107 protein-coding genes, 9 pseudogenes and 1 riboswitch (1 of these 117 cut by a window edge) are annotated in these 110,543 nt (G+C 65.6%); of the genes and pseudogenes, 50 read left to right on the top strand and 66 right to left on the bottom strand.

Annotated features, from left to right (window positions below; genetic code table 11):
- The 5 genes in view from purU to MBENS4_RS12265 are tightly spaced (at most 22 nt apart) and all read left to right on the top strand, a layout consistent with a single transcriptional unit that may run on beyond the window.
- Positions 1-684, top strand: partial view of a formyltetrahydrofolate deformylase gene (purU, locus tag MBENS4_RS12285; protein ID WP_039391061.1) — the 3' portion only. It extends 174 nt beyond the left edge of the window; the window shows 684 of its 858 coding nt (coding positions 175-858); its start codon lies beyond the left edge, outside the window; the stop codon is at positions 682-684.
- Positions 685-688: 4 nt separating this feature from the next.
- Complete coding sequence (locus tag MBENS4_RS12280; protein WP_039391060.1) at positions 689-1,558, top strand: bifunctional 5,10-methylenetetrahydrofolate dehydrogenase/5,10-methenyltetrahydrofolate cyclohydrolase; 870 nt, start codon at positions 689-691, stop codon at positions 1,556-1,558.
- Complete coding sequence (locus tag MBENS4_RS12275) at positions 1,555-1,980, top strand: dihydroneopterin aldolase (RefSeq protein WP_052322237.1); 426 nt, start codon at positions 1,555-1,557, stop codon at positions 1,978-1,980. The genes MBENS4_RS12280 and MBENS4_RS12275 overlap by 4 nt, the downstream gene beginning before the upstream one ends.
- Positions 1,977-2,387 carry a protocatechuate 4,5-dioxygenase subunit alpha gene (ligA, locus tag MBENS4_RS12270; RefSeq protein WP_039391059.1) on the top strand — a complete coding sequence of 137 codons (411 nt, stop codon included), beginning with the start codon at positions 1,977-1,979 and terminating at the stop codon, positions 2,385-2,387. Before MBENS4_RS12275 ends, ligA begins: the two co-directional genes overlap by 4 nt.
- A 22-nt stretch (positions 2,388-2,409) precedes the next feature.
- Positions 2,410-3,255: a class III extradiol dioxygenase subunit beta gene (locus MBENS4_RS12265; protein WP_039391058.1), complete on the top strand. Its 846-nt coding sequence runs from the start codon at positions 2,410-2,412 to the stop codon at positions 3,253-3,255.
- 111 nt (positions 3,256-3,366) lie between these two features.
- On the opposite strand, the gene MBENS4_RS12260 is transcribed toward MBENS4_RS12265, so the two are convergent.
- A complete protein-coding gene (locus MBENS4_RS12260; RefSeq protein WP_039391057.1) occupies positions 3,367-4,680 on the bottom strand; it encodes an MFS transporter in 1,314 nt (437 codons plus the stop codon).
- A gap of 190 nt (positions 4,681-4,870) precedes the next feature.
- Here MBENS4_RS12260 and cyoA point away from each other — a divergent pair, with 190 nt between their 5' ends.
- The 8 genes from cyoA (at position 4,871) to MBENS4_RS12215 (ending at position 12,676) form a co-directional block, all read left to right on the top strand.
- On the top strand, positions 4,871-6,136 hold the full coding sequence (gene cyoA, locus MBENS4_RS12255; RefSeq protein WP_039391055.1) for a ubiquinol oxidase subunit II: 1,266 nt from the start codon (positions 4,871-4,873) through the stop codon (positions 6,134-6,136).
- Positions 6,137-6,140: 4 nt separating this feature from the next.
- Entirely contained in the window at positions 6,141-8,150 is a 2,010-nt protein-coding gene (gene cyoB / locus MBENS4_RS12250) for a cytochrome o ubiquinol oxidase subunit I (protein ID WP_052322236.1), read from the top strand.
- Between the two features lie 27 nt (positions 8,151-8,177).
- Positions 8,178-8,813: a cytochrome o ubiquinol oxidase subunit III gene (cyoC, locus tag MBENS4_RS12245; RefSeq protein WP_052322373.1), complete on the top strand. Its 636-nt coding sequence runs from the start codon at positions 8,178-8,180 to the stop codon at positions 8,811-8,813.
- Positions 8,813-9,193, top strand: coding sequence for a cytochrome o ubiquinol oxidase subunit IV (cyoD, locus tag MBENS4_RS12240; protein ID WP_039391053.1), 381 nt, complete (start codon positions 8,813-8,815; stop codon positions 9,191-9,193). Before cyoC ends, cyoD begins: the two co-directional genes overlap by 1 nt.
- A 17-nt stretch (positions 9,194-9,210) precedes the next feature.
- The gene (locus tag MBENS4_RS12235) at positions 9,211-9,948 is read left to right on the top strand and encodes an SURF1 family protein (protein ID WP_084592064.1); all 738 of its coding nucleotides are present in this window, start codon (positions 9,211-9,213) and stop codon (positions 9,946-9,948) included.
- Positions 9,918-11,243 carry an ATP-binding protein gene (locus MBENS4_RS12230; RefSeq protein ID WP_422394378.1) on the top strand — a complete coding sequence of 442 codons (1,326 nt, stop codon included), beginning with the start codon at positions 9,918-9,920 and terminating at the stop codon, positions 11,241-11,243. Before MBENS4_RS12235 ends, MBENS4_RS12230 begins: the two co-directional genes overlap by 31 nt.
- Positions 11,240-11,806 (top strand): response regulator transcription factor, encoded by a 567-nt coding sequence (locus MBENS4_RS12225; protein WP_052322235.1) that lies wholly within the window; start codon positions 11,240-11,242, stop codon positions 11,804-11,806. Before MBENS4_RS12230 ends, MBENS4_RS12225 begins: the two co-directional genes overlap by 4 nt.
- A gap of 432 nt (positions 11,807-12,238) precedes the next feature.
- Positions 12,239-12,676, top strand: coding sequence for a PilZ domain-containing protein (locus MBENS4_RS12215; RefSeq protein ID WP_084592063.1), 438 nt, complete (start codon positions 12,239-12,241; stop codon positions 12,674-12,676).
- Positions 12,677-12,843: 167 nt separating this feature from the next.
- Here MBENS4_RS12215 and MBENS4_RS12210 read toward each other — a convergent pair whose 3' ends face one another.
- The 6 genes and pseudogenes from MBENS4_RS12210 to MBENS4_RS12195 form a co-directional block, all read right to left on the bottom strand.
- Positions 12,844-13,818: a hypothetical protein gene (locus MBENS4_RS12210; protein ID WP_039391050.1), complete on the bottom strand. Its 975-nt coding sequence runs from the start codon at positions 13,816-13,818 to the stop codon at positions 12,844-12,846.
- Between the two features lie 83 nt (positions 13,819-13,901).
- Complete coding sequence (gene hemH, locus MBENS4_RS12205) at positions 13,902-14,912, bottom strand: ferrochelatase (protein WP_039391049.1); 1,011 nt, start codon at positions 14,910-14,912, stop codon at positions 13,902-13,904.
- A complete protein-coding gene (locus tag MBENS4_RS27400) occupies positions 14,912-15,763 on the bottom strand; it encodes a molybdopterin cofactor-binding domain-containing protein (RefSeq protein ID WP_340140835.1) in 852 nt (283 codons plus the stop codon). The genes hemH and MBENS4_RS27400 overlap by 1 nt, the downstream gene beginning before the upstream one ends.
- Positions 15,764-15,970, bottom strand: a pseudogene (locus tag MBENS4_RS27395) (hypothetical protein); the annotation flags it as partial.
- 998 nt (positions 15,971-16,968) lie between these two features.
- Positions 16,969-17,181, bottom strand: a pseudogene (locus MBENS4_RS27390) (hypothetical protein); the annotation flags it as partial.
- Positions 17,181-18,197, bottom strand: coding sequence for an Mrp/NBP35 family ATP-binding protein (locus tag MBENS4_RS12195; RefSeq protein WP_039391048.1), 1,017 nt, complete (start codon positions 18,195-18,197; stop codon positions 17,181-17,183). The gene MBENS4_RS12195 and the pseudogene MBENS4_RS27390, both read right to left, overlap by 1 nt.
- Positions 18,198-18,374: 177 nt before the next feature.
- On the opposite strand from MBENS4_RS12195, the gene hflK reads away from it, so the two are divergent.
- The 3 genes from hflK to MBENS4_RS12180 all read left to right on the top strand — a co-directional run bounded on the left by hflK (position 18,375) and on the right by MBENS4_RS12180 (position 22,071).
- Positions 18,375-19,550, top strand: a complete 1,176-nt coding sequence (hflK, locus tag MBENS4_RS12190) for a protease modulator HflK (RefSeq protein ID WP_039392311.1) — start codon at positions 18,375-18,377, stop codon at positions 19,548-19,550.
- The gene (gene hflC, locus MBENS4_RS12185) at positions 19,550-20,395 is read left to right on the top strand and encodes a protease modulator HflC (protein WP_039391047.1); all 846 of its coding nucleotides are present in this window, start codon (positions 19,550-19,552) and stop codon (positions 20,393-20,395) included. The genes hflK and hflC overlap by 1 nt, the downstream gene beginning before the upstream one ends.
- A gap of 146 nt (positions 20,396-20,541) precedes the next feature.
- A complete protein-coding gene (locus MBENS4_RS12180) occupies positions 20,542-22,071 on the top strand; it encodes a Do family serine endopeptidase (protein ID WP_199904374.1) in 1,530 nt (509 codons plus the stop codon).
- Between the two features lie 87 nt (positions 22,072-22,158).
- Here MBENS4_RS12180 and MBENS4_RS25400 read toward each other — a convergent pair whose 3' ends face one another.
- The 4 genes from MBENS4_RS25400 to phhA all read right to left on the bottom strand — a co-directional run bounded on the left by MBENS4_RS25400 (position 22,159) and on the right by phhA (position 25,453).
- Positions 22,159-22,527: a hypothetical protein gene (locus MBENS4_RS25400; protein WP_144400905.1), complete on the bottom strand. Its 369-nt coding sequence runs from the start codon at positions 22,525-22,527 to the stop codon at positions 22,159-22,161.
- 284 nt (positions 22,528-22,811) lie between these two features.
- Positions 22,812-23,366, bottom strand: coding sequence for a VOC family protein (locus MBENS4_RS12175; protein ID WP_039391046.1), 555 nt, complete (start codon positions 23,364-23,366; stop codon positions 22,812-22,814).
- Between the two features lie 117 nt (positions 23,367-23,483).
- Complete coding sequence (gene hppD, locus MBENS4_RS12170; RefSeq protein ID WP_039391044.1) at positions 23,484-24,593, bottom strand: 4-hydroxyphenylpyruvate dioxygenase; 1,110 nt, start codon at positions 24,591-24,593, stop codon at positions 23,484-23,486.
- The gene (gene phhA, locus MBENS4_RS12165) at positions 24,590-25,453 is read right to left on the bottom strand and encodes a phenylalanine 4-monooxygenase (RefSeq protein WP_039391043.1); all 864 of its coding nucleotides are present in this window, start codon (positions 25,451-25,453) and stop codon (positions 24,590-24,592) included. The genes hppD and phhA overlap by 4 nt, the downstream gene beginning before the upstream one ends.
- Before the next feature lie 107 nt (positions 25,454-25,560).
- Between phhA and MBENS4_RS12160 the strand changes: the two genes are divergently transcribed.
- Positions 25,561-26,022, top strand: a complete 462-nt coding sequence (locus MBENS4_RS12160) for an Lrp/AsnC family transcriptional regulator (RefSeq protein WP_039391041.1) — start codon at positions 25,561-25,563, stop codon at positions 26,020-26,022.
- Between the two features lie 221 nt (positions 26,023-26,243).
- Positions 26,244-27,232 (top strand): annotated as a pseudogene (locus MBENS4_RS24135) (AbrB family transcriptional regulator).
- A 21-nt stretch (positions 27,233-27,253) separates the two neighbouring features.
- On the opposite strand, the gene MBENS4_RS12150 reads toward MBENS4_RS24135, so the two are convergent.
- From MBENS4_RS12150 to MBENS4_RS12125, 6 genes are all read right to left on the bottom strand, one after another.
- Positions 27,254-32,014 carry an NAD-glutamate dehydrogenase domain-containing protein gene (locus MBENS4_RS12150; RefSeq protein ID WP_039392307.1) on the bottom strand — a complete coding sequence of 1,587 codons (4,761 nt, stop codon included), beginning with the start codon at positions 32,012-32,014 and terminating at the stop codon, positions 27,254-27,256.
- Between the two features lie 382 nt (positions 32,015-32,396).
- Positions 32,397-33,008 (bottom strand): 3-isopropylmalate dehydratase small subunit, encoded by a 612-nt coding sequence (leuD, locus tag MBENS4_RS12145; RefSeq protein ID WP_039391040.1) that lies wholly within the window; start codon positions 33,006-33,008, stop codon positions 32,397-32,399.
- Positions 33,005-34,456, bottom strand: coding sequence for a 3-isopropylmalate dehydratase large subunit (leuC, locus tag MBENS4_RS12140; protein WP_039391039.1), 1,452 nt, complete (start codon positions 34,454-34,456; stop codon positions 33,005-33,007). The genes leuD and leuC overlap by 4 nt, the downstream gene beginning before the upstream one ends.
- Positions 34,453-35,481: a zinc-dependent alcohol dehydrogenase gene (locus MBENS4_RS12135; protein WP_039391038.1), complete on the bottom strand. Its 1,029-nt coding sequence runs from the start codon at positions 35,479-35,481 to the stop codon at positions 34,453-34,455. Before MBENS4_RS12135 ends, leuC begins: the two co-directional genes overlap by 4 nt.
- Positions 35,478-36,245, bottom strand: coding sequence for a cupin domain-containing protein (locus tag MBENS4_RS12130; RefSeq protein WP_039391037.1), 768 nt, complete (start codon positions 36,243-36,245; stop codon positions 35,478-35,480). Before MBENS4_RS12130 ends, MBENS4_RS12135 begins: the two co-directional genes overlap by 4 nt.
- The gene (locus MBENS4_RS12125) at positions 36,242-37,435 is read right to left on the bottom strand and encodes an FAD-dependent oxidoreductase (protein ID WP_340140818.1); all 1,194 of its coding nucleotides are present in this window, start codon (positions 37,433-37,435) and stop codon (positions 36,242-36,244) included. Before MBENS4_RS12125 ends, MBENS4_RS12130 begins: the two co-directional genes overlap by 4 nt.
- A gap of 264 nt (positions 37,436-37,699) precedes the next feature.
- Here MBENS4_RS12125 and MBENS4_RS12120 point away from each other — a divergent pair, with 264 nt between their 5' ends.
- Positions 37,700-38,569: a helix-turn-helix domain-containing protein gene (locus tag MBENS4_RS12120; RefSeq protein ID WP_159108055.1), complete on the top strand. Its 870-nt coding sequence runs from the start codon at positions 37,700-37,702 to the stop codon at positions 38,567-38,569.
- On the opposite strand, the gene MBENS4_RS12115 is transcribed toward MBENS4_RS12120, so the two are convergent.
- Entirely contained in the window at positions 38,498-39,814 is a 1,317-nt protein-coding gene (locus MBENS4_RS12115) for an MFS transporter (protein WP_159108054.1), read from the bottom strand. The genes MBENS4_RS12120 and MBENS4_RS12115 overlap by 72 nt on opposite strands.
- A 199-nt stretch (positions 39,815-40,013) precedes the next feature.
- Between MBENS4_RS12115 and MBENS4_RS12110 the strand changes: the two genes are divergently transcribed.
- A complete protein-coding gene (locus tag MBENS4_RS12110; protein ID WP_039391032.1) occupies positions 40,014-40,874 on the top strand; it encodes an isocitrate lyase/PEP mutase family protein in 861 nt (286 codons plus the stop codon).
- Between the two features lie 70 nt (positions 40,875-40,944).
- Here MBENS4_RS12110 and MBENS4_RS12105 read toward each other — a convergent pair whose 3' ends face one another.
- Positions 40,945-41,676 (bottom strand): cupin domain-containing protein, encoded by a 732-nt coding sequence (locus MBENS4_RS12105; RefSeq protein ID WP_039391030.1) that lies wholly within the window; start codon positions 41,674-41,676, stop codon positions 40,945-40,947.
- Positions 41,677-41,852: 176 nt separating this feature from the next.
- On the opposite strand from MBENS4_RS12105, the gene MBENS4_RS12100 reads away from it, so the two are divergent.
- A complete protein-coding gene (locus tag MBENS4_RS12100; RefSeq protein WP_144400904.1) occupies positions 41,853-42,596 on the top strand; it encodes a cupin domain-containing protein in 744 nt (247 codons plus the stop codon).
- A complete protein-coding gene (locus MBENS4_RS24130) occupies positions 42,593-43,900 on the top strand; it encodes an SDR family NAD(P)-dependent oxidoreductase (RefSeq protein WP_052322231.1) in 1,308 nt (435 codons plus the stop codon). The genes MBENS4_RS12100 and MBENS4_RS24130 overlap by 4 nt, the downstream gene beginning before the upstream one ends.
- Before the next feature lie 114 nt (positions 43,901-44,014).
- Here MBENS4_RS24130 and MBENS4_RS12090 read toward each other — a convergent pair whose 3' ends face one another.
- The 4 genes from MBENS4_RS12090 to MBENS4_RS12075 form a co-directional block, all read right to left on the bottom strand.
- On the bottom strand, positions 44,015-46,348 hold the full coding sequence (locus tag MBENS4_RS12090) for a TonB-dependent receptor (RefSeq protein ID WP_039391017.1): 2,334 nt from the start codon (positions 46,346-46,348) through the stop codon (positions 44,015-44,017).
- A gap of 270 nt (positions 46,349-46,618) precedes the next feature.
- Positions 46,619-47,185: a cysteine hydrolase family protein gene (locus tag MBENS4_RS12085; protein ID WP_052322230.1), complete on the bottom strand. Its 567-nt coding sequence runs from the start codon at positions 47,183-47,185 to the stop codon at positions 46,619-46,621.
- Between the two features lie 10 nt (positions 47,186-47,195).
- The gene (locus tag MBENS4_RS12080; protein ID WP_039391016.1) at positions 47,196-49,361 is read right to left on the bottom strand and encodes a TonB-dependent receptor; all 2,166 of its coding nucleotides are present in this window, start codon (positions 49,359-49,361) and stop codon (positions 47,196-47,198) included.
- A 68-nt stretch (positions 49,362-49,429) separates the two neighbouring features.
- Positions 49,430-51,142, bottom strand: a complete 1,713-nt coding sequence (locus MBENS4_RS12075) for a thiamine pyrophosphate-binding protein (protein ID WP_039391008.1) — start codon at positions 51,140-51,142, stop codon at positions 49,430-49,432.
- Positions 51,143-51,341: 199 nt separating this feature from the next.
- Here MBENS4_RS12075 and MBENS4_RS12070 point away from each other — a divergent pair, with 199 nt between their 5' ends.
- The 4 genes from MBENS4_RS12070 (at position 51,342) to MBENS4_RS12055 (ending at position 56,610) form a co-directional block, all read left to right on the top strand.
- Entirely contained in the window at positions 51,342-52,652 is a 1,311-nt protein-coding gene (locus MBENS4_RS12070) for an MFS transporter (protein ID WP_039391007.1), read from the top strand.
- A gap of 284 nt (positions 52,653-52,936) precedes the next feature.
- On the top strand, positions 52,937-54,319 hold the full coding sequence (gene fumC, locus MBENS4_RS12065; protein ID WP_039391005.1) for a class II fumarate hydratase: 1,383 nt from the start codon (positions 52,937-52,939) through the stop codon (positions 54,317-54,319).
- 104 nt (positions 54,320-54,423) lie between these two features.
- Entirely contained in the window at positions 54,424-55,836 is a 1,413-nt protein-coding gene (locus MBENS4_RS12060) for an SLC13 family permease (RefSeq protein WP_039391003.1), read from the top strand.
- Positions 55,837-55,905: 69 nt separating this feature from the next.
- Entirely contained in the window at positions 55,906-56,610 is a 705-nt protein-coding gene (locus tag MBENS4_RS12055; protein ID WP_242404883.1) for an HAD family hydrolase, read from the top strand.
- A gap of 36 nt (positions 56,611-56,646) precedes the next feature.
- Here the strand turns inward: MBENS4_RS12055 and MBENS4_RS12050 are convergent, their stop codons facing one another.
- The 15 genes and pseudogenes from MBENS4_RS12050 to hisB form a co-directional block, all read right to left on the bottom strand.
- Positions 56,647-57,126 (bottom strand): hypothetical protein, encoded by a 480-nt coding sequence (locus tag MBENS4_RS12050; protein WP_039391001.1) that lies wholly within the window; start codon positions 57,124-57,126, stop codon positions 56,647-56,649.
- A gap of 120 nt (positions 57,127-57,246) precedes the next feature.
- Positions 57,247-57,780 (bottom strand): J domain-containing protein, encoded by a 534-nt coding sequence (locus tag MBENS4_RS12045; RefSeq protein WP_039391000.1) that lies wholly within the window; start codon positions 57,778-57,780, stop codon positions 57,247-57,249.
- Positions 57,781-57,944: 164 nt separating this feature from the next.
- Positions 57,945-58,486, bottom strand: a pseudogene (gene pal, locus MBENS4_RS12040) (peptidoglycan-associated lipoprotein Pal).
- A 125-nt stretch (positions 58,487-58,611) separates the two neighbouring features.
- On the bottom strand, positions 58,612-60,006 hold the full coding sequence (gene tolB, locus MBENS4_RS12035; RefSeq protein ID WP_039390998.1) for a Tol-Pal system beta propeller repeat protein TolB: 1,395 nt from the start codon (positions 60,004-60,006) through the stop codon (positions 58,612-58,614).
- 2 nt (positions 60,007-60,008) lie between these two features.
- Positions 60,009-60,917, bottom strand: coding sequence for a TonB C-terminal domain-containing protein (locus tag MBENS4_RS12030; protein WP_039390996.1), 909 nt, complete (start codon positions 60,915-60,917; stop codon positions 60,009-60,011).
- A gap of 16 nt (positions 60,918-60,933) precedes the next feature.
- Positions 60,934-61,389, bottom strand: a complete 456-nt coding sequence (locus tag MBENS4_RS12025) for an ExbD/TolR family protein (RefSeq protein WP_039390994.1) — start codon at positions 61,387-61,389, stop codon at positions 60,934-60,936.
- A gap of 1 nt (position 61,390) precedes the next feature.
- Positions 61,391-62,101 carry a protein TolQ gene (tolQ, locus tag MBENS4_RS12020; RefSeq protein ID WP_039390992.1) on the bottom strand — a complete coding sequence of 237 codons (711 nt, stop codon included), beginning with the start codon at positions 62,099-62,101 and terminating at the stop codon, positions 61,391-61,393.
- A complete protein-coding gene (locus MBENS4_RS12015; RefSeq protein WP_340140817.1) occupies positions 62,070-62,642 on the bottom strand; it encodes a YbgC/FadM family acyl-CoA thioesterase in 573 nt (190 codons plus the stop codon). The genes tolQ and MBENS4_RS12015 overlap by 32 nt, the downstream gene beginning before the upstream one ends.
- Before the next feature lie 142 nt (positions 62,643-62,784).
- Positions 62,785-63,162: a histidine triad nucleotide-binding protein gene (locus tag MBENS4_RS12010; protein ID WP_039390991.1), complete on the bottom strand. Its 378-nt coding sequence runs from the start codon at positions 63,160-63,162 to the stop codon at positions 62,785-62,787.
- Positions 63,163-63,196: 34 nt separating this feature from the next.
- Positions 63,197-63,535, bottom strand: coding sequence for a phosphoribosyl-ATP diphosphatase (locus tag MBENS4_RS12005; RefSeq protein ID WP_039390989.1), 339 nt, complete (start codon positions 63,533-63,535; stop codon positions 63,197-63,199).
- 57 nt (positions 63,536-63,592) lie between these two features.
- On the bottom strand, positions 63,593-63,805 hold the full coding sequence (locus MBENS4_RS12000; protein WP_039390987.1) for a PEP-CTERM sorting domain-containing protein: 213 nt from the start codon (positions 63,803-63,805) through the stop codon (positions 63,593-63,595).
- A 95-nt stretch (positions 63,806-63,900) separates the two neighbouring features.
- Positions 63,901-64,691, bottom strand: a pseudogene (gene hisF / locus MBENS4_RS11995) (imidazole glycerol phosphate synthase subunit HisF).
- A gap of 4 nt (positions 64,692-64,695) precedes the next feature.
- The gene (gene hisA / locus MBENS4_RS11990; RefSeq protein WP_039390985.1) at positions 64,696-65,424 is read right to left on the bottom strand and encodes a 1-(5-phosphoribosyl)-5-[(5-phosphoribosylamino)methylideneamino]imidazole-4-carboxamide isomerase; all 729 of its coding nucleotides are present in this window, start codon (positions 65,422-65,424) and stop codon (positions 64,696-64,698) included.
- Between the two features lies 1 nt (position 65,425).
- Positions 65,426-66,055 (bottom strand): imidazole glycerol phosphate synthase subunit HisH, encoded by a 630-nt coding sequence (hisH, locus tag MBENS4_RS11985; protein WP_039390983.1) that lies wholly within the window; start codon positions 66,053-66,055, stop codon positions 65,426-65,428.
- Positions 66,055-66,657 (bottom strand): imidazoleglycerol-phosphate dehydratase HisB, encoded by a 603-nt coding sequence (gene hisB / locus MBENS4_RS11980; protein WP_039390981.1) that lies wholly within the window; start codon positions 66,655-66,657, stop codon positions 66,055-66,057. Before hisB ends, hisH begins: the two co-directional genes overlap by 1 nt.
- A gap of 185 nt (positions 66,658-66,842) precedes the next feature.
- Between hisB and MBENS4_RS11975 the strand changes: the two genes are divergently transcribed.
- From MBENS4_RS11975 to MBENS4_RS24760, 6 genes and pseudogenes are all read left to right on the top strand, one after another.
- Positions 66,843-67,346 carry an SspB family protein gene (locus tag MBENS4_RS11975; protein ID WP_039390978.1) on the top strand — a complete coding sequence of 168 codons (504 nt, stop codon included), beginning with the start codon at positions 66,843-66,845 and terminating at the stop codon, positions 67,344-67,346.
- 69 nt (positions 67,347-67,415) lie between these two features.
- Entirely contained in the window at positions 67,416-67,916 is a 501-nt protein-coding gene (locus tag MBENS4_RS11970; protein WP_242404882.1) for a hypothetical protein, read from the top strand.
- Between the two features lie 100 nt (positions 67,917-68,016).
- The gene (gene gmk, locus MBENS4_RS11965; protein ID WP_039390975.1) at positions 68,017-68,703 is read left to right on the top strand and encodes a guanylate kinase; all 687 of its coding nucleotides are present in this window, start codon (positions 68,017-68,019) and stop codon (positions 68,701-68,703) included.
- Between the two features lie 140 nt (positions 68,704-68,843).
- Entirely contained in the window at positions 68,844-69,680 is an 837-nt protein-coding gene (gene dapD / locus MBENS4_RS11960; RefSeq protein ID WP_039390973.1) for a 2,3,4,5-tetrahydropyridine-2,6-dicarboxylate N-succinyltransferase, read from the top strand.
- A gap of 91 nt (positions 69,681-69,771) precedes the next feature.
- On the top strand, positions 69,772-69,996 hold the full coding sequence (locus MBENS4_RS11955) for a hypothetical protein (protein ID WP_039390971.1): 225 nt from the start codon (positions 69,772-69,774) through the stop codon (positions 69,994-69,996).
- A gap of 56 nt (positions 69,997-70,052) precedes the next feature.
- A pseudogene (locus tag MBENS4_RS24760) lies at positions 70,053-70,220 on the top strand (DUF2945 domain-containing protein); the annotation flags it as partial.
- A gap of 60 nt (positions 70,221-70,280) precedes the next feature.
- Here the strand turns inward: MBENS4_RS24760 and MBENS4_RS11950 are convergent.
- The gene (locus tag MBENS4_RS11950) at positions 70,281-71,549 is read right to left on the bottom strand and encodes a dipeptidase (RefSeq protein ID WP_039390969.1); all 1,269 of its coding nucleotides are present in this window, start codon (positions 71,547-71,549) and stop codon (positions 70,281-70,283) included.
- Positions 71,550-71,736: 187 nt separating this feature from the next.
- Here MBENS4_RS11950 and MBENS4_RS11945 point away from each other — a divergent pair, with 187 nt between their 5' ends.
- From MBENS4_RS11945 to MBENS4_RS25390, 3 genes are all read left to right on the top strand, one after another.
- On the top strand, positions 71,737-72,189 hold the full coding sequence (locus MBENS4_RS11945; protein WP_039390967.1) for a cupin domain-containing protein: 453 nt from the start codon (positions 71,737-71,739) through the stop codon (positions 72,187-72,189).
- Between the two features lie 460 nt (positions 72,190-72,649).
- Positions 72,650-72,901, top strand: coding sequence for a hypothetical protein (locus MBENS4_RS25395; RefSeq protein WP_144400903.1), 252 nt, complete (start codon positions 72,650-72,652; stop codon positions 72,899-72,901).
- A gap of 30 nt (positions 72,902-72,931) precedes the next feature.
- The gene (locus tag MBENS4_RS25390; RefSeq protein ID WP_052322228.1) at positions 72,932-73,219 is read left to right on the top strand and encodes a hypothetical protein; all 288 of its coding nucleotides are present in this window, start codon (positions 72,932-72,934) and stop codon (positions 73,217-73,219) included.
- On the opposite strand, the gene MBENS4_RS24755 is transcribed toward MBENS4_RS25390, so the two are convergent.
- Positions 73,152-73,649 carry a COG3650 family protein gene (locus MBENS4_RS24755; protein ID WP_199904373.1) on the bottom strand — a complete coding sequence of 166 codons (498 nt, stop codon included), beginning with the start codon at positions 73,647-73,649 and terminating at the stop codon, positions 73,152-73,154. The genes MBENS4_RS25390 and MBENS4_RS24755 overlap by 68 nt on opposite strands.
- 310 nt (positions 73,650-73,959) lie before the next feature.
- On the opposite strand from MBENS4_RS24755, the gene MBENS4_RS11930 reads away from it, so the two are divergent.
- A complete protein-coding gene (locus tag MBENS4_RS11930; protein WP_039390963.1) occupies positions 73,960-74,235 on the top strand; it encodes a hypothetical protein in 276 nt (91 codons plus the stop codon).
- Between the two features lie 186 nt (positions 74,236-74,421).
- The gene (locus MBENS4_RS11925; RefSeq protein WP_039390961.1) at positions 74,422-74,871 is read left to right on the top strand and encodes a hypothetical protein; all 450 of its coding nucleotides are present in this window, start codon (positions 74,422-74,424) and stop codon (positions 74,869-74,871) included.
- Positions 74,872-74,902: 31 nt separating this feature from the next.
- On the opposite strand, the gene MBENS4_RS11920 is transcribed toward MBENS4_RS11925, so the two are convergent.
- Together MBENS4_RS11920 and MBENS4_RS11915 are read right to left on the bottom strand one after the other, a co-directional pair.
- Positions 74,903-75,304, bottom strand: a complete 402-nt coding sequence (locus MBENS4_RS11920; protein ID WP_039390960.1) for a hypothetical protein — start codon at positions 75,302-75,304, stop codon at positions 74,903-74,905.
- 145 nt (positions 75,305-75,449) lie between these two features.
- On the bottom strand, positions 75,450-75,842 hold the full coding sequence (locus MBENS4_RS11915) for a YybH family protein (protein WP_039390959.1): 393 nt from the start codon (positions 75,840-75,842) through the stop codon (positions 75,450-75,452).
- A 539-nt stretch (positions 75,843-76,381) separates the two neighbouring features.
- On the opposite strand from MBENS4_RS11915, the gene MBENS4_RS11910 reads away from it, so the two are divergent.
- Positions 76,382-76,690 carry an alkylphosphonate utilization protein gene (locus MBENS4_RS11910; RefSeq protein ID WP_039390957.1) on the top strand — a complete coding sequence of 103 codons (309 nt, stop codon included), beginning with the start codon at positions 76,382-76,384 and terminating at the stop codon, positions 76,688-76,690.
- On the opposite strand, the gene MBENS4_RS11905 is transcribed toward MBENS4_RS11910, so the two are convergent.
- Positions 76,674-77,027 carry a hypothetical protein gene (locus tag MBENS4_RS11905; RefSeq protein ID WP_039390956.1) on the bottom strand — a complete coding sequence of 118 codons (354 nt, stop codon included), beginning with the start codon at positions 77,025-77,027 and terminating at the stop codon, positions 76,674-76,676. The two genes, MBENS4_RS11910 and MBENS4_RS11905, sit on opposite strands and share 17 nt — an antisense overlap.
- A 149-nt stretch (positions 77,028-77,176) precedes the next feature.
- Here MBENS4_RS11905 and MBENS4_RS11900 point away from each other — a divergent pair, with 149 nt between their 5' ends.
- From MBENS4_RS11900 to MBENS4_RS11885, 4 genes are all read left to right on the top strand, one after another.
- Positions 77,177-77,602, top strand: a complete 426-nt coding sequence (locus MBENS4_RS11900) for an OsmC family protein (RefSeq protein WP_039390954.1) — start codon at positions 77,177-77,179, stop codon at positions 77,600-77,602.
- A gap of 729 nt (positions 77,603-78,331) precedes the next feature.
- On the top strand, positions 78,332-78,748 hold the full coding sequence (locus tag MBENS4_RS11895; RefSeq protein WP_039390952.1) for a hypothetical protein: 417 nt from the start codon (positions 78,332-78,334) through the stop codon (positions 78,746-78,748).
- On the top strand, positions 78,745-81,189 hold the full coding sequence (locus MBENS4_RS11890; protein ID WP_039390951.1) for a hypothetical protein: 2,445 nt from the start codon (positions 78,745-78,747) through the stop codon (positions 81,187-81,189). The genes MBENS4_RS11895 and MBENS4_RS11890 overlap by 4 nt, the downstream gene beginning before the upstream one ends.
- A gap of 128 nt (positions 81,190-81,317) precedes the next feature.
- Positions 81,318-82,667 carry an IS1380 family transposase gene (locus MBENS4_RS11885; RefSeq protein WP_445321508.1) on the top strand — a complete coding sequence of 450 codons (1,350 nt, stop codon included), beginning with the start codon at positions 81,318-81,320 and terminating at the stop codon, positions 82,665-82,667.
- A 227-nt stretch (positions 82,668-82,894) separates the two neighbouring features.
- On the opposite strand, the gene thiC is transcribed toward MBENS4_RS11885, so the two are convergent.
- From thiC to MBENS4_RS11870, 3 genes are all read right to left on the bottom strand, one after another.
- Positions 82,895-84,769 carry a phosphomethylpyrimidine synthase ThiC gene (gene thiC / locus MBENS4_RS11880; protein ID WP_039390947.1) on the bottom strand — a complete coding sequence of 625 codons (1,875 nt, stop codon included), beginning with the start codon at positions 84,767-84,769 and terminating at the stop codon, positions 82,895-82,897.
- A 58-nt stretch (positions 84,770-84,827) separates the two neighbouring features.
- Positions 84,828-84,952, bottom strand: a riboswitch (TPP riboswitch).
- Between the two features lie 67 nt (positions 84,953-85,019).
- Positions 85,020-85,220 carry a hypothetical protein gene (locus tag MBENS4_RS11875; protein WP_039390944.1) on the bottom strand — a complete coding sequence of 67 codons (201 nt, stop codon included), beginning with the start codon at positions 85,218-85,220 and terminating at the stop codon, positions 85,020-85,022.
- Positions 85,221-85,305: 85 nt separating this feature from the next.
- Positions 85,306-85,512 carry a cold-shock protein gene (locus MBENS4_RS11870; protein ID WP_039390941.1) on the bottom strand — a complete coding sequence of 69 codons (207 nt, stop codon included), beginning with the start codon at positions 85,510-85,512 and terminating at the stop codon, positions 85,306-85,308.
- Between the two features lie 285 nt (positions 85,513-85,797).
- Here MBENS4_RS11870 and MBENS4_RS11865 point away from each other — a divergent pair, with 285 nt between their 5' ends.
- Positions 85,798-86,454, top strand: coding sequence for an SOS response-associated peptidase family protein (locus MBENS4_RS11865; RefSeq protein WP_052322227.1), 657 nt, complete (start codon positions 85,798-85,800; stop codon positions 86,452-86,454).
- Here the strand turns inward: MBENS4_RS11865 and MBENS4_RS11860 are convergent.
- The 6 genes and pseudogenes from MBENS4_RS11860 to crtY form a co-directional block, all read right to left on the bottom strand.
- A complete protein-coding gene (locus tag MBENS4_RS11860; RefSeq protein ID WP_039390939.1) occupies positions 86,408-86,824 on the bottom strand; it encodes a hypothetical protein in 417 nt (138 codons plus the stop codon). The two genes, MBENS4_RS11865 and MBENS4_RS11860, sit on opposite strands and share 47 nt — an antisense overlap.
- 68 nt (positions 86,825-86,892) lie before the next feature.
- On the bottom strand, positions 86,893-87,903 hold the full coding sequence (locus MBENS4_RS11855) for a phytoene/squalene synthase family protein (RefSeq protein WP_039390937.1): 1,011 nt from the start codon (positions 87,901-87,903) through the stop codon (positions 86,893-86,895).
- A 34-nt stretch (positions 87,904-87,937) separates the two neighbouring features.
- Positions 87,938-88,534, bottom strand: a complete 597-nt coding sequence (locus MBENS4_RS11850; protein WP_039390935.1) for an LOG family protein — start codon at positions 88,532-88,534, stop codon at positions 87,938-87,940.
- Position 88,535: 1 nt separating this feature from the next.
- Positions 88,536-88,976 carry a T6SS immunity protein Tdi1 domain-containing protein gene (locus MBENS4_RS11845; protein WP_052322226.1) on the bottom strand — a complete coding sequence of 147 codons (441 nt, stop codon included), beginning with the start codon at positions 88,974-88,976 and terminating at the stop codon, positions 88,536-88,538.
- Positions 88,973-90,451 carry a phytoene desaturase gene (locus MBENS4_RS11840; protein ID WP_039390934.1) on the bottom strand — a complete coding sequence of 493 codons (1,479 nt, stop codon included), beginning with the start codon at positions 90,449-90,451 and terminating at the stop codon, positions 88,973-88,975. Before MBENS4_RS11840 ends, MBENS4_RS11845 begins: the two co-directional genes overlap by 4 nt.
- A pseudogene (gene crtY, locus MBENS4_RS11835) lies at positions 90,360-91,645 on the bottom strand (lycopene beta-cyclase CrtY). The gene MBENS4_RS11840 and the pseudogene crtY overlap by 92 nt, the downstream one beginning before the upstream one ends.
- Positions 91,646-91,719: 74 nt before the next feature.
- Between crtY and MBENS4_RS11830 the strand changes: the two are divergent.
- Both MBENS4_RS11830 and MBENS4_RS11825 read left to right on the top strand, forming a co-directional pair.
- Positions 91,720-92,271, top strand: a complete 552-nt coding sequence (locus MBENS4_RS11830) for a GNAT family N-acetyltransferase (RefSeq protein ID WP_039390933.1) — start codon at positions 91,720-91,722, stop codon at positions 92,269-92,271.
- 112 nt (positions 92,272-92,383) lie between these two features.
- A complete protein-coding gene (locus MBENS4_RS11825; protein WP_039390932.1) occupies positions 92,384-93,256 on the top strand; it encodes a MipA/OmpV family protein in 873 nt (290 codons plus the stop codon).
- Here the strand turns inward: MBENS4_RS11825 and MBENS4_RS11820 are convergent.
- Positions 93,244-93,864, bottom strand: a complete 621-nt coding sequence (locus MBENS4_RS11820) for a uracil-DNA glycosylase family protein (protein WP_039390931.1) — start codon at positions 93,862-93,864, stop codon at positions 93,244-93,246. The two genes, MBENS4_RS11825 and MBENS4_RS11820, sit on opposite strands and share 13 nt — an antisense overlap.
- A gap of 137 nt (positions 93,865-94,001) precedes the next feature.
- Here MBENS4_RS11820 and MBENS4_RS25385 point away from each other — a divergent pair, with 137 nt between their 5' ends.
- Positions 94,002-94,157 (top strand): lmo0937 family membrane protein, encoded by a 156-nt coding sequence (locus tag MBENS4_RS25385; protein ID WP_144400902.1) that lies wholly within the window; start codon positions 94,002-94,004, stop codon positions 94,155-94,157.
- Between the two features lie 26 nt (positions 94,158-94,183).
- Here MBENS4_RS25385 and MBENS4_RS11815 read toward each other — a convergent pair whose 3' ends face one another.
- On the bottom strand, positions 94,184-95,428 hold the full coding sequence (locus tag MBENS4_RS11815) for a multidrug effflux MFS transporter (RefSeq protein WP_242404881.1): 1,245 nt from the start codon (positions 95,426-95,428) through the stop codon (positions 94,184-94,186).
- A 125-nt stretch (positions 95,429-95,553) separates the two neighbouring features.
- On the opposite strand from MBENS4_RS11815, the gene dinB reads away from it, so the two are divergent.
- The gene (gene dinB / locus MBENS4_RS11810; protein WP_039392292.1) at positions 95,554-96,675 is read left to right on the top strand and encodes a DNA polymerase IV; all 1,122 of its coding nucleotides are present in this window, start codon (positions 95,554-95,556) and stop codon (positions 96,673-96,675) included.
- On the opposite strand, the gene MBENS4_RS11805 is transcribed toward dinB, so the two are convergent.
- The 9 genes from MBENS4_RS11805 to MBENS4_RS11765 form a co-directional block, all read right to left on the bottom strand.
- Positions 96,661-97,728 carry an NAD-dependent epimerase/dehydratase family protein gene (locus tag MBENS4_RS11805; protein ID WP_242404880.1) on the bottom strand — a complete coding sequence of 356 codons (1,068 nt, stop codon included), beginning with the start codon at positions 97,726-97,728 and terminating at the stop codon, positions 96,661-96,663. The genes dinB and MBENS4_RS11805 overlap by 15 nt on opposite strands.
- Before the next feature lie 65 nt (positions 97,729-97,793).
- Positions 97,794-98,288, bottom strand: a complete 495-nt coding sequence (locus tag MBENS4_RS11800; RefSeq protein WP_039390929.1) for an NUDIX domain-containing protein — start codon at positions 98,286-98,288, stop codon at positions 97,794-97,796.
- The gene (locus MBENS4_RS11795) at positions 98,276-98,893 is read right to left on the bottom strand and encodes a 6-phosphogluconolactonase (protein WP_039390927.1); all 618 of its coding nucleotides are present in this window, start codon (positions 98,891-98,893) and stop codon (positions 98,276-98,278) included. Before MBENS4_RS11795 ends, MBENS4_RS11800 begins: the two co-directional genes overlap by 13 nt.
- Positions 98,894-99,046: 153 nt before the next feature.
- Positions 99,047-99,505, bottom strand: coding sequence for a Dps family protein (locus MBENS4_RS11790; protein WP_039390926.1), 459 nt, complete (start codon positions 99,503-99,505; stop codon positions 99,047-99,049).
- Positions 99,506-99,603: 98 nt separating this feature from the next.
- Positions 99,604-100,161, bottom strand: a complete 558-nt coding sequence (locus tag MBENS4_RS11785; protein WP_039390925.1) for a hypothetical protein — start codon at positions 100,159-100,161, stop codon at positions 99,604-99,606.
- Positions 100,162-100,208: 47 nt separating this feature from the next.
- Complete coding sequence (locus tag MBENS4_RS11780; RefSeq protein WP_039390924.1) at positions 100,209-100,961, bottom strand: HAD-IIB family hydrolase; 753 nt, start codon at positions 100,959-100,961, stop codon at positions 100,209-100,211.
- A 74-nt stretch (positions 100,962-101,035) separates the two neighbouring features.
- Positions 101,036-101,845 (bottom strand): class I mannose-6-phosphate isomerase, encoded by an 810-nt coding sequence (locus MBENS4_RS11775; protein ID WP_039390923.1) that lies wholly within the window; start codon positions 101,843-101,845, stop codon positions 101,036-101,038.
- A 9-nt stretch (positions 101,846-101,854) separates the two neighbouring features.
- The gene (locus tag MBENS4_RS11770) at positions 101,855-102,910 is read right to left on the bottom strand and encodes a mannose-1-phosphate guanylyltransferase (protein WP_039390922.1); all 1,056 of its coding nucleotides are present in this window, start codon (positions 102,908-102,910) and stop codon (positions 101,855-101,857) included.
- A 136-nt stretch (positions 102,911-103,046) separates the two neighbouring features.
- The gene (locus MBENS4_RS11765) at positions 103,047-104,357 is read right to left on the bottom strand and encodes a mechanosensitive ion channel family protein (RefSeq protein ID WP_052322225.1); all 1,311 of its coding nucleotides are present in this window, start codon (positions 104,355-104,357) and stop codon (positions 103,047-103,049) included.
- Positions 104,358-104,572: 215 nt separating this feature from the next.
- Between MBENS4_RS11765 and otsB the strand changes: the two genes are divergently transcribed.
- From otsB to otsA, 3 genes are read left to right on the top strand one after another with little or no spacing between them, the layout of a single operon-like run.
- On the top strand, positions 104,573-105,382 hold the full coding sequence (otsB, locus tag MBENS4_RS11760; RefSeq protein WP_052322224.1) for a trehalose-phosphatase: 810 nt from the start codon (positions 104,573-104,575) through the stop codon (positions 105,380-105,382).
- A 7-nt stretch (positions 105,383-105,389) separates the two neighbouring features.
- Positions 105,390-107,306 (top strand): glycoside hydrolase family 15 protein, encoded by a 1,917-nt coding sequence (locus MBENS4_RS11755; RefSeq protein WP_084592058.1) that lies wholly within the window; start codon positions 105,390-105,392, stop codon positions 107,304-107,306.
- 40 nt (positions 107,307-107,346) lie between these two features.
- Positions 107,347-108,780, top strand: a complete 1,434-nt coding sequence (gene otsA / locus MBENS4_RS11750; RefSeq protein ID WP_052322223.1) for an alpha,alpha-trehalose-phosphate synthase (UDP-forming) — start codon at positions 107,347-107,349, stop codon at positions 108,778-108,780.
- Between the two features lie 310 nt (positions 108,781-109,090).
- Here the strand turns inward: otsA and MBENS4_RS27605 are convergent.
- The 3 genes and pseudogenes from MBENS4_RS27605 to MBENS4_RS26665 form a co-directional block, all read right to left on the bottom strand.
- Positions 109,091-109,323, bottom strand: a pseudogene (locus MBENS4_RS27605) (DDE-type integrase/transposase/recombinase); the annotation flags it as partial.
- 441 nt (positions 109,324-109,764) lie between these two features.
- On the bottom strand, positions 109,765-110,100 hold the full coding sequence (locus MBENS4_RS27600) for a hypothetical protein (protein WP_445321507.1): 336 nt from the start codon (positions 110,098-110,100) through the stop codon (positions 109,765-109,767).
- 20 nt (positions 110,101-110,120) lie between these two features.
- Positions 110,121-110,386 (bottom strand): annotated as a pseudogene (locus MBENS4_RS26665) (integrase core domain-containing protein); the annotation flags it as partial.
- Between the last annotated feature and the right edge of the window lie 157 nt (positions 110,387-110,543).

Raw genomic sequence — 110,543 nt, 5'->3', positions numbered from 1 at the left:
ACCGTCGAGGGCCTGACCAAGGGCTTTGCCGAGAAGGTCGCGACCGAGGACATGGAGTGGGGCCTTCGCGACAACGCGGTGCCCAAGAAGGTGCTGCTGATGGTCTCCAAGTGGGACCACTGCCTGGGTGACCTTCTCTACCGCAACCGCATCGGCGAACTGGGCATGGACGTGGTCGGCATTGTCTCCAACCACCCCAAGGAAGTGCTCCACACCTCGCTGATGAACGGCCTGCCCTACCACCACCTGCCGATCACCAAGGACACCAAGCCCCAGCAGGAAGCGCAGATCAAGCAGGTCGTGAACGAGACCGGCGCCGAACTAATCGTGCTCGCGCGCTACATGCAGATCCTCTCGGACGATCTTGCCGCATTCCTTTCGGGCCGCTGCATCAACATCCACCACTCGTTCCTGCCCGGCTTCAAGGGCGCCAAGCCTTACCACCAGGCCTTCGACCGGGGCGTCAAGATGATCGGTGCGACCGCGCACTACGTCACCGCCGACCTCGACGAAGGCCCGATCATCCACCAGGACGTGGAGCGCGTGACCCACGCCGACATGCCCGAGGAACTGGTCCGCAAGGGCCGCGACATCGAGCGCCGCGTGCTGGCTGAAGCCGTGCGCCTGCATCTGGATGACCGCGTCTTCATGAACGGGGCCCGCACCGTCGTCTTCAAGGACTGACGCGATGGCGGAGCGTATCGACGGCAAGGCCATGGCCCGGGCCATGCTCGCCGAGACCAAGGCCGCCGTGGCCGACCTCGAGGCGCGGGGGATCTCCCCCGCCCTCGCCGTCGTCCTCGTCGGCGCGGACCCGGCCAGCGAAGTCTATGTCGGGCGCAAGGTGCGCGAGTGCGAGAAGGCGGGCATCCGCTCGATCGAACACCGCCTTGCCGCCGACACCGACGAGGACGCGCTGATCGCGCTCATCGACGAGATGAACGTGGACGGCGCCATTCACGGCATCCTCATCCAGCTGCCGCTGCCCGCCCACATCAACGCCAGCCGGGTCCTTGACCGGATCACGCCGGGCAAGGACGTCGACGGCTTCCACCCGGTCAATGTCGGGCGCCTCTCGACCGGTACCGGCGGCCTTGTCCCCTGCACGCCGCTGGGCATCATGAAGCTGCTCGACTCGGTGATCGAGGACTACCGCGGCCTCGATGCCGTGGTGATCGGCAAATCGAACATCGTGGGCAAGCCCGTGGCGATGCTCCTTCTTGAGCGCGAGGCGACGGTCACCGTTACCCACATCGAGACCAAGGGCCTGCCCGACATCGCCCGCAAGGCCGACATCATCGTCGCCGCTGCAGGTGCCCCCCACCTCGTTCGCGGTTACTGGGTCAAGGAAGGCGCGGTCGTCATCGATGTTGGCATCACCCGCGTCACCGACCACGATGGCCATACGAAGATCGTGGGCGACTGCGCCACGCACGAGCTGGAGCACGCCCGCGCGGTGACCCCCGTGCCCGGAGGCGTGGGCCCCATGACCATCGCCTGCCTCCTTGCCAACACGGTGAGCGCGGCGCGCGCCACTCTCGAAAGCGAACCGGCATGAACCAGATTGCACCGCAAGGCTTTACCGGCGTCACCACTCATGCGCTCACCACCGTCAGGGTGCGCGACCTGGAGCTTCTGGCCGACATAGGCATCAACCCCGACGAGGTGGGCCGGCGCCAGCCCCTCGTCCTCACCGTCGAGCTGGAGCTGACCGGCACGGGCATCATCGCGATCGACGAGACCGTCGACTACCGCCGCGTGGTGGCCGCCGCCGAAGCGCTCGCGCTCGTCCACATTCCGCTGATCGAGACCTTCGGCCAGCGCCTTGCCGAGGAATGCCTGGGCTGGCCCTGCGTCCAGCAGGCGCGCGTCAGCATCGACAAGCCCTTTGCCCTCACCCGCGGCATGGCGGGCGTCGAGGTCATCATGACAAGACCGGTCCGCTTCCCCGGGCCCAATGGAGAGGAGACCCGCCCATGACCCGCGTCACCGACGTCGCGTCCTACCTGGCCGAATTCGACGACATTCCCGGCACCCGCGTGTTCATCGCGAAGCGCGCGCGCGCCGGATACCACCTCAACCAGTTCGCGATGAGCCTGATGAAGCCGGAGAACCGCGAACGCTTCAAGGCCGACGAGCGTGCCTATCTGGATGAGTGGCCGATGAGCGAGGAGCAGAAGGAAGCCCTGCTCGCGCGCGACTACAACCGCCTGCTCGATCTTGGCGGCAACGTCTACTTTCTCGCCAAGGTCTTCTCGACCGACGGCCTCTCCTTCGTCCAGGCGGTCTCCACCATGACCGGCATGAGCGTCGAGGAGTACCAGGCGATGATGGTGGCGGGCGGCCGCTCGCCCGAAGGCGCGCGCTCGATCAAAGACAAGACCTGAAGTTTCCAAAGGAGAAATCCCGATGGCCCGCATCACCGCCGGAATCGGCTGCAGCCACGTCCCCGTCCTGGGCTTTGCCCATGACCACAAGAAGACCCAGGAACCGATCTTCAAGCCCGCCTTCGACGGGTTCGACTGGACCCGCAAATGGATCAAGGACGAGGCCAAGCCCGACGTCGTGATCCTCGTCTACAACGACCACGCCAGCTTCTTCGACATGAAGATCATCCCGACCTTCGCGATCGGCTGCGGCGAGCGTTTCGGGATCTGCGACGAAGGCTTCGGCCCCCGCCCCGTGCCCGATGTCGAAGGCAGCCCGGACCTAGCCTGGCACATCGCCCAGAGCCTGATCCTCGACGAATTCGACATGACCATCGTCAACGAGATGGACGTCGACCATGGCCTGACCGTTCCGCTCACCATGATGTACGGCGATGTGCCGGAATGGCCGGTCAAGGTGATCCCGCTCGCGGTCAACGTCGTGACCTACCCGCCGCCGTCGGGCAATCGCTGCTGGGCGCTGGGAGAGGCCATCGCGCGCGCCGTCGCCAGCTTCCCCGAAGACCTCAACGTGCAGGTCTGGGGCACGGGCGGCATGAGCCACCAGTTGCAGGGTCCGCGCGCGGGCCTGATCAACGCCGAGTGGGACAACCGTTTCCTCGACAAGCTCACCGGCGACACCGACGAACTGCGCATGATCGAGCACGTCGAGTACCTGCGCGAAACCGGCTCGGAAGGCATCGAGATGGTCATGTGGCTGATCATGCGCGGCGCGCTCGGCAAGGCGACCAAGGCGCTCCACCGCCACTACCACGTACCGGTCTCCAACACCGCGCTGGGGCACATCGTGCTTGAGCCGACCGGCTGACGAAGCCCTCTCCCGACACACGAAAAGGCCCGGTTACGCAGGTAGCGTAACCGGGCCTTTTTCATGCCTGCTCGTAAGGCGCCCTCCCCCGGAAGGGAGGCCAGGACACTCTTAGCGGCGGCTGGCGAGGCTGCGGTTGAACCACAGCGCGAGCAGCGTCGCGACCGCACCCGAGAAGAGGTAGGCGCCCGAAGCCATGAGGCCGAAGTTGGCCGAGAGCAACAGCGCGACGAGCGGCGCGAAACCGGCACCGAAGAGCCAGGCAAGGTCGCTGGTCAGCGCCGAGCCGGTGTAGCGGTACTCGGTCGGGAATTCGGAGGAGACAACGCCCGAGGACTGGCCGAAGGCGAGGCCCAGGATGATGAAGCCGATGACCATGAACAGGATCTCGCCCATGGCGCCGCCATCGAGGAGGAGCGGCGCGAAGCCCGAGAACACGGCAATGGCGACCGCGCACGAGCCGAGCAGCGTGCGGCGGCCGAACTTGTCGGCAAGGTAGCCCGAGGCGAGCACGGCGACGACGCCGAAGGCCGCGGCCATCGCTTCGATCAGGAGGAAGCTGACCGGCGTGTCCGAGGTAAACAGGAACACCCACGAAAGCGGGAAGACGGTGACCATGTGGAACAGCGCGAAGCTGGCGAGCGGGGCGAAAGCACCCAGAACGATGGTCTTGCCGGCCTTGCTCAGGGTCGAGCCGATGCTGGTGGCCTGCAGGTCACGGGTGTCGAACAGGTGCTGGAATTCTTCGGTTACCACGATGCGCAGACGCGCGAAGAGCGCGACGACGTTGATCGCGAAGGCCACAAAGAACGGGAAGCGCCAGCCGAAGGCGAGGAAGTCCTCGGCCGGAAGCGCGGTCACCATGTAGGCGAACAGCAGGCTGGCGACCATCAGGCCGAAGGGCGCGCCAAGCTGCGGGATCATGGCGTACCAGCCACGCTTTTCCTCAGGCGCGTTGAGCGCGAGGAGCGAGGCAAGACCGTCCCAGGTGCCGCCGAGCGCGAAGCCCTGGCCCAGACGCAGCAGCGCCAGCGCCCAGATCGTGCTCGCCCCGACCGTCTCGTAGGCAGGCAGGAACGCGATCGCCGCGGTCGATCCGCCCAAGAGGAACAGCGCGATGGTGAGCTTGGTGCCGCGGCCGTAGGCGCGGTCGATGGCCATGAAGAAGACCGAACCGAAGGGGCGGGCGACGAAGGCCAGCGCGAAGATCGCGAACGAGTAGATCGTGCCCGTCAGCGCATCCACGAAGGGAAAGAACAGCGAAGGGAACACGAGCACCGAGGCGATGCCGTAGACGAAGAAGTCGAAGAACTCCGAGGTACGCCCGATGATCACGCCGATCGCGATCTCGCCGGGCGAGGGTTCGTGGTGCCCCTTCAAGGCTGGGAGCCCCAGGGCTTCGCGGGTCGGACTAAGTGTGCTCATTGCAATACTGCGGCCTTCATCTGTCATGACTGGTTGGGCCCTATCGGACCGGCAGGCACGAATCATTTTTCAGGCGCCACGCGGAGCGCCCGGATCGATACCTGTGGCCCTATCGTCATTGATACGCATCAAGTGGATTGGACAAAATGTCCTATGTTCGCTCTCGCAGCATAGTCCTAGGCGCAGCGCCATGCGCTCTCCAGAGTCCCGAACGATGCCGCGCCGTCCTGTAGCGCCGCCCCGAGCCCCAGTCACCCGCATCGCCGCCGCACTGGCGCTGACGGGTGCCCTTTCCGCCTGCAACACCGTCGTGCTCAAGCCGGCGGGTGACGTTGCGCAGCAGCAGGGGGACCTCGTCGTCATATCGACCCTCCTGATGCTGCTCATCATCGTCCCCGTCATTGGACTGACGCTGTTCTTCGCGTTCAAGTACCGCGCGTCGAACAAGGAGGCGAACTACCAGCCGGACTGGGATCACTCGACCCAGCTCGAACTGGTCATCTGGGCCGCACCGCTGCTCATCATCATCTGCCTGGGCGCCCTGACCTGGGTGAGCACGCACCTTCTCGATCCCTATCGCACCATCGGGCGAATCGATCCCGAAACCCCGATCAGCGCGCAAGCTGAACCGCTCGAGGTCGACGTCGTCGCGCTCGACTGGAAGTGGCTGTTCATCTACCCCGAGCAGGGCGTGGCGACGGTCAACGAACTGGTCGTTCCCACCAACCGCCCGCTGCACTTCCGCATTACCGCGTCGAGCGTGATGAACTCGTTCTACGTGCCCGCGATGGCCGGCCAGATCTATGCCATGCCCGGCATGGAGACCCGCCTCAACGCGGTCATGAACCGTACCGGTGACGATTTCATCGGCTTCTCCGCCAACTACTCGGGCGCAGGCTTCTCGGGGATGCGCTTCCCGGTCCGTTCGGTCGACGATGCCGGCTTCGCCGCATGGGTCGCGGACGTGAAGGACGGCGGCGAGAAGGCGGCCGGCACGCTGGATGCGCCCAAGTACCTCGACCTTGAAAAGCCCAGCGAGAACGTTCCCGCGATGCACTTCGCGAACGTCGACGCCAAGCTCTACGGCCGCATCGTCGACATGTGCGTCGAGCCCGGCAAGATGTGCATGAGCGAGATGATGGCGATCGACGCGCGTGGTGGTCTGGGCAAGGCCGGCATCCACAACGTCGAGATGCTGACCTACGACAAGCACGGCCGCGAGGCCGCCCTCGATGCGACCCGCAACCCCGACGCCGCGCTCACCCGCGAGCTGGCCTGGGTGCGCGCCCTGTGCGAGCAGGAAGCCGGAGCCGTCATCGACAACACCGTTGTGGCGCCCGCGGACAAGAACTCGCTGACCGGGTTCGGCCTCTCGGCCCCGCAGTCGCTCTCGCTGGCTGGCCAGAACGACTCCCAGAGCACGCCGGCTCGCCCCTCCAAGACTTCCCGGAACTAAGACCATGGCAATCGAAGCCGTAGATCATTCGCACTGGAGCCCGCTATTGGGCCGCCTGTGGTGGGACGCGATCCCACCCGACCCGATCGTGTGGGCCACTTTCGCCGGCGTGATGCTGGGCGGTATCGCCCTCGTCGCCGCCCTCACCTACTTCAAGGTCTGGGGCTATCTCTGGAAGGAGTGGTTCACCAGCGTGGACCACAAGAAGATCGGCATCATGTACATGGTGCTGGGCCTTGTCATGTTCATCCGCGGCTTTGCCGACGCGATCATGATGCGCCTCCAGCAGGCGCTCGCCTTCGGGGGCAGCGAGGGCTACCTCAACGCCCACCACTTCGACCAGGTCTTCACCGCCCACGGCGTGATCATGATCTTCTTTGCGGCCATGCCGTTCGTGACCGGTTTCATGAACTACGTGGTTCCGCTCCAGATCGGTGCCCGCGACGTCAGCTTCCCGTTCCTGAACAACTTCAGCTTCTGGATGACGACTTCGGGCGCGGTCCTGATCATGGCCTCGCTGTTCATCGGTGAGTTCGGGCAGACCGGCTGGCTGGCCTATCCCCCGCTTTCGGGCATTGCCTATAGTCCCTACGTGGGTGTCGACTACTGGATCTGGTCGCTCCAGATCGCCGGTGTCGGTACGCTGCTCTCGGGCGTCAACCTGATCTGCACCATCGTCAAGATGCGCGCACCGGGCATGAACATGATGAAGATGCCGATCTTCACCTGGACCGCCCTTTGCACCAACATCCTGATCGTGGCGGCCTTCCCGGTCCTGACCGCGGTGCTGACCATGCTGTCGATGGACCGCTACCTGGGCTTCAACTTCTTCACCAACGACCTTGGCGGCAGCGCCATGATGTACGTGAACCTGATCTGGATCTGGGGTCACCCCGAGGTCTACATCCTGATCCTGCCGATCTTCGGCGTGTTCTCGGAAATCACCGCCACCTTCTGCGGCAAGCGCCTCTTCGGCTACACCTCGATGGTCTACGCCACGATGGTCATCACCATCCTGTCGTACATCGTGTGGCTGCACCACTTCTTCACGATGGGTTCGGGCGCGAGCGTCAACTCGTTCTTCGGCATCACCACCATGGTGATCTCGATCCCGACCGGTGCAAAGCTGTTCAACTGGCTCTTCACCATGTACCGCGGTCGCATCCGCTTCGAACTGCCCATGATGTGGACGGTTGCCTTCATGGTCACCTTCACCATCGGCGGCATGACCGGCGTGCTGCTCGCCGTTCCCCCGGCGGACTTCGTCCTCCACAACTCGCTGTTCCTGATCGCCCACTTCCACAACGTGATCATCGGCGGCGTCGTCTTCGGTGTCTTTGCCGGCATCAACTTCTGGTGGCCCAAGGCCTTCGGCTTCAAGCTCCATGAGGGTCTCGGCAAGATCTCGTTCTGGTGCTGGGTGGTGGGCTTCTACCTTGCCTTCATGCCGCTCTACGTGCTCGGCCTCATGGGCGTTACCCGCCGCATGCGCGTGTTCGACGACCCGAGCCTGCACATCTGGTTCATCGTTGCCGCCGTCGGCGCCGCGGTGATCGCAGCGGGCATCGGCGCCTTCGTCCTCCAGGTCGCCTTCTCGATCTGGAAGCGCAAGGAACTGGCCTGCGACGGCGACCCCTGGGGCGGCCGTACGCTGGAGTGGTCGACCACCTCGCCCCCGCCGCACTACAACTTCGCGTTCACCCCGGTCGTCCACGACATCGACGCCTGGGAAGACATGAAGCGCTGCGACGTGGCCGCGCCCAAGTCGGGCTTCCTGGACATCCACATGCCCAAGAACACCGGCACCGGCATCATCCTGGGCGGGATCGCCACGGTCTTCGGCTTTGCCATGATCTGGCAGATCTGGTGGCTGGCCGCGATCACCTTCGTGGGCATGATCGGCTACTCGATCGCCCATACCTTCAACTACAACCGCGACTATTACATCCCTGCCGATGAAGTCGCGGAAACCGAAGCGGCGGCCCATGGCCAGCCCCTGCCCGCAGGAGCCTGAACCATGACCGCCACGACACGGGACACCATGACCAACTCGACCGCGACCGCGGCAAGCCCCGAAGCGCGCACCGCCGCCTTCTACGAGCTGGAGCCGCACCACCATCCCGAAGGCGCCAGCACCATGCTGGGCTTCTGGATCTACCTGATGAGCGACTGCCTCATCTTCGCGATGCTCTTCGCGGCCTACGGCGTTCTCGGCGGCAACTTTGCCGCCGGGCCCGGCCCCAAGGACCTGTTCGAGCTGCCGCTCATCGCAGTGAATACCGCGATGCTGCTGTTCTCCTCGATCACCTACGGCTTCGCGATGCTGGTGATGGAAAAGGGCAAGGTCCGCGCGACCCAGGGGTGGCTGCTGGTCACCGCCGTCTTCGGCGCGTGCTTCCTCGCCATCGAGCTCTACGAGTTCTCGCACCTGATCCATGAAGGCGCCGGCCCCTGGCGCTCGGGCTTCCTCACCGCGTTCTTCTCGCTGGTGGGCACCCACGGCCTGCACGTCACCTTCGGCCTGATCTGGCTGTTCACGCTCGTCGTGCAGCTTTCGAAGAAGGGCCTGACCCCGGCCAACCAGCGCCGTCTGCAGTGCCTCTCGCTGTTCTGGCACTTCCTCGACGTCATCTGGATCGGCGTCTTCACCTTCGTCTACCTGATGGGAATGCTGTGATGAGCGACCACTCCAACCCCCACGCGGAAGATCACCACGACGACCACGGTGCCGGCCACGGCACCATGCGCGACTACGTGATCGGCTTCCTGCTCTCGGTCATCCTCACCGCCATTCCCTTCTGGCTGGTGATGACCGACGCGATTGCCGACAAGGCGACCACCGCCATCGTCATCATGGCCTTCGCGATCGTGCAGATCGTCGTGCACATGATCTACTTCCTGCACATGAACACCAAGTCCAACAACGGCTGGACGGTCATGGCCCTGATCTTCACGATCATCATCGTGGTCATTGCCCTCTCCGGCTCGCTGTGGGTCATGCATCACCTGAACACCAACATGATGCCGATGCCCCACGACATGGGACAGTTGCCCTGACCCGGCCTGTGGCCGACATGGACACGCAGAAGGAAGCGCGGCGGCCCTGGGGGCTCGCCGCGTTTCTCCTTCTGGCCGCTGTCCTCTTCCTTGCGCTCGGCATCTGGCAGGTCCAGCGCATGCACTGGAAGCACGACCTGATCGCCCGCGTGAACGCACGTGTCACTGCCGCGCCCGTCACGCTCCCCACACCCGATGCGCTCAGCCGAATGCACACGGATTCCTACGAATACCTGCGCGTCGAGATCGCCGGGCAGTACCGTCCCGCCGCCACCGCCCTCGTGCGCGCGGCCACGGCCCTTGGCACCGGTTACTGGACGATGACCCTTCTCGAGACCGGGGAGGGTCGCAAGGTCTGGGTCAACCGGGGCTACCTGCCCTCGGGCACCGACCTTGCCACCGCCCGCGCCAGCGCGCCGGAAGGCCCCGTCCGCGTGATCGGCCTCGTGCGCCTCTCCGAACCCGACGGTAGCCTCCTGCAAGCGAACCGGCCCGCCGACGAGCGTTGGTACTCACGCGACCTGGCTGCGCTCTCGGCAGCCCGCGGGACGGGCCCGAGCGAACCGGTCTTCATCGACGTTCAAGAGGAGAAGGCTGAACGCCCTGCCACGGGCAAGGCGCCTGTTCCCGGCCTCACCGTCATCCAGTTTCCGGACAACCACCTCGGCTACGCGCTGACCTGGTTTGCGCTTTGCGCACTCTCGCTTTTCGGAATTTTCCTTGCATGGAGGCTCACAGGCCGCTCATTGGCCTGATGCACCTCATGGCCCCGCCCCCCGCGACCCGCTCGGAAAGCTGGCGCAACGTCTACCTGCTGATGCAGTTGCGCTGGATCGCGGTGATCGGCCAGCTCGTGACGATCGTGGGGGTGGCCCAGCTTTTCGCGGTGCGCCTGCCGCTCGGCCCGCTCCTGCTGGCGCCGCTGTTCCTGATCGTCCTCAACTTCACGATCGCAGGCGTCCTTGCGCGGCGCACAAGCTTCCCCCAGCCCGAGCTGTTTTCCGCGCTCCTCATCGATGTCGGCGTGCTCACCTGGCAGCTCTACCACTCGGGCGGCGCGACCAACCCCTTCACCTTCCTGTTCCTGCTGCAGATCGTCATCGGCGCGGTGATCCTGGAGAAGCAGTGGAGCTGGGCCATCGCGGCCATTGCCAGCCTCGCCGTCTTTGCCCTGACCTTCGTCTACATCCCACTCGAATTGCCCGCCGAGCATCTCGACAATCCCTTCGGCCTCTACCTCCTGGGCAGCCTGTTCTGCTTCATCCTGACCGCCGTGCTGCTCGTCGTCTTCGTGATCCGGCTCGACCGCAACCGCCGCGACAGCACCAGCGCGCTCGCCGAGCTCCAGCAGCAGGCGGCCGAGGAAGACCACATCATCCGCATGGGCCTGCTCGCCTCGGGCGCGGCACACGAACTGGGCACGCCCCTTTCGCTGCTCTCGGTCGTGCTCGGGGACTGGGCCCGCCTGCCCCGCATCGCCGACGATCCGGAGCTGAGCGAGGACCTCACCGCCATGCGCACCGAGCTCGAGCGCTGCAAGACCATCGTTGGCGGGATCCTCATGTCGGCGGGCGAGATGCGCGGCGTGAACCCGGCCGTCACCACCGTACGGGCCTTCTTCGAGGACCTCCTTGCCGAATGGGATGCCCGCCGCGAGGGCGAACTGCGCTTCCTCGACGAGATCGGCGAGGACATCGTGATCGTCGCCGATCCGGGGCTTCGCCAGGTCATCGGCAATGTCATCGACAACGCACAGGAAGTCTCGCCCGAACTCGTCGTCCTGGCGCTCGAACGTCGCGGCGAGGACATCATCGTCACCGTGACCGACCGGGGCCCCGGCTTCACGCCTGAAATGCTGGCGCGCGTGGGCCAGCCCTATTCCTCGACCAAGGGGCGTCCGGGTGGTGGCCTTGGCCTGTTCCTTGTCGTAAACGTGGTGCGCAAGCTTGGCGGACAGGTTCAGGTCGCGAACCTGGAAGCCGGCGGCGCCCGCGTGCGCCTGACCCTGCCCCTCGCCGCGCTTGCCTACACCAAGGACGACACGCCATGACCACCTTGCCCGAAGACGGGCCAGCCCCCACCGAGCCCCCCGCCCCCAGCCTGCTTATCGTCGAGGACGATCCAGCCTTCTCGCGCACGCTGGCCCGCTCGTTCGAGCGGCGCGGCTACCGCGTGGCCTGCGCGGCCAGCGCGCAGGAAGCCGCCGAGCTCGCCCGCGCGGACCACTTCGCCTACGCGGTCGTGGACCTGAAGCTGGGGACCGATTCCGGCCTCACCGTGGTGCAGGACCTGCACGAGCACGATCCCGACACCCACATCGTCGTCCTCACCGGCTTTGCCAGCATCGCCACCGCCGTCGAGGCGATCAAGCTCGGCGCCTCGCACTACCTCGCCAAGCCCAGCAATTCCGACGACATCGAGGCCGCCTTCGCCAGCAAGCAGGGCGACGCCAGCATCCCGGTCGAGGGACGCAAGACCTCGATCAAGACGCTGGAATGGGAATACATCCACCAGACCTTGGTGGAATGTGACTTCAACATCTCCGAAGCCGCCCGCCGCCTTGGCCTTCATCGCCGCACTCTTGCCCGCAAGCTGGAAAAGCGCCGGCTGTAGCGCAGGCATCGGACAAGCAAGGAAGCTGCCTCCTCCCGCGGCCCGGATTTCCACGCGAGAGAAGATCCCGGCCTGAGGTTCACCTGGCACGCCCCGATTGAAATCCCGGCCAAGACAGGAAAATGCTTCCGAGGGCCATCGCCCTCGGGCTCCCCAAATTGTCCAGCCCCCATTCTACACGCCACCTTGCCCGAGAAGTGTGGGGACGCCCATTCGGGGGCAAGGAGTGATGGCCCCTTGCAAGGTTCACTGCGTTTTCCACTATGTCCGGCGTGTGATCCACCAGCACATATACCGCCATCAGGCGACATGCCGTGGCGCGTCCCGACTGCAGCACCTTCGCATGCCTTTTCTCCGCACAATTGCGGATAGGGCATTTCGCGGGTTCAGCCCTAACGCCGCAGCAGCCCATTTCGTGACAAGACGGTCACCATGCGCGAAACCGATCCCTCCGATTGCCATGTACGCCGCAGGACCATCAGCCGGGCCGCGCTCGAAAACCGTCCCGAGGTGCCCTCCGGACGTCGTAGCCAGAGCCGCCTGCGCGTTCGGCTACCCGCACGGATCGAAACCCTGGCCGAAGACTTCCAGGTCATTCTGGCCGACCTTTCCGGCAACGGCGCCCGCTTCCTGACCGACGCCCGGCTCCCCCCGGGCAGCGAAGTCGTGCTCGCCTGGGGCCGCCACGAAGCCTTTGGCGAGGTCGTCTGGTGCGCCCACAACCAGTGCGGCCTTGCCTTTGTCGAACCGCTCGATCGGCGCGTCCTTCTCGACACCCGCGCCCTCAACGATGCAGCCCAACTGCCCGACGATCGCGCCATGCTCAAGCAGATCGCCTCGCAATGGGTGCGCGGCGTACGGCGTCTCTAGTTCGGCTTGCCAACTCACCGGGCTCCTCCAGCTGGATCCCTCACGTCCCGCCCGCCGCCTGGGCCGAGACAGCCGAGGTTTCCGATTCCGGTGTCAAGGGGCGATGGCCCCTTGGAAAAATTCTCCCTTCTTCATGTTATAGGCCCCTGAGGCCAAACTCCCCACGCTCAAAGCGGCATCGCCCCAGACAGTTCGAGCTGCGCGAAATAGCGTGCCATGGCGTCCTGCGTGGATGGGGACAGCGCGATGAAGGCCCGCCGCCGGTCGCTGTCATCGCACACGCGCACGAACAGCCCGGCTTCTACCATCTGGCCAATCCAGCGCAGCGCCGTCGTCGGGGGTACGCCTGAGGCGATGCACAGCGATGTTACCGAAACACGTTTCCCCTCCCCTTGCGAGGCGGTGAGATCGAGCAGCATGTCCCACGCCGGATCGGCAAAAAGATCGCCTTCGAAGAAGCGCCCGCGCTGCTGGCGCTGGCGCAGGATCCGGCGCACCAGCGCAGCCGGGGGAAGTTCAGGGGGCGTATCGGCCTTGGCGGCCGCTCCTGGCTTCGTCTCGACCCTTTGGCCGAAGTCGAAGACAGGACCATTGCCCACTGCCCCTGCTCCCGATCCGGGTCCCAGCCGCTGGATCTGCCCGGCGATCTGGCCGACCTGTTCGGTCAGCCGCAGCAGCATCAGGCGGTCATCCTCGGACAGCTCGCGCAAACGCGTCTGGCCAAAGCTTGCCATGACCCGGCCAAGCGCGAGCACGCGTTCCGCCCGGTCGGGATCGACCAGCAGGATCGGATCGGACTGGTCCATGCACGAAAAGACGCAGTCGAGCGCCTCCACCGATGTCGATACGATGAGCCGGGTGCCCGAACGCCGGGCCGTCTGATCGAGGCGCGCCAGCATGGCGGTGCCGCGCGCATCCACCTGTGGACAATCGACAAGAACGATGTCACCCAGCGGGCGGACATCCTCGAACGCGAGGTCCTCCAGGCTTCCCGTCGCGGTAACTTCCAGCCCGGCGGCAACCGCGTCTTCGCGAACGCCCGCGCGCAGATTGGGCCTGTCCGCGTAGATCGAGAGCCGGGTGCGTGCCTGTCCGGTCTCCCCATAGGCGAAATCCCCGTGCGAAACGTCCGTCCCTCGCATCTGCCCGACTCCGTAAAATTCCGATGGAACAGGAGTAGAACAAAGAAGAATGGCGTCAATCGCGGGGCCCGGTTAAATTCCTGTCACCATCCACCAAGTTCCTGACGAACAAGAACTTCCAGCATCTCGATGCCGATGGGCTTGGCGTTGAGGCAGGTCAGTGTCGCGAAGTCCTGGCCTCCCGCCTCCTCGAACTGTTCGCGTCCGCGCAGGGCCAGTTCTTCGAGTGTCTCCACGCAATCGGCCGAGAAACCCGGAGCCGCCACCGCGATCCGCTTCGTGCCAGCCGCCGCTTCCTTCGCCAGGACCACGTCGGTCGCCGGCTCCAGCCACTTGGCGCGCCCGAAGCGCGACTGGAAGCTGGTTTCGACCCGCAGATCGGGCAGGCGCCGGGCGAGGCGTTCAGAAAGCAGGCGCGCGGTCTTGCGGCATTGGCAGTGGTAGGGATCGCCCAGGTGCAGTGTGCGTTCGGGCATGCCGTGGAAGGAGAGCAGCAGCACTTCGGGCACGAACGCCAGCGCCTCGATCTGTGCGGCGAGGTCCTCTTCGAGCGCCGCGACGTGGGCGGGATGGTCGTAGTAGGGGGGCAGCGTGCGGATCGCCGGTTGCCAACGCATACCCTTCAGCGCCTCGCCCAGCTTGTCCATGACCGAGGCCGTCGTTGCGCCCGAATACTGCGGGTAGAGCGGCGCGATGAGGATGCGGTCGCACCCCTCGTCCTTCAGGGCCTGGAGCCGGTCGGGGATCGAGGGATTGCCGTAGCGCATGGCCCAGTCGACCCGGACATCCTCGCCCAGGCGTACCTGCAGTGCCTCGGCCTGGTCGCTGGTGATGGCGGCCAAGGGCGAGCCCTTCTCGGTCCAGACCTGGCTATAGGCATGTGCGGACTTGGCCGGGCGCGTGCGCAGGATGATGCCGTGCAGGATCGGCTTCCAGGCGAGCGGCGGGATCTCGATCACGCGCGGGTCGGACAGGAACTCGGCAAGATAGCGGCGCACGGCCGGCGCGGTGGGCGCCTCGGGCGTGCCCAGGTTGACCAGCAGAACACCGATTCGCCCCACAGGGGCCGCCGGATGAGTGTCGGGACGCAGCATCACAGTTCCTCGGAAAAAAGCGGCAAACGCCGGAAACGAAGCCCGGTTGCCGAGAAAAGCGCATTGGCAAGCGCGGGCGCCGCGACAGCAACACCCAGTTCGCCCGGATCGACCGGCTCGACATCGCTGGTGACGAAGGCGACCTCGATCTCGGGCGTGTCGCGCAAGGTCGGCAGACCCAGTTCGCCCAGGGTCTCGAACTGGGGGCGGCCTGTCACGTAGCGGGTGCTGCAGCCCAGGGCGAGGCCGAGCCCGAACAGCAAGCCGCCTTCGATCTGCTGGCGCGCGATGTCGGTGTTCACGATCCGCCCAATGTCGGCCACCGCGCTCAGCCGTTCGACCTTCACCCCGCCTTCTTCGCGCCGGACACTGGCGATGGCCGCAATGTAGCCGCCGCCCAGCGCATGGCAGGCGAGCCCCTGCCCGCTCTGGTCCGCGCCCCCGTCCCACTGCGCCAGGGAGGCGACACGCTGCAGGCATTCGGCGAGGCGCGGCGTCTGGCCGAGCAACGCCATGCGCAGCGCCAGGGGCTCCTTCTGATGGCGGTGGGCCATCTCGTCGAAGAAGCACTCGGTAAAGAAGGCGGTGTAGCCATGCGCGTTGCCGCGAAGGCGCCCGGTAGGCAGCGCAATACGCGCAGGCACATGATCGATCTCGATATGCGGAATGGCGTAGACCGGCACCGCGCCCTCCAGGACCAGCGCATCCTCTTCGCCGTCAACCGCCGCGATGGCCTGTGCCGATGTATCGCCATCGATCAGGCGGCGGCCGAACTCACGCGCGCTGGCCGGCACCGCGATGCGCGCGCGCCAGGCCCCGATGCCGCCATTGGTGTCCGGGCGCCCAGCCATGACCGCGACGGCGGGCGTACGCGGAAAACCGGCGCGATGCTCCTCGGCGCGCGACCAGACGAGCTGGACGGGCCGTCCCGCCTCCCGCGCAAGGCTCGCCACCTGGCCTGCAAGAGCGACTTCGAGCCGCCGGTCGAAACTGCCACCCAGCGCCATCGGGTAGAGGACGACCTGCGAAGGCGAGAGCCCGGCGGCCTCGGCCGCCATGCGCTTTGCAGCCTCGGGCGCTGCGTCCCGATCCACAGTTCGAGGAGGCCGTCTTCAAGCCGCGCGGTGGCCGCCGCCGTCTCGATCCCGGCGTGCAGCGCGGGCGTCACTTCGTAGCGCAGCTGAACCGGCAGTGCGCCGCCGGTAAGATCCATGTCCCCCTGTCCGAAGACACGGCGGGCGTGGCCATCACGAAGGGCCGTGTCGAGCGCGGTCTCGACCTCGGCGCTGTCGACGCCCCCGGCAAAGCGGAACAGCGGCTGCATGCGTTCCAGCGCGGTCTCGGCCGCCCAGCCGTTGCTGGCGAGCGCGGCCACCCAGGCAACGCCCTGCGTTTCGCCTTTCACGATCCGCTCGAAGCCGTGCACCTCCTTGCCGCGGGCCTCGTCGATCGTTTCGAGACGGCTCGACGCTGCGATGGGGCCATGCCGGATCGCGGCGTGGAGCATGCCGGGCAAACGCACATCGCCTGCAAAGGTCCACGAGCCATCGACCTTGGAGGGGAGATCCAAACGCGGGAAGGCAAGCTCGGCGCCGGGCGGGAAGTCGCTCGGGTCCTCAGCCGGCGCCACGGGCTGGAGCGGGGGCACATCGGGCGGGTCCAGACGGCTCGCCGCCTCTGCCAACGCGCCGAAGGGCAAGGTCTGCTCCCCGTGGCGGACGAGACCATCGGCGACGGTGCATTCCTCCCACGCCACGCCCCAACGCTCGGCGGCGGCCTGCATCAAAAGCGCGCGGGTGGATGCCGCCGCGGCGCGCGCGGGCGCTTCGTAGGCGGCGAGCGCGGTGCCGTCGGCAGTGACGTTGAAGCGGTTGTCCTCAGCCCAGCGACGGGTGACGAGGTCCTCGGGCTGCTCGACCAGGCGCGGCGCGGCGGGCAGCCACATCTCGCCCCAGCGGGCAGCCAGGACAGTGTTGGCATAGTGCGCGCTGACCGGCGCGGGCTCGACCGCGACCTGGCGCCAGTCCGCGCCCAGCTCCATCGCGACGATCTGCGGCAGGAGCGTGGTAATCCCCTGCCCCATCTCCACCTGCGGGACGGCGACGGTGACGACGCCCTGGCGCGAGATCTTGATCCAGGCGTCGAAGGCCTGTTCGTCGGGGCCGGGCTGGAGCGGCAGCGGAAAGCTGCGCGGGCGCAGCAGCCAGCCGACGGCAAGTCCGCCGCCGACAAGTCCCCCTATCAGGATGCCCCGACGCGTGACGCGCATCAGTTGCTCTCCGCGCCCGCCGTGCTGTCCAGCCACGCGGCGACCTGCTGGCCCAGCGCGGCAAATGCCTCGGCCTGCCTGCCCTCACCGGCCGCAGGCGGCGTTCCGGCATCACTCTGCGTGCGGATGGCGATGTCGAGCGGGATGCGCCCCAAGAAGGGGACGCCCAGCTCCTGCGCCGAGGCCTGCGCCCCGCCGCACCCGAAGGGATCGCTTTCCTCGCCGCAATGAGGACAGATGTAGCCCGCCATGTTCTCGACCAGGCCCACGATCGGTACGCCGCCCTTGGTGAAGAGCTCGATCGCGCGGGTCGCGTCGATCAGCGCCAGATCCTGCGGGGTCGAGACGATGACCGCCCCTGCCGGCTTGAACTTCTGGAGCATGGTCAGCTGCACGTCGCCCGTACCCGGCGGGAGGTCGACGACGAGCACGTCCGCGTCCTCCCAGTGGGCTTCCAGGAGCTGGGTCAGCGCGCCTGCCGCCATCGGCCCGCGCCAGGCGATGGCCTGCCCGGGTTCGGAGAGGTGCGCCATCGACAGCACCGGCACGCCCCAGGGGCTTGCCACCGGAACCAGCCGCTTGTCGTGGGCGACCGGCTTGATGCCCTCGGTGCCGAGGAGACGCGCCTGCGAGGGGCCGTAGATATCGGCATCGACGAGGCCGACCTTGAGCCCCTGGCGCGCGAGGGCGACAGCCAGGTTGGTCGAAAGCGTCGACTTGCCGACCCCGCCCTTGCCCGAGCCGACCGCGAGAATGCGCGGGGCTGCCTTGACGGCACCGGCGTCCTTGTCGGCCATGAAGGCGATGCGCACTTCGGCGATATCCTCTTCGCGCAGCAGCGCCTTGCGCGCCGCGATCTCGAGCGCGGCGCGATCCCTTGCGGAAAGCCCGGAGGCCTCCAGGATCAGCGTGACCGTACCTTCGGCGCAGCGCAGCGATTGCAGGCGCTCGCGCGCCTGGGCGGGAAGAAGCGCGCGCAGCGCCTCGGTATCGGGAGTGCTGTCGGGGGTGCTCATGACAGGGGCGTCGCTTTGCGGAATTGTGAGCGGTTCATGGCGCTCAGGTGGCCCAGCGAAGGAAAAAGGGCAAGAGTGGCCCTGTTTTTCGGTGCAAGGGTGTTTTTTGGCACAAGCCTTCCTATAGATAACGCCATGAAAGCGATTGGCGATGCAATTACGCGAGCAGGCCTGAAGATGGCCGGACGCAACAGCCCCTGGGGCTCGGGCGGCGGCTCATCGGGTGAGGATGGCACCGGATCGGGGCAGGACGGCAGCGGCGCGGACGACGCCTCGAGCGGCGGTTCCGACGATGGCGATGGTGACAAGGGTGGCTCGGGCGACAGCGCGGGCCCGCGCAATCCCTGGCTTCCCAGCGGCAATCCCCCGCCGCGCCGTTCGGCCAGCATCGAGGACATCTTCCGCTCGCGCGATCCGCGCAAGGGCGGTGGAGGCGGCGGCCCGCGCGGCCCCGGCGGTGGTTTCCCGCAGATGCCGCGCCGTCCCGACGGCTCCTCCTGGATGCCCTTCCTCATCGGCGGCGTGGTCTTGCTGTTCCTCTTCCTGTCGAGCTTTCACCAGCTCGATCCGGGCGAACAGGGCGTCGTCACCCGCTTCGGGCGCTATTCGCGCGTCATCGATTCGGGCATCACCCTGACCGCCCCCTGGCCTATCGAAAGCGTGAAGGTGGAGGACGTGCGCTCGTTCAACGTCGACACCATCCCGGAAGGCAGCGGCGAGAAGCTGATGCTCACCAGCGACAAGAACCTGGTCGACCTGACCTACCTCGTGCGCTGGAACATCAAGGACCTCAAGAACTACACCTTCCGCCTGGCCGATCCGCAGGAAACCGTGCGCGAGGTCGCCGAGACCGCGATGCGCGCCTCGATTGCGCAGATCTCGCTCAACGATGCCATCTCGGGTGACGGACGTGCCCGCGTCGAGCAGGACGTGCGTGAGCGCATGCAGACGCTGCTCGACTACTACAAGTCGGGCATCGCCATCCAGGGCGTGGAAATCAAGAAGTCAGATCCCCCGTCCAAGACCCGCTCGGCCTTCGAGCAGGTGACGGTGGCCCAGCAGGACGCCGAGCGCGACCGTTCCGAAGCCCGCGCCTGGGCCCAGCAGAAGCTGGCCGAGGCGGAAGGTAACGCCTCACAGTTCGACAAGGTCTACGAGGAATACCGCCAGGCCCCCGAAGTGACCAAGCGGCGCATGTACTACGAGACGATGGAGCGTGTCCTGCGCAACAACGACACGGTCGTGGCCGAGGCCGACGGCGTGACCCCCTACATCCCGCTGCCCGAAGTGACCCGCAGGGCCGCGCCGGCCGCCAGCGCGGACGGGAATGCCAACGCGAAGGGAGGCCAGTGATGAGCGCCTCGATGCAGAAGTACACCGGCCTCCTGGTCGCCGCAGCCATCGTTCTCGTCGGCCTGTGGATGAGCGTGATCATCGTGCCCGAGGACCAGCAGGTGGTGATCGTGCGCGGTGGTAAGCCCAACCGTGTCTACAACGCCTATGTCGCAGGCGCGCCCTATGGTGCGACCGATGCGGGCATCCACTTCCACATTCCCGGCTACGAGCGCGTCCAGCGCATCGACAAGCGCCTTCTCTCCGTCGACATGAGCCAGGAACAGGTGCTCTCGACCGACCAGCAGCGCGTCAATGTCGATGCCTATGCCCGCTACCGCATCACCGATCCGGTCAAGATGATCGAGACCGCGCGCACCAGCGAGAACGTGACGCAGCAGCTGATCCCGATCCTGTCCTCGAACGTGCGCCAGGAACTGGGCAAGCGGACCTTTACCTCGCTACTGACCGCCGAGCGCGGGCAGGCGATGGCCAACATCCGCGACCTGCTCGACAGCGAGGCCCGGCAGTACGGCGCGCGCGTGGTCGACGTGCGCATCAAGCGCGCCGATCTTCCCGACGGTGCCCAGGAAAGTGCCTTCAACCGCATGGTCGCCTCGCGCCAGGAAGAGGCCAAGACGATCACCGCGCGCGGCCAGCGCGATGCCCGCATCATCCGCGCCGAAGCCGAAGCGCAGGCGGCGGGGATCTATGCCGAGAGCTTCGGCAAGGACCCGGCCTTCTACGACTTCTACCGCGCCATGCAGAGCTACGACGTGTCGTTTGCCAAGGATGGCGAATCCGGATCGAAGACCCTGTTGCTTTCGCCGGACAATGCCTACCTCAAGCACTTCCGGCAGCCCTGAACGGCCCGGATTTTTGGACAGATACCAGCCCGAGCCCCGCACCATTCAAACCCGGTTAAGTTGCGCCGCTTCATCCGGGGGGGCGGGGTCGGAACAAACGGTGCCGTGACACCGTTGCAACGGAGGAATCAAAGGACGTGAAGCCCGTGCGATACGCTTATGGATTGACCACCGCCCTCCTTCTGGGAGGCGCCACCCTCTCGCTGGCGACCGGATATCCCGCCGGGGCGCAAGTCGCCCAGAACGAAGCCAGCCAGATGACGCATGTCGTGCCGCGCTCCGGCGCGCCGGCCAGCTTCGCCGATCTCACCGAACAGCTGGCCCCTGCCGTCGTCAACATCTCGACGCGTCAGCGCATCCAGGTCCAGCAGCAGGCCAACCCGTTTGCCGGCACGCCCTTCGAGGGCCTGTTCGGCAACCGCGGCGGCTCGCCCCAGACGCGCGAGGCGCAGTCGCTGGGTTCGGGCTTCGTGATCTCGGCGGACGGCTATGTCGTCACCAACAACCACGTGATCACCGCGGACGGCAAGGGCGAGGTCGAATCGATCACCGTCACCATGCCCGACGGCACCGAGTACCCGGCCAAGCTCGTCGGCAAGGACGCTGCCTCGGACCTGGCCGTGCTCAAGATCGGCCGTGACAAGCCCTTCCCCTTCGTGAAGTTCGGCGACAGCTCGAAGTCGCGCGTGGGCGAATGGATCATCGCCATCGGCAACCCGTTTGGCCTGGGCGGCACCGTCACCTCGGGCATCATCTCGGCGGTCTACCGCAACACCGGCGGCGGCGGCGCTTATGACCGCTACCTGCAGACCGACGCGGCGATCAACCGGGGCAACTCGGGCGGCCCGATGTTCGACATGAACGGCAACGTCATCGGCATCAACAACGCGATCTTCTCGCCGACCGGCGGCAGCGTGGGCATCGGCTTTGCAATCCCGGCCGAGACCGCAGCCCCCATCGTCCAGAAGCTCATCAAGGGCGAGGCAATCGAGCGCGGCTATCTGGGTGTGCGCATCCAGCCGCTCAACGACGATCTCGCCGAAGCGCTGGGCGTGGAAAAGAACAAGGGCGAATTCATCCAGGCGGTCGAGCCGGAAGGCGCGGCAGCCAAGGCCGGGATGAAGGCGGGCGACGTCGTGATCTCGGTCGACGGCAAGGAAGTGAACCGCGAGCAGTCGCTGTCCTTCCTCGTCGCCAACACCGAGCCGGGCAGCCGCATTCCGCTGGTGGTCCTGCGCGATGGCCGCAAGATCACGCTCAACGCCACGGTCGCCAAGCGCCCTGGCGAGGACGAACTGAACCAGGCGTTCAACCCGGACGATGAATCCGACTCCAACCCCTTCGACAACCGCGGCCAGGAAGACACCCAGGGCGTGATCGAGGAGACCCTCGGCGTCTCGGTGATCGACATGAGCCCGCAGATCGCGCGCCAGCTGGGCGTCAGCGATCCGTCCAAGGGCGTGGTCATCGCCGGTGTCGACGCCGCCTCGGACGCGGCCCAGAAGGGCCTTCGCCGCGGCATGATCGTGCTGCTGGCCGACGGCAAGGAAGTGAACTCGAAGGCCGAATTCGCCAAGGCCGTCGAAGCCGCCAAGTCGGAGAAGCGCTCGGCGATGCTGCTGCGCGTCCAGCCGCGCGGCAACCCGCCGATCTTCATCCCGGTGCGCCTGCGCTGAGCGCCTCGCCCCCGATGACACGAAAAGCCCGCCGGTCACCACGGCGGGCTTTTTCGTTGATGACTACATCCTTCACAAACTTGCCTTTTAGGCCGGAACACAGATCATTTTTGGAGGTGTGGTTTCCAGCGTAAATATTGTACCACCATCAGGTAGCACTTCCGGAGGCGGCAATCTCGCATTGTCTTTCGCCACAGCTTGCAGAATTGCGCGCCGAGCGGCTTCGCAGCGCGCGATACTCAGAAAATCTGTAACGGCAACCCCTTGATTGTGAAATAGGATCATTTTCGCCGGGTCAGAGCCTTGAGCCAAAGTAGGGCCGGAACAGGTAAGCGCGACCAGCGCTGAGAGAAAATACTTCACGTTGGCTTCTCCAACTTTCGCGACCCACCAAGGCAGCCGACTACAGAGCACTCCAGCTTCATCGAATTCTAACTCGCGGGTGAGCGCCTTCAACTTGTCAGACTATCTCTTTCCGAACCTTGATGGATTACATTCTCGCTTAGTCCTGAAGTCTTCAAACTTCATCACATGTAAATGTGAAAGCTAATTTCCTCACGAAGAAGTGCGAAGCCCTAAAATTATGAGTGAGATATCACGTTCTGCCGCACGTACCACACGCCGCGCTGGCTAAGAAAGGTGAGGTCGCCCATTCTGGGGTCAAGGGGCGATGGCCCCTTGAAATCGCTTCTTCCTCTTACTTTCCCTGTTCGATGACGGATGGCGTCACCCCAGTCGCCTCAGCCCTGCGCCGCCTCCTCATGCAGCCAGGCCGCATGGCGCGGCGCGCGGCGGGTGCGGCTCCATTCCTCCAGCATATCGTCGGCCACGGCCTTGAGGCGTCCCATCTGATCGGGTGTGCCGAACTGCCAGGCCAGTTCCAGCCGGTGGCCATTGAGGTCGAAGAAGTAGATCGACTTGAACACCCCGTGGTGAACCGGCCCCACCACGTCCAGCCCGCGGGCCTCGAGGCGTGCCTTGGCCGCGAGCAGATCGTCCTCGCTGTCGACCTTGAAGGCGATGTGCTGGACCCATTCGGGCGTCGCGCGGTCGCGATCCATCGCGGGCGAATTGGGCAATTCGAAGAAGGCCAGCACATTGCCGCCCCCGCAATCGAGGAAGACGTGCATGTAGGGATCGGGCGCGCCGGTAGAGGGCACCTTGTCCTCCGCGATGGCGAGCTGGAAATCCATGCCCAGCACGTCCCGGTAGAAGTCCACGGTCTCCTTCGCATCCCGGCAGCGGTACGCAACGTGGTGGATGCCGCCAAGCGACGGTGCAGGAAGTTGGGTCATGGCATTCTCTCCCGGTGTCTCATGTGGGGGCGTGCCGGACCTCGCCCCGGAGGAAGGGAGGTCCGGCACGCGGCGGAGGCGGTGGCTCCCTGAACGGTCCACCTTCCCCCGTCTGTCTCAATCCTTCGAGCCGTTTTCCTCGACGTGGAGGACGCCGCGGCGGACCTGGTCACGCTCCATCGATTCGAACAGCGCCTTGAAGTTGCCTTCGCCAAAACCATCGTCGCCCTGGCGCTCGATGAATTCGAAGAAGACGGGGCCCACCTGCGCCTCGGCGAAAATCTGGAGGAGAAGGCGCGGAGCGCCCCCTTCGGTCGTTCCATCGAGGAGAATGCCGCGCGCCTGCAGTTCGCCCACGTCCTGGCCATGGCCGGGCAGGCGCTCGGCCAGCATCTCGTAGTAGGTTTCAGGCGGCGCGCTCATGAAAGGTACGCCCAGGTCCTTGAGGCGGTCCCACGCGGCGACAAGGTCATCGGTGATGAGGGCAATGTGCTGGATCCCCTCGCCGTTGAAGGCGCGCAGGAATTCCTCGATCTGGCCCTTCCCGCCCTCGCCCTCTTCGTTGAGCGGAATACGGATGCGCCCATCCGGGGCCGTCAGCGCCTTGGAGGTAAGGCCTGTGTACTCGCCCTTGATGTCGAAATAGCGGATCTCACGGAAGTTGAAGAGCTTTTCGTAGTAGTCCGCCCAGTAGGCCATGCGCCCGCCGTAGACGTTGTGGGTGAGGTGATCGATCGTGTTGAAGCCCGCGCCCGCCGGATGGCGCTCGACCCCGGGCAAGTACGCGAAGTCGATGTCGTAGATCGAGAGAGCCGCCGGATCGGACGCGCTTTCGTAGCGGTCGACGAGATAGATGATCGAATTGCCGATCCCGCGGATGCCAGGCAGGCGCAGCTCCATCGGACCAGTCTCGACATGAACCGGCTCGGCCGAGCGGCGCAGCAATTCCTCGTAGGCCGCGCGCGCGTCCTTGACCCGAAACCCCATGCCGCAGGCCGAAGGGCCATGCTCGCGCGCAAAGAACCAGGCCGGGCTGTGGGGTTCATAGTTCGTGATGAAGTTGATCCCTCCCTGGCGCCACAGCTCCACATCCTTGGAGCGGTGGCGCGCCACGCGGGTAAAGCCCATCGCGGTGAACACAGGTTCGAGTAGGCCCTTCTCGGGCGCGGAAAACTCGACGAACTCGAAGCCGTCAAGGCCAATCGGGTTTTCGAAAAGGTCGGTCATGCAGTCTCTCCCAGATTATCAAATGTCGTCTCGCCCGGCAGGCACGCGCCCGGGGCAATCGGCGGCGTGTGGCGCCAGCGCGCATAGAAAGGCGTAAGGTCGAGCGCGACGAGCCGCTCGACGAGTTCAGGCAGGCTATCGAGGACGAAGTACGTCTCCTGGAAGGCGTCGATGCGGTAGCCCGTGCGCATGATCCGCAAGGGATCGAAGGGCAGGCGCAGCACGTCTGGGTCCGTCACCGAGAAGCGCGTCTCGCCTGCCGAAGACAGGATGCCTGCGCCAAACACCTTGAGTTCGCCGTCCTCGCGCACGAGGCCGAACTCGATGGTGTACCAGTAGAGCCGCGCCAGCATGTCGAGCGCGCCCAGTTCCATCGCCCGCGCGCCCGCCGTGCCATAGGCCTGCAGGAAATCGGCGATGGCCGGGTCGAGCAGCATCGGCACGTGGCCGAAGAAGTCGTGGAACACATCGGGCTCCACCAGATAGTCGAGCTCGTGCTCCTCGCGCAGCCAGCGGGTCACCGGGAAACGGCGGTGGGCCAGATGCTCGAAGAAAACCGCGTCGGGGATGAACCCGGGCACGGCGACGAGCCGCCAGCCGGTGGCCGGTTCCAGCACGCGGTTCGCGTCCGAAAAGCGCGGAATAGCCTGCGCGCAATCGAGCCGCGCCAAACCCTCACCAAACGCGCGACACCCGTGCCGGCGCGTCAGTTCGGCCTGCGCCTGGTAAAGGCGGCGCCACCTGTCGTGCATCGCGGGCGTATAGGCATCCCACTCCTGCGCGGCGGTGTAGTCCGCGCCCACCTTGCCATACTCTCCACGAAGACCACTTGCGCTTGTTGTCGTCTGCGGTGTCTTCATGAGGGAGATAGTACCACAGGCCCCGCGCCGGTTTCGTGCGCACTGCGCTCCCCAGAAGGGCCTTCATGGTGTATTCCACCAAGAAACAACCTGGGATTGGATGATTCATGCCGCTGGACGAATTCGACCGGAAGATCCTCGCCGCGCTCCAGGAAGATGCGCGCATGCCCGTGGCGCAAGTGGCCGAACACGCCGCGCTTTCGGCGACGCCGGTCAGCCGCCGTATCCGCAAGCTGGAAGAAGACGGCGTGATCCGGGGCTACCAGCCCGTGCTCGATCCGCGCAAGCTGGGGCTTGAGCTCAACGCCTACGTGCTCATCAACCTCGATGCCCATTCGGACGTCAATATCGAACGCTTCGAAAGCGCGATCCAGGACAACGCCTATGTCATCGCCTGCCATGCGGTGACCGGCGACATGGACTACCTGGTCCATGTCATCGCGCGCGATGTCGAGCATCTCTCGCAGATCACGCTCAAATCCCTGCTGCGCATCCCCGGCGTACGGGACGTGAAATCGATCATCGTGCTCGAGACGATCAAGCCACCGCTCAAGCTTCCGCTGGGCTGAGGCCAAGCCCACTTCATCCGCCAGCCGGATTGCTGCAAGTGCGAAGGATTGCTTTTGACCGCACCTGCGCGCAGAGCGGGGAGATCAGCCCTCTCCCGCACAACAGCGCCGGAACCCGCGTGACCCTTCTTCCTTCGCACCCGCAGCGCTGGCTTGCTCTCATCGCCCTCTCGGTGGTGCTGGGCGCGGGCGGAAACCTCCTTCACATCCCGGCCAGCCTTATGCTCGGCCCCATGTTCGCGGCCATCGCGTTCGCCTTGCGCGACTACGAGATGAAAGCGGACCCGGGCCTTTTCGCAGCCGCGCAGTCCATTGTCGGCTGCCTCATCGCCGCCTCAATGGGCCCCGAAGTCGTCGCGCGCTTTGCCGCCGACTGGCCGATCTTCATCGGCGGCGCGCTCGCCACGCTCTTCGTCGCCTTCGGCACGGGCATTCTTCTGGCGGCCTTTCGCATCCTGCCGGGCGCCGTCGCGATCTGGGGTTCGGCGCCCGGCCTTGCGACCGCATGGTGCTGATGGCGCGCGACAGCGGCGAGGACTTCCGCATGGTCGCCTTCATGACCTACGTCCGCGTGGTCATGGTCACGCTGGGCGCCTCGGCGCTGGCGATGACGCTGGGCGAGGAAAGCTCCGCCCACGCGGTCACCACCGCCTCGCAGCCCTGGTTCTGGCCGGTCGCTCCCATGCCCATGCTGGCGACGCTCGCTACGGCAGCGGCGGGGCTGTTCCTCGGGCGCCTCGTGCGCCTGCCGGCTCCCAATATCCTGGGACCACTGGTCCTGGGCACCATTCTCCATGCGAGCGGCCTCGTCGAGAGCTTCGCGGCCCCGCGCGCGCTCCTCGCCGTCGCCTACATGGTGGTGGGCTGGGGCATCGGCTCGCGTTTCACGATCGAGACGATCCAGCGCGCCCGCACGGTCTTTCCCGCCGTCCTCGTTGCTATTGCCGCGATGATGGGGACCTGCTTCCTGCTGGGCCTGGGCCTCTCGCGCATCGCACACGTCAGCATCGCCACCGCCTACCTTGCGACGAGCCCGGGCGGTATGGACTCGATTGCCATCGTCGCGGCGTCCTCGCCCGTCGACGTGGGCTTCGTGATGACGCTCCAGACCGCACGCATGGCCGCGATCCTGCTGCTCGGTCCCTGGCTGGCCCGCACTATCGCCAAGCGCTTCGTCCACCCGCCCGCAGCGGGCCAGCCCAAGGACTGACCCGCCGCGTACGAGGCACGCTCAGCGCTTGAGCAGGTTGCGCGCCTGCACCGCGATCTGCGCGAGCATCGCGGGCGTATGAGTGCCTGCTTCCTCGGCCCGGCGTACGACCGTACGGAAGGCCGAGATCGCCGCCGCATTCTCGCGCGTCCACTGTGCGGTCGCGCCGTCGAGATCGTCCTTGCCCGCCTTGGTGCGCACGAGCGCCTTCAGGAAATCGAGCCGCATCTGCTGGAAATCGCGGGCAAGTCCCGCCACCAGCAAGCGCTCCCAGGGGTCGGTCGGCGTCATCAGGGCGGCGCTCGCCTGCGCCCAGTCGAGCCCCAGCCCGGCGCCCAGCGAGGTAAAGGCCTCCACCAGTTCGCGCGCCGCGATCTTCGTCTCGGCGGCAAGGTCGGAGATGCCGACCGCGCCATCGAGGTCGAACAGGCGCGTCACTGCGCGGGCCTGCTCCTCGGGTGCGCCAAGCTCGCGTAGGCTCTCGAAGATGCGCTTCGACTGCCCCTGCGCGTGTTCACCCAGGAGATCGTAGACGTCAGCCTTCAGGATCTTCATGCCGCCCTTCAGACGGTCCTTGAGCTCGCCCGGCGCCACGCGTCCTGCCCCGGCCCGCAGGAGGTCCGCCATGTGCGAGCGCATTGCGCCCGCAGCCCGGTCGAACAGCGCAAGACGCGCCTCTTCGGGCATCTCGGCGGTCTCGAGCTGGCTCCACAGGTCGCCCAGATCAAACATGTCCTCGGCCAGCACGAAAGCCGCGGCCATCTGCCCCAGCGTCGCCCCCTCTTCCTCGGCCACCTCGAAGGGATGGACGAGACCCAGGCGGTTGACGATGCGGTTGGCAAGCTTGGTCGCGATGATCTCGCGCGCGAGGCGGTGTTCGCGGATGAAGGTCGTGTACTTGGCCTGCATCGGCTCGGGGAAAGCCCCGACCAGCATCGGCTCCAGAGTCGCGCCATCGGGCAACGAACTGTTCTCGATGGCGGCCTGCAGGACCAGCTTGCTGCTCGAAAGGAGAACGGCGAGCTCAGGGCGGACCAGTCCGCGCCCGTCCTGCCCGCGCCGCACCAGCGTCTCGTTCTCGGCCAGCCCTTCGGTCACGCGGTCGAGGTTGCCACCTTCTTCGAGCATTTCGATGAGGCGGATGTGCGAGTGGACCGTGTCCGCTCCGCCGCGCCCGGCAATCGAAAGGGCAAGCGCCTGGAGGCGGTTGTCCTCGAGTACGATCTCGGCGACCTCGTCGGTCATGTCGCGCAGCAGCGCCACGCGCTTCTTCTCGGTAAGCTTGCCCGCCCGGCGCGCCGCGGCGAGCGCGATCTTGATATTGACCTCGTTGTCCGAGCAGTCGACGCCCGCCGAGTTGTCGATGAAGTCGGTGTTGATGCGCCCACCACGGCCCGCATCGCCCTTGAGCGCAAACTCGATGCGCCCGGCCTGCGTGACGCCCAGGTTCGCGCCCTCGCCAATGACCCGCGCGCCGACTTCGTTGGCGCTGACGCGCAGCGCGTCGTTGGCAGGATCGCCCACGGTCGCGTTGTTCTCGCTCGAGGCTTTCACGTAAGTCCCGATGCCGCCGAACCAGAGGAGGTCGACCTTGGCCCACAGGATCGCCGAAATCAGCGAATCCGGGTCGAGCGCCTCGACTTCGACGCCCAGCGCCTTGCGGATTTCCGGGCTCAGCGGGATCGACTTCATCGAGCGCGGGAAGACCCCGCCGCCCTTGGAGATGAGCGACTTGTCGTAATCATCCCAGCTTGAATGGGTGAGCTCGAACAGGCGCTTGCGCTCGTCCCAGCCGGTCTTCGGGTCGGGATCGGGATCGATGAAGATATGGCGGTGGTCAAAGGCCGCCACCAGCTTGATCGCCTTGGAGAGCAGCATGCCGTTGCCGAACACGTCGCCCGACATGTCCCCGCAGCCCACGACACGGACCGGGTCGCTCTGCACGTCGATCCCCATTTCGAGGAAGTGGCGTTGCACCGAGACCCAGGCGCCGCGCGCGGTAATGCCCATGGCCTTGTGGTCATAGCCGTTCGAGCCACCGCTGGCGAAGGCGTCGTCGAGCCAGAAGTCCTTCGATTCCGCGATACCATTGGCCACATCGGAGAACTTGGCCGTGCCCTTGTCGGCCGCGACCACGAAGTAGGGGTCCTCGCCGTCGCGGATCTCGACGCATTCGGGATGGACGACTTTGCCCTCGACTATGTTGTCGGTGACCGAGAGCAGGGTTGCGATGAAGATCTCGTAGCTCGCCTGCCCCTCGGCCGCCCAGCCTGCGCGGTCGCGCGTGGGATCGGGCAGCTGCTTGGGATAGAAGCCACCCTTCGCACCAGTCGGCACGATCACCGCGTTCTTGACGCGCTGCGCCTTCATCAGGCCCAGGATCTCGGTGCGGAAGTCGTCGCGCCGGTCGGACCAGCGCAGGCCGCCGCGTGCGATCGGCCCGGCCCGCAAGTGGATGCCCTCGACCCGGCGCGAATAGACGAAGATCTCGCGCCAGGGCAGCGGCTTGGGAAGCCCGGGAACGCCTGCGGAATCGAACTTGAAGGCCAGCGCCACCTGTGCGTGCGGGGCAAAGGCATTGGTGCGCAGCATGGCCAGCACGAGGTCGCGGTAGGCGCGCAGCAGACGGTCATCGTTGATGGCGCCAACCCCGGCCAGGCCTTCGCGGATGGCTTCTTCCGCGCTCCCCTGCGCGGCCTTGCGGTCGCCCTTGAAGTCAGGCTGGTGGAGCGCGCGGAACAGGTCGACAATGCCCAGTGTCACCTTGGGTGCGCCGAGCAGCGCCTCGACCACGGTCGCGATGCCAAAGTGCATGCCGCCCTGGCGCAGGTAGCGGTAGAAGGCGCGCAGCCAGTTGGCCTCGCGCTTGGAGAGGCCAAGGCCGGGGACGAGGCGGTTGAAGGCGTCGTTCTCCCCCTCGCCGTTCAGGACCGCGCACAAGGTGTCCTCGATCATGGGCGCGAGACCCAGCACCGCATGGGGCTCGGTGCCTGCGGGAAGTTCCAGCGTGAAGTCGTGGATCGTGCCGATGCGCCCCTGGTCGAGCACGGTCGGCACTTCCGCCAGGACGCGGAAGCCGAAGTTCTCAAGCGCCGGTACCGCATCGGAGAGCGGCAGCTGGCCCGCAGCCTGGTAGATCTTCAGGCGCAGGTTGCCCTCTTCGTCCTGTTCATGGGCGTAGAGGCGCGCGTCGCGCTGGCCCGTGGCGCGTGCGGCCTCGCCCGCCTCGCCGACCACGATCTTGCGCATATGGGCGATGTCGATGGCGGCTTCGGCCGGGCCGTATTCGCTGCGGTAGCCAAGCGGGAAGCCTTCCGCATAGCGGCCCGCGATGGCGTTGGCGCGCGCCGGTTCAAGCTGCTGGGCAAGGACGGCGGCGACCGCCTCGGTCCAGCCGCGCAGCAGCACCTGCAGGCGATGGTCGAGTTGGGCCTCGTCGGGCTCCTGCGCGCCTTCGCGAATGTCGAAGGTGTAGCGCAGCATGGCCAGGCTTCCCGATTCCACCACCAGCGTCCAGTCGAGCGCGGGCGCGTTGGCCGCTTCCTCGACCAGTGCCTGAATGCGGTGGCGCATCTTGGTCGAGACCAGGTCGCGCGGCAGCCAGATGAAGGCGAAGAGGTGACGCATGAGCGGCGCGGTCGCCAGCAGCAGGCGCGGCCGTGGCCGGTCGACGAGGCCGGTCATCGTGCCCGCCAGCCGCTCGACATCGGCATCTTCCAGACCGAGCACCAAGTCGTGCGGCAGGCTGGTCAGCGCATGCGCCAGCGCCTTGCCGGTGTGGCTGCGCGGATCGCAGTTCATGTTCGAGGCAATGCGCGCAAGCACTCCGCGCAGGCGCGGTACGCGGTCGGGCGGCGAGGCCAGCGCCTCGCTGGTCCAGGTGCCGGCATGGACCGAAAGCGCGGTGACCTTGCCCTCTTCCACGAGAGGCACGAGGAACAGGTCGAGCGGGACGCGGCGGTGCACGCTCGACACGCGGTTGGCCTTGATCACCATCGGCGCGGTCAGCTTGCCCTCGGCAAGCTGGGCATCGAACGTGGCGAAGGCGCGTTCGTAGCTGGCATCGGAGAGAAGCGTCTTCACCCCGCGGCGGCAGATGCCCAGGCGCTTCGAATGGCTTTCATCACGCCCGCGGGTGACGTGCCCCAGGATCGTGAGCATGCCTGAGGCGAACCACTCCAGCAGGGCGGCGCCTTCGCGGTCCGCGATGGTGGAGGCGTCCTCGTGGAGCGCATCGACCATGCGCGGCCAGTCCGCGACCGCGCTGCGCACGTCGGCCAGCATCGATTCCAGAGTGCGCTTGAGTTCGCCGCGCTGGCGGGCATCGACGCGCGCCATCTCGATGTAGATCATCGATTCGCGGGTGAAGGCCTCGTCATGGCCATCCGGGCCAAAGCGTGAGAGCGTCCCGTCCGCCTCGCGCGCGACATTGACGATGGGGTGGACCAGCCGGTCGATCACGAGGCCCAGCGCAGCGAGCGCGGCCGCGGTCGAATCGACCAGGAAGGGCATGTCCTCGTTGATGAGCGCCACGCGCAGAACCGGGCGTTCCTCGCCCGCCGAGGCCACTTCGACCACGCTCTCGCCATCCTCGCGCGTTTTCGCCGCATCGAGCAGGAACGCCGCGGCGTCCTCGATCCAGGGCTCGTCCTTCGCGCCGTCACCGGGCAGGAGTCCGGCGCGGATCTGATCGGCCAGAATCTGCGCCAGATCATCGCTTCCGCGCGATGTCTTGGCCGACTTGGTGGCCTTGGCCTTCGAGGTGGTCTTGCCTTCACTCATCATCGTCTCCGCCCAATTGCCGCGTCTTGCTTCGGCCCTTGCCCCTGCCTGGGGAACAAGGCCTGCGCGCGCTTCGGGTTCCCTTCTTGCAAAGGGTTTGTTTCCGTTCGACTTGCGCAGGCCCCGGCACTTGTCCGAGATACCCGGCGCAAAGCCGTCCGATGCCCCGTGGTAACGCCGGTTCGACGCCGAACCAAGAGCTTCACCACGCCCGACTCCGCACGCAAATTAGCGCACGACGCGAAATTTACGTAGACGTTGTTATAATTTTCGTTCGAGCGCGCGCAACGGACTTGAGTTGCATTTTTCGCGCGCAGCAAAAAGGGCGGCGAAACCCCTACTTCGCCGCCCTTCCCGATACTGTGTTCCTGGGTCTTTCGCCTCAGATCGCGAGCGGCTCGTAAAGCCAGGGCTGCGCGGCGCGCTGGCCCTCCTCGAACGTCGAGATCGCGGTGCCCCAGCGACTCTGGATCATGCCGGTTTCGTCCCAGCCCTTGAGCAGGCGTTCGCGCGCATTGTCCGAGATCTCGAAGTCGAGGACCTTCTCGCCCGCCGTGATCGTGCGCGCGACGAGGTCGACGCTCAGTTCGCCCTCCTTGCCGAAAGCGGCAAGTTCCTCGACCGTCGCGGGATCAAGGACGATGGGCAGGACCCCGTTGCGCAGACAGTTGGCCTGGAAGATCTCGCCAAAGCTTTCCGCGATCACGCAGGTGATGCCGAAGTCCTTGATCGTCCAGACCGCCTGTTCGCGGCTCGACCCACAGCCGAATTCGCGGCCCGCGATGAGGATGCCCGCACCGCGTTCCTTGGCCTCGTCGATCGGATTGGCGATCGCGTTGCCTTCGAAATCGACGCGGCGGTCGGCGCAGAAGTGCTGCCCCAGCCCCTCGCGCTGCATGATGAGCAGGAAGCGCGCGGGGTAGATGATGTCGGTGTCGATGCGGTTCTCGCGCAGGAGCAGAACCGGGCTGGTCAGGCTTTCAAAAGGCTTCATGCCACGATCTCCTCGAGCGTGCGGACATCGGCGATATGCCCGGTCACGGCCGCAGCCGCGGCCATCGCGGGGCTCATCAGGTGGGTGCGTCCGCCGCGACCCTGGCGGCCCTCGAAATTGCGGTTGGAGGTCGACGCGCAGCGCTCGCCTTCGGCGAGGCGGTCCTCGTTCATCGCCACGCACATCGAGCAGCCCGCCATGCGCCAGTCGAACCCGGCCTCGGTGAAGATCGTGTCGAGCCCTTCCGCTTCGGCCTGTGCGCGCACGGCCATCGAGCCGGGCACGACAAGCGCGCGCACGCCGTCGGCCACCTTGCGGCCTCGGGCGACCGCGGCAGCGGCGCGAAGGTCCTCGATGCGGCCATTGGTGCAGCTGCCGATGAAGACCACGTCGACCGCGATGTCGGTGACGGGCATGCCCGCTTCGATGCCCATGTAGGCCAGTGCCTTGGCGTGCTGGCGTGCCGCTTCGGCGTCCTCGGGCGCGGCCGGAACCGTGCCATCGACGGGAGCCGCGTCCTGCGGGTTGGTGCCCCAGGTGATCTGCGGGGCGAGCGCGTCAAGATCGAGCGCGACGGTGCGGTCGTATTCCGCCCCCGGGTCGCTGGCGAGCGTGCGCCAGTAGGTCGCGGCCTGCTCGAACATCTCGCCCTGCGGCGCGAGCGGACGGCCGCGCAGGTAGTCGATGGTGGTCTCGTCCGGGGCGACGAGGCCGATGCGGGCGCCCGCCTCGATCGCCATGTTGCACAAGGTCATGCGCGCGGCCATCGACATGGCGCGCACCGCCTCGCCGGTGAACTCGACCGCGCAGCCAGTAGCAAAGCCTGCGCCGTAGCGCCCGATCAGCGCCAGCGCGACGTCCTTGGACGTGACGTGCGCGCCCAGCGTGCCGGAGAGTTCGACCTTCACGGTCTTCGCGCGGCTCTGCACGATGGCGTTGGTGGCGAGCACGGTCTCGCAGTCGCTCGCGCCGATGCCGAAGGCCAGCGCGCCAAAGGCCCCGTGGGTCGAGGTGTGGCTGTCGCCGCAGGCAAGCGTGATGCCGGGCAGCGTAAAGCCCAGCTCCGGGCCCATGACGTGGACGATGCCCTGGCGCGCATCGTCGAGCGGTACGTAGGGAATGTCGAACTCGGCGACGTTGGAGGCAAGACGTGCAACCTGCGCGCCCGCCGCGCCATCATCCTGCGCGATGCTGAGGCGATCGAGCGCGGTCGAAACGGCATGGTCGGGCACGGCCAGGTGGGTTTCCCGGCGGTGGACCGTGCGCCCGTTGCTGCGCAGCGCCTCGAAGGACTGGTGTGTGCTGCATTCGTGCAGCAAGTGGCGGTCGACGTGGATGAGAGCGGCGCGGCTTTCCTCACCCTCTCCTTGCGCTCCGGGCACGACTTCGATGACGTGGCTGTCCCAGAGCTTGCGATACAAGGTGCGCGGGGCACTTGCGGTTGTCACGCGGTCTCTCCGATCTCGATTATGACACGCCCGACATCGCGGGCTTGGGGTCCGGCCAGCAGGGTAAAGGCCTCGGCCACGTCATCCAGCGCGAAGCGCCGAGTGATCGTAGGGCGGAGGGAGAGGTCCCCACGGGCGATGAATTCCAGGACTTCGACCTGTCCCGGCCCTGCCTTCACACCGAGGATCTCCAGCTCGCGCTCGACGATCTGCCAGTTGCTGACGGGAAGGTCGCCGCCGCCGGTCAGCGCGACACGCGCGCCCGGCGCGGCAACGGCGAAAGCCTCGTCCATGCCCCAGGCCGAGGCGGTGGTCTCCATCACCGCGTCCAGCCCTTCCGGGAACGCGCCAAGCACACGCTCAGCGACGCTTTCACCATGGGCGGCAATCGGGAAGAGGTGGGCTGCGCCAAGCTCCCCGGCGAGATCGGAGCGGCGCCCGCTCCCCCCGATGGCGACGACCTCGAGCCCCAGCGCCCGCGCCATGGCGACCGCGCCCAGCCCCATGGCGCCCACGCCCACGATGCCGACGCGCTGCCCCGCCTCCAGCCGCATACGGCGAAAGGCGTTGAGCGCATCGACGGGCCCGGCCAGCATCGCGGCATCTTCAAAGCCGACCGCATCGGGCAGGACCGCGAGCTTGCGCGCCGAAACAAGCGTGTATTCCTCGCAGCAGGTCTGCCGCGCCGGGGTCCGGAACGCCGGATCAAGACACAGGTTGTGGCGGCCCTTCGTGCAGTTGGCGCAGGCCCCGCAGTGGTCGAGCGCGAGCGCGCTGACCCTGTCGCCAGGGGCCAGCCCCTCCACGCCCGCGCCAAGCTGGGCGACGATGCCGGAAAAGTCCGCGCCGATGCCGACCGGATAGCTTTTCACATAGCGCCCACCCCGGTTGAGGTAGGTCCCCACGTCCGTGCCGTAAGGCGCGTAGGCCATGACCTGGACGAGAACCTGTCCGGGGCCCGGCTCCGGCCTGGCGACGTCCTCGACGCGGATGTCACCCGGGGCGTGGAGCCGGGCGGCCTTCACGAAGCGGCTCCGAAGGTCCAGACGAGGATACGCGCGCCCTCGAGACTGGCGGTGGCGCCCAGCAGCGGGGTGTCGGACGCACCAACGGTATAGTCGCCCGCGCTCCAGGTCTCGCCCGCGCCTTCCAGCGCGCCGTCCAGAACGTAGGCTTCCCAGCTCACACCAAGGGCCGCGGCCTCGCCCTGCCAACCGGCCGGAACGAGCGCCTCGAACGTGCGCGCGCCGCTGCGCGGATCGGTGCTGAAGGTCTTGCTCGTCCAGCCTTCGGGCAGCGCGGGATCGGGCCGGGGCGCGACATCGGCGATGGCCAGTTCGAAGACGTGACCTCGCGCATCGTCGGCGGCGGGCAGCGGATACTCGATGGGCTGCTCAGGCTCATGGATCAGCTGAAGTGAGAGCAGCCCGTCGCTGCGCACGAGAGCCAGCGCGCCCTCCTCGGAGCGTTCATCGTGGCCGTGCACGATGTGGCCCGGGCGATAGAAGTAGACGCCCTTGCGAAAGTAGTGGTTGCCATCGAGCGTCACCGAACCCTCGAGCATGTAGACTTCCTCGAAGGCATCGTGGAAGTGCGCAACGCCCCCGCCCCGCCAGCCTTCCGGGATGTAGACGAGGTTGGTGACATGCCCCGTCTCAGGATCCTCGCCCAGCTTGCGCCGCTTGAGGCCGTGGGTGCCCAGCATCTCCCAGTCGAGCGTGTTGCCGCGCACGTGGTCGAGTGGGCCCGCTGCCTTGCGCAGCGCCGGCTCGGTGATCGGTCCTGTCATGCGATTTCCCTTTCCTGTGCAAGGCTGGAGAACATGGCCTGGCGCAGCAGGTAGGCGCGGCGCGCGTCCGGATCGGCCTGGACACGGCGCATCTTCTCGCGCTTGGCGGCGAGCGCGGTCTGGTCGGTCTCGCCCATGTTCTCCATGTTCTCGATGGTCTGGGCCTGGATGAACGAGCGCGTGACAGCCTGGCGCTGGCGTTCGAACTTGGCAAGCGCCTCGAAATCCGCGTCCTTGCGCAGGATCATCCAGAGCTTTTCGGCGAGGTTCCAGCCATCGTGGATGCCGCTGTTCATGCCAAAGCCGCCCAGCGGATTATTGAGATGTGCGGCATCGCCGATGATCGCCATGCGCCCCTCCACGAACTTCTTGGCGACGCGCTGGTGCACGCGATAGATCGTGCGGTGCGTGGTCTCGACATTGCCATGCCCCACGATCCGGTTGAAGATCTGGTCGGCGTTGGCGTCGCTGATGAGGTCCTCGTCGCTGACATCGCCATCGCCGGGCACAAGCACGCGCCAGATGCCCGGGACCTTGAGCAGGACCAGCCATTCGTCAGGATCGCTGATGTAGTTCACGTAGTCGAGGTCGGGGATCGCCTTCTCGATCTCGAGCCGGGTCGACATCGAGACGAACTTCTCCTCGTAGGTGAAACCATCGAATTCGGCCCCGATGACCTTGCGCACGACCGAACGCGAGCCATCCGCGCCGACGAGGAACTTCGCGGCGATTTCGCGCTGGACGCCGTCCTGCTCAACCGTCGCGACGATGCCTTCGCCGTTCTGGCGGGCATCGATGAGGCGGCAGCCGAAATGAACGTCCATGCCGTCGGCTTCCTGCACCTTGGTAGCCAGGTGCTTGGCCAGGTAGTGCTGCTCGCACTGGAGGCGGAAGGGGAAGCGGGTGAGGTCGGACAGTTCGGTCAGGTCGAAGCGCAGGGCCTCGCCGCTGCGGCGGTCGCGCATCTGGTAGATCGGCGCCTTCAGGCCCATGCCGATCAGCGGCTCGGCCGCGTCGATCTCGTCGAGCATTTCAAGCGTCGAGGCGTGGATCGTCGAAGCCCTGAGGTCGTGGGCGCAGTCCGGCTCCTGTTCGATCAGCGTCACCGAGATGCCCATTGCCGCAAGGCGCGCTGCGCAGGTCGCGCCGACAGGGCCCGCGCCCACGACCAGGACTTCGCATCTATTCATGATTGCCACGTACTCCGTTGTGCGTTCTCCCGGCGGCCGCATTGGTGCCGGGAGCCAAGGTCTTGCACCCGGGGCAGACAGGTAAAACGACAGGCCAGCGCACCATCCGTATCGCGGCATGGGCCGAACGGCAGCGCGCCAGCCACGCGCGCCAATGTTCGTGGCATGGAGATTCTCTCTCGCCAGGCGGTGGATCGGCTTGACTCAAAGTCGCTTTCGGCAAACTTTTTTGATCCAGATCAATGCAGCAACCGCGAGATGCCCGTGCCTGAATTCGTCGCTTCGCCCGCCGCGTCCCCCGCCGGAACCGAGCCCTTCCGGGGCAAGGACGTGATCCAGTCGCTCTCGCGCTCGATCAACGTGATCCAGGCCATCAACCGCTACGGATCGCTGGGCCTCACCGAAATCTCGAGCGCGGCGGGTATTCCCTATCCGACCGCCTATCGCATCGTGAACACCTTAATCGAGGAAGGCCTGATCGAGCGCGAACCGACCCGCAAGCGGTACCGCCCGACCGCGCTTATCCAGACGCTCTCGTGCGGTTTCCAGAACCATGATCGCCTGGTGAACGTGGCGCGCCCCTTGATCCAGGGCTTTACGCGCGATCACCACTGGCCGCTCAGCGTCGTGACCCGGGTGGGAAGCAAGATGGTGGTGCGCGATTCGACCAGCACGCAGACCACGCTCACCTTCAACAACTACTACCCCGGCTGGCAGGTGCCTTTGCTGGCGTCGGCCTCGGGGCAGGTCTTCTTCTCGTTCTCGGACGAGGCCGAACAGGCCGAGCTGCTCTCCCAGTCGCAGCGCATCCACGAGCCGCTCGACACCGTGATCCTGCGCGACTTCCAGAGCGGCAAGGCGCAGGTCCGCATCCGCGAATGCGGCTATGCAGCGGTCGCGCGCACGCCCTATTCGGCGACGCCGGGCAAGACCTCCTCGATCGCGGTGCCGATCTTCGATGGGTGCGGCGATCTGCTGGGCGCGCTGGCCTTCGTCTACTTTGCCAATTCGATGCCGCTCAGCCAGGCCATCGAACGCTACCTGGAACCCATGCTCGGGGTCTCAGCCAGGATCGCCGACGGGCTCTTCGCGATGGGCAACGGCATGCCCGCCTTCGACGAGGCGGCGGAATAGGAAGGCTGCCAGCGCTGCGCCGGCAATGAGCGCGGCGCAGATCAGAAAGCCCGGGCGGTAGCTGCCGAACAGGTCGAACAGCCGCCCCGCCACGAACACGCCCGAGCCCGACGCGATCGATTCAAAGACGATGAAGGCGCCCGTCATCTGGCCCAGCCGTGGTCCGGCAAACGAATTGGCGATGACCACCTGGGTCAGGACGTAGCACCCGGCCCACCCTGCGCCGAGCAGCACCAGCCCTACAAACGCGATCATGGGCCCGCCAAGGCTGAGCAGCAGGGCGCCTGCAAGCAGCAGCATCTGCTGCGAATTCCATACCCGGTTGGTCCCCCAGCGCTCCGCCGCCGCGCCCACCAGCACCTTGCCGAACAGGCCAGTCAGGAACACCAGCGTCATGCCGAGCGCCGCCATGCGCGCGCCAAGACCGATATCCTGAAGGTAGAGGAAGAGGTTGAGCAGGAACGCGGTCGAGGCGAAGAACGTCCCGAACGTCGCCACCAACAGCAGCGCCAGCGCCAGGCGATGGCGCGGAACCTGCGCGAACGCGCCGAGCAGCGGTCCCGACCTCGCCGCCGCAACCGGCATCTCCTCATGCCTGTTCGGCCTCGGAGAACGCACCAGCACGGCGGCCACCGGCAACAGCGCGAGCGGGATGATGGCCGCCGCGCGCAGGACACTGCGCCAGTCCGCCTGCTCCAGTGCGAAGACCGCGAGCGAGGGGAAGATCGCCGCGCCGATGCTCGTGCCCGAAAGCGCAATCGAGGTTGCCAGTGTGCGCAGACCCAAAAACCGCGCGCGCACCATCAGCACCACGATCACCACGTGCGAGGAGGCAAAGGACAGCCCCAGCAGCCCATAGAGCGCATAAATCTGCCCGATGCTGCGCGCATGGCCATAGGCGGTGAGCGTAATCGCCAGGAGCACGAGGCCCGCCAGCACGATCCGCGAGGGGCGCACACGCGCGGTCAGAAAACCGATGGCCAGCCCCGACACCCCGGCCGAAAGCAAGAAGATCGTCTCGCGCAGCTTGAGCGCGCCGCGGCTGATGCCAAGGTCCGCCAGAATCGCGCTGTCGAGCGCGGGCAGGTCCGAGGTAATGATGCCATGGCACACGGTCATCACCATGAGCAGCCCGGCAATGAGGGCCCAGGCCCCGGCATCGGGCATGGCGTCAGGCTGCACTTGGGGCGCCTGCGTGCCGTCATTGGGGACAACGCGCGAAACAGGGACGGGCTTCTGGGTCATGTCCGGAGCGTGCCGCGCACGGCCGCCCTTGACCATCGCGCGCGTCCCGTCTCATCCGCAATACGGATAGACTGCCCTATCCCGGTTGTGGCGCATCCTGCGAAACCGCAGCCGAAGTGCAAAGCCACGCCCCTGTTTCCTGCCCTCGCGCCGTGCCCTTGCGTCGTGTCCGGGCAGAGCGAAGATAAAGGAAGACACGATGCAGGACACCCGCCTCTACGACATGGTCAAGTCCGGCCAGTTCGTCACGGCCCCCGGCATTCAGGACATGATCACCGCCGTCATCGCGCGCAAGGTCGGCTTCGATGCCGTCTACGGCAGCGGCTACTGGCTGACCGCCAGCGGCCTGGGCCTGCCCGATGCGGGCATTGCCTCGGTCACGCAGATGGTCGACCGTATGGAAAAGCTGGTCGAGAGCGCCAAGACCCCGGTCATTGCGGACGCCGACACCGGCTTTGGCGGCCTGCTCAACGTGCACCACACCGTCCTTGCCTATGAGAAGGCGGGCGTTGCCGCGATGCAGATCGAGGACCAGGAATTTCCCAAGAAGTGCGGCCACACGCCCTTCAAGCGGGTAATCCCCGTCGAGGACATGGTCGAGAAGATCAAGGTCGCCTGCGACGCGCGCAAGGATGAGAAGTTCCTCATCATCGCGCGCACCGACGTGATGCAGAGCGGCGGCTACAACGCCGTGGAAGACCGCATGGGCGCCTTTGCCGAAGCGGGCGCGGACATCCTCTTCCCCGAGGCGCTGACCAACACCGACGACATGCGCCGCATCTGCCAGACGATCGACACGCCGATGCTTGCCAACATGGCCGATGGTGGCCTCACCCCGATCCGTCCGGTCAGCGAGCTGGAAGAGCTCGGCTTCAAGATGGCGATCTTCCCGGCCATGACTTCGCTGGTCGCCGCGCGCGCGGTCGAGGTTTCGCTGCAGCGCCTCAAGGAAACCGGCACCAGCCTCGAAGGCCCCGAACTCTTCGACTTCAAGGAGTTCTGCGAGCTGATCGGCTTCGACAAGGTCTGGGAATTCGAACGCAAGTGGGCAAAGGACTGAGCCTGACCCCATAGTTGCGGACGAAGTCCGAACACGAAACGCCCCGGCCACCCCGCCGGGGCGTTTTCGTTTAAGCCAGGTGCAGGTCCCAAGGGCCGTCGTGCCATTCCAGGAGCATGCAGCCCCCCTCGGTCCGCTCATTGAAACCGTGGATCGAGCGCGCCGGGTTCCACAGGAACGAGCCCGCCTTCATGGGCCGGGTGTCGTCGGGCTGGATATCGCCCTCGATGCAGAAGATTTCCTCCTCGACCGGGTGCCAGTTGCCCCCGCCCACGCCGCCAAAACGCGGCGGCACCTTCAGGAGGCGCGTATCCGCCCCGCTGCGCGGGTCGAGCCAGAGGACGCGGCGCTCGAAGCCATCGAGCCGGCGCCCCTCGATCACCGGCACGAACGGATCGATCGCGCGGCAATCCGCGTGCAGTACCGGTTCGGGCGAGGTGCCTTCGACGGGCGCATCGACGATGACGATCCACTCGCTGTCGGCCAGCACCTCCACGTCCAGCGGCCGGTCGCCGGGCAGCACCGCGAAGCCGCAAGGCCCGAGCAGGCTCTTGCCAATGCGGACCTGCCCCTCGAGCACGAAGAGCTGGGTCAGGGCCCCATCGGCCCGCGCGCTCGTCGCCTGCCAGCCCTGCGCGGGTGTGGCCAGCGCGCTGCGCAGGCTCCCGTCGGCCAGACGGCGCAGGACCAGGCCCGGCAGCGCGGTCCCATCCCAGAGCGCCAGGGCCTCAGGCACGAGGTCCGCGCGGTGGACGCACTGCGAGATATCGTAGGCGAGTTCGGGGGTGTCTTCAGCGCTCACAGCTCAATCCTTGCACAACCGGATGGGACACGCGAGACTGCCCGCGGCATGGCGCAGGCCCCAACCCCTGCCCCGCGGACATCCGCCATGCGGAGGCTCGCCCGGCCCTTGCTGGAGGGCGCGCCGACGATCTGAAACCCTCCCACTCTGAACACGCTTTTCAAAAAGGGACCGTCATGAGGCCACGCGTAGTCGATCTGAGGGTGGACGAACTCGACTGGGAACCGCTCGGCCCGCCCGGGCTCTATTCCCGCCTGCTCAGCCGCGATCCGGAGACGGGCGCGCGCACCGCGCTCCAGCGCATGGTTCCGGCCGATGGTTACACCGCGCCCGATACCGCCCACTACCACCACACCTACGAGGAGCTGCTGGGCGTCTCGGGGCGCTTCAGCTTCGATGGGCGCAACTGGGTCGAAGCAGGCGCCTACCTGTTCCACCCGCCGCGCACCGTTCACGGCTTTGCCAGCACCGTACCTGAGGAATCGACCTTTCTCTCGCGCGTCGGGCGCCAGCTCGACTTCAACTTCGTGCCCGAGCCTGAGCAGGACGACCTCTACCTTGCCGAAGGTGCCTTGCCCCCACGTGCGCCTGTCGCGCTGGAGAAGGGCGCCGCATTGCAAGGGTTTGCGCCCAGCCGGTTCCTCGGGGCGGACGTGGAGGCTCGCGTCCTCAGCGTCGATCCCGAGACCGGTGAGGGCAGTGCCTTCGTCCGCCTTCCGGCAGGCTGGCAATCGACAACCACGGCCCTTCCCCACTACCTGGAAATCTTCGCGACTTCGGGGGGCATCGGCGTTGACGGCGCAGCGACCGCGCCCGGCCGCACCTATTTCTTCTACCCGGCCGAAGATCGCATCAACACGCTGGAGGCCGCAGAGCCGACGCTGGCCTACGTCAATTTCGGCGGTCCGGTGGGCCTGTGAAGAAGGCCCTCATTCTCAACGCCGCGAGCCCGGAAGGTGCCCACGCGGCAACCGCGCTTGCCGACCATGACCTCACCATCCTCGACACGGGCCTGCCCGACCAGGCGGCCTGGGAGGACTTTGCCGCGAAGGCCGAGGCGCAAGGACTGCGCTTCGACACCATCGTTCATTGCCCGCGCGGCGGTGAAGGCCTGGACGGTGTCGAAAAGGAAATCCTCTCGGCCTGGCTGACCGCGAAGTTTGCCAACCGGATCTGCGCGTCCGGCGAACCAGCGCTCATCTCCCTCCTGCGCCGTGCGGACGGCCCCGCCGCCATCGATACCGATGCCGCCGCGAACGGCATCCGCTACGCCACCTGGTCGGCCATGCTCGATGCCTCCCGGCGCGGTGTCCACCTGCGTTCGAACCGGCTGACCCTTTCGCCGGACACAGCGCCTGCGCAGATCGTCGCTGCGCTGCAGATGCTCACCGATACGCGCGCCAGCTTCGTTGCAGGCGCCGACATCGCGCTGGAACCCGCACCCGATGCGAAGGCCACGACCTCGCTCGCCGGGAAGGCCATTCTCGTCACCGGGGCGACCTCGGGCATCGGGCGCGCCAGCGCCATCGAGATCGGACGCCAAGGCGGTTTCGTCTTCGTGGGCGGGCGCAAGCCCGACCTTGCCGAGGAAACGCTGGCCCTCGTGCGCGAAGCCGGGGGCGACGGGGCCTTCATCCGCCTCGACGTGACCGACGCAAACGCCTGGGAGGCCGCCGCTGCGACCATTCGCGAGACGCAAGGTGCGCTTCACGGCCTCGTCAACAATGCGGGCGAGGCCAAGAACCTGCCCATCGAGGACCTTGACGAGGACGTGCCGCGCTTCCTTGTCCATCTCAACTACGGCGGGTGCCGCAGGGGCATGGACGCCCTGCTCCCACTTCTCGAGGCAGGACATGGTTCGGTCGTCAACGTGGCGAGCGTTGCAGGGATGCGCGCTGGCTTTGGGGGATCGGCCTATGGCGCCTCGAAGGCCGCGATGATCGGCCTTAGCCAAAGCTACGACCAGGCCATTGCAGGCCCCCGCAAGGTGCGCGTCAACGCCATCCAGCCCGGCCTGATCTGGAGCGAGAGCGTCACCGATTCCCTGGGCGAGGACGGCGCGCGCCAGTTCCGCGCGATGATCGAGGGCAAGACGCCGATCGGGCGCGTGGGCACACCCGACGAGGTCGGGCGCTTCGTCGCCTTCCTCGTCTCCGATGCCGCCGCCGGGATCCACGGCCAGGCACTGCCGGTCTCGGGCGGGCTCGAACTCGTCCACCCCTGAGCGGGACACCCTGTCTGCACGAAAAGAGGGGCGCAGAGTCATCAGACGCTGCGCCCCTTCGCACGTCCCGATCCGGCCCGGGGAGGGACATGGTCCCGGGCCGGAAAGAGAAACTCAGAAGTTCTTGATGAAGCGGATGCCCCCGGTGCGGCGCGCGGGTGCGGTGATGTATTCGCCGTTCGAGGTGGAGGGGTTGAACAAGCCCCAGAAGCGGCTGAAGTCGGGCGTCAGATCGTTGAAGATGTTGTTCACGTAGACAAGCGCGGTCCAGCTGCCGCCCTTGAGGCCGATCTGCGCGTCGGCGGTGAACTTCTGGTCCAGCTTCACGCGGTTGTCGAAGCGCGCGAAACGCGAACTGCGGTAGTTGCCCGTGCCCTCGATGAAGCCGTCGAGTTCACCCGTAAGCGGCGCCTCGATGTGGACCATGCCCGTTGCCGAATGGCGCGGCACGAGGGGGACGCGGTTGCCCCCGAACTGGCGATCCACCCCAGCGGGCGAGGGGAATACGTCACGCGCGGCGAAGTCCTTGAACTTGGAATCGGTGTAGGCGTAGCTGCCGCTCAGCGTCAGCCAGTGGAACGGGGTCGCGTTCACGCCCAGTTCGGCGCCCTTCACCTCAGCCTTGTCCGCGTTGATGATGTAGTTGAGCGTCACGGCCGAGGAATTGGGGCATTCCGGCTCGGGCCCCTGCGCGCTGAGCGAGCCATAGCACACGGTCGTCACCTGCAGGTCCGACCAGTCCGAATAGTAGACGTCGGCCTCAAAGTTGAGGTCGCCATTGAGGAGACTACCCTTCACGCCCAGCTCGTACGTCCAGATCGATTCCTGGCCGAATGGGCGCAGATCGTCGCGCACCTGGCCGGTGTTGAAGCCGCCCGGCTTGGAGCCCTTGGCCGCGCTTGCGTAGATGTTGAGGTCGGGCGAGACCTTCCAGGCTGCGCTCACACGCGGAAGCCAGGCATCGAAGCTGGTCTTGCCGCGAAAATCGATCTCGTTCGCGCCGGTCAGGAACAACAGGTTGACCCCGGTCGTCGCGGCGGCCGAGATGACCTCGTGGTTGTAGCGCAGTTCGCCCGTCACCGTCAGCGCGCGGGACAGGTCGAACTCGACCGAGCCGAAACCGGAATAGGTGTTGGTGTTCAGACGGTTGACCCGCCCGGGAATGTCGGCGCGGGTGCTGGTGATGAAGGGACGCGCACCCAGGAAACGCGAATAGTCCACTTCCTCGTAGTTCTCGTCGAAGACATAGCCGCCCACCATCGCGCGGATCGGCCCGCCATCGTAGCTCAGGCGCAGGTCCGAGCTGATCTGCTGCAGGTCATTGTCGAAGTCGAAGATGCCCACGCACACCATCGAGAGGCAATTGACCAGTCCGCCGCCCAGATCGACGCCCTGCGGCTCGTTCTGCGGCTCCTTGTCGAAATCGAACTCCAGCCGTCCCTTGGTGCGGTTGTAGCCCGAGAGCGAGTTGAGCACGAAGCCGTTGCCGAAGTCATACTCCAGGTCGAGCACGCCGCGGTAGGTCTCGGAATTGTTGCCGGCGTAGCGGTGGTCCGAGGACATGTTGACCTCGTCGGGGTCGAAAGTCTCCTCGGTGATCGTGTTGACGCCGTAGAGCGAGGTATCGGGGCGCTGGATTACATACCCTGCGCCCGGTCCGGCGTTGCTGTTGAGATAGCTGCCCCGGATCTTGCCGGTGAAGGCGCCGCTCTCGATCAGCACGGTGCCGCCCACGCCGTAGTTGCGGCTGGCATCAAGCCCCTGCCCGTTGCCCGGATTCTTGTAGAAACCGGAAAAGTTGCTGTAGGTCGCCGAAAGCTTGGCCGCGACAACATCGCCGATGACGGGGCCGGTGACGTGCGCGGTGGCTTCCTGCTGGCCATAGGCGCCCAGGCCGAAGTTGAACGTGCCGCCCGGCGTGAACTCGGGGTCCTTGCTCACGAAGCTGATGGCGCCTGCAAAGGCGCTGCGCCCGAAGTAGACTGTCTGCGGGCCCTTCACCACCTCGATGCGGGCGATATCCATGAGCGCGGTCGCGTTCTGGTTGCCGCCTCCGCCCACGGTCGTGTTGAGCGATACGCCGGTGGTGTCGATGCCATCGACGATCATGGCGACGTTGGAGCGCCCCTCGATCAGGGCAATGCCGCGAAGGCTGGGGCGGATGTCGGCGGGCGAGGCACCGGTGTCGAACTGGAGCCCGGGGGTCATCGCCGCGACGCTGTTCATGTCGCGCACACCCTTGCGCGCGATGGTGTCCTGCGAGACGACGTTGATCGCGACCGGAATGTCCTGGAGCGATTCCTCGCGGCGGCGCGCGGTCACCACGATATCGCCGCCCGCCGAGGCGCCTGCCGGGCGCTCCTGCTCCTGCGCCTGCGCGGAGGGCGCCAACAGTGCGGCCGCGGCCATCGAGCCGAGAGAACATGTCTGGAGAAGCTTGCCGATCATCGTGAGAACCCCCTGGGCAGATTTTTGTGTCGGCCGCGAGGCTAGGTTCCCAATCACCAGTCGGACAATTTCGGCAGGTCAAAGCATCCGCATTGCGGCAAGGCAATTCAGGTCTGGGTCGCAGATTACGAAGGAAAGCGGGGGATGATCTGTCCGCATCGCGGATATCGCGGTCTGCCTGCCCGGTACTCCAGAACCAAAAGAGGGCGCGGCCCCTGTGGAACCACGCCCTCTCCTGGATACCAGACCGGCCCTTGCAGGCCAGCAGCCTCAGTCCGCGAAGCTGACCTTCGCCGCCTCGGTAATTTCGCAAAGACCGCCGAAGGCCTGGAGTTCGGCTTCGTGCGCCTCGAGCGACCCGGCCGAGCAAGCATCCGCGATGACCTTGACCAAAAGGCCGCGATCATGCGCCTCGCGCACGGTCGAGCTGACCGCCAGCGTGGTCGACAGGCCGGTCACGTAAAGCTCGGTCACGCCGTGCTTTTCCAGTTCATCATCGAGGATCGTCTTCCAGAATGGGCTGATCTGGTGCTTGAGGATGATGGCTTCGCCCTCGGCCGGGGTCAGCGCGGACACGAAATCGACACCCGGCGTCCCCAGCTGGAGCGCGCCCGAACCCTTGAAATTGGCGAAGAGCGGCGAACGCTCGGGTGCCTCGGGCAGGTCGGGGGCGCTGAACGCGACCCTGACGTGCCCGACCGCAATACCGGCCTTGCGCGCCTTCTCCAGAACGCTGGCCGCATTGGCCACCACGTTGCGGCGGGCCAGCTCGCCCGCCATCGGGTCATGGCTGGTCAGGTCGTTGATGAAGTCGATCAGAATCAGATATTTGCTCACGTGGACGTCCTTAATAGCTGAACCTCACCGAAACCTTCCAGGTCCGCGGATCGCCGGGGCTGCGGATGCCGTAGGCGCCCAGCACGTTGCCGTAGACGTAGTAGTCTTCCTTGAGGAGGTTGGCGACCGAGAAGCGCAACTCGATATCGCTGTCAACCGGCGGCGCCCAGCCGACATAGGCGTTCACGAGTTCATAGTCGGGCATGTAGGTGATCGGCGCATTGGTGCCGCCAAGGTACTTGCCGCCCATGTAGGAATAGTCGGCGCCAACCAGAAGGTCGCCCAGCTTCTCGTCCGGCACCCGGCCCGAGAAGCCTGCACTGCCCTGCCAGTGCGGCACGTTGGGCAGGCGCGTCGCGCCCGAGGACGCTGCCGAACTCGCCGGATCGATGTCGAGATACTTGTCATCGTTGTAGGAGCCCGAGGCGAACAGGTTCCAACCCGGCAGCGGCGAATAGGAGAACTCACCCTCGATCCCCTGCACCCGCGCCGTGCCTGCGTTCTGCGTCAGCGAGGAGCCCGCCACGATCACGTTGGTCTGGATATCGCTGAAATCGTTGCGGTAAGCGGCGAGGTTGAGGTGTCCGCGCCCGTCCAGGAACGAGGTTTTGAGACCCACTTCATAGGCCCACACGGTCTGCGGGTCGAAGCCGTTCTCGTAGTTGGTCGGATTGGCGAGCGCGAGGTAGTTGAACCCGCCCGCCTGGAAGCCGCGCGAGACGCTGGCATAGGCGAGGATATCCGGGGTCGCCTGCCAGTCGAGGCCGAACTTGGGCGTCCAGGATTTGGCCTTGCGGGTCGCGTCGATGGCGCCGTAGGTCCGGTCCTCGGGCACCGTCGTCAGGTTGTTCTGCTGGTAACCTTCCACCGACTTGGTCTCATGCGTATAGCGCAGGCCCGCCGTTGCCGAGAGCGTGGGTGTCAGGTCGTAGGTCAGCTGGCCATAGGCGGCGTAGCTGGTGGTCTTCATGTCGACCAGCTGGGGCATCAACTGATAGAGGTTCAGGAGATAGTCGCTCCGCCCCTGATGGCCCTTCTCGCGGAAGTAGTAGAGCCCGGCGATGTAGTGCAGCCGGTCCCCGACCGCATCGCCCAGGATCTGCAGTTCCTGCGAGATCTGGGTGCGCCCGGCTTCCGATTCCAGCCGGTCGAAGCCCAGCGCATAAGGACCATCAACGGTGTTGGTCGGCTGCCCGGCGGTGGTGTCGGCCAGGAACTCCTGCTCGTTGCGCACGACGCCGGTGATCGACTTGATCGTCGCCCCGCCCACATCGTAGCTCAGCGTGAGATCGCCGCCATAAGTCTCGACATCGCCGTAGCCATCAATCGGGCCGACATACGTGTAGGGATCGGAGGCTGCGGGCTCGAGCGTCACCGGGTCGGTAGCCAGACCCACCGATCCATCGTTCTTTGCGCGCGAATAGAAAGCCGAGGCGTTGAGCCCGAACGGCCCGCCCCCCGTATAGGCCAGCGCCACGCGCCCGCCGTACTCGGTCGCCTTGCCATAGTCGTCGCGGCCGAGCGCCGGGGCGCTGAAATAGCCATCACGGTCGTAGAAATTGCCGCTGGCAAGCACCGCCCAGTCGTCCGACAGTGCGGTCGAGACCGTGCCCTTGAGCCGCACCATGTCGTAGGCACCCGCCTCGGCCTGCAGCGAGCCGAAGCTGGTGCCGTCCGGCTTCTTGGTCACGTACTTGATCGCGCCCGTCAGCGTGTTGCGGCCATAGAGCGTGCCCTGGGGCCCGCGTAGCACCTCGATGCGTTCAAGGTCCGCCAGGTCCAGGTTCGCGCCCGTCAGGCTCGCGAAGTAGAGATCATCGATATAGAGGCCGACCGCGGATTCGTAGCCCACCCAGGTGCCCGCGTTCTGCCCGGCGCCGCGCATGAAGATGGTGAGCGTGGTGGGATCGACGGTGCCCTGCGTCACGCTGAGGCTGGGCGTCACGCGCTGCAGGTCGGCCGTGCGCTGGATCTGGAGATCCTGCAGCGCCTGTTCGCCAAGCGCCGTCACCGAGATCGGCGTTTCCTGGAGCGAGCTTTCGCGACGCTGGGCCGTGACGACGATGTCATTGCCATACGCGCTGGTTTCAGCGGGCGGTGCCTGTTCCTGTGCCAGCGCGGGCGATGCCGCCAGCATCGCGGTTCCGGCCAGCAGCCATCTGGAAGCCTTGGTCATGTCTTTCTTCCCCGAAGTCATTATCTTGATAGTTTTGCTGAAAGTGGGGCCCTCAGTGCCCCGGCCACTCAATGACCAGGGATGTCCTCGAACAGGACCATCCCCAGCAGCGGCTCGGTCTTGCGGATGCGCCCGCCTTCCGGATCGACGCGCACGTCGATGAGGCTTGGGCCCATGCGCGCCAGCGCCGCGGCGAGCGCGGCATCGAGCTCACCCTTCGTCTCCACGCGTTCCCCATGTCCGCCAAAGGCACGCGCAATCGCGGCATAGTCGGACTGGCCAAGGTCGGTGTTGATCGCGCGCCCATAGGCCAGCGTCTGGCCGTGGTATTCGGTGCCCCACTTGCCGTCGTTCGAGACGAGGACGAGGAGCGGCAGAGCCGAGCGCGCCGCGGTGTCCAATTCGGCCAGGAAGAAGCCCAGCGACCCATCGCCTGTCACCAGCGTGACGGGCACCGGATCGCGCGCCTCGCGCCGCGCGGTTTCGGCCTCGGCCGCGGCCATGCCGATGGCCAGTGGAAAAGCCGCTCCCATCGCGCCGAAAGGCAGCAAATCGGCGTAGGAACGCGGGGTGTGGACCCGCATGCAGGCGTGGGTGAAGTTCATCGAATCCGCGCCATCGCAGACAAGCACCCGCTCGGGCGGCAGGACGCGATCAAGCGCGGCGCCGATGGAGGCAGGATGGAGGTCCTCGCCATAGTCGGCGAGCAGGCCCTCCACGCACGTGGCACGGGGCTCCAAGGCCTGCGCGATCCAGCTCGGATCGCGGCGGAAATCCTGCGCCTGCAAGGTTTCGCCAAGCGCTGTCAGCGTGCGCGCCGGATCGGCCAGCACCGCCAGTTCGACAGGGACATTGCGCCCAATAGCCTCGGCGCTGGTGTCGAGATGGATGAAGCGGGCCTCGGGCGCGAAGCGCGGCGCCAGGCCATAGCCGAACCACATGTTCATCCGCGCGCCGACCACCAGCACCAGGTCCGCCTCGCACGCGGCGCGCTGCGCGTAGGGCCAGGGATATCCGGTGGGGGCGATCTCGGGGACGAGCCCGCGCCCGAGGCCATTGCCCAGAACTGGAACGCCCATGCCTGCCAGCGCCTGCAGCGCCTCCCCGCACGGCGACAGGGCCGCCCGGTTGTCCGTCACGATGATCGGACGGCGCGCCTCGGCCAGCATCTGCGCCATCGCCGTGATCTGCTCGTCCTGCGCGCCGGGCAGCGTGGGCACCGTGACCGGCGCGCGCGGCGCGCTCGTGGTCTCACGGGTCAGGAAATCGAGCGGCAGCACAAGCAGGGCCGGACCGGGCACGCCTTCATTGGCCGCCTTCATCGCCGCGTGGAAATACTCGCCCAGCCGGTCGGGTGAGGGTACCGTGCGGCTGAACTTGAGATAGGGGGCGGTCATCTCGTGACGGTCGACGGCATAAGGCACGGAGGGTTCGACCCAGCTGTCGGGAAAGCGCGTCGCGATCACGACCAGCGGGCTTTCGGCCTGCGCGGCGGTCATCAGCGCGGTCATCGCGTTGGCCAGCCCCTGCTCGGCCACGATCAGCGCAACACCGGTGCGGCCCGAGCGGCGGGCATAGCCATCGGCCCCGCCCACGGTCCCGCTTTCGTGCCGTCCGCCAACGATGGAAACGCCCCGCTCTTCCAGCGCGAACAGAAGCGGAGCGTGAGTCGCCCCGGCGAGGGCAAACACCGTTTCGGTGCCGGATTCGCAAATACCCTGGGCCAGGTATTGGGCGCAGGTCCGGGCCGGTTCGGGCGTGGAGGAGAGGTCCTTGGTCATGCCTCCAAGAGACCGCAATGCCGGGAAATGATCGAACCTCGGACAGACCTTTGTTCGGATCGCGGATGTTTTGCCCGGTCAGGCTCGTCCCACAAGGTAGCTCAGGTAGCCTCCCTGCCTGCCGAACGGTGGCCCCGCCACCTCTGCCCCCCGGGGAGACACCCCGCTCACACACGGCCGACAAGGGTGAAGTTGAACAATGAATAGTGCGGAACACCAAAGCTCCGACGCACAGCCAGGCAGCCTCGCCGAATTCCGCGCAGGGTGGCGGCCTCTGGTCGCCTGCGCCTTTGGCCTGGGCCTGGGCCTCTCCCCCATCGCGCCCTACACCTCGGGCATCATGGCGACCGCGCTCGAAGGTGAATTCGGATGGTCGCGCGCCGATATCCTGGGCACGCTGATGCTCGCGCCCATCGCGCTGGTCTTCCTGGGCGCCTATGTCGGGCGTCTGGTGGACCGGCTGGGGCCGCGCAAGGTCGCGCTTGTCTCGACGGCAGGCCTGGGCCTTGCCCGGCTGCTTATCGCGCTCATCGGCGGCCAGCTCCTGACGTTCTATGCCGCCTGGGCGGTGCTCGCCGTCATTTCGCTGGGCACCCTGCCGATGACCTACGCCAAGGTCATCAACGCCTGGTTCACGCAGTCGCGCGGCCTGGCGCTGGGTCTCGCGCTCGCCTCGACCGGTGCCACCGGCGCGGCGATCCCGTTCCTGCTCAACGCCGCCCTGGAGGCGTTCGGCTGGCGCGGGGGTTACCTGCTCCTCGCTGCCCTGCCGCTGGTGTTCGCGCTGCCAGTCCTCTTTGCCTGGCTGCGCCTGCCCGAAGCGCGGGCCCGCGCTGCCAGCAAGGCCCTTCCCCAGACCGGCATTGCCGTTCGCCAGGCCCTGCGCGGCTATCGCTTCTGGGTTCTGGCTGTCGGCTCGATGGCCCTTGCCTTCGGTGTCAGCGGCCTTCTGCCCAACCTCTTCCCGCTCTTGCTCGACCGCGGCGTGGACAATTCCACCGCCGCCTCCGCGCTCGCCGCACTGGCAATCAGCGTGACGGCGGGCCGTATTCTCTCGGGCTTCCTGCTCGACCGGATCTGGGCGCCGCTGGTCTGCGCCCTGCTCGTCATCCCGGCGACCTTCGCCCTCGTGCTGCTCGCCAATCCGGGGCTCACCGTGCCGGTCATGGTCGCCTCGGTCGTCACGCTGGGCCTGGTGGCCGGTGCCGAGTTCGATCTGGTTGCCTACATGACCGCCCGTTATTTCGGCCAGAAGCACTTCAGCGAGCTCTACGGCATCCAGTACGCCGCCTTCGGGCTTGGCGCGGGCTTCGCGCCAGCCTTCTACGGCGCCATGTACGACCGGTTCGGAAGCTACCAGCCCGAGATCATCCTCTCGATCGCACTGCTCCTGTTCTCGGTCGCGATTACCTTCGCGCTCGGCCGTTACCCGACCTCGTTCACCCCAGCCCCCGAGGCTGCGGAGCCCCGGGCCTCGGCCCACCCGGCAGGGGAACCCCGGACAGCCTGAGCCGCCTCTCCCCGGCTTGGATGCACCCCGAGTGCCTTTCCAATTAGGGGTTAACGCGGATTTTTATTCGCTGTGCGGATTTTTTGGAGCGCTATACTGGTTAGCGATCACACCCGCCGGTAGGCCGTCATCAGTTTCTGAAATTCCCTCAGACTCTGACGACCTTTTCAGCCCCTGCAGCGCCTTTGCGCCGCGGGGGCTTTTTTTGGCCCCCCGTGCAATCGCGCCAGGGCTCCCTACCTTGAGGGGACCCCACCCGCGCCACCACCAAGGAGCCCATCCCCATGAAAACCCGCATGGAAAGCGACAGTCTCGGCGAAATCGCCGTGCCGCAGGACGCCTACTGGGGCGCCCAGACCCAGCGCAGCATCGCCAACTTCCCCTTCGGCGAGACCGAGCGCATGCCCATCGCGATCGTCCACGCCATGGCGCTGGTCAAGCAGGCCGCCGCCCGGGTCAACCGCCGCCATGGCCTCGACGACGCCCTCGCCGAGGCCATCGAACAGGCCGCCACCGAGGTTGTCGCAGGGAAGCTCGACGACCAGTTCCCCCTCGTCATCTGGCAGACCGGCAGTGGCACCCAGACCAACATGAACGTCAACGAGGTGATCGCGGGCCGCGCCAACGAGATCCTGACCGGGACGCGTGGCGGCAAGAGCCCGGTCCACCCCAACGACCACGTCAACAAGGGCCAGTCCTCGAACGACAGCTTCCCCACCGCCATGCATGTCGCCGCCGCGCGTGCGGCCCACGACACGCTGATCCCCGCGCTCGAGACACTGGAGGGCGCACTCCTCGCCAAGGCGGAGCGCTGGTCGGACATCGTCAAGATCGGCCGCACCCACCTCCAGGACGCGACGCCCGTTACGCTGGGGCAGGAATTTTCCGGCTACTACACCCAGCTGCGCCTTGCCCGCACCCGCACCTTGCCGATGATCGAGCACGGACTGTGCCGCCTCGCCATCGGCGGCACGGCGGTTGGCACCGGCCTCAACGCGCCCGAAGGCTTCGGCAAGGACGTCGCGGCCGAACTTGCCGAGCTGACCGGCCTGCCCTTCCACGCCGCGCCCAACCCGTTCGAGGCGCTGGCGAGCCACGACACCCTCGTCGAGTTTTCGGGACGCCTCAACACGCTGGCGGTCGCGCTCACCAAGATCGCAAACGACATCCGCTGGCTGGCTTCGGGCCCGCGTTCGGGGCTGGGCGAGATCGAGCTGCCCGCCAACGAGCCCGGGAGCTCGATCATGCCCGGCAAGGTCAATCCCACCCAGTGCGAGATGCTGACGATGGTCGCCGCGCAGGTCATCGGCAACCACCAGGCGATCACCGTGGGCGGTCTGCAGGGCGCATTCGAGCTCAATGTCTTCAAGCCCATGATCGGGGCGGCGGTGATGCGCTCGCTTCACTTACTGAGCGTGGGCATGAAGAGCTTCACCACCCGCTGCGTGGAGGGGATCGAGCCCAACCGCGCACGCATCGCCGAACTGCTGTCCAACTCGCTTATGCTGGTGACCGCGCTGGCCCCCGAGATCGGCTACGACAAGGCCGCGAAGATCGCCAAGCACGCGCACGAAAAGGGCCTCACCCTGCGCGCCGCCGCGCTCGAACTCGGCCTTGTCGATGCGGAAACCTTCGACCGCGTGGTGCGCCCCGAAACGATGGTCTGATCCGGCCGCATTCCCTCTCGCCTTGCAGCGCCCTTCGGGGCTAGGCTGCGTCCTGTGACAGGCCCACGAAGGGCCGCACGCGGGGTTAGAGGGGAGCGGCAAGGGTGAACAGCCGGACAATCGGACGCATCGCAGGACCGCTTCTGTTTGGCGCGGTCCTCATCGCGCCGCCGCCCGGCGGCATGGCGCAGGCCCCCTGGATCGTGGCCGGACTCGTCGTCTGGATGGCGACCTGGTGGATGACCCAGGCCATTCCCCTCACCGCCACCGCGCTCCTGCCCTTCCTGGTACTGCCCTTTGCCGGGATCATGAGCGCGGGGGAGACAGCCTCGGCCTACTACTCGCCCACGCTGTTCCTGATCCTGGGCGGGGCCTTCCTGGCGCTTGCCATCGAGCGCACCGGACTGCACCGGCGCCTTGCGCTGGCGCTCCTGGATCGGCTCGGCAGTGGGGGCGGGGCGCAGCGCCTGCTGCTGGCCTTCATGATTGCCGCCGCGCTCCTTTCCATGGCGATTTCGAACACCTCGACCACGCTCATCATGATGCCGATGGCCGTGGCCGTACTGGAAGCGGGCGGCATGAAGAGCGAGGACACGCGCGGCCTGTCGGGCGCGCTGCCGATGGGGATTGCCTTTGCCGCGTCCATCGGGGGCCTCGGCACGCTCGTGGGATCGCCCACCAACGCGATTGCCATTGCCCTTCTCGATTCGATGATCGGGGTAAAGATCAGCTTCGCGACCTGGAGCCTCATCGGCGTGCCCGCCGTGGTCCTGGGCATTCCGATGGCCGCCTGGATCATCGCGCGCGTACAGGGTGCCTCCACCGGCACCTTTCGCATCGGCGCGGCGCGGCGTGCGATTGCCGTGGAGCCCCGCTGGTCGAGCGCCGAGCGCCGCCTCCTCCCGCTTGTTGCCCTCGCCTTCACGCTGTGGATGACGAGCCCGCTGCTGCGCCCCTATCTGCCCGCAGGAGCGCTGAGTGATGGCACCATCGCCATCGGCGTCAGCCTGCTTCTCTTCCTCCTGCCCGACGGCGCGGGACGCGCGCTCCTATCCTGGGAAGAAGCCAACCGCGCGCCCTGGGACGTCATCATGATGTTCGGCGGGGGCCTGGCCCTCGCCGCCGGGATGGGCGCCTCCGGGCTCGACGACTGGCTGGGGCGTTCGCTCCTCCCGCTTTCGGCGGTCCCGCTTCCCCTCGTGGCCCTTGCCATCACCGCGATGGTGATCCTCATCACCGAATTTGCCAGCAACGTCGCAACGGCAAGTGGCATCATGCCGGTCGTGGCCAGCCTCACCGTCGCGCTGGGCGCCGATCCTCTGCTGCTGGCAATGCCTGCCGCGCTTGCGGCCAGCTGGGGCTTCATGCTGCCCTCGGGCACGGGGCCCAACGCGATTGCCTGGGCGACGGGACGGATCGCGCTTCCCAGCATGGTGAAGGCCGGCTTCTGGCTCGATCTCGCGGGCGCGCCGATGATCGTGGCCGTGGTCTGGCTGGTCCATGCGCTGCTGCGTTGAAAGGCACAGGTGCAATACCTAAGTCTGCGGCATTCCTCCCCCTTTTCCCGACAGACAGGAACGCCCCTCGTGACATCTACCGCGCCGACCGATGCGCCCTCGCGCCTGCCCGAAGCTCCCTTCCGGCCCGAGGCGATCATCTTCGACATGGATGGCACCCTGCTCGACACCGAGAGCCTCTACCGCCGTTCCCAGCGCGAGGCAGCCCATGCGCTCGGACATGACCTGCCCGAGGACCTCCACCGCCAGTTCGTGGGCGTCCACCGCGAGGTCAACGACCTGCACCTCCAGCGCCTGTGGGGCGAGGACGCTGACGTCGCCGCCTTCAACGCCCACGCCGACAAACTGTTCAATGAGCTGTGGCGCGCCGATCTTCCGCTGCGCCCCGGTGCCCGCGAACTGCTCGAGGCGCTTACCGAGACCGGCCTCCCGCTGGGCCTGTGCACGTCGACGCGCAGTCCGCTCGCGCAGGAGAAGCTGAAGGTCGCAGGATTCCTCGACCTCTTCGCCTCGATCGTCACCCTGAACGATGTCGCGCAGCCCAAGCCCCATGCCGAGCCCTACCTGCTGAGCGCCCGCAATCTGGGTGTCGATCCGCAGCGCTGCGTGGTCGTGGAAGATTCGCCCAACGGCCTTCGCGCAGGCGCAAGCGCGGGCATGACCGTCCTGCTCGTTCCCGATCTCCTCGCGCCCACGCCCGAGACGCGCGCGCTTGCCCACGCTGTGCTGCCCGATCTGCACTCGGTGAAAGAGTGGATAATCGCGGCCCTGTAAACGACAGCCGCGTCCACGCCCCGGCAAAGCCGCAAGTCACTTCCTGTCGGCAGCGTAGGGGGCCAATGTCACCCCATGCCTTTTCAGGAAATCCGTGATCGACTGATCGATCTCTCCGGATTTTTCGATGTACCCATCTGAATCAGGGGCAAAATAGGTCTTTTCATCCGGCCTGACGATCTCGATCCTCGGCTCCGAACCATCGATGGTAACCTGCTCGACCTCGCCGCGCCGCTGTGCCGCGCGTGAAATGGACGCCTGTTCTTCACAGAACAGATCTACCGACGAAGGGCTGATGGCCTTCCTCTGCGAGGAGACGACCTTCTTTGACGATTTTTCGATCTGGATAAGCGCAAGGGAGGCATCCGTGCCATCCGAGTGCACATTCAGCCTGTACGCGTATGAAGAGTGCGCGGGATGGAATTCAGATGTGTATGTACACGAATCCACATCCTGCGCGCAGGCAGGCACCATCAGGAATGATGAAAGCGCCGCCACGACCACGCTCGTCTTCATGTGCCCCTCCCCGCAGACCTTGGCATTGCGCTTCTGGGCAGCACGGCGCCCAACAGTTTGAGCTCGACAGTTTCGGGAGCCCGAGGGCGATGGCCCTCGGAAATCGTCTTCTTTACCTCTTCACCCCTGCCACTCGCGCCGCTCTTCCGCCGCGCGCAGGACCTCGTAGGCGAGCTGGTAGGTCTGGAAGGCCTTGGCCGCTTCCGCATCGCCCGGCTTCACGTCGGGGTGAACTTCCTTGGCCTTGGTGCGCCAGGCCTTGCGCACCTCCTGAAACTCGGCGTCGGGATCGAGGCCGAGGACTTCAAGCGCGCGCAGTTCGTCCCGGCTGCGCGTCCCGTCACCCGAGCCACCCCAGCCGTAATGCGCCGATTCCTTGTAGCCGGCAGTCTCGGTCCATTCCTCGGACTCGCGCTTTTCGGCCTCTTCCTTGTCGAGCCCGGCAAAGTAGTCCCAGCCCGAGTTGTATTCGGCCGCGTGCTTCTGGCAGAAATACCAGCGATCCGGGCTGTTGGGACTCTTGGGCGCGGGGCAATCGCCGCGTTCGGTGCAGCCATGACGGTCGCAGATGCGCACTTGCGTCGCCTCGCGCGAGCTGCCGTAGCCGCCCCAGCGCGGGAAACCCCAGTTGTCGGATCGTTTTGCACGGGCCATTTCCCAGCCGTTACGCCTTCTCGCGGGCGCGATGCAAGTCTCTTGCGGCCGAGCCACCGGGCGGTGGGCACGAAAAAGGCCCGCCCGGCCCCGGCGTGCGCCGAAGGTCGGGCGGGCCTCTTCGCAAGACGCCTTCGCAAAGGCGTGCAGAGAAGCCGGGCCGATCAGTCGATGGTGACGGTCACCGCACGGCGGTTCTGCGCCCAGGCCTGCTCGTTCGAGCCCAGCGCCACCGGGCGCTCCTTGCCGTAGCTGAGCGTGGTGAGGCGGCTCGCCGCAACGCCCAGGCTGATCAGGTAGTTCTTGGCCGAGTTCGCACGGCGCTCACCCAGCGCGAGGTTGTACTCGCGCGTGCCGCGTTCGTCCGCATGGCCTTCGATCGTCGCACGCTTCTCGGGGTAGGTCATCAGCACTGCGCCTGCTTGGCGAGCGCCTGCTGGTCCATCGCGTCGATGTCGTACTTGTCGGTGTCGAAGTAGATCGTGTCATCGCCCATCATCTGCGCGGCGAAATCGGCCTGGCTTCCGGGACGCGGGCCCAGCGCCTCGCCCGAATCGGGCTGCGTGGTGGTGCGGGCCGGGCCGGGTTCGGGCGGCAGTTCCTTGGGCGCCTTCGAAGCGCAGGCGGACAGCGCCAGCGCACCTGCCACGAGAAGCAGGGTCGAACCGCTCTTCAGGTTTCGCGACATCGAGAGGGAAGAAGGCATTAAGGCAGTCTCCTGTGGTGCTCAGCCCATGAGCGGGCGGCGAACGAAGGTGGTGGGATCCTATCCCGGGCGCTGTCAACCGGATTGCGATTGCAAGGAGACAACGCCCTGGGAACAGAAAGGGTTCAGCGGCGGATCGGCCCCCAGGCCGGGTCGGACGCGCCCACCGGGGTGGGCAGCTTGCGTTCGTTGCGGCCGGTAAGATCGACCTGCCAGATGGTCGCCTCGCCCGAACCACGCTGGGTGCGGAAAAACTGGACGATGCGGCCGTTGGGCGACCAGGTCGGAGCCTCGTCCTGCCACGAATCGGTGAGGTAGCGCATGTTGCGGCCCGCAGGGCTCATCACCGCCACGCGCAGGTTGCCTGCAATATGGGTGAACGCGATGAGATCGCCGCGCGGGCTCCACTCGGGCGTCGCCGAGCGGCCGCCGAAGAAGCTGATGCGCTTCTGGTTGGTGCCGTCCGCGTTCATCACGTAGACCTGCTGCGAGCCCGAACGGTCGCTCTCGAAGACGATCTTGCTGCCATCGGGCGAATAGCTGCCGCCGATGTTGATGCCCGGGCCATTGGTCAGGCGCTCGGGCGTACCGCCACCGGCCGAGGTGATGCGGTAGATGTCGGTGCGCCCACCCTGCGACATCGAGAAGAGCACCCACTTGCCGTCGGGCGACCAGCGCGGCGCCATCGTCGGGTTGGTGGTGCGGAAGATCAGCTTCTGCGAATTGGTCGTCAGGTCATAGGCATAGACGCTGGGCTGGCCGTTCAGGTACGAAAGATAGAGGATCTTCGAATAGTCGGGCGAATAGCGCGGGGTCAGCGCCATGGCCTGCCCGCTGGTGAGGTAGCGGTGGTTCGCCCCGTCCGAATCCATGACCGCCAGGCGCTTCATGCGGTGGTCCTTGGAGCCGGTCTCGGCGATGTAGGCGATGCGCGAATCGAAGAACGGGCTCTCGCCCGAGAGGCGCGAATAGACCATGTCCGCGCACTTGTGTCCGGCCCGGCGCCAGTCCGACGGGGCAACCTTCCAGCCGCCCTTCTCCAGCGGCTGACCAAGCGCCACGTCGTAGAGGTAGCACCCCACGGTCAGCGTGCCGTCATTGCCTGCATGGACATAGCCCTGCACCAGCATGTCCGCGCCATTGCCCGACCACAGGCGGTAATTGGGCGCGCTCACCTCGCCGAACGTGGGGCGCGGCAGGCCGTCCGGCCCCGAGGGCTTGAACAGGCCATTGTTCTTGAGGTCGCCCGCCACCACCTGCGCGATTGCGTGGCCCAGTTGCCCGGTCGTACCCGCAGTGGTCTGCGTGGGCACATCGGCATCGGTCGCAAAGGTCGTGATGGCAATACCCAGGTCCTGCCATTCGCTGTCGTCCGAGACCGTCACTTCCAGGCCGTCGCTCTCCTGCGCCTCCTGGGCGGGCGCGGTGATTTCCGGCGTGAACGTCCCCGAGGACTGGGCCAGTGCCGGCCCCGAGGCGCAAAGCAGGAGGCCAAGAGCAAGAGCGGAAAGGGTCTTCATGGCTAGAGCCTTCTGTCAAAATTGGTGGTGACGACCTTCCACCCTTCGTACAGGTCGTCGGGAAGATTGAAAGGCGCGGCCAGCTTGACCGCGCGAATGGCCTGCTCCTGGTGGCGCGAGACCTGCGCCGCATTCGACGCGGTCTTGCCGCTGGTGGAGACAATCTGCGGTTCGCCGTCCAGCGTCCCGTCGGGCTTCAGGCGGAAGCGCACCTTGGTCACGAGCAATTCGGCATCGGCACCTTGCGGAGCCTGCCAGTGGGGCTTGAGCTGACGGCGAATCGCCGCGCCTAGCGCCGAGACCTGCTTGGGACCGATCGCGGCGGCGGGCGCCCCGCTCCCCGATTCCGAGGTACCACCCGAAACCCCGTCGAGGAAATTCGAGCTGACGCGGCTACCCCCCGCCTTCTTGGGTTCCGAAGTGGCCTTGGAACTGGAGGCGGTGGAGGGCTTTGCGCTCGGCTTGGAGACGATGTCGTCGATCGCGCTCGACTTGCGGCTGGGCGCAGCCTTGGGCTTGGGTTCGGCCTTCGCCGGTTCGGGCTTGGGCTTCGCCTTGGGGGCCGGCTTTGGCGCAGGTTTTGGCTTGGGTTCGGGCGCGGGCGGCGTCGGACGCGGCTCTTCGGGTTGCGGGGCGGGAGCCGGCTCGGCCGGTGTCTCGGGCTCAGGCAGCGCTTCGGGTGCGGGTTCGCCGAGCGTGGGCGCCATATCGGGTGCGGCCTGGCTGAAGGGATCGGGCGAAGTCGAGGTCATCCCCACCTCGTCGCTGATCGAGACCTCGATGCGTTCGGGGCGCGGCACGATCTCCTCGGGTGCCGGGCGCAGCAGCAGCACACCCAGAAGCCCCGCGTGGAGGACAACCGCCACGACGAGACCAACGCCTTCATCCTTTCGCAGTGCAAGCGATGCCATGGCCCGTGAACCTACGTCAGCTTCCTGAACCGCCGCTGACGTCGGTCACCAGCGAGATCGAGGTGAAGCCAGCTCGGTTGAGTTCGCCCATGACCCCCATGACGCGCCCGTAGTCGAGCGCCTTGTCGCCGCGCAGCGAAACGAGCGGCATCTTGCCGTCCGCGCCCGGCTGCACCGAAGCCAGGCGCTCGCCCAGTTCGCCCGCAGCCAGTTGCTGATCTTCGTAGAAGATGGCCCCGTCACGACGCAGGGTAATGGTGATCTGCTGGGTTTCCTCGGCCATCGCCTTGGCGCGGCTCTGCGGCAGTTCGATCGGCACGGCGGCCTTCAGAAGCGGGGCGGCCACCATGAAGATGATGAGCAGCACCAGCATGACATCGACCAGCGGGGTCACGTTGATCTCGGCCATGGGGGCGCGGCTGCGCCCACCCCGGCCGCGCCGTCCTCCGCCGCCGTTGAGGCCCATCGCCATCTCAGCGCGACTCCAGCTGGCGGGTCAGCGCGGCGTGGAGCTTGTCGGCAAAGCGCTGGAGGCGCGATTCGACCATGTTCACGCGGTGCGAGAAGCGGTTGTAGGCGATCACGGCAGGAATGGCGGCAAAAAGGCCGATGGCGGTCGCGAAGAGCGCCTCGGAAATGCCGGGAGCCACCACGGCGAGCGAGGAATTCTGCTGCTGACCGATCTGGAAGAAGCTGTTCATGATGCCCCAGACCGTGCCGAACAGGCCCACGAACGGCGCGACCGAGCCGACCGTTGCCAGGAAGTTCAGGCGGTTGGAGAGGTTCTCGGCCTCCTCGCCGACCGACGAGGTCAGCGCGAGCGCGATACGCTGGCGCGCGCCCTCGGCATCGAGCGTGGGAACCTGCGCGTTGCGGCGCCACTCGGCCAAGCCCGAGCCCGCGACCTTGCCCATCGGCACGTCGGCGCGGCGGCGCTCCTTCTGGAACGCCTCGAAGTTCTGGGCCTTCCAGAAGCCGTCCTCATACTCATCGCAGGTGCGGTTCACGCGGCCGATGCGGAAGGTGAAGGTGACAATGATGGTCCAGACCCAGACGCTAGCCAGGATCAGGCCCAGCATGATCGCCTGCACGACGATATCGGCATCGAGAAACAGGGTCACCGGATTGAGCCGGTCGCTGTCACCGGCAAAATCAAGCGTGGGGGCGAGCAGGTCGAGGATCATTCGTGTCCTTCCGGAGCGGATGCGGGCGTAATGGGGTGTACGGGTGAGAAAGTGGCGAAGGCCTGTTGCCAGCCTCGGGTTGACGGCGCGGTCGTCCATCACGGCCGATGAACCCGACCTTTACCACGCCCTCGGCCAGCTTGGTTTCCCCGCGCCAGGCGGTCTGGTGCAGGGTGCAGCGCACCTTGCCGACCTGCTGCGCGGTGGTGACGATGATGACGGTGTCCCCCAGCCGCGCGGGCGCGAGATAGCGGACATGGACTTCGGCCACGGTGTAGAGCCCCGAACCATCTTCCAGCGCGGCGCTCTGGTCGATGCCGAGCACCTCGAGCAGGTCCGAACGCGCGCGCTCGAACCAGGCGACGTAGTTGGCGTGGTAGACCACGCCGCCCGCATCGGTGTCGTCGTAATAGACGCGCAAGGGATAGTGGTGCGAGCCGCTGGCATCCTCGTTGCCGGAAGGAACGATGGTGCCGTTGACGGGCGCAAGCGAAGTCAGGGGAGGAGGGCTGGTCATCGTGCGCGGAGCAATAGCGCTCACATGATGCCCTGCAAAGAGAAGCTGCGTGTCACACGCGGCCTGAAGGGCAGATTGTGGTTGAAAGAGGCCCCGGCGTCCGGCCAGTCGCCCCCTTGCTGCGACGGCGCGTGCCGGGCGGTCCCGGCACGCACCGCAGAACGCGTCAGTCCGCGATCATCTGGAAGAACTGGCGGCCGCCGAAGATGTGGACGTGCAGATGCGGCACTTCCTGGTGCCCGGCCTGCCCCATGTTGACCATGAGGCGGTAGCCCGGCGTGTCGAGCTCCAACTGGCGCGTCACATGGCCGACCGCCCGCATGAAAGCCGCGATCTCGGCGTCGCCCGCCTTTGCGGTGAAATCGTCCCACGAGACATAGGCGCCCTTGGGGATCACCAGCACGTGGACGGGCGCCTGCGGGCGGATGTCGTTGAAAGCGAGCGAAACCTCGTCCTCGTAGACCTTGTCGCAGGGCAATTCGCCGCGCAGGATCTTGGCGAAGATGTTGGCGTCGTCGTAGGGCTGCTTGGGATCGATGGGCATGGACGTCTCCGGCGTGGAACGAACGTGAAAAGTATCAGTCCTGGGCGCGCGCGGCCTTTTCGGCGATCCCCGACACGCCTTCGCGGCGGTCGAGTTCGGCCAGGACATCGGCGAACGGCACGCCCTTGGCGTTGAGCAGGACCATGAGGTGGAAGATCAGGTCCGCCGCCTCGCCCACCAGCGCAGCCTCGTCCTCGGCGAGCGCGGCAATGACCGTCTCGGTGCCCTCTTCGCCGACCTTCTGGGCGATCTTCTTGATGCCCTTGGCGTTTAGCCTGGCGACATAGCTCGACGACGGGTCGGCCTGGCGGCGCTGCGCGATGGTGGCTTCAAGGCGGGCCAGGGTATCGGATGGTGTATCGGGTGCGCTCATGGTGCGCCTGCCATGCGGTGCGCGGCCGCGCCGGTCAAGCCCGCTGTTCGGCGCAGCTCACTCCCCCTTGCGGCCTCGCGAGAAGCGTCGCCCCAGCGCCACCCCGGCAATGCCCAGACCCAGCAGAAGAAGCCCGCTTGGTTCCGGCAGGCTCACGCCGTCCGCCGCATGCGTCGGAAGCGCGCCGAGCAAAGCTCCGCCAAAGGCAACGCACACGACCTGGAACAACATCGCCCTCTCCCCAATGGCGCGGATAGTGACTTTGGCCATTCCCGTAAGCGAGGCCTGTCTCAAGCCCTGAATACGTAATTGTCCTGGAATGAGCCACACCAGTTCAGACCAGCCCGGCGCGGTAGCGCCCCGGCTCAACCGTGGTGGAGCGACTGCCCCCGCGCCGGAAGCCCGGCCGCGCGCAGCGCCGCATGGGCCTCGGCGATCGAATGGGTGCCGAAGTGGAAGATCGAGGCTGCTAGGACCGCGCTCGCATGCCCCTTGGTGACGCCCTCGACGAGATGTTCGAGATTGCCCACGCCCCCGCTTGCGACGACCGGCACGGACACGTTGTCGGCAATCGCGCGGGTCAGGTCGAGGTCATAGCCCTTCTTGGTACCATCGCCGTCCATCGAGGTGACGAGCAGTTCGCCCGCGCCCAGACTTGCCAGCTTCGCGGCGTGCTCCAGCGCGTCGATCCCGGTCGGGCGGCGCCCGCCGTGGGTGAAGATTTCCCAGCGCCTGGGGCCAGTGCCGTCATCGACCCGGCGCGCATCAACCGAGGCGACGATGCACTGCGCGCCAAAGCGCGCGGCGATGTCCGAGACGACTTCGGGCCGGGCGACCGCAGCCGAATTGACCGCCACCTTGTCGGCGCCTGCCAGCAGCAGCGCGCGCGCGTCCTCGGCGGTGCGCACGCCTCCGCCCACGGTCAGCGGCATGAAGCACACCTCGGCGGTACGGCGCACGATGTCGAGCAGCGTGCCCCGGCCCTCGTGGCTGGCCGAAATGTCGAGGAAACACAATTCGTCGGCTCCGGCCGCATCATAGGCGCGCGCCTGCTCGACCGGATCGCCTGCGTCCTTGAGGTCGACGAAGTTGACGCCCTTGACCACGCGCCTTCGGCCACGTCGAGACAGGGAATGACACGGACGCGAACGGTCATGGGCTCAGTCCCTTTCGGCCATCTGGATCGCGGTGGCGAGATCGAGGCGCCCATCGTAAAGCGCGCGGCCGGTGATGACGCCCTCGATGCCGTCCTTCTCATGCAGCTTGAGCATGCGGATGTCGTCGAGCCCCTTCACGCCGCCGCTCGCGATCACCGGCATCTCAGTCTGGCGTGCAAGGTCGACGGTCGCCTGCACGTTGCAGCCCTTGAGCATGCCGTCGCGGCCGATGTCGGTGAAAAGCAGCGAGGCGACGCCCGCATCCTCGAAGCGGCGCGCAAGGTCCACGACCGACACGTCGGAGACATCGGCCCAGCCCTCGGTCGCAACCATGCCATCGCGCGCGTCGACGGCGACAACGATGCCGCCCGGGTATTCGCGCGCCATGTCCTTGACGAACTGCGGGTCCTTGAGCGCGGCGGTGCCCATCACGACGCGGCTGACACCCAGGTTGAACCAACCCGCGACCGCCTCGGGCGTGCGGATGCCGCCGCCCAGCTGCACATGACCCTCGAAAGTCTCGAGAATGGCCTCGACCGCCTCGCGGTTCTCGGCCTTGCCCGCGAACGAGCCGTCGAGATCGACGACGTGCAGGAACTGCGAACCGGCCTCGGCGAAGAGCGCAGCCTGGGCCGCCGGGTTGTCCCCGTAGACGGTGGCGCGCGCCATATCGCCTTCGGCGAGACGCACGACCTGGCCTTGCTTGAGGTCGATGGCGGGAAAAACGATCATGTCAGGGCTTCCAGTCGAGGAATCGGGTCAGGAGGGCAAGGCCATAGGCCTGGCTCTTTTCGGGATGGAACTGCACGCCCACGACGTTGTCCTGCGCGACCGCGGCGACGAGGCCACCGCCATGGTCGGTCATCGCGGCAATCGCGTGGCCCTCGTCGGGCACGAAGTGGTAGGAGTGCAGGAAGTAGGCTTCACCGGCTGCGATGAGCCCCTGCGCGGGATCGTGGCGGCCTACGCCCACATCGTTCCAGCCCATGTGCGGAACCTTGATGGCCGGGTCGTCGCGCTCGATCCGGCGCACCTCGCCCGCGATCCAGTCGAGCCCGGGCGTCGTGCCGAACTCGAGCCCGCGCGAGGCGAGCAGCTGCATGCCCACGCAAATGCCCAGGAACGGCGCGCCGCCGATCTGCACCCGCTCGTGCAGGGCATCGACCATGCCGGGAATCGCCCAGAGCGCATCGGCGCAGGACTTGAACGCGCCCACACCCGGCAGCACGATGCGGTCGGCCGTGCGCACGAACATCGGGTCGGCCGTGATCGTGACCTTCTCGGCGCCTGCGGCTTTCAGCGCATTGGCGACCGATTGCAGGTTGCCCGCGCCGTAATCGATGAGGGCCAGCTTCTCGGCCATCAGAGCGACTTGGCCCCGAGGATACCCTTGGTCGAGGGGACCGCCCCGCCCTTGCGCGGGTCCAGCTCGACCGCCGTGCGCATGGCGCGCGCAAAGCCCTTGAAGATGCCCTCGCAGATGTGGTGGTTGTTGGTACCGTAGAGCAGTTCGATGTGCAGCGTGATGCCGACCGCCTGCGCGATCGAGTGGAACCAGTGCTCGACCATCTCGGTGTCGAACTCGCCCAGCTTGTCCTGCGTGAAGCCCGCCTTCCAGACTAGGTAGGGACGGCCCGAAATATCGAGCGAGACCCGGCTCAGCGCCTCGTCCATCGGCGAATTGACGTCGCCATAGCGCCCGATGCCCGCCTTGTCGCCCAGCGCCTCGGAAATGGCCTGGCCGATGGCGATGGCGCTGTCCTCGGTCGTGTGGTGCTGGTCGACGTGCAGATCGCCCTTGATGCGGCAGGTGATGTCGATCAGCGAATGGCGCGAGAACTGCTCGATCATGTGATCGAGAAAGCCGATGCCGGTCGTGACATCATATTGGCCGGTGCCGTCGAGATTGACCTCCACATGGATGTCGGTCTCGTGAGTCTTGCGGGTGATCGAGGCTGTACGCATGAAATGGGCCTATAAACCTGTGCGAGCGGGAATCAATCGCATGCGTTGTTCGCGCCCACTTTCCGATTGCATCCGTGCGGCCAGCGGCAGCCTGATGTATTTTCGACGCGCGCGCGCACGGAATGGTGCAAAAATGAGTCCATTGTGGCTTGACCCCAAGCCCAACGATGCGCACCTAGAGCGCGATGAACGATACGCCACCCGATAGCCTGATCCCTTACGATGAAATCGTGCAGGAAGCCCTGCGCGCCGTCGTGGGACGCGTGCTGGGCCAGGTCGAAGCCACCAATGGCGTCCTGCCCGGCAATCACCACTTCTACATCACGTTCAAGACGGGCGCTCCGGGAGTTTCCATTCCCCCGGAACTGAAAGCCCGCTTCCCGGACGAGATGACCATCGTTCTGCAGAACAAGTTCTGGGACCTTGCCGTCAGCGACGACAGCTTCACGGTCAGCCTGAGCTTCAACCAGATGCCCTCCAAGCTCGACATTCCTTTCTCGGCGATCACCGCGTTCGTTGATCCGGCGGTCGATTTCGGCCTCCAGTTCCAGGCCATGGAAGGCGACGAGGACTTCGACGACACGCTGCCGGCCGAGAACGATCCGATGGAACGCGACATTGCCTCGCGCGTTACCCCCAGCGAAGACGGCTCCAACGTCGTCTCTGTGGATTTCGGCAAGAAGTCGTAATCGGCCCCACGTGGCCGCCTGCACTTCAAGACGCGGCCCTGGCGCCGCACCAGGATGGAAACGCGCACGATGGCAGGCAGGAAAGAGGCAGAACCGACCGCTCCGCTGACGGTGGACGTGGATCGTCCATCACCTCTGCCCCTCGATGCGCAGCAAGCCCAGGTTACCCCGGGCCTCAGCCCGGGCCTGCGTTACGTCAAGCGCGCGGACTCCAAGCTGCCTGCCGCGCGGGTGCTGGGGCCCAGCCCCAACCCTGCAACCAACCTCGCCATTGCCGACATCGCCCTGCGCGCCACCTCGTTGATCGCGCGCCAGGCGGTGGAGCGCGCGCTGCTCGGCCGCGCCTATGCGCCGCGCAAGGCCCGCCAGATCCTGCGCGGCCGCTCGATGGCGCAGGTCCTCCTGCACCGCTCGATCGCCAAGGTCGCCATGCGCTCGATCCCCGGCGCGCTGGTGGTGGGCGGAAGCCTCATCGCCAAGACCTTGTATGACCGGCATAAAGAGCACAAGGCCGCGGCCTCGGGCGCAAGCAAGCTCGCGGAAATGGCCGAGGACGGCGCCCAAGACTAGGCCCGTCTCAGGCCACCTGCACCTTCCCGAACCGTGGAGGTTTCGCCGTTTGCGGGCCAGTTCCGCTTGATTTGCGCAAGGTCTGCCTGCATCGGGAGGCATGCCCAGCGACACCTCCTCCACACGTTCCGCCCATGACGAAGGCAACGCGCTCGACCGGCGCGGCCTCATGCTGATCCTCTCCTCGCCCTCGGGCGCAGGCAAGACGACGATCTCGCGCATGCTGCTCGAACACGATCCGCACATCCGCAACTCGGTCTCATGCACCACCCGCGCCCCGCGCCCGGGCGAGGTCGATGGCCGCGATTACCACTTCGTCAGCCAGGACCAGTTCGACCGCATGGCCGAGGATGGCGAGTTCCTCGAATGGGCCCACGTCTTCGGCAAGAGCTACGGCACCCCCAAGGCGCAGGTGAAGGCCGGGCTCAAGGCCGGGCAGGACTACATCTTCGACATCGACTGGCAGGGCACCCAGCAGCTTTACCAGAAGCTGGAACGCGACGTCGTGCGCATCTTCCTGCTGCCCCCCAGCATCGAGGAACTGCGCCGCCGCCTGACCGGACGCGGCACCGACAGCGCCGAGATCATCGCCGCGCGCATGGAGCGAGCCCGCTCGGAAATCAGCCACTGGGACGGCTACGATTACGTCGTGGTCAACGATGACATCGAAGCCTGCTTTGCCAAGGTGAAGCAGATCCTGGCTTCCGAACGCCTGCGCCGTGCGCGCCAGACCGGCCTCATCGGCTTCGTGCGCGGCCTCATGGAGCCCGACGACGAACTGGGCTGATCCCCTGGCGCTGGAGGCGGGCGAAATATTCGAACACGCTTAGCCCCACCGCAATCCTTTTTCTTGTTCAACGCGCCCCGCCGCGATAGGCGCAGCGCCGAAACGTACCTGCAACCCCTCTTTTCCCGGAGACACCCCAGATGTCCGATATCGAAACCGCGATCGAAGCCGCCTTCGAAGACCGCGCCAACGTGACCCCTGCCAGCGAGGACGTGCGCAAGATCGTCGACGAGGCGCTCGGCCTGCTCGATTCGGGCAAGGCGCGCGTGGCCGAGCCCGACGGCGAAGGTGGCTGGACGGTCAACCAGTGGCTCAAGAAGGCGGTCCTCCTCTCGTTCCGCCTGAACGACAACGCGCCGATGGAATACGGCTCGGCCGGCGCACCCGCGTTCGACAAGGTGCCGCTCAAGTTCACCGGCTGGACCGAAGCCGACTTCAAGGACGCGGGCATCCGCGTGGTTCCGGGCGCGGTCGTGCGCCGCAGCGCGCACATCGCCAAGGGCGTGGTCCTGATGCCCTCGTTCACGAACCTGGGCGCCTACGTGGGCGAAGGCACGATGGTCGACACCTGGGCCACCGTCGGCTCGTGCGCGCAGATCGGCAAGAACGTCCACATCTCGGGCGGCGTGGGCATCGGCGGCGTGCTCGAACCGCTCCAGGCGGGTCCCGTCATCATCGAGGACAACTGCTTCATCGGCGCGCGTTCGGAAGTGGCCGAAGGCGTGCGCGTGGGTGAAGGCGCGGTCCTCTCGATGGGTGTCTACCTCGGCGCCTCGACCAAGATCGTGAACCGCGCAACCGGCGAAGTCCACGTCGGCTACGTGCCGCCCTACTCGGTCGTCGTGCCCGGCACCCTGCCCGGCAAGCCGCTCCCCGACGGCACCCCCGGCCCCTCGCTCTACTGCGCGGTGATCGTGAAGACCGTCGACGCGCAGACCCGCTCGAAGACCGGCATCAACGACCTCCTGCGCGACTGATCGCGTACGGCCTGCGATCCACGCAGGAACATATCGGCGCCATGTCGCGTTCCTTTTCGGATAAGCACATTATCTGCGGAAAGGATGCGACATGGAACGCCCCCCTACCGAAACGCACATCGACGAGGATGCCGCCCGCGGCGGCGACACGCCCCATATCGTGCGCTACGTCCTTGGTATCAGCCTCGCGCTTGCCATCATCGGCCTCTCGCTCGCCTGGATGACCGGCGCGCTGCTCTCCGGCGAGGAAGCAGAGACTTCGGCCTCTGGCGCAAATGCCGAAAACGTGATGCAGGCCCCGAACGAGGCCGCCTGAAACCGATGGCCACCGACTTTGAAAAGGGCACCTGCGTGCGCTGAAACTGGGGGGATGCCTCGGCCAGCGGCACGGTCACCGAGCGCTTTGAAAGCCGCGTCACCCGCACCATCAAGGGCAGCGAGATCGTCCGCAACGCCAGCGCCGACAACCCCGCCTACCTGATCGAACAGGAGGACGGAGCGCAGGTCCTCAAGAGCGCCTCGGAACTGAAAAGGGCCTAGGACCCTCCCGCCCCCCGTATCCCCGCGGACACGAAGGGGGACAGGACCCGCACCACCCGCTCAGAACGCCGTTGGCGATTCGATGGCGGGATCCTGAGCGTGCGCCTTGGCATAGGCTTCCGCGGCCTTCAGCACGCGCATCATGTTGCGGCTGGAGATCTTCTCCAGGTCGTCCTGCGCGAAACCCCGACGCGCCAGTTCGGTGAAGAGCGCCGGATAGGCCGAGACATCGGGCATCCCCTCGACTCCCACCGATCCCCCATCAAAGTCGCCGCCAAGGCCGATGTAGTCGGTGCCGATGCGCTTGGCGATGTACTCGACGTGATCGGCGATCTGCGCCACGGTCGCGACCGGCTTGGGGTGCGCCGAGATCCAGCTTTCCATGCCCGCTTCAGCCGTCTCGGGCGCGTTGGGATAGAGCGACTTCAGGCGCGCGGCCTCACCCAGCCGGCTCGCCTGCCACTGGCGCAGTTCCTCGCTCACGTAGCTGGGGTAGAAGTTCACCATCACGATCCCGCGATTGGCCTTGATCCGATCGAGGATCGCATCGGGCACATTGCGCGGATGCCCGTCCACGCCTTGCGCGCCCGAGTGGCTGAAGATCACCGGCGCGCGCGCGACGTCGAGCGCATCGGCCATGGTCTTGGGCGAGACATGGCTAAGATCGACCAGCATGCCGATGCGCTGCATCTCACGCACCAGATCCTTGCCGAAGTCGGTCATCCCGTCATGTTCGGGCGCGTCTGTGGCACTGTCGGCCCAGGGGGTGTTCTTGAAGTGGGTCAGCGTGAGATAGCGCGCGCCCAGCTCGTACATCTGGCGCACGACGCCCAGCGACGAGCCGATCGAATGCCCGCCTTCCATGCCGATGAGCGAGGCGATCTTGCCCGCCTTGCGCGCCGCTTCGACCTCGGCCGAACTGGTCGCGTACATCATCTCGTCCGGGTGCGCGGCGATAATCCGCTTCATGACGTCGATCTGCTCCATCGTCGCCTGCACCGCCTGCTGCTCGTTCAGCATGGCCGAGACGTAGACCGACCAGAACTGCGCCCCAACCTTGCCTTCACGAAGACGCGCCAGATCGGTCTGCATCGGTCCCTTGCCGCTCTCCGGATCGGCCGTGTTCATCGTGTCGGCAAAGTCGAAGCCGGCCAGGAGATCCTGGCGCCGCTCGCGCAGCTGCTCGGGCACGTCGTTGTGGCCGTCCCAGACCGGCGCGTTGCGCAGCGCGGCAGCCGCGACATCGGCGGGCGATGACGCCGCGTGCCCGCTCACCGGCCACGTCACGGCGGTGGCAAGAACAAGGGCGAGCAGCGAAGGGCGGGACATAGAGGAACACCTTGTAGGAATGGGGAGAAGGCCAAGGTGGCGCAGCCGCCCTCCCCCACGCAAGAGCCAATTCACCGGAACCCAAGGTATTCACGAGAAAAAACCGCTACCGTACGCACGGTTGCCCTTGGCGCCCACATCGGCGATCCTACCCTGGCTCCCTTGCCAACCACCGGAAGGACACTCCATGCACGCTCCTGCAAGCCCCGCGACGCTCATCGAGCGCCTTGGCCTGATCCCGCATCCTGAGGGTGGCTGGTACAAGGAAACCTGGCGCGCGCCTGCCCCGGACGGGGAGCGCGCGGGCGCGACGGCGATCCATTTCCTGCTCGAAGCGCACCAGCGCTCGCACTGGCACCGGGTGCTCGATGCGGACGAGATCTGGCTGTGGCATGCGGGCAGTCCGCTCGCCCTGGCCCAGTCCGAGACCGACGCCGGGCCGGTTCGTCAGGAGATCCTGGGCGGGGACATCCTCAATGGCGAGGCGCCGCAACTGCGCGTGCCCAAAGGCTACTGGCAGGCAGCCTGGCCGCTCGCGCGCGGCGCGCCAGGCTGGACGCTGGTCAGCTGCATCGTCACCCCCGGCTTCGATTTTTCGGTGTTTGAGCTGGCTGCGCCAGGCTGGGCTCCGGGGGACTGACGGGAAACGGGCAAAAAAATAGCAGGGCACTGCAGGTCTTGAGCCTGCTTGCGCCCTGCACGGTCTCCCCTCCCTCGGTGTCCGTTCGTGTGTTCCTGCGCCGTTCGTCAGTTCAAGGCGAGGTCCATTCGTTCTGGTCGGTCCGACTTCGTGGCCGGACCGTACCGGCCTGCACGACCTTGGGCCGCGCAGCTTCTCCTCAAGCTTCACATCCCCGAGACGATCTGCCTCTTTCTCCCGGATCACCTGCCCCACGCCGCTTCTATTGGCGTGTTTTCAACGTGGGTCAGACGGTCCGCATCGGTGAAAGGGCCAGATCGTCCGCTCGGGGGTCAGGGTGGGCGCACAGGGGGTGAACAGTGCGCCCAAGCTCTACAAATCCAGAAGCGGCTCCGAACGTCCCGTCATCGACAGGGCGTATACGATCAGGCCCGCGTTAAGCATTGCCAGAAATTGCTTCATGACACGCATCCTCTTCCCGAAGACGTCCCGACTTTGCCGCGAGATCATCTTCTTTTCCCGTAGACATCGTCTAGCAGAATCAGCCGTTGAAGAAAAGCAGTTTGCGCAATTTTCGATTAAAAAACAGATATTTTGCAATGCAATAGGATTTCCGAACCGGGAAGTACTGCTATTTCTCCAGCACAAACAAGGCGCATGGCACATCAGGGCGGCGATGCCTGATGGAACCATCTTGCCCCTGCGGCATTGAATTTGCGGAAAGGGGCAAAGGAGAAACTTCGTGCCGTATACCAAGCCACTGGTTCTGGCCGTGTCGGCCTCGTTCCTGCTTGGCGGCCTGACCGGTGCCGTTATGCCCACGCGGATGAAGGCCCCGATCGGCCCCGACTGGCGCGACACCTACAACGCCCCGCTCCAGCTCGACGGCCCCAGCTTCTATGTGGAACCGGGTCCGCAGGACCTCACCCCGGCGCGGGCCGAGGTCGACGAACCCATCGGCATCAGCCCCGCTGTGGCCATGGACACCCCAGCAGCGCCGGTCGAGACAACTCAGCTCGCATCGCGATAGGGTTTTGCCGCACTCCAGGCGCAGCCTGGCGGGTCGCCACGCCGTCCGCCAAGGTTGCCGTGAACGGATAGCTGCGGTCCGACATGCCGTCGCTGCACACCCCTTGCGTGATCGCCAGCGTCCAGACCTTGCCATCCCGTTCGCCACTGAAGGAGAGGCCTCCGCGCCCCGCAAAGCGCGTGACCGCGATCTCCTGTCCTTCCGGCAGATCGGGCGCGGTGTAGATCATCTGTCCACGTTCCACCCGCACACTCCAAAAGGGCTCGGTTCCGCTGGCCTGCACGGTTTCATCCGGCGCGATGGCGCTCCAGGGACGCGAATCATCGACGTCGCCGGGCACCGACTCGGAGTTCGACTGGCATCCTGCAAGAATCAGTGCCGCCAGACAGCTCACAAAGACATGTTCGACATACGCACGACGCATTGGCATTCCAGATGATCCTCCAAACCGGGTTCGCGCGTCTCCCTCTGCCCGTTCCGATCGCGAAGTGCAAAAAGGTTCGAGGGCGACTTTTTATCCGACAGGCGAATATCAATGCGCGATAGCCATCGCACTTATGAAATCTCGAGTGTCGTTTCGCGCTAAATCTCATGGATTTAACCCGACTGTTGCGCTTTGTGCACCATTTGGTTCCGAAATCTGCATTGCGTGCAAGGGCGATTCTGCGGATGCTGCATCGCAACAAAGACAAGAGGTGCCAGGGCAAGTCCTGCAACCCCAACCACATAAGGATTTTGCCATGTTCAAGTCGATTTTCACCGCCGCTGCCGTTGCCGCCGTTGCTCTTCCCGCCGCGGCCCAGGCCAGCGAAGCCCGCAACTTCTCGCACGAGGGTGTCGATTACGCCTACACCTCGCAGCAGAAGGGCAAGATCACGGTCATCGAAGGCAAGGCCGAAGGCCGCGTCCCCTTCCGTCTCTACGTCAAGGGTGACCGCGTGACCGGCATGTACAACAACCGTTACGTCAGCTTCACCAAGGACGAAGTCCTGCACGACAACGTTCTCGCGGACTGATCGCAGGCCGCGCGAACGGGACCTTTCCTCCTCTCTCCCAACCCCGTTCGCTGCAGAGCCAGCGCGTGAAGGGCGCCTTCCCCGTGGAAGGCGCCCTTTGTGCGTCCGCCCTGCTCCGGTTATGACGAAGTGCGAAGGCGCCCTCGGGATGCGGACGCGCCGAACACGACACGAAATGGATGAGCAATGCGCGTACTGACCTGGTTCCTGGCGATTGCCGGCCTCGCCTTTCTTGGCGGAGTGCTGGCCAGCAGCGACCTTGGCCGCTCATTGCAACACTACGGAGCAGGCGAACCGGACACGATTGGCCAGGCCCCCGGGCTCCACGAGCCATTCGCCGATCTGCCTGACGCCGAACCAGCCCCTTATGAAATCTACCAGGCGCCCGAGACCTTGCCTGGCGATGCCCGTGATGACGAGAGGAATGCCGCAGGCGCGCACGCGTTGCCGGACTGGTTGTTCCCCTCGCCCGCGGACGACTCCGCCCCTGCCCCGGCGGCACCCTACGCGCAGGCTCCGCGCTCCGAACGATCGGAGCGCCGCCCGGGGGCGATAAAACCTACGCTCGATGACGCCGCGCGGCGCGCGCAGGAGGCCGCCCAGGCCGTCCGCGATGCCGAGAATGCGCTGAACTGACCCTTACCATCCCGAGCCATGCGATTCGGGCTCAGTGCTTCAGGCGCGACTCGCGGCGTCCCGGCACGATCCGGATCTGGAGTTCGCCCCCGGACGCGGCGACATCGTACTCGGCACTGATCTCCTGCATCTTCGTGCGGATCCACGCCTCGTCGGCATCCATCGCGATGGGATAGCGCGCGATCACCATGCCATCGAGCGTGTCGACCACGCAGAAATGTCCGGTCCGGGACTGCTCCTGCAGGGCATCGAGATCGATACCTTCGGCCAGGTCCCATTGGCCCCGGTCGCGCGAGCGGATGCGGCGACCGCAGTGGCGGCAGGTGCAGGTCACGACCCCGTCGGCATCGCGGCTTCGCGCTCCCGCCGGAACATGGCGCCGGGTGTACCAGCACGGCGCGAGAGTCGGGGATGCCCCACTTCGGCTCAGCATCTCGGCGTCTCCTCCTTGCGTAATTTCCCTCTATGCCAGGATAGGATCGAAACGCCTTCGGGGCGTAAACATCGCACTACGCAATCTCCCGCGAGACAGTGCGCGAATGTGGCAGGACGAGGAGATCGATGGTTACGGCACAGCGTTAAGCAAGGGTAAGAAAGATTTCCGCCTCGATGACCCAGCCGCCGGGCCCCTCGCGCCACTTCGCGACGTAGCTCCCCGAGGCCGCCGGCGCATCGGCGCCAGTTACGGTCCCGTGCCAGGCCCCGTACTCCATCGCGATGGGCGCGACTGCGGACACCTCGATCCGATCGGGAAGGCGCGCGTAGACCATCCGCCCGGGACTCGCGAAGTCGCGCTTCCATACCTTCACCTGCGCCATGCGCCCGGCAATGACAGCGCTGTCGGTGCCCGTGAGCATCACGCAGTCGCGCGCGAGAATCGGACCGATCGCCGTGGCATTGCCTTCGCGAATCGCGGTATTGAAGGCCGCACGGCGTGCACGGATGGCCAGTTCGGTCGATTGGTCGGTCATCGGGGCGGTTTTCTCCTTGCACGGGCCGGGACTGTATGTGTGCGCATCTAGCCCGTTTTCCAGCGGAACCAAACCGACAAGGCGCCCTCCGAACCATGCCACGAAAGCCTGGCTAAACAGCTGCAATCAAATTCTATTTGAGCATGTGAACAATTTGCAACAACGCAGAGCCCTCTTCCCTTGCGGCCCGACGCATGAGTGCTAGAGGGGCGAGGCAGCCAGCGGGATCGCTATCCAGCAGGCGGGCACCGTAAAGGGCGTTTTTTGTCGATGCGACAAGCTCCCTTACGATCTGCCCTACGGCCTTTCCCAAAAGGCCACGAGCTTTCATGCGAGCGCGTCGAACCTTGTCGTTTCCGCCTCGCACGGTCCGGCGTGACCGCTCCTGTTGGCTTTCGGGTCGCAGGAGCGCGGAGCGGGGACAGGAGCGACGTGTCCCTCTCTCCTGTCCCTGCTTCGCAACCTGCGGCCCACGTTTTTACGCTCCCAATTTGCCGTGCACTCTGCCATGGCCCGGGCCTTGCCCGGAAGGATCCCGCATGAGCGACGACGAAGATTACGTGTACGATGAAGAGAGCGGCGAGTGGATGCCCGCCAGCGAACTGGCGGCCAAGCGCGCGGCGCAGGACGCCGTCGAGGTGCGCGACGCGGTAGGAAACCTGCTGGCCGATGGCGATGCCGTCACGCTCGTCAAGGACCTTGACGTGAAGGGCGCGGGCCAGACACTGAAGCGCGGCACGCTGATCCCTTCGATCCGCCTTACCGGTGATGCTCAGGAAATCGACTGCAAGTATCCGGGCATCAAGGGCCTGGTCCTGCGCGCCGAATTCGTCAAGAAGCGGTCCTGACGCGCCCATGCCCCCGCTGCAGGCGCCGCGTCAGGCGCCTGCGGTTGGCCGCCACGCGCGGCGAATAGACCGCCAGCATCGTCTGCATCACCTGTTCCGGCGCCATCGGCCCTGCCCGCGCGAGGCGCTGCGAAAGGCTGAAGGCGGCGGCCAGCTTCTCGATCACCATCCGCTCGGCCTCGCGCCCGTGCCCCGGCCGCTCGAAGGCGATCATGGCGGTACGCATCGCGATCACGCTGGAAGCCTCCGCCCACATCCACCAGGCTTCACTGGCCAGTTGCAGCCAGTGCAGCGCCGCAGTGGGCGGCGCATTCGAAGGGGACGTGGCAGCGGGCATCGGGACGACTCCTTGGTGGGCGAGCGAGTATCCTCTCAAACCATGCTGCAGTGCAACAAGTTCCGCACCCAAATCCGCCATCCGGGGAACTACGCGTAGCCTTCACGCGCTTGGGAGACAACCACCCAGCAAAGGAAGGAATGCCCCAGATGAGCGTCAACATCGCCACCGCCCGCTACGAAGGTCTCGGCAAGGAGGGCAAGGGCCATGTCACCACGAAATCCGGCGCGCTCGACGCGCCCTACGGTTTCCAGACCCGCTTCGAGGATGCCGCCGGCACCAATCCGGAAGAGCAGATTGCCGCAGCCCATGCCTCCTGCTTCACGATGGCCACCAGCTTCGCACTGGCCGGCGAAGGCTATACCGATGGCAGTCTGGAAACGACCTGCAAGGTGACTCTCGAGAAGGATGGCGACGGCTTCAAGGTGTCCAAGAGCGCCCTTTCGCTAAACGCGAAGGTCCCCGGCCTCGACAAGGCGAAGTTCGAGGAGATTGCCGCAGGGGCCAAGGCGAACTGCCCGATTTCAAAGCTCCTCTCCTGCGAGACAACGCTGACGACTGCGCTGTCCTCCTGAGAAACCCCGGCTTCGACGCCCAAGCACACCTTGGTCGCGTCGAAGCCCATCCGGCGGGGGACACCCCCACGAAAAGGGTCTGCAGGGCAGCACACCCGCCCCCCCCCCGGGACGCAGGCTTTGAACTTCGCCGAAGAAGATCGCTTTCTCCATCATTCACCAGACAACTTAGCCTCCAACCAGGTTGACCTGTCGGTTCCACGAATTGGGCTCACTTCTGTCGATCTTGACAAGTCGGAAAAAATATGGAACATAAGGTGAACTATCAGTTCGCCGCGATTGCCTCGATCTGACATTTCCCCGCATACTCCACTTATGCATGGCAACGGCCTAGTCTGCGTCTGCGTGTCTGTTTCGCACACATCAGCATCATTTCCAGTTATCTGACAGTTCGGGGGAAAAACCCGAGGCCGGTAGTGCAATGCCGCGCGCCAGACGGCGCCGGCACCTTTGCCGGTCACGCTGAATGCGGCTCGCGAGACAGTCTTCGTTCCCTCCTCACGGAACGGCAGTAGTCGCCACTGCCAGGCGTCCTGCGAAGCGGTTCCGCCCATCAGAAAAATCGCCGCGTCCTATCCAGACTCGAGACAGTCGCGGCACAGTCATCGCGTGGGACCGGCACTTCCTCCAACAGCGCGGCTGCGCTGCTGCAGCCAACGCAGCTCAGCAACCAGCCCACTCCACGACGACACGTTCCCTCCATTCCCGCTCCCGAGAGGAAATTGAACCATGGCATTTGAGTTAAATCTGACCGCCTTCCGACATGCCTCCTGGGGTGGTTCGAGCGGCCTCGCCGATTTCATCAGACTGCATGACGACTGGTCCGGGGCGTCCTTCACATGGGCCTTCTCGCAAGGCCCGGGAGGCCCAAACGCTATTACCTTGAACAACGCCTCCGAGGGACTCCAGGGCATTTCGGCCTCGTTCGAGCCAGGCTACCTGCATCCTGTGAGCGGTGAAGCGGTCGGCGGAACAATTATCCGTCCCCAGATCGACCAGACCACGCTGGAGAGCGTCAACGTCCTCTCCCCGACCCAGAACGTTATTCCCTTGCATCACACGCTTTACGTCATTCCCGAAAATGAGCCTCGACGCGTGGTGTGTTTCGGAGATTTCACCATCAAGCAGGGAGCACCTAGCGCATGAGCCGCATCATTACCGCCTACGAAGGGCCCCTCGCCATCTCCGAGACTGCCAACGATCAAACCCTGATCTACTCTGGTGAAAATACCTACGAAGCACGTCGCCTCGCGGAACTCTCCAAGACCTGGGCTGAAGGCCTGGCATCGCCGGGCGATCCTGGTACGAGAAGCGCAAAGAGCTGGGCGGGAGCAGCACAGCTATCCGCAGGAACCGCCGAAGCTTTCGTGGGCCCGACCTATGGCAGTACGCAAGATGCGCTAGACCAGACGAACGATGGCGATTTCTTCGCCATCCAGACCGAGGGCCTGGTTTCAATCTATCGCAACGAAGCCAATACCGCCGTACTTCAACGCACGGTAGCGACCAGCGATTTTCTTGGATCTCCGCAAGGGGCAATGGCCGTCACCGTCGCCAACGGTTTTACGGTCCAGCAGAACCTTACCGATCTTCAGGCTGATGACATGCGGCGTATCGACTTGCGAGAGTATCGAGCCGGCGTCGGAATCGGTGATGAAACAGCCGATACCGATGCTCTCAAGGCCGCCTTCGCCGATGCAGCCGCTTTGGTCGGCGGCCAGAATGGCTCAGCAGCTCCGATTTACCGTAACAAGATTTGGCTGCCGAAAGGGAATATCCTGCTTGGCGAAAGCCTCAAGAGTACCGGCAACTTCGCCGTCTTCTTCGAGGGGCAAGGACGCGATGCGACCCGCATCCACATTCCGGACGGCGAGTACCTGCTCGACTCGGACCACCGATCTTTCGGCATCAGTTTCCAGAACCTCCAGACACGCGGCGGCAAAGGTGTATTCCGACGCAGCGGGCTCGCTCCTGCCATCGGTGGCGCTTCAGGGGGAATTGGTCTGCTCGTCGATGGTTGCGCATTCTATGACTACACCGAGTGTGCGCTTGGTTCATCCTCCAATGACGATCCCTTCTGGCGGATCTCTCGCAGCAAGTTTACCGGATCTGTCGGCTCCAAGGCGATTATGCTCCCGACTGGCGGTGGACATGATATACGCAGCAACTGGATAAATCAGTACAAATACGGGATCTGTCTTCGCAACGGTTACGACGTCCTCATCGACGGCAATCGGTTCGGAGGGCTCACGAACGGTCCCGTACGCACCGATATCTGGATCATCCCAACCAGCAACTCCTCGGGCTCGGGACTGAAAATCAGCCGCAACTACCATGGGAACGAAAACGACAGCCCCGAAGACCGTTCCGTCCTGATTGCCGCAGCCGATACGAGCAGCAATGCAGACCATGCGACCAATCCGACATGGGAAGCTTATGAGGAAAGCAACGCGGCCGTAGACAGCTCGTATATCGTCGGGCAGGTCAGTTTTCACGACAACCTGCATGCACTTGACAGTGGCCGCTCCAGGGGTCTCATCTACTCACGTACCACGAACCTGCGAAGCTTCACGTGGCAGGACAAGATCTTCGGCGCCGCCCCCTACATCTTCGAGTTCGACAATGCGCTTTTCACGAGCTTTGACAAGAACAACCGCTGGGCGCAAACGAACACCGTCACGGTAGACTCCGATGTCTTCGCCGGAGCGGCGCCATCGACCGACGCTGTCTGCAACCTCCCAGGCTTCGGGCAAATCGACAGCCCATCCGGGCGAATGTCGGGCCAGGCGGACATTCCACTAGCCGCTGCGCCTTTTGCCGCAGACTGCACCACTCTGTTGGACTCCACGACGTCGATTGCCTCTTTGCTCACGGTTTCGGGGGCAAACATCACTCTGGGTCAATCCGACGCTGTCAACGGCAGGGATGCTGCCGCGGTTAACCTCACCGCGGGAAGCGGAAGCGTTCGACTCCCCCTCGACCTGACGAATGCGCAAGAAGGACGGCTCTGCCATCTCGAGATCGACCTAGCGCAAGCCCTCACCCAGTCGTTGCCGGGGGTCTACATACGCATCGGCGAAGGCGTCAGCAGCTATTTCAAGTCGGTCTATGTTCCTCTCAACCCCACGTGGCGAACCATTCACGTTCCCTTTGTCCTGCCCAATGCGCAAGCATCAACATTTCGCGTGGTAATCTGTGCCCATAGCTCGGACTTCGCGTCCGGCGTATCCGACACCTTTCACGTCGGACGCATTTTCGTCTACCAGGCGCAGCATCGTGTCAGCTCACTGCAAGTGCCCGGATGTTCAACAAACAATGACAGCACCAGCAAGACCCTCCATGTGAGATCCAGCAAGCCCACTCAGGTCTGGGACAGCCCCCTCCTGCAGGATTGCTCGGTATCCTTTTCCACGGCGGCGGCGTATCCGGGGGCACGTTTCCGCATCGTGCGCGGACCGGGAGCCTCAGGAAACCATGCGCTTCTCTTGGGCGATGGTCCATTCAAGACCTTGGACCTTCCTGGCAGCTGGTGCGAAGTCGAGTATGACGGGACATCCTGGCTAAGTGTGGGCGCAGGATTCCTCTAGCCGCTCTTATTCACCGGACATGTTCTGAAGGGTTGGCGGGAGTGGCGTAAGCCTCTGATCTGAATTAGAAACTGGGTGTCTACGCCGGCCCTGTTGCAGGGCAGAAAATGCCACAGGCCACACCCGCCATGAACGACAATATCGCAAGCTCTTTCGGATTCCCAGCTGTCATCGGCAAGAAGGTCACAGCCGCGTTCGACGGTGGCCGGCTGACCTCTGACGGAGGCGTTCTGTTGCTGGCGCAGGCCGAGCGCGCGATGGGGATTTGTCGGCGGCTTGCGGCTTGCATGGCCGATCCGCGCGACCCTGTGCGGGTGACCCATCGCCTTGATGACATTCTGCGGGCCCGCATGTTCGCGATCGCCTGTGGCTACGAGGATGCTGATGATCTCGACGCCCTGCGCGATGACCCTGGGTTCCGCCTGGCGCTGGGCAAGCTGCCGGGATCGGGCGCGGGGCTTGCCAGCCAACCGACGATGAGCCGGTGGGAGAACGCCCCGACCACGCGGGAGTTGGCCAAAATGATGGCCGCGATGATCGGCGTCTACTGCGACAGCTATCCCGCCCCACCGGCGGCGGTGACGCTGGACATCGATGATACCTGCGATGTCGTGCACGGCTATCAACAGCTCTCGTTCTGGAATGCCCACTATGGCGAACGCTGCTTCCTGCCGATCCACGTCTACGACACCGCGACCGGCCGCCCGGTGGCGATGCTGCTGCGCACCGGCAAGACGCCGTCGGGCACCGAAGCGGCCGGCCATATCCGGCGCCTGGTGTGCCATATCCGCCGGTACTGGCCGGATACGCACATCACCATCCGGGGCGACGGACACTATGGCCGTCCCGAGGTCATGGCGTTCTGCGAGACGGCCGGGGTCGACTTCGTGTTCGGCTTGCCGACCAACGCCACGCTGCGCGCCAATCCCGCCATTGTTGCCGCCGCCGATGCCTGCGCGGTCAAACGGGCCGAGCGCCAGGTACCAGTGCTGCGCAGCTATGCCCAGATCCGCTACGGCGCGAAGAGCTGGGGCTGCCAGCGCCGCGTCGTCGCCAGGATCGAGGCCAGCATCCTGGGCATGGACATCCGCTATGTCGTCACCTCGCTGGCCGAAGATTCGGCCGAACACATCTACGACACGCTCTACTGCGCGCGTGGCCAGGCCGAAAACCTGATCAAGCGCCACAAGGCCCAACTTGCCAGCGACCGCACCTCATGCCGCTCGGCCAATGCCAACCAGATGCGGCTGATCCTGCACACCGCCGCCTACTGGCTGCTATGGCGCGTCCAGCAAGCGATCCCCAGAACCACCGCGCTGGCCACGGCTGAGTTCGCGACGCTGCGTCTGCGGCTGCTCAAGGTCGCCGCCCGCGTCATCGAAAGTGCCTCGCGCATCCGTGTCGCGTTCGCGTCAGCCTGCCCCGATGCCGACGTGTTCAGAGCCCTCGCTAACAGCCTCCGGCCAGCACCGACCTAACCAGCGCGGCCGTGCCGCCGAACGCCAACGCCCCGCCCATCAACCTTGAAAAGCCCATCGATCCTGTCGCGGTGAAAAACGCCGCCGGAGGCGCTCGCCCTGATCACCTGGCCTCCGAAAGAGAGAAGTCGGATCAACCGGGAGCAGTCCCGTCATGAATAGAGCGGGCTAGAAGCTTGGGTCCGGTGCCTCTGCATTCGCAGAACCACCGGACCAAGACCTCAGTTTCAATCGTGCTCACGCTCTACGCGCCCTGTGTAGAGCTTCGAGCCGGTCTCCTTGAAGACCTTGCTCATCTCCTTCATTCCCATCTGCGCCTCCTCCGCAGCGAGGAAGCCAGTCGGAGGCTGGTTCTGCTGGAGAGCAAAGTCGCGCACTTCCTGACTGATACGCATCGAACAGAACTTGGGGCCACACATCGAGCAGAAGTGCGCGGTCTTGGCGCCTTCGGCGGGCAGCGTCTGGTCGTGGTAGAGTTCGGCCGTGTCGGGATCGAGTGACAGGTTGAACTGGTCGCGCCAGCGGAACTCGAAACGCGCCTTCGATAGCGCATCGTCGCGCACCTGCGCCGCCGGATGGCCCTTGGCGAGATCGGCGGCGTGGGCGGCCAGCTTGTAGGTGACGACGCCCACCTTGACGTCATCGCGGTCGGGCAGGCCAAGGTGCTCCTTGGGCGTCACGTAGCAGAGCATCGCCGTCCCGTACCAGCCGATCTGCGCCGCGCCGATACCGCTGGTGATGTGATCGTAGCCGGGCGCGATGTCGGTGGTAAGCGGCCCCAGGGTGTAGAACGGGGCCTCGCCGCAGCTCTCCAGCTGCTTTTCCATGTTCTCCTTGATCTTGTGCATCGGGACATGGCCGGGGCCTTCGATCATGACCTGAACGTCCTGGCTCCAGGCCTTCTTCGTCAGTTCGCCCAGCGTGAAAAGCTCGGCGAACTGCGCTTCGTCGTTGGCATCATAGATCGAGCCGGGCCGCAGGCCATCGCCGAGCGAGTAGGCGATGTCGTAGGCCTTCATGATCTCGGTGATCTCGTCGAAGTGCTCGTAGAGGAACGATTCCTTGTGGTGAGCAAGGCACCACTTGGCCATGATCGAACCGCCGCGGCTGACAATGCCGGTCAGCCGCTTGGCGGCAAGCGGCACGTAGGCGAGCCGAACGCCGGCATGGATCGTGAAGTAGTCGACGCCCTGCTCGGCCTGTTCGATCAGCGTATCGCGGAACACCTCCCAGGTCAGATCCTCAGCGACACCGCCGACCTTCTCCAGCGCCTGATAGATCGGAACGGTACCAATCGGCACGGGCGAATTGCGGATGATCCATTCGCGCGTGTCATGGATGTTGCGGCCCGTCGAGAGGTCCATGACGGTGTCCGCGCCCCAGCGGATCGACCAGACCATCTTGTCGACTTCGCTGGCGACGTCCGAGGCGACGGCCGAATTGCCGATATTGGCGTTGACCTTGACCAGGAAGTTGCGCCCGATCGCCATCGGCTCACACTCGGGATGGTTGACGTTGCTGGGGATGATCGCACGGCCCCGGGCCACTTCCTCGCGCACGAATTCGGGCGTCACGTAGTCGGGGATCGAGGCGCCGAAGCTCTCGCCCGAGCGGGTGTACTCGGCCAGCCGCGCGCGGCCCAGGTTCTCGCGCTCGGCGACGTATTCCATCTCGGGGGTTATGATGCCGCGCTTCGCATAGTGCATCTGCGAGATATTGCCCCCCGCCTGTGCCCGCAGCGGCTTTCTCAGCGCGGTCGGAAACGCTGGCACGCCGCCCGAACGATCCGGCCCGGTCATGCCGTTATCCTCGGGCTTCACCTCGCGCGGCGCGTACTCTTCGACGTCTGCGCGGGCGAGTTGCCAGTCGCGGCGCAGCGCGGCCAGCCCTGCCGAAATATCGATGGTGGCGTCAGGGTCGGTATAGGGCCCCGAGGTGTCGTAGACCCGAACCGGCGGCTCTCCGCTGGAGGGTTCGAGGTCGATCTCACGCATCGCGACCCGGATTGCGGAGTTGCACTGCGCGGGAACGTGGATCTTGCGCGAGCCCCGGATGGGCCCGGTGGTCACACCGATTTCCAGTTTGCTGTTGATGTCGGCCATACACGCTTCTCTCTGATCGAGGGCGTGAGAGATGAAGTACGGATTTCCGGCGTAGAGCTCCGGGCACACCGTCCACTCCCTCCGCCCGTATTAACGGGTTCAGGTTCGACGGGTCTTGTGGAGCATACCCACAACTCTCAGCCGGTGGACGCGAACGCCCTGCTGGCTCCCCGGGGATACGTGTGATGGTAGGGACGCTTTGCAGATGCGTCCAGAGGGGCGCGGCGAGATAGCGCCCGTGCGAAAAGGCTCAGGCCTCGTCGCGTGCGCTGGCGGCGGTTTCTTCACGCCGACGGCGGGTTTCTTCGGTCTTGAAGGCCTGCGAGGCCATCGTGCGCCAGGCGGTTTCGGACCGCAGCGCGCGCTCGCGGACATTGGCAAGAACCGCCTCGTCAGCGGCCTTCGCGGCCGCGTCGGCCTGCTCGGTGGCGAACTTGTAGCTTACACTCATGCTCCGGATTTCCTCGGGTTGGAATGGCAGGTCGGAGCGAAAACCGGACCGGCGCGAAGGCCGGTCCGGGTTACGTGCAAGCCGATCAGGCGAGCGCGAGGTTCACCGCGGCCTTCTTGCCGTTGCGGCCGGTCTCGACCTCGTAGGAAACGCGCTGTTCCTGCTCGAGCGAAGCCAGGCCCGAAGCCTGCACCGCGCTGATGTGCACGAAGCTGTCCTCGCCGCCGTTTTCCGGAGCGATGAAGCCGTAACCCTTTTCGGTGTTGAAGAATTTGACAGTGCCGATGGGCATGGTGATGTCCTTAATGCAATAAGTATGGGTTCCCGGCGTGCCACATGCACGCGGGAGGGTGCGTCAGTTCATCATTCGAATGGAAATTCGTCGCCCAAAGTGCGCCATGATCCTGCCCGTGCAGTTCCGCACGGGCCCGGACTCGGGCGCCTATCAACCGGCAAAGTCCGTCACAAAATTCGACGTCGCGCGGATGCTGTACCACACAAGGCCCCATTCACCTAACGCAGCGTTGCACGCCACACCTTGACCCGTGCACATGAAGGGACGATGCGCCCGTAGAACATGACCATGCTCTATCGCCTCGATGCCCCGGCTGCAGCCGTGGGCCGTGCTTTCGGGACCGACACGCGCGAGGACCCTTGGGCGGGCGGCCATGTCGGCCCCGGACAATTCGCGCCCGTCCTTACCGCGGGACGAGAAGCAATCGCGGGCCCCATGCCCCGCACCCGCCAGCCGCGCCGGATGATCCCGCGCCTGTGGGGCGTCATGCCCCCGCAATCGGCCATGGACACCCGCCCGCATGGCATCCTGACCGCGCGCAATCTGGACAGCCCGTTCTGGACAGGGAACCTGCGCAATCCGGAATTTCGCTGTCTGGTGCCCGCGACCGCCTTCATGGAGTGGGGGCGCCCCTCTCCCGTCGACGGCACGCGGCGCCAGCTCTGGCTCACCTGCGCCGACCAGCCAATCTTTGCCTTTGCCGGGGTCTGGAAGGACAGCGAGGTGCCCGCCTTCGCCCTCCTTACCTGCGAAGCCAATGCCGCGCTGCGCACGCAGGGGCGCGAGACGATGCCGGTGATCCTGCCGCCTGATCCGCGCGCCCACGAGACGTGGCTGCGCGCCGGGTGGGACCGCGCCCAGGCGCTGATCCAGCCCTATTCCTCTTCCCTGCTCAGCTGCTCGGAAACACACCGAAGTGGAACAGCCCCGCCGCGATGAGCGCGAGGCCGATGATGATCGAACAGGTGCACCACAGGCGCGAGAGCGGGCCGAAACGGCGCAGCCAAAAAGCCATGTAGACGTCCGAAAAAGCCAACACCATGAGCGCCTCAATGCACATAAGCCCGCCGACCACGCTCATCGTGCTCGACAGCCAATCGGGTGAGGCCCAAGGGTTCGCAAGGTAAATCACCGCGCCCAGGAACAGTTCCAGAAGGCCCGTCACCATCTGCAGCGCGGGCGAGCCGACGATCTCGCCGATCAGCTTGTGCCAGTGGCCGGGCTGGCGCAGCTCACCGATCCCGGCGAAGAGCGCGAAGAGTCCCAGGAAAATCGCCGTCCAGGCCGGCGCGAGTGCAAGATCTGGCATCGTATGCGCATCTCCCCCTTTGTCTTATTGGGGAAGAGACTGAGCCAAGCGCACGCGCCTGTCCAGAGCTAGTCGGCGCGGGCAAGCTCCATCAGGTCGCGCCGGCCAAGTCCGGGACGTTCGAGCACCGGGGCGATGCCGCCGCGCGCCTCGTGCCAGGCCGCGGCAAGATATTCCGCCTTGCGCAGCTTGGATGTGGAGACACGGTGGTCCCAGGCATGCGCGCCCAGCCGCTCCACCTCGCGCCCGATCCCGCCGTAGATGTTCGCGGCGGCGAGGATCGCCCAACGCTGGCGGAAGGGCAGACGCATCGCCCCGGCGCGCGAGGATTCCTCGTATCCCCGCGCCAGCGCGCAGGCGCGCGCAACAATCGTGACCAGCCGTGCGCGGTAGTGCGGCTTGGTGTGCTCGCCGGGAGGGATATCGGCCTCGACCAGCCATTCGACGGGCAGGTAACAGCGCCCATTGGCATCGTCCTCCCAGACATCGCGCACGATGTTGGAGAGCTGGAAGGCCAGGCCCAGATCGCAGGCCCTGTCGAGCGTGTCCGCCGCTTCCGGGTCGCTCTCGTCGCACGACACCCCCATGACCGCCGCCATCAGCACCCCGACCGCACCGGCCACATGGTAGCAATAGCGCAGCATGTCGCTTTCCGAGCGCGGCCGCCACTCGCGCGCGTCGAGTTCGAACCCGGCGATCACGTCCTCGAGCATGACCTGGGGGATCGGCACTTCGTAAAGAAGCTGCCCCAGGGCATCGAAGGCCCGCGATCCGGTCTGTTCGCCCGCAATGGCCAGCTCGGTAAGCGTGCGGATCGTGGCGAGGCGCGATTCGGGATCGAGCCCGGCCTGACCACTGCCCTGCTCCGCGTCCACGCCTCGGCCCCGGCCACGCCCGTGATCCTGGTCATCCGCGATATCGTCGCAGGCGCGGCACCAGGCGTAGAGCAGCCAGACCCTCTCGCGCGTCTCGCGGTCGAACAGGCGGCTGGCGGCGGAAAAGCTCTTCGAGCCCTTGCGGATCGACTGGTGGGCAAAGCGCACCAGCGCCGCGCGGTCGTAAGGCGAAGGGCGGGTCATGCCAGGGTCATGGTCCTGCAACGGATAAGGGGTCTCACAGCGTGCCCGGATCCATCCGCACGATCGGAACGATGGGTTCGTGCGCGCGCATGCGCTCAAGCAACAGGTCGAGCTCGGTCTCGGCCAGGATGATGCCCTGGTGGGCGGGCCGCACGAAGCCGACTTCGGCCATGTGACGGTTGAAGGCGAGCAGACCATCGTAGAAGCCGAAGGCGTTGAGCACGCCGACCGGCTTGTCGTGATAGCCCAGCTGCGACCAGCTGACCGCCTCCCACAGCTCGTCCATGGTGCCGACACCGCCTGGCAGGACGATGAAGCCGTCCGACAGGCGCGTGAAGGCGGCCTTGCGCTCGTGCATGTCCTTGACGATGTGCAATTCGGTGCAGTCGTGGTTGGCAACCTCGCCGCCGCGCCCGTTGGTGGCCGTCAGCGCCTCGGGGATCACGCCGATGACCTCGCCGCCCGCCTCCAGAGCGCCCGCCGCGACCGCGCCCATGAGCCCGAGGCGTCCGCCGCCGTAGACCGTGCCAATACCAAGGCCCGCCAGCGTGCGCCCGACGTCACGGGCCAGTTCCATGTAGCGCGGGTCCTGGGGCGTTGCCGAGCCGCAGTAGACAGCAAGACGTTTCATTTCAGTCGGTCACCTTGATGCGGACATGCGCCCCTTCGGGCAGGTCCTTGATCTGGTCGGCAAGATCGCCGGTCATGCGAATGTAGGCGGCAAGTTCCACGCACACCATGTTTTCCGGCGCGTAGTCCCCGGCAACGAGCGCCTGCGGGGTGAAGCCGTAGACCTCGCCCACGCGCGGAGCGCCCAGGCGCTTGTCAGCGGCTTCGACGTGGGCATCGGCGCGCCAGATCGCCTGCGTCTCGCCCAGCTCCATGTGCATCTTCGCCGCCGCCTCGTCGCCCAGTGTCTGCACGCCCAGGATTTCGGGATCGACATAGTGGAACGTGCCCACCCGATCGGTGACGAGCAGGTGCCCGAAGAGCGAGTTGGCGACGATCTCGGCAAATTCGATCCCGGTCCAGCCCCAGCCCTGGCGAAGAGCGGCCAGTTCGCGCGTCCTCACAGCAGGTTTTCCAGCATCAGCCTGGCCGTCGCCTTGGCGCTGCCGACGACCCCCGGGATGCCCGCACCGGGATGGGTGCCCGCGCCCACAAGATAGAAGTTGCGCAGCGTGTCATCGCGGTTGTGCCCACGGAACCAGGCGCTCTGCGTCAGGATCGGCTCGAGGCTGAAGGCGCTGCCCTTGTGGGCGGCAAGATCCGACTCGAAGTCGGTCGGCGCGTAGTGGAAGCTTGTGATGAGGCGGTCCTCGATGTCGGGCACCAGGCGGCGGCCGACTTCGGCAAGGATACGCTTCTCCAGCACCGGGCCCACCTCGTCCCAGTCGATCGGCAGCTTGCCCATGTGCGCGACGGGAACGAGCGCGTAGAACGTGCTCTTGCCCTCGGGCGCCATCGAGGGATCGGTGACGGTCGGGTGGTGGAGGTAGATCGAGAAGTCGCGCGGCAGGACGCCGTGCTCGTAGATGTCGTCGAGCAGGCCCTTGTAACGCGGCCCGAACAGGATCGTGTGGTGCGGGATGCCCGGCCAGGTGCCCTCCAGCGCGAAATGGACGACAAAGAGGCTGGGCGAGAAGCGCTTGGTCGAAAGCTGCTTCGCCACCTTCTTGCCCCTCGGATTGTCGGAGAGGAGGTCGCGGTAGGTGTGCATGATGTCGCCGTTGCTGGCGACCGCATCGAAGCGTTCACGCCAGCCGCTCGCGCATTCGACTTCGGTGGCCATGTCGCCCACGGTGTGGACCTGCGTCACCTTGTCGCCCAGCCGCACGGTGCCCCCGATGCGTTCGAACAGTGCGACCATCCCCGCAACCAGACGGTTGGTGCCGCCCTTGGCCCACCACACGCCGCCATCCTTCTCCAGCTTGTGGATGAGGGCGTAGATCGCGCTCGTCGTCATCGGGTTGCCGCCCACCAGCAGCGTGTGGAACGAGAGCGCCTGGCGCAGGTGCTCGTCCTTCACGAAGCTGGAGACCATCGAATAGACCGAGCGCCAGGCCTGGTAGCGCGCCAATGCGGGCGCGGCCTTGATCATCTTGGAGAAGTCGAGGAAGGCCTCATGGCCCAGCTTGACGTAGCCCTCCTGCCAGACGCCCGCCGCGTAGCGCTGGAACTCGTCGTAACCGGCCAGGTCCTGCGGCGCGATGCGCGCAATCTCGCGGTGAAGCGCGGGCTCGTCATTCGAATAATCGAAGCTGACGCCGTCGGGCCAGTTGAGCCGGTAGAAGGGCATGACCGGCATCAGCGTGACGTCATCGGCCATGTCCTGTCCCGCGCCGATCCACAGCTCGCGCAGGCAGTCGGGATCGGTGATGACAGTGGGCCCGGCATCGAAGGTGAAGCCCTCCTTCTCCCAGTAATAGGCGCGCCCGCCCGGCTTGTCGCGCGCTTCAACCAGGGTGGTCTGCACACCGGCGGACTGGAGGCGGATGGCAAGGGCGAGGCCGCCAAAGCCCGCTCCGATCACGCAGGCGCGGTTCATGCGCGCTCTCCTGCAGGGCTGAGGTCCGCGAGCGGGCGCCCTGGCCCGCAAGAGCGGCGACGGCCGCGCCGACCGGCACTGGCGGCTTTCCGGCCAGCACCCGCGCCATGTCGGACAGCCGCGACTGCCCGGCGTAGAAACGCTCGATCAGCGGCTCGGGAAGCCGGTAGAAACGGGCGAGCATGCGCCAGCGGTCTTCGGGCGCGCCTGCGCCAAACAGCATCGTCGTCAGCATTCGGTAGAAGCGCCCCTCGCGCCAGTGATGTGCGGCCCAGTCATGACAGATCCTTCCTAGGGCCTCCCCAGCGATGTTGTCGAGGCCGGCGAGATGGACGGCGAATCGTACAGCATCGGGAAGGGAGTACGATGTCAAAGGATGCACGAGCGCGGCCCTTGTTCCCGCGCGGGCAGGAACACTCTCGGGATCGGCGTTCCAGAAGGCCGAAAAATCGCCCCTGGCGATCACGGGAAGCGCGCCTGTTTCCTCGTAGAGGACCTCGCGATGTCCCAGCCCTGCCCGGCGGCATAGCGCGCAATCCGCGCCCGCAGCGCCTCGCGCTCGATTGCCGGGGTGTCGGCATAATAGGTATCCTCGATGAAGAGCTGCGAGGGGCCGAAGGGCAGAACGTAGACGAAGCGATAGCCGTTCACCTGCTCCACGGTCGCATCCATGACGATGGGACGGGTCAGGCCATGGGGCTGCGTGGTCGTGACCATCTGCCCCAGGAACGTCTGCCAGCCGCCCGCCATGTGCTGCAGCCCCCTCGCGCCGCGCGCATCGAGGACCGCGCCTGCCGTGATCGAGGCCCCGTCCTCCAGCTCCACGCGCTGCGCAGTGGCGCGGGCCACACGCGCACCGCACAGCAGCGCCTCTGCAGGCAGGGCTTCGCGCAGACGCGCGTCGAGCCGCTCGCTGGTGATGCTGGCGTAGCGGGTCGAAAGATCGCGGGCATATCCCGGGAAGCGCACCTCGTACCCCTCCCAGCGCGCCGCGATCAGCGGATCGAGGAGTGCACGCGCCGCCGGATCGACGTCGGTATCGAAGAACGACCAGACGTGCTCGCCGCCGAAACGCGCGCCCTGCTCGACAAGGCACAGACGCAGGTCAGGGCGCGCGCGGGCGAAGGCCAGCGCGGTCAGCCCCCCGGCCAGTCCGCCCCCCAGAATTGCCAGATCACACGTGCGGTCAGCCATTTATAAAGCGCCCAGTACTAGGAGACATACAGTACAACTTGGCAAAGTTGCGACCTTGCGGCATTGTAACACCGATGACAAATGACGAACTGACAGTCGAGGAGGCCTCCGCAAAGGATGCCCAATCGATCACCGAGATCTTTTCGCATTACGTGCTGAAAAGCACCGCGACATTCGAAACCGAGCCGCCAGGCTGCGACGCGGTTCGTCAACGCATCGCCGACCTGACCCAGTCCGGTTACCCTTATCTGGTTTCGCGCGACGCGAACGGCAAGGTCCTCGGCTTCGGTTATGCCCAGCGCTATGGCCCCCGCGTGGGCTATCGTTACAGCGTGGAAACAACGGTCTACGTCCGCGCGGACTGTGTCCGGCGCGGCATCGGCTCGGCCCTTATCAAGGCCCTCATCGACGAGTGCGAGGCCCGCGGATTCCGCCAGGCCTTCGCGGTCATCGCCTCTTCCGAACCCGCCTCGGTGATCCTGCACGCGCGCGCAGGGTACCGACCGGTGGGCACGCTCGAGGGGGCGGGCTGGAAGCACGAACAGTGGATCGACGTCTTCCTCATGCAGCGCAAACTGGGTGAAGGAAACGACACGCTGCCCGAGCCCCTCATCCCCCGCAGCTGACAGCAAGGCAGGCCGTTCCGGCACGCAGGCCTTCCCGAACCGGAGCAAACCTTCGGAAACGTTTGGGCTTCTCACACGTTGGGCCCGATACGCATTTCAATCGGGGAGCCCCATGCACAAGACGATACAGGCCGCGTTGCTGGCCGCCAGCGCGCTGGCCGCTGCCACGGCCAGCCCGGCCGCCTTCGCCCAGGATACTTCCACGCAGATGGACGAGCCCGGTCGCAACGTGTTCGAGGGCGATTCCTTCACGATCGGCGCCGGGGTTGTTGCCACGCCGGACTACAGCGGCTCCGATGACTACGTAATTGCCCCCATCCCCGCGATCCGCGGACGGATCGAGGGCGTAACCATCAACACCCGCGCCGGCGGCGCCGCGATCGACTTCATCCCGGACAAACGGGGCGCCAAGATCGACCTTGCGCTCGGCCCCGTCGCCACGGTGTCCTTCAACCGGACCCGCAAGGTGAAGGATCCGGTGGTGGCCGCGGCAGGAAGGCTCAAGATGCCGGTCGAAGTCGGCGTGAGGGCCGGTTTCACGGTCAACCGCGTGCTGCATGACTATGACTGGATGACCTTCAACACCGACGTGAAATGGGACGTTGCCGGCGCCCATGAGGGCATGACCGTGTCGCCCTCTGTCAGCTACAACACCCCGCTCAGCAAGAGCCTGCTGGTCACGGTGCTCGCCTATGCCCGCCATGTGGACGACAATTTCGGCGACTACAACTATTCGGTCTCCCCGGTTCAGAGCGAGGCAAGCGGCCTGCCCCAGTACACCGGCAAGGGCGGCTGGGACCGGGCAGGCGTGGGCACACTTGTCGCCTGGGACCTTTCCGGAGACCTGCGCGACGGCGGCTTCTCGCTCATCGGGGTCGCCACCTATTCGCGCATGCTCGGTGATGGAAAGGACACGCCCTATACCTCGCTGCGCGGCTCGGCCGACCAGTTCATGGGCGGCGTCGGGATCGCCTACACCTTCTGATCCAGCGCGGCCCCCATCCGACCGCGTAGATCGGGCAGGAGCTCGGCCGCGAACCAGGGGTTGCGGCCCATCCATAGGCGACTGCGCCAGGCGGGATGCGGCAAAGGCAGCAATCCTGGCGGAGCCTCGCGCCAGCGCGCGACGGCCTGCGTCATGGTCGGGGCAAAGCCACGGGGAAGATAGCGCTTCTGCGCGTGGAGCCCCACCAGCAAGGTGAGGCGCACCTGCGGCAGCTCGGCCCGCAAGGCGTCATGCCACAAGGGGGCGCACTCAGGCCGGGGCGGAAGGTCACCACCCTCGCCCTTGCCCGGGTAGCAGAAGCCGCTGGGCATGTGCGCAACGCGTTCGGGATCGTAGAAATCCTCGGCGCAAAGCCCGGTCCAGTCGCGCAGACGATCTCCGCTGTCATCATCCCAGGCCCGCCCGCTGGCGTGAACCTTGCTCCCGGGCGCCTGGCCGATGACGAGTATCCGCGCCGAGCGCCCGGCCTGGACAACCGGGCGCGGCTCATGGGGCAGTGCGTCCGCACAGGCCCGGCACGCCGCAATGCGCGCGAGAAGCTCCTCAAGCCCTTCGGACCCGCGGGTTCTATCGTTCGTCGTACTCATGCGGGTCCGAGGTGGCGTCCTTGAACCTGTGGGACAAGAGGCGTCTCAGCAGCCCCTTGCGCTCTTTGCACCACGAAGGGAGCCCGGAGCCGGTTCATGCGTTGGGAAAGCAAAGCCTCTTCAAGGAGTTTTGCCCCGTGCTCAAATACATCATCCTGATCCTGCTCGCGCTCTGGCTGCTGGGCTTCGTCGTCTTCAAGGTCGCTGGCGCGCTGATCCACGTGCTGCTGTTCGTGGCCATCGTGATCGGCCTCTATCAGCTCTTCTTCGCCAAGCGCGGCGGCGGGGTCTAGCCCCGACGCACCAGCCGGACCTTCCCTCAGCCGCCGTGCGGCGGCTGCTTGGGGGGCTGGTTGCGCAGGTAATATTCCGGCGGATTGACGCGGCGGAACAGGCGGCCGCCTTCGGAATAGAGGATCAGCACCAGCGAGATGCTGCCCATGATCGCCATGCCCGCCGTAATCGGCACCGCACTTCCATCAAAGGCCAAACCAATCGCCGCACCGATCACCGAGCCGAGCACCATACGCACGAACGACATGACCGAGGCCGCAGCGCCGGCAATGCGGCCGAAGGGCTGAAGCGAGATCGCCTGGAAGTTCGCCGCGATGAAGCTGAGCATGCACATCGAGACGGTCATCAGCGGCACGAAGGTCCACAGGTCCTCCTCGCCGCGCAATGCGACCAGCATGTGGATCGCGCCGGTCACGATGAAGACGATGAGCGCGGTGTGCGACACCCGGCGCGCGCCGAAGGCGACGACGATGCGCGCGTTGATGAAGTTGGTGCCCGCCATGATCATCGCCATCATGCCGAACAGGATGGGGAACATCTCGCCCGCTCCCAGCGTCTCACCTACCAGCTGCTGCGCGCTGTTGAGATAGCCGAAGAGCCCTGCCTGGACGAGCGCGCCGCCCAGAAAATAGCCGATGGCGGCACGCTCGGTAAGCGCCAGGCGCATGTTGCCCGCGATCACGCGGGGGCGGATTTCCTGGCGGTTTTCCGGCTCCAGCGTCTCGGGCAGGCGCAGGCTTGCCCAGATGAAGACGACCACGCCCATCGCGCAGGTCACGCCGAAGATCCAGCGCCAGCTCGCCACCAGCATGATCGCCTGACCGACCATCGGCGCGATCATCGGCACCACCATGAAGGTCGTCGCGATCAGCGACTGGGTGCGCGCCATGGCATCGCCTTCATACCGGTCGCGCAGGATCGTCATGGGCATGACCATCATCGCCGAGGTCAGGAGCCCTGCGATACCGCGCGCGATCAGCAGCAGCTCAAAACTGCCCGCAACTGCGCACACGAAGGTCATCAGGAAGTTGCCCGCAATTGCGAAAAGGGCAACGCGGCGACGCCCAAAGCGGTCCGCCAAGGCGCCGGGAAACAGCGAACCTACCCCTGCGCAGGTCATGAACACCCCGATGATCAGCTGACGCTGGTTCGGGTCGGGTACGCCCAGATCCTCCGAAATCAGCCCCAGCGCCGGCAACATAATGTCGATCGAGAGCGCCATAAGCGCCTGCATCGAGGCCATCAGGCCGACGAATTCGGCCTGCCCCATGGGGAAGGAATCCTTGGAAGTGTGAGCACCGGTCATGCCGCGCGCATGCCGCAGTTGCGAAATTTAGGCCAGCAGATTCGCATCCGACCCGCTACATTTCACAAGCACATGCCTATATGGGGCGGATGGTTTCGCCAGGCGAGTACGACGAGGACGAGGCCGACGGCCTGCGCAAGATCATCCATGTCGACATGGATGCCTTCTTCGCCAGCGTCGAGCAGCGCGACGATCCCGAGATACGCGGGAAACCGGTGGCCGTGGGTGGTTCGTCGGGACGCGGCGTGGTGGCCGCGGCCAGCTACGAGGCGCGCACCTTCGGGGTGCGCTCGGCGATGCCCTCCTCGCGCGCGCTGCGCCTGTGCCCGGACCTCATCTTCCGCAAGGCCCGCTTCGATGTCTACCGCGCGGTCAGCCAGCAGATCCGCGCGATTTTCCTAGATTACACCCCGCACGTCGAACCCCTCTCGCTCGACGAGGCCTATCTCGACGTCACCGAGGACCGCAAGGGACTGGGCTCGGCCACGCGCATCGCCGAGCAGATCCGCGCCCGGATCAAGGCCGACACCGGGCTCACCGCCAGCGCCGGAGTGTCCTACAACAAGTTTCTCGCCAAGCTCGCCAGCGACCAGAACAAGCCCGATGGCCTGTGCGTGATCCGCCCGGGACAAGGCGCGGCCTTCGTCGCCTCACTGCCGGTTCGCCGCTTCCACGGGGTCGGCCCGCGCGGTGCGGAGAAGATGGCGAGGCTCGGCATCGAGACCGGCGCGGACCTGGCCGCCAAGGACCTCGCCTTCCTGCGCGCGCATTTCGGCAGCTTTGCCGAATACCTCTTCCGGGCCGCGCGCGGCGTGGACCTGCGTCAGGTGCGCGCCGACCGCCCGCGCAAATCGGTAGGAGGGGAGCGCACCTTTGCCGAGAACATCGAGAACGCAGGGGCTCTGCGCGAAACGCTGGACGCCATCATCGAAACCGTGTGGGAACGGATCGAGCGCGCCAATACGCGCGGGCGCACGGTGACATTGAAGCTGCGCTATGCCGATTTCACGACGCTGACCCGCGCCCGTTCGGTCCACCACTGGGTCGCTGACAAGGCCGAATTCGCCGCACTCGGCCATGCACTTCTGGCCGAACTCCTGCCTCTGCCCCAGCCGATCCGGCTGATGGGCCTCACCCTCTCCGCGCTCGAGCAGGATGAGAAGACGGTGAAAGCCAAGGCCGAGAAAGACGGGCAGCTATCCCTTCTGTGACACGCCCTGCGGCGCGTATTCCTCCAGGTACCACTGGGTAAAGGCAGCGACGCCCTTCGCCAGGTCCGTCTGCGGCACGTAGCCCGTCAGCGCGTCCAGCAAGGCGGGATCAGCGTATGTCTGCGGCACGTCTCCGGGCTGCATGTCCATCATGTTGAGCTTCGCCTCGCGCCCCAGACAGCGCTCGATGGTCGAGATGAAATCCATGAGCGCGATCGGCTGGCCACCGCCCACGTTGACCACCCGGTAGGGCCCGATTGGCGAGAGGGTGTCGACGAGCCCTGCCCATTCGACCGGCTCACCCGCCACAGGCGGCACCTCGGAAAGGCGCACGATGCCCTCGACCAGATCGTCGATATAGGTGAAGTCGCGGGCCATCTTGCCCTGACCGTAGACGTCGATGGGGGTATCCTGCAGCATCGCGCGCACGAACTTGAAGAGCGCCATATCCGGGCGTCCCCAAGGTCCGTAGACCGTGAAGAAGCGGAACGCCGTCGTCGGGATGCCGTAAAGGTGGGCATAGCTGTGCGCCATCGCCTCCATGCCCTTCTTGGTCGCCGCATAGAGGCTGACCGGTTCGTCCGCCTTGTCCGCTTCGCGAAAGGGAATTGCCTCGTTGGCCCCATAGACCGACGAGGTCGAGGCCAGCATGAGATGCTGCGGGCGCTGGCGGCGGCACATCTCCAGGATCGACCAGGACCCCTTCAGGTTGCTGTCGATATAGGTTTCGGGCGCCTCGATCGAATAGCGTACGCCCGCCTGTGCGGCGAGGTGGATGACCACATCGGGCGCGGCCTCGGCAAAGGCCGCCTCGACCGCGGCGAAGTCCTCAAGCCGCCCCTTGATGAACCGGAAATTCTCAGCTCGCTCCAGAAGCGCGGTGCGCCGCTCCTTGAGCGTGACGTCGTAGTAGTCGGTCATGGCGTCGAAGCCGGTGACCACGTGCCCCTCGCCCAGCAGGCGCTGCGCCAGATGGTATCCGATGAAACCTGCCGTACCGGTAATCAGGAAACGCATATTCACCCCCAGAGCCACGCGCATGTCGGGTCCCATGCACGAGAGTATCCTTACCCTTCCACATGGGGAGATTTCATCCAGAATACACGCTTACTACTTTTTTACCCGCGCTCATCCTCCTGCGCCCAGGAACGTATCCGCGTGGCCAGGCCCCGGGGCATGGCGTCGGGAAGCTGATCCAGGGCGAAGAAGCGCGTCTCCACGATCTCGCGTTCGTCGGGCACCGGATGATCGCAGGTCGTGCCCAGAACGATGTGAACCCGGTTGGTCGCGCCATGCAGGTTCTCCTGCGTGACAACGTGATGGCGCGCCGACTCCAGGCGGCACGCGGTTTCTTCGCGCAGCTCGCGGCGGGCGGCTTCCAGCACGTCTTCCCCCGGCGTCACGCCCCCGCCCGGCGGCATCCACGCATCCGAGCCATAGCTGTGCCGAACCAGCAGGACCGCACCGGATGGATCGAACACGAGCACCCGTACGCCTTCGACAACCGGGCGTCGCACCTTCCAGATCAGGCGGCGAACCGCATGCGCCCCGCGCAACCCCAACCGGTGGAGCGGGGCGGGCAGCGCCTGCGCCAGCGATGTCAGCAGAAGCATGTCACCCGGCGCGGGAACGCCGAGAGGAAGCGCGCCACGGGCAGGTCGTTCTCGCCCGCGCGGGCGGCATCGAAGACAAGCCGCTTGTCCGCGCCGCGGATCACGAACATCACCTCGTCCGAGGCCACGAGCGAGGGAATGGTGAGGCTCACCCGGTCAAACGGCGCTTCGGGCGGCAGCGGATCGGGGGTCAGGCGGCGCACCGGCGAAGGATCGTCCACCTGCGGATCGGTGTTGGGGAAGAGCGAGGCGATGTGCCCGTCCCCGCCCATGCCGAGCCAGGCCAGCGCAAAATGCGGAGGACGCGCGGTCTCGGTCAGCGGCACGATCTTCGCGCCGACAGGCTCGAGAAGCGCGCGGATCTTACCCACGTTGCTGGCCGCATGGTCCTCGGCCACGATGCGGTCATCGCCCGGCCAGACGCTGATGCGGGGCCAGGGCAGGTCCGACTGGGCCAGGATCTCGAAGATCGGGAACGGCGTTGACCCACCCGGAACCGTGATCGCAACCTCGGCCGAAACGGCCAGCGCGGCGTGGAGACGTTCCGCTACAAAGGCGGCAATCGCGCCGTTTTCGGCGCCAGCGATGATTTCGATCTGCGACATGGACGAGGGTCTATCATCTGCCCTTCGCACTGCAAGAGCTATGTGTGCGGCGCAGCACAGAACGCACAGGGCCCGGAAAGCACCTGATGCTTTCCGGGCCCTGTGATATCCACGCGCGGCGCCTTAGGCAGCCTGCGCGGTATTCCGTCAGGTTCAGGCGAGGATCTCGCGCAGGAACCAGGCGCGTTCCTCGGCCTGATCGGTCCAGTCGTCAACGATGCCATCGGTGGCGTTGTCGCCCGCTTCGCCAGCCGCCGCCTTCACCTCGCGCAGACGTGCGACGTAGGAGAGGTTGTCCTCCATCAGTTCCTTGACCATCGCCATGGCGTCGATCGAGGTAGCGTCCTGCGGGGCGATCTTGGTCTTGGCGACGATCGAATCCGGGCTCGTCAGCGTGGTGCCGCCCTGCTTGCGCACGCGCTCGGCGATGTCATCGATAAGGCCCTGAACCTGACCTGCCTGCTCGTCAAACAGCAGGTGAAGGTCGCGGAACTGCGGGCCCTTGACGTGCCAGTGGAAATTCTTTGTCTTGATGTAAAGCGCAAACGTGTCCGCGAGAAGCCCGTTCAGGCTGTCGATCAGCGCACCGTGTGCATTGTCGTTACTTGCCATTGAAAAACCCTCCTAACTGTCATGCTGCCAACGTCCGGCAGCTTCGATATATGATAGGAAACTCAGATTATAAGGGTTTGTTCAATTGGAATTGGCGATTACAGAATACGCATTTGCACAATAAGCAGATAGAGCGCGACAAGCAGCAGGGCCCCACCCGCGACCCGCCGGACGAGCCGCCAGCGCGGCCGCGATGCCTCCTTCGGGAAGGCCCAGGCAAAACCGAGCAGGACCGCTCCGCCAACAAAGCCAGCCAGTCCCGATGCCAGTGGCGCGGCCATGCCCACGCCCAAACCGAAGATCACGAAACGCGCCGCATCGCCGATCTGGTGGGCCAGCAGCACCAACCCCAGCGCCCCCAGCGAATGGGTCGGCTCCTTCCAAGCCCGCACAGGCCCGAGAAGAAGCGACTCCGCGCCTGCGAGGCCCAGCGCAATCCCTGCAAAGATCATCCGCGCGGGCGGGGGAAGGCTCTCCAGCAGAGTGTGCGCGGCAAAGGCCGCGACGGCGGCGCACACCAGCGATGTCACCAGCGCCGTGACCAGGATCGCCGGACGCCGTTGCTGCCGCAGCGACAGCGTGGCGACCACACCCTGATCGCGCGCGCCGATGCCCGACAGCAGGACGGCCAGCAGGGTCAGGTAGAAGGCAGGCACGTCATTCGGCTCCCGCGCGCCTGCTCACCTGCCCTGCGCACGCACGTTCAGGCCGGCTTCTGGCAGGCGATGATCGCGGTCACGACATTGATGGTGTCAGCCGGGTCGCGCACGCATACAGTGTCGAGCCCCATGGCCTTGGCCGGGTAGTCATTGCCGCCCGGAAAGATCGCATCGCCGATGAAAAGCATCTTGTCCTCGGACACGCCCGAATGCTCGGCGAGGCGCTTGAGGCCCCAGGCCTTGTCGACACCAGGCTGGGTGATGTCGACCGAGGTCGCCCCGCCCAGGTTCACCGACACGCCGGGCAGACGCTTCACCAGATCGGCCTGGATCACCTTGCGCTTGGCAAAGTCGGGGTCCCACACTTCCTTGGCCTCGAGCGGGGCCTGCTGGCCGAGCGCCGAGAAGGTGATCTGGCTGCCCCGGTCCTCGATCCGCTCGCCCCAGGTCTGCTCGGGCACGAAGCCGGTGGCTTCAAGCGCGGCGTCGAAGGCCTCCAGGATCTCGGCCTTCTGCGCATCTGTGAAGAGTTCCGCATAGACCGGCGTCCAGGCGCCATCGCGATGGACGAAGAGCTTCGCGCCGCTGGTCGGCATCATCCACAAGCGCGAAAGGTCCGCATGCGCGGGCATGCGCGAGGCGACCTGCTTTTCAAACTGCGGCCAGTCCCCGCCCGAGATCACGGCCACTTGCGCGACCTCCAGCAGGCCAGCGAGAAGTTCGGCCATCTCGTCGGTCAGAGGCTGCTTGCTCAGCGCCAGCGTACCATCGAGATCGAACGCAACAATTTCCTTCATTCCCAGCCTCTAGCCTTCCATTTTCATGTTCATGTGATTGCCCCGCGCGACGCGCATCCAGTGCGGTTCGTGCCTCAGCTGGCGCGGGCAAGCAAGCAGACCCCTGCCGGATCGAATTCAATGTCCTGCAGGCGCGGCGCCAGCGCGCAGCCGCCGGGTGCCACGCCCTCGCCGTTCACGCCGACTTCTCCCGCGCGCGGGATCACCAGGAGTGCATCGGGATAATGTGCCGCCACCTCCGCAGCCGGCACCCCCGCAATCTGATCGAGACGGAACAGCGGTCCCTCGACCAGAGTCTGCGACGCCCCCGGCGCGACCTTGCAGGCCCACCGCGCCAGATCGTAGACGCCGCCTTCGGCGACCCCCATGCCTTCCTCGAGATGGAGTTCGCGCGGGCGTCCATAATCGTAGAGGCGATAGGTGATGTCGCTGTTCTGCTGCACCTCGATCAGGCTCACGCCCGCACCGATGGCGTGGACGGTGTTGGCCGGGATGTAGAAGAAATCACCGGGCGCCACCTCGTGCCAGGTCATCCTGTGCCCGATCGACCCGTCGAGCGCCGCGTTGCGCATCGTATCGGCATCGAGGGCTTCGTCAAAGCCGATGCCCAGACACGCGCCCGGCTCCGCATCGACGATCAGCCAGCATTCTTCCTTGCCCTGCCGGCCGATGCCCTTGGCGAGCGTCTGGGCATCGCTGGGATGGACCTGGACCGAAAGGTTCTCGCTGGCGAAGATGTACTTGACCAGAAGGTCGGGCAGCGCTTCGGGCGGCTCGAACCAGATCTCGCCGATGCGCGCGCCCTCGGGCGCGGCAAACGGCGCCGGCAGGACGTCCCGGCCCCACGGCTTCTCGACCTGACGCAAGGGAAGCGAAGCGCGCATACGAGCCCTTTACTGGTTCTTGGCGCCGGAAAGCTTGCCGACTTTCTGGGCGCCGTCGAGACTGGTCACCATGACATCGTCGCCATCGACAACGACAACCACGTTCTCCAGCCCGATCACCGAGACGCGCGGCCCGTCGCTGTCAACGAGGACATTCTGGCAATCCACGAGTTCGACGTCACCCGAGGCGGAATGCGCGTTGCCTGCCTCGTCGCGCTCCAGAGCGTCGAGCAGGGCGTGCCAGTTGCCGATGTCCGACCACTCCATGGCGACCGGGACCATGGCGGCATGCCGGGTGTTCTCCATGACCGCGTAGTCGACCGAATCGCTCTCCGCCGACGCGAAGGTTTCCGCATCGGGGTGGAACCTGCGTCCTTCGGCGCGGCCCTTTTCGACAGCGGCGCGCACAGCCTCGGCAATCTGGGGCCGATGTTCTTCCAGTTCCTTGCGAAAATCCTTTACCTGAAATGCGAAAATTCCGCCGTTCCAGCAATACCCACCATCGGCCAGAAACGCCCTGGCCCGCGCCAGGTCAGGCTTTTCGACGAACTGTGCCGTGCGGAAGCCGTGTGCGCCTTGCGCCGAAGTGATCGCCTCGCCCCGCTTCAGATAGCCAAAGCCGGTCTCGGGTGCGGTCGCCTCAATTCCGAAGGAGACGAGCCAGCCATCCGCTGCCAGCGACGCGGCGTCCTGCGCGGCCTTGGCGAACATGTCGGGCAGGCCGATGTGATGGTCGCTCGGGCACACCAGCATGACCTGGTCTTCCTCGAGACTGTAGGCCGCCAGCGCGATTGCCGCGGCTGTGTTGCGGGCCGCAGGCTCAACGATGATGCGCGCAGCGGGATCATCGCCGAGCTGCGCCTCGACGTGTTCCAAGTGCAGGACGCCTGTCACGACAACAGGGGCCGCGAACCCAAGGTCTGCGGGGCAGCGGGCAACAGCCTGCTCGAACAGGGTCTGGGAACCGACCAACGGAAGAAAGGGTTTGGGCTTGGAAGCCCGACTGCGCGGCCACAACCGCGTACCGCTACCACCTGAAAGGATCACCGGTACTATTTGCGCCATTACCACTTCCGCACCTGCAAAGAAAAAAGGACTTAACTAGTTCTATGCCGTAGATACTGCATTTATGCTGCAATGCAACGCCAGCTGGGGAAATGCGGCGAACGTGCTGATCTGAAGGCGCCTAGTCACCGTTGACTCAGGAAATCTGCGCCCCACTGCGGTCTGCGCCCGCAAAGGACGCCTGAGGTTCGCGTCCGCCAAGCGCTGCAGCCAGGTCCGCGCCGCCGGGGTACTGGAACAAGCGCAAGCCGAAACGGGGCAGAATGGCGATCAAGTGATCGAAGATATCACCCTGAATTGCTTCATACTCCTCCCACGCGGTGGTTGTCGTGAAGCAATAGATTTCGAGCGGCAGCCCCTTTTCGGTAGGATCAAGCTGGCGAACCAGCAAGGTACCGCGCTGGGCAACCTTGGGATGGGCGTTGAGATAGGCCTCGACATAGGCCCGGAACGTTCCGAGATTGGTCGGAAGGCGTCGGTTCACCGCCCCCTCTTCTTGCGCGGCTTCCTCGGGCGCATGTTGCGCGTTCCAGATGCGCAGTTCCTCGTCCTTGGCCGCCATGTAGGGGCGCAGAATGGTAAACTCGCGCAAGGCCTCCCACTGCGCAGGCGACACAAAGCTCGCCGTCGTCTGGTCAAGCAGCAAAGCGCGCTTGATGCGACGTCCACCCCACTCGCGCATGTGGCGCCAGTTGCGGAACGATTCGGTGATGAGCTTGGCGGTCGGGATCGAGGTGACCGTCTTGTCGAAGTTCTGCACCTTGATCGTGTGCAGGGCGATGTCGATCACATCGCCATCGGCGTTGAGCTGGGACATCTCGATCCAGTCGCCCACCCGCACCATGTCGTTCGAGCGCAGTTGCACCGAGGCGACGAGCGAGAGGATCGTGTCGCGAAACACCAGCATGAGGACCGCGGCAGCCGCACCAAGACCCGAGAGCAGGATAACCGGGGACTGGCCGATCAGGATCGCGACGATCAACAGCGCCGCGGCCGCAAAGACCACGATCTTGCCGATCTGGATATAGCCCTTGATCGGGCGGCTCGCCGCCTCGGGCTTCAATTCATAAGCGTCGTTCGCCAGTTCGAGCAGGTCGCCCAGCGCCCGCGCGAGCGTCAGGACGATGAAGGCCCGGGCGATCGCCTGCACCACCATCACCAGTTCGCCGGGCAGATGGGCGATCACCGCAATCCCCTGCAGCACGATCACCGCGGGCACGACATTCGAGAGATGGCGCACCAGCGCCTTCACATCGCCCGCCTCGTTGCGCAGCGGCGTGCGCGCGATCAGCCGCTCGACCGGATGCACCGTCAGGCGCTTGGTCAGCCAGTTGGCCGCGCCCGCGAGCAGGAACAGGCCCAGCAGGGTGGCAAGCGCCTCAACCCAGGCTTCATCGAACATGCTCAGCTCCGCCACGGCGATACCCCATCGATCCACTACTGACATCCCGGCCTCCTGTAGCGCGCCGCCTATTTCAAGTTCACCTCTGCGGTCAACGTCCGGAACCCTGCCCTGCGCCGATTGTTCTGCATAACGCACGCCGTGATCATGCCCTGTCCGGGACCTGCGCAGGGACCTTACAGGTAGATCGCGCCCCGCCCCGCTTCTTTGCCGACCTTAGGGCTGGCCTAATCCCATTCGATGGTGCAAGACTGAACACAATGACCGATCCAAGCGACAGTCTTTCGCTGGCGAAACAGGGCTCTGGCCCGACAGATCTCCCGCCGCCCGCCCCGCTGCGCATAGCCCCGCAGACGGCACTCTTCCTCGACTTCGACGGCACCCTGGTGGAAATCGCCGACCACCCCGACGATGTCATCGTGCCCGACACCCTGCCCGAAGTCATTGCCTCGCTCGCCCATGCGCTCAAGGGGCGGCTGGCGCTCGTCAGCGGACGCTCGATTGCCGCGCTCGAAAACCTGCTCGGCCCGCTCGAAGTTGCCATCGCAGGGTCCCACGGCGGCGAATTCCGGCCTGCCGGGGCCGACACGGTCGCCCCGCTCGCGGACCCGCTTCCGGGCCGCGTGGTCGAGGAACTCGACAGCTTCTCCAAAGCCAACGGCGACATGCTGGTCGAACCCAAACCCTACAGCGTGGCCGTCCATTACCGCCGCCACCCCCACGCACTGGAAAGCCTGCTCACCCGGGCCGAGGCACTGGCGCGCGAGGAAGATCTCAAGCTCAAGCACGGCAAGCAGGTCGTGGAACTGGTCATGCCCGGCTCCGACAAGGGCTCGGCGCTGACCGCCTTCATGGAGCGGCCCGAATTCGCCGGCACCCAGCCGCTGTTCCTGGGCGACGATGTCACTGACGAAGACGCCTTCCGCGTCCTTGAGGGGCTCGGCGGCCACGGCGTCCTCGTGGGGCCGATGCGCCCCACCGCCGCCCACCTGCGTCTGCCCGACGTGACCGCCGTCCACGACTGGCTGGCCGCCGCGCTTCGTACACACGATCAATCCGAGGGAAATTGAGACAGGCATGACCGTGACCGGATCGACAACGCCCGACGCCACCGAAACCGCCGAGCCCCCGGTGCGCTCGCCCAAGGGCAAGAACGAAGCCCCCGAAGCCTCGGCACGGCAGAGCTCGCTCGAACTCTGGCCGATCGGCAATTGCCAGGTGAACGGCCTTATCGACGAAAACGCCGCGCTCGTCTGGGGCTGCGTGCCCCGCGTCGACGGCGACCCGGCTTTCTGCGCGCTTATGCGCGGCGACGACGGACAGGACGCGGGAACTTGGCGCTTCGAATTGGAAAACCAGGTCTCGGTCACGCAGCGCTACGTGCGCAACACTCCGATCCTCATTTCGCGGCTGGAAGACACCAACGGCAGCGCGGTCGAGGTTATCGACTTCTGCCCTCGCTTCGAGCGCTCGGGGCGCATGTACCGCCCGGTCGCCTACGCGCGCATCGTGCGTCCCGTAAAGGGCAGCCCGCGCATTCGCTGCGTACTGACCCCGATGAGCGGCTACGGCGCGCAACTGGCCCCCATCACGCGTGGCTCCAACCACATCCGCTACCTGGTGGAAAGGAACGCACTGCGCCTCACCACCGATGCGCCGGTGGGCTACATCCTTGACGAGCGCTACTTCCGGCTGGAAAGCCCGATGCACTTCTTCCTCGGCCCCGATGAGCCCTTCAACGGCAATGTCGAGCACGAACTGAAGATGATGCACCAGCTCACTGATGCCTACTGGGGCAACTGGGTGCGCAGCCTTGCGACCCCGCTCGACTGGCAGGAGGCGGTGATCCGCGCCGCAATCACGCTCAAGCTGTGCCAGCACGAGGAGACCGGCGCGATCGTTGCCGCGCTAACCACTTCGATCCCCGAGGCGCCCCATTCGCAGCGCAACTGGGACTACCGCTACTGCTGGATCCGCGACGCCTACTACACCGTTCAGGCGCTCAACCACCTGGGTGCGCTCGACGTGCTGGAAAAGTACCTCGGATACCTGCGCAACATCATCGACGATGCCGAGGGCGGGTTCATCCAGCCGCTCTACGCGGTCAGCGGCGCCAAGGAAATCATCGAGTGGGTGGCCGATGACCTTGTGGGCTATCGCGGCATGGGCCCGGTGCGCGTGGGCAATGCGGCCTACTATCAGGTCCAGAACGACTGCTATGGCCAGATCGTCCTCCCCGCAATTCAGGCGTTCTCCGACATGCGCCTCATCCGCATGGCTAACCACGACGATTTTGAAAGCCTCGAGAAAGTCGGCGAGATGGCCTGGAAGACCCACGACCAGCCAGATGCCGGCTTGTGGGAGCTGCGCACCCGCACGGCCGTTCACACCTATTCCAGCGTGATGAACTGGGCCGCCTGCGACCGCCTCGCCAATGCAGCCGAATATCTGGGCCTCAGCGACCGCCAGACCTACTGGCGCGAACGTGCCGACACGATCCGCTCGACCATCGAACAGGAAGCCTGGCACAGGATCGAAGGGCCCGATTTTGACGACGGTGGCGCGGGCGGGCATTATGCCGCCAGCTTCGGCGGCGACCAGCTCGACGCCAGCCTGCTGCAGATGGTTGAACTGCGCTTCGTGGAAGCGAGCGACCCGCGCTTCCAGGCGACACTGACGGCGGTGCAGAAGACGCTGCGGCGCGGCGAGCACATGCTGCGCTATGCCAATGAAGACGACTTCGGCCTGCCCGAGACCGCCTTCAACATCTGCACCTTCTGGTTGATCGAAGCCCTGCACCGTTCTGGCCAGGACGAGGAAGCGCGCCGCCTGTTCGAAGCGATGCTCGCGCACCGCACGAAATCGGGCCTCCTTTCGGAGGACATGGACTTCGAGACGAGCGAGCTGTGGGGGAACTTCCCGCAGACTTATTCGCTTGTGGGGATAATCAACTGCGCGGGGCAACTGTCGCGCTCCTGGCGCGACTGGCGATAGGATTTTTAGGCGTTTTGAAACGCCTTAAAGGGGAATTGAGATGAGCCGACTGATCGTGATTTCCAACCGCGTCTCGGTGCCCAAGGCCGCCGGAGCCGCGGGCGCACAAGGAGGTCTCGCCGTCGCGCTCAACTCGGCCCTGCGCGAGAACAGGGGCATCTGGTTCGGCTGGTCCGGGCAGGATACCGAGGAGTTCACCGGCCACCTCGACATGCAGCGCAACGAGGGCGTGACAACCGCAACTATCGACCTCGAGCCGCAGGACATCGAGGAATACTACAACGGCTACGCCAACCGCACGCTCTGGCCGTTGTTTCACTACCGCATCGACCTCACTGAGTACGACCGCAACTTCGGCGAAGGCTACGAGCGTGTAAACCGCCGCTTCGCCGATTCTGTCCGTCCATTGATCGACCAGGACGACCTTGTCTGGGTCCACGACTATCATCTCCTGCCGCTCGGCTCGATGCTGCGCAGCCAAGGAGTCAAGAATCGCATGGGGCTGTTTCTACACACGCCCTGGCCCCCCACGCGCCTGCTCGTCTCGCTCCCCTTCCACGAGCGGCTGGTCGAATCGATGCTCGCCTACGACGTAATCGGCTTCCAGACCGAAGAATGGCTTGGCAGTTTTCTGCATTATCTCGAAAAAGAGATGAATCTGGAGATCAGCGCCGAAGGCTATGTCGAGTACGAAGGCCGCCGCATACTGGCAAAAGCCTTCCCGATCGGCATCGACTATGCCGAATTTACAGAAGGCGCAAACAGCGACGAAGCCAGAGAAGCCCACGACAAGCTCAAAGCAAGCGTACGCGGGCGCAAGATTTTGATCGGCGTCGATCGGCTTGACTATTCGAAAGGACTTGGCGAACGCTTCGAAAGCTTTAGCCGGTTTCTCGCCGACAACCCCGACCAGGCCTCACAATCCGTCCTTCTGCAGATTGCGCCACCATCGCGGGGCGATGTTGCCAGCTATCAGCAGATACGTGAGGATCTGGAACGCAAGACCGGCCATATCAACGGCGCCCATGCCGATGTCGCGTTCGTCCCCATCCGTTACGTAAACCGTGGCTACCCGCGTCGCCAATTGGCCGGTTTCTATCGTGCTGCCAACGTCGGCTTGGTAACCCCCTTGCGCGATGGCATGAACCTTGTCGCAAAGGAATATGTCGCGGCCCAGGATCCTGAGGATCCCGGTGTACTCATCCTGTCCCAGTTCGCTGGCGCAGCCTTGCAGATGGAGGACGCCTTGCTGGTCAATCCCCATTCGATCGAACACGTGAGTGAGACAATCAAACGTGCCTTGGCCATGCCCATCGCGGAACGACGCCAACGTCATGAACGTCTTGAGGCCTCCGTCCGCGACGAGAACGTCGTGCATTGGCGGAACGAGTTCGTGAAGGCCTTGTTCTCGACTTGCTCCGATGTCGACTCAGATACAACCGACGCGTCTCTCAATCCGCACCTTGCGTCCTGACTGCCCCAAAGCGCGTGCCTTGCGATCGATCGTCACAACCTTGGATGCAACGGGCGTGACTCCGCGAATTGACGCGCACTGGGTTTTCCGAAGTCAGTCTGGTTCGAAACACATGGCCAGATCGAGGGTTTCGAGGGCCGCATGGTAGTTCGCTTCGGCCTCGGCAGACGGGTTCTAGCCGATCGGGCTGAAGAGGCAGTGGCTGGTTGAACCGGTTCCCCCTGCGTAACGTCTCCATTTGCATTTCGGATATGCTAGGCTAGGAGCGCTCGCGCCAGATGACCTCTGCCTTGTCGAGACCGTTGATCTTCTTGGCCAGGTGATGTGTGCCATTCATGGCAAGTTGTTGAAGGCCCCTGTCGCTGCAATGGACCAGACCGTCGTCCGGGCCCGGGCAGAAGGCCTGCGGGCATGGATAGCTTGCTCCAGGGCATCGAGGACAAATCCGGCCGTGCCCGACGGGCTGACTTTCCTGCCCACGATCCGTCGCGCATGAACATCGATCACGAAGGCGACATAGACGAAGCCGCCACAGGTGTGGACCTACGTGAAATCGAACAATCACACGGCATTGGGGCGCGACACCCGCGGCTCCCGATTGCCCCTTTCCAGCAGGCACGGCGGCCTGGAAACTCTATTGGCGACCACTGCCTTCTTACCTCGCCGTATGCCGGCACACCTTTGGCTGCGCATCCGGCGCTCCACACTGACTTGGCAATCGCGCTGCCTTCGCGCCGTAGCTAATGGCAGACCTTGCGCGCCCCGTAGAGGTTGTGGCCGCCCTCGTAGACTCGCCTTATCTGGCGGCAGCTCTCTCCGTCCCGCCGCGCACGCTCGGTTCGCCTGAACGGATCAGCCAAGCGTGCAGCATGTTCGTGCCAGGCGGATGGGGCGATTGCCAGCTCTCGGCAGATAGGCCTCATACTCAGGTCCCGGCGATGGGCGTCTTTGAACGCCATCCTCATCTCTCGCCGCGCCGGTGGTTCAGGCTCGCTCCGCCATCTCAACATATGCCGACGTCTTGCGGAGGATCTCATTGGCCCGGCACAGTTCCTTCACTTCGCGTTCGAGCGCCTTGATCCGGACCTTCTCATCGGCGGCAACCGCCGCTGTCCCCGCGAGCCAAGAGTGTTCGGGGCTCGCCTCCTCAAGGCACCAGCGACGCAGCTTCTCGGCCGTGCAGCCAATCTTGGTGGCAATCGAAGCCAGCGCCTCCCACTTCCGAATCGTAGTCGGCGCGATGTTCGGCAACCATGCGCACGGCATGAGCGCGGATCTCATACCAATCTGCGCATTGTTTGATTCACGCAGGATTCCCAAGGCGGTACAGATCTGAATCAATGCGGCCGGTGCCGGTTGTAATCCTCCACCCACACGGCGATTTGCCTGCGGGCGTGATCCAGGTTCGGGAACAGGGTCTCGTTGAGCAGTTCATTGCGCATGCGCCCGTTGAAACTCTCGACGAAACCGTTCTGCATGAGACGGCCCGGGGCGATCCAGTGCGATTCCATACAGGCTGGCCACACCACGACAGGACCACCCTGCTGGTGAGTTCGGTTCCATTGTCGCTGACAATCAGCCCCAGCTTGCCGCGCCTCTCGAGTACCCATCCGGTGAAGGCCGCAGTGGCCGTGGCTAGGTCGCCTTTGGTTTGATGATACGCTTTGCTGCGGCGTTGCGTCTGGCGGCGATACGAGCGAGCCCCGCCTCGATCGGCAATGTGTCGAGTTCGTCCGGGTCGTAGCCGTCGAGCCAGTCGTTGG

Source organism: Novosphingobium sp. MBES04, from assembly GCF_000813185.1.
Classification (GTDB): Bacteria; Pseudomonadota; Alphaproteobacteria; order Sphingomonadales; family Sphingomonadaceae; genus Novosphingobium; species Novosphingobium decolorationis.
The sequence above is the reverse complement of the archived record's forward strand: the minus strand, read 5'-3'. Positions and strand labels throughout refer to the sequence as shown.

What these genes read in the sequence shown, in the direction of transcription:
- MBENS4_RS12280 (WP_039391060.1), top strand. Translation starts at nt 689, where the DNA reads ATGGCGGAGCGTATCGACGGCAAGGCCATGGCCCGGGCCATGCTCGCC.
- MBENS4_RS12275 (WP_052322237.1), top strand. Translation starts at nt 1,555, where the DNA reads ATGAACCAGATTGCACCGCAAGGCTTTACCGGCGTCACCACTCATGCG.
- ligA (WP_039391059.1), top strand. Translation starts at nt 1,977, where the DNA reads ATGACCCGCGTCACCGACGTCGCGTCCTACCTGGCCGAATTCGACGAC.
- MBENS4_RS12265 (WP_039391058.1), top strand. Translation starts at nt 2,410, where the DNA reads ATGGCCCGCATCACCGCCGGAATCGGCTGCAGCCACGTCCCCGTCCTG.
- MBENS4_RS12260 (WP_039391057.1), bottom strand. Translation starts at nt 4,680, where the DNA reads ATGAGCACACTTAGTCCGACCCGCGAAGCCCTGGGGCTCCCAGCCTTG.
- cyoA (WP_039391055.1), top strand. Translation starts at nt 4,871, where the DNA reads ATGCGCTCTCCAGAGTCCCGAACGATGCCGCGCCGTCCTGTAGCGCCG.
- cyoB (WP_052322236.1), top strand. Translation starts at nt 6,141, where the DNA reads ATGGCAATCGAAGCCGTAGATCATTCGCACTGGAGCCCGCTATTGGGC.
- cyoC (WP_052322373.1), top strand. Translation starts at nt 8,178, where the DNA reads ATGACCAACTCGACCGCGACCGCGGCAAGCCCCGAAGCGCGCACCGCC.
- cyoD (WP_039391053.1), top strand. Translation starts at nt 8,813, where the DNA reads ATGAGCGACCACTCCAACCCCCACGCGGAAGATCACCACGACGACCAC.
- MBENS4_RS12235 (WP_084592064.1), top strand. Translation starts at nt 9,211, where the DNA reads ATGGACACGCAGAAGGAAGCGCGGCGGCCCTGGGGGCTCGCCGCGTTT.
- MBENS4_RS12230 (WP_422394378.1), top strand. Translation starts at nt 9,918, where the DNA reads ATGGAGGCTCACAGGCCGCTCATTGGCCTGATGCACCTCATGGCCCCG.
- MBENS4_RS12225 (WP_052322235.1), top strand. Translation starts at nt 11,240, where the DNA reads ATGACCACCTTGCCCGAAGACGGGCCAGCCCCCACCGAGCCCCCCGCC.
- MBENS4_RS12215 (WP_084592063.1), top strand. Translation starts at nt 12,239, where the DNA reads ATGCGCGAAACCGATCCCTCCGATTGCCATGTACGCCGCAGGACCATC.
- MBENS4_RS12210 (WP_039391050.1), bottom strand. Translation starts at nt 13,818, where the DNA reads ATGCGAGGGACGGACGTTTCGCACGGGGATTTCGCCTATGGGGAGACC.
- hemH (WP_039391049.1), bottom strand. Translation starts at nt 14,912, where the DNA reads ATGCTGCGTCCCGACACTCATCCGGCGGCCCCTGTGGGGCGAATCGGT.
- MBENS4_RS27400 (WP_340140835.1), bottom strand. Translation starts at nt 15,763, where the DNA reads ATGGCTGGGCGCCCGGACACCAATGGCGGCATCGGGGCCTGGCGCGCG.
- MBENS4_RS12195 (WP_039391048.1), bottom strand. Translation starts at nt 18,197, where the DNA reads ATGAGCACCCCCGACAGCACTCCCGATACCGAGGCGCTGCGCGCGCTT.
- hflK (WP_039392311.1), top strand. Translation starts at nt 18,375, where the DNA reads ATGGCCGGACGCAACAGCCCCTGGGGCTCGGGCGGCGGCTCATCGGGT.
- hflC (WP_039391047.1), top strand. Translation starts at nt 19,550, where the DNA reads ATGAGCGCCTCGATGCAGAAGTACACCGGCCTCCTGGTCGCCGCAGCC.
- MBENS4_RS12175 (WP_039391046.1), bottom strand. Translation starts at nt 23,366, where the DNA reads ATGACCCAACTTCCTGCACCGTCGCTTGGCGGCATCCACCACGTTGCG.
- hppD (WP_039391044.1), bottom strand. Translation starts at nt 24,593, where the DNA reads ATGACCGACCTTTTCGAAAACCCGATTGGCCTTGACGGCTTCGAGTTC.
- phhA (WP_039391043.1), bottom strand. Translation starts at nt 25,453, where the DNA reads ATGAAGACACCGCAGACGACAACAAGCGCAAGTGGTCTTCGTGGAGAG.
- MBENS4_RS12160 (WP_039391041.1), top strand. Translation starts at nt 25,561, where the DNA reads ATGCCGCTGGACGAATTCGACCGGAAGATCCTCGCCGCGCTCCAGGAA.
- MBENS4_RS12150 (WP_039392307.1), bottom strand. Translation starts at nt 32,014, where the DNA reads ATGAGTGAAGGCAAGACCACCTCGAAGGCCAAGGCCACCAAGTCGGCC.
- leuD (WP_039391040.1), bottom strand. Translation starts at nt 33,008, where the DNA reads ATGAAGCCTTTTGAAAGCCTGACCAGCCCGGTTCTGCTCCTGCGCGAG.
- MBENS4_RS12130 (WP_039391037.1), bottom strand. Translation starts at nt 36,245, where the DNA reads ATGACAGGACCGATCACCGAGCCGGCGCTGCGCAAGGCAGCGGGCCCA.
- MBENS4_RS12125 (WP_340140818.1), bottom strand. Translation starts at nt 37,435, where the DNA reads ATGAATAGATGCGAAGTCCTGGTCGTGGGCGCGGGCCCTGTCGGCGCG.
- MBENS4_RS12115 (WP_159108054.1), bottom strand. Translation starts at nt 39,814, where the DNA reads ATGACCCAGAAGCCCGTCCCTGTTTCGCGCGTTGTCCCCAATGACGGC.
- MBENS4_RS12110 (WP_039391032.1), top strand. Translation starts at nt 40,014, where the DNA reads ATGCAGGACACCCGCCTCTACGACATGGTCAAGTCCGGCCAGTTCGTC.
- MBENS4_RS12100 (WP_144400904.1), top strand. Translation starts at nt 41,853, where the DNA reads ATGAGGCCACGCGTAGTCGATCTGAGGGTGGACGAACTCGACTGGGAA.
- MBENS4_RS12090 (WP_039391017.1), bottom strand. Translation starts at nt 46,348, where the DNA reads ATGATCGGCAAGCTTCTCCAGACATGTTCTCTCGGCTCGATGGCCGCG.
- MBENS4_RS12080 (WP_039391016.1), bottom strand. Translation starts at nt 49,361, where the DNA reads ATGACCAAGGCTTCCAGATGGCTGCTGGCCGGAACCGCGATGCTGGCG.
- MBENS4_RS12075 (WP_039391008.1), bottom strand. Translation starts at nt 51,142, where the DNA reads ATGACCAAGGACCTCTCCTCCACGCCCGAACCGGCCCGGACCTGCGCC.
- MBENS4_RS12070 (WP_039391007.1), top strand. Translation starts at nt 51,342, where the DNA reads ATGAATAGTGCGGAACACCAAAGCTCCGACGCACAGCCAGGCAGCCTC.
- fumC (WP_039391005.1), top strand. Translation starts at nt 52,937, where the DNA reads ATGAAAACCCGCATGGAAAGCGACAGTCTCGGCGAAATCGCCGTGCCG.
- MBENS4_RS12050 (WP_039391001.1), bottom strand. Translation starts at nt 57,126, where the DNA reads ATGAAGACGAGCGTGGTCGTGGCGGCGCTTTCATCATTCCTGATGGTG.
- MBENS4_RS12045 (WP_039391000.1), bottom strand. Translation starts at nt 57,780, where the DNA reads ATGGCCCGTGCAAAACGATCCGACAACTGGGGTTTCCCGCGCTGGGGC.
- tolB (WP_039390998.1), bottom strand. Translation starts at nt 60,006, where the DNA reads ATGAAGACCCTTTCCGCTCTTGCTCTTGGCCTCCTGCTTTGCGCCTCG.
- MBENS4_RS12030 (WP_039390996.1), bottom strand. Translation starts at nt 60,917, where the DNA reads ATGGCATCGCTTGCACTGCGAAAGGATGAAGGCGTTGGTCTCGTCGTG.
- MBENS4_RS12025 (WP_039390994.1), bottom strand. Translation starts at nt 61,389, where the DNA reads ATGGCGATGGGCCTCAACGGCGGCGGAGGACGGCGCGGCCGGGGTGGG.
- tolQ (WP_039390992.1), bottom strand. Translation starts at nt 62,101, where the DNA reads ATGATCCTCGACCTGCTCGCCCCCACGCTTGATTTTGCCGGTGACAGC.
- MBENS4_RS12010 (WP_039390991.1), bottom strand. Translation starts at nt 63,162, where the DNA reads ATGCCCATCGATCCCAAGCAGCCCTACGACGACGCCAACATCTTCGCC.
- MBENS4_RS12005 (WP_039390989.1), bottom strand. Translation starts at nt 63,535, where the DNA reads ATGAGCGCACCCGATACACCATCCGATACCCTGGCCCGCCTTGAAGCC.
- MBENS4_RS12000 (WP_039390987.1), bottom strand. Translation starts at nt 63,805, where the DNA reads ATGGCCAAAGTCACTATCCGCGCCATTGGGGAGAGGGCGATGTTGTTC.
- hisA (WP_039390985.1), bottom strand. Translation starts at nt 65,424, where the DNA reads ATGATCGTTTTTCCCGCCATCGACCTCAAGCAAGGCCAGGTCGTGCGT.
- hisH (WP_039390983.1), bottom strand. Translation starts at nt 66,055, where the DNA reads ATGGCCGAGAAGCTGGCCCTCATCGATTACGGCGCGGGCAACCTGCAA.
- hisB (WP_039390981.1), bottom strand. Translation starts at nt 66,657, where the DNA reads ATGCGTACAGCCTCGATCACCCGCAAGACTCACGAGACCGACATCCAT.
- MBENS4_RS11975 (WP_039390978.1), top strand. Translation starts at nt 66,843, where the DNA reads ATGAACGATACGCCACCCGATAGCCTGATCCCTTACGATGAAATCGTG.
- MBENS4_RS11970 (WP_242404882.1), top strand. Translation starts at nt 67,416, where the DNA reads ATGGCAGGCAGGAAAGAGGCAGAACCGACCGCTCCGCTGACGGTGGAC.
- gmk (WP_039390975.1), top strand. Translation starts at nt 68,017, where the DNA reads ATGCCCAGCGACACCTCCTCCACACGTTCCGCCCATGACGAAGGCAAC.
- dapD (WP_039390973.1), top strand. Translation starts at nt 68,844, where the DNA reads ATGTCCGATATCGAAACCGCGATCGAAGCCGCCTTCGAAGACCGCGCC.
- MBENS4_RS11955 (WP_039390971.1), top strand. Translation starts at nt 69,772, where the DNA reads ATGGAACGCCCCCCTACCGAAACGCACATCGACGAGGATGCCGCCCGC.
- MBENS4_RS11950 (WP_039390969.1), bottom strand. Translation starts at nt 71,549, where the DNA reads ATGTCCCGCCCTTCGCTGCTCGCCCTTGTTCTTGCCACCGCCGTGACG.
- MBENS4_RS11945 (WP_039390967.1), top strand. Translation starts at nt 71,737, where the DNA reads ATGCACGCTCCTGCAAGCCCCGCGACGCTCATCGAGCGCCTTGGCCTG.
- MBENS4_RS25395 (WP_144400903.1), top strand. Translation starts at nt 72,650, where the DNA reads ATGACACGCATCCTCTTCCCGAAGACGTCCCGACTTTGCCGCGAGATC.
- MBENS4_RS24755 (WP_199904373.1), bottom strand. Translation starts at nt 73,649, where the DNA reads ATGCCAATGCGTCGTGCGTATGTCGAACATGTCTTTGTGAGCTGTCTG.
- MBENS4_RS11930 (WP_039390963.1), top strand. Translation starts at nt 73,960, where the DNA reads ATGTTCAAGTCGATTTTCACCGCCGCTGCCGTTGCCGCCGTTGCTCTT.
- MBENS4_RS11925 (WP_039390961.1), top strand. Translation starts at nt 74,422, where the DNA reads ATGCGCGTACTGACCTGGTTCCTGGCGATTGCCGGCCTCGCCTTTCTT.
- MBENS4_RS11920 (WP_039390960.1), bottom strand. Translation starts at nt 75,304, where the DNA reads ATGCTGAGCCGAAGTGGGGCATCCCCGACTCTCGCGCCGTGCTGGTAC.
- MBENS4_RS11915 (WP_039390959.1), bottom strand. Translation starts at nt 75,842, where the DNA reads ATGACCGACCAATCGACCGAACTGGCCATCCGTGCACGCCGTGCGGCC.
- MBENS4_RS11910 (WP_039390957.1), top strand. Translation starts at nt 76,382, where the DNA reads ATGAGCGACGACGAAGATTACGTGTACGATGAAGAGAGCGGCGAGTGG.
- MBENS4_RS11905 (WP_039390956.1), bottom strand. Translation starts at nt 77,027, where the DNA reads ATGCCCGCTGCCACGTCCCCTTCGAATGCGCCGCCCACTGCGGCGCTG.
- MBENS4_RS11900 (WP_039390954.1), top strand. Translation starts at nt 77,177, where the DNA reads ATGAGCGTCAACATCGCCACCGCCCGCTACGAAGGTCTCGGCAAGGAG.
- MBENS4_RS11895 (WP_039390952.1), top strand. Translation starts at nt 78,332, where the DNA reads ATGGCATTTGAGTTAAATCTGACCGCCTTCCGACATGCCTCCTGGGGT.
- MBENS4_RS11890 (WP_039390951.1), top strand. Translation starts at nt 78,745, where the DNA reads ATGAGCCGCATCATTACCGCCTACGAAGGGCCCCTCGCCATCTCCGAG.
- MBENS4_RS11885 (WP_445321508.1), top strand. Translation starts at nt 81,318, where the DNA reads ATGAACGACAATATCGCAAGCTCTTTCGGATTCCCAGCTGTCATCGGC.
- thiC (WP_039390947.1), bottom strand. Translation starts at nt 84,769, where the DNA reads ATGGCCGACATCAACAGCAAACTGGAAATCGGTGTGACCACCGGGCCC.
- MBENS4_RS11875 (WP_039390944.1), bottom strand. Translation starts at nt 85,220, where the DNA reads ATGAGTGTAAGCTACAAGTTCGCCACCGAGCAGGCCGACGCGGCCGCG.
- MBENS4_RS11870 (WP_039390941.1), bottom strand. Translation starts at nt 85,512, where the DNA reads ATGCCCATCGGCACTGTCAAATTCTTCAACACCGAAAAGGGTTACGGC.
- MBENS4_RS11865 (WP_052322227.1), top strand. Translation starts at nt 85,798, where the DNA reads ATGACCATGCTCTATCGCCTCGATGCCCCGGCTGCAGCCGTGGGCCGT.
- MBENS4_RS11860 (WP_039390939.1), bottom strand. Translation starts at nt 86,824, where the DNA reads ATGCCAGATCTTGCACTCGCGCCGGCCTGGACGGCGATTTTCCTGGGA.
- MBENS4_RS11855 (WP_039390937.1), bottom strand. Translation starts at nt 87,903, where the DNA reads ATGACCCGCCCTTCGCCTTACGACCGCGCGGCGCTGGTGCGCTTTGCC.
- MBENS4_RS11850 (WP_039390935.1), bottom strand. Translation starts at nt 88,534, where the DNA reads ATGAAACGTCTTGCTGTCTACTGCGGCTCGGCAACGCCCCAGGACCCG.
- MBENS4_RS11840 (WP_039390934.1), bottom strand. Translation starts at nt 90,451, where the DNA reads ATGAACCGCGCCTGCGTGATCGGAGCGGGCTTTGGCGGCCTCGCCCTT.
- MBENS4_RS11830 (WP_039390933.1), top strand. Translation starts at nt 91,720, where the DNA reads ATGACAAATGACGAACTGACAGTCGAGGAGGCCTCCGCAAAGGATGCC.
- MBENS4_RS11825 (WP_039390932.1), top strand. Translation starts at nt 92,384, where the DNA reads ATGCACAAGACGATACAGGCCGCGTTGCTGGCCGCCAGCGCGCTGGCC.
- MBENS4_RS11820 (WP_039390931.1), bottom strand. Translation starts at nt 93,864, where the DNA reads ATGAGTACGACGAACGATAGAACCCGCGGGTCCGAAGGGCTTGAGGAG.
- MBENS4_RS11815 (WP_242404881.1), bottom strand. Translation starts at nt 95,428, where the DNA reads ATGGGGCAGGCCGAATTCGTCGGCCTGATGGCCTCGATGCAGGCGCTT.
- dinB (WP_039392292.1), top strand. Translation starts at nt 95,554, where the DNA reads ATGGTTTCGCCAGGCGAGTACGACGAGGACGAGGCCGACGGCCTGCGC.
- MBENS4_RS11805 (WP_242404880.1), bottom strand. Translation starts at nt 97,728, where the DNA reads ATGGGACCCGACATGCGCGTGGCTCTGGGGGTGAATATGCGTTTCCTG.
- MBENS4_RS11800 (WP_039390929.1), bottom strand. Translation starts at nt 98,288, where the DNA reads ATGCTTCTGCTGACATCGCTGGCGCAGGCGCTGCCCGCCCCGCTCCAC.
- MBENS4_RS11795 (WP_039390927.1), bottom strand. Translation starts at nt 98,893, where the DNA reads ATGTCGCAGATCGAAATCATCGCTGGCGCCGAAAACGGCGCGATTGCC.
- MBENS4_RS11790 (WP_039390926.1), bottom strand. Translation starts at nt 99,505, where the DNA reads ATGGCAAGTAACGACAATGCACACGGTGCGCTGATCGACAGCCTGAAC.
- MBENS4_RS11780 (WP_039390924.1), bottom strand. Translation starts at nt 100,961, where the DNA reads ATGAAGGAAATTGTTGCGTTCGATCTCGATGGTACGCTGGCGCTGAGC.
- MBENS4_RS11775 (WP_039390923.1), bottom strand. Translation starts at nt 101,845, where the DNA reads ATGCGCGCTTCGCTTCCCTTGCGTCAGGTCGAGAAGCCGTGGGGCCGG.
- MBENS4_RS11770 (WP_039390922.1), bottom strand. Translation starts at nt 102,910, where the DNA reads ATGGCGCAAATAGTACCGGTGATCCTTTCAGGTGGTAGCGGTACGCGG.
- MBENS4_RS11765 (WP_052322225.1), bottom strand. Translation starts at nt 104,357, where the DNA reads ATGTCAGTAGTGGATCGATGGGGTATCGCCGTGGCGGAGCTGAGCATG.
- otsB (WP_052322224.1), top strand. Translation starts at nt 104,573, where the DNA reads ATGACCGATCCAAGCGACAGTCTTTCGCTGGCGAAACAGGGCTCTGGC.
- MBENS4_RS11755 (WP_084592058.1), top strand. Translation starts at nt 105,390, where the DNA reads ATGACCGTGACCGGATCGACAACGCCCGACGCCACCGAAACCGCCGAG.
- otsA (WP_052322223.1), top strand. Translation starts at nt 107,347, where the DNA reads ATGAGCCGACTGATCGTGATTTCCAACCGCGTCTCGGTGCCCAAGGCC.